Raw genomic sequence first — 113,643 nt, 5'->3', positions numbered from 1 at the left:
GCCGCGGGGTATGGGTCTCGACCGTGACCGGGTGGAGCCACGCGTGGCCGAACTGCCCGGCGAGAAGGCCAGGGAACGGGTCGACTATCACCGCTCGTTCGCCGCGCCAGCCACGTACGTCTACGACTTCGTCTGGGACCACACCGCCCCCGCCGACGGCCCGTTCTGCACGGACGTCGACGGGAACGTCCTCATGGACTTCACCAGCCACGTCGGTGCGGCGCCGCTGGGCTACCAGAACCCGAAGATCACGGAGCCGATGGCCGAGTTCGACCTGCCCGACCCGGGCAAGATCGCCGGGCAGGATTTCTACCTCTCCGCGGGCGACCCCGCCGACCCGCAGTTCCCGGGGCCGGCGGAGCTGATGGACCGCCTCGTGGAGGCGACGAGCCACTACGGGATGGACACCGTGTTCCTCTCGAACTCCGGCGCGGAGGCGGTCGAGAACGCGATGAAGATCTGCTACGACGACACCGGCGGGAAGTACGCCATCACCTTCGAGGGCGCCTTCCACGGCCGGACGCTGGGGACGCTCTCGCTCAACCGCTCGAAGGAGGTGTACCGCCGCGAGTTCCCCGAGATCGGCCCGGTCCACGACGCGCCGTTCTGCCGGGACCGCTCGTGTGACCCGGCCGCGTGCGGGTGCGGGTTCTTCCCCGACCCCGACGGCGAGGGGCCCTCCACCCTCCGCCGGATGCTCGACCCGGAGCGGGGCCACGTCAACGTCGACGAACTGGCCTTCCTCATCCTGGAGCCGGTGCAGGGCGAGGGCGGCTACCACGTCCCCAGCGACGCGTTCATGGAGGAGGTCGCCGCGCTCTGTGACGAGCACGACATCCACATCGTCGCCGACGAGATCCAGTCCGGCGTGGGCCGCTCGGGCGAACTGTGGGCCAGCGACCACTACCCCATCGAACCGGACGTCATCACGGCGGCGAAGGCGCTGCGCGTGGGCGCGACGGTCGCCAGCAAGGACGTGTTCCCCGAGGAGCAGAGCCGGCTCTCCTCGACCTGGGGCGCCGGGGATATCGCGGCCTCGCTGCAGGGCGCACTCACGCTAGACGCCATCCACGAGTACGACCTCCTGACGAACGCGACCGAGCGGGGGCGGCAGGCCCGCGAGCTGCTGGCCGATGCCGACCTGCCGGGCGTGACCGATGTTCGTGGTCTCGGCCTGTTGCTCGCCGTCGAGTTCGACACGAAGGAGCGGCGCGACGACGTGCAGGCGGCAGCGATGCAGCACGGCCTGCTGACGCTGGGCTGTGGCCACAGGACGCTCCGGCTGCTCCCGCCGCTGGACGTGACCGAACGGGAGGTCCGGCTGGGCGTGGACCTGCTGGCCGAGGCGGTCCGCGACGTGGCGTGAGGCGGTTGCACTGTCCGCCCCGCACGGGGTGACGCTCACCGGGCCGTCCGATGCGGGATGCCCGGCCGTGTCCGCCGTCCGTCTGCCGAAGCTTCATTATCGTGGTGTGCGTCAACGCTCCACATGTCGACGGAGGACGGCGGGTCGATGGAGTTCGTACTGGACGGGGACAACACGTTCGCCGGGCTCCCCGGCACGATGAAGGCGATCTCGTGTCCCTCCTGCTTCAACCAGCAGCTCCTGAGAGATGTCATCGACACCGGGCGGTGTCGGAGCTGTGACGCCGACCTCGAACTGACACTCTCCGTGCAGCCGGAGTGACCTCGTCCCACTCCGTACGCCCGAATCCCGTCGCGAACTCCCGGGGTTCAGCGATAATCTCCGGAGTAACTCGGAAACCACGCCGTCTCGACGGCCAGCGATGGTCGACACCGCCCGGAAAGCGCGCCGTTGATAGGGCTCGGGTCGATACCCCGGTGTAATGCGGGTCGAGCAGTTGGGCGATGGTGAGCCGGAGATCGCTGTGGTGGGTGGCATCCACGGCGACGAGCCGTGCGGCCCTCGCGCCATCGACGCGGTGTTGCAGGCCGACCCGGACCTCGCGCGCCCGGTCAAGTTCATCGTCGCCAACGAGGAGGCGATGGCGCGGAACCTCCGGTACGTCGAGGAGGACCTCAACCGTGCCTTCCCGGGTGCGCCGGACGCCGACACCCACGAGGCACGGCTGGCCCACGAACTGCTGGCGGAGCTTCGCGACTGTGTCGTCTTCTCGATGCACTCGACCCAGTCCTACGCGCAGCCGTTCGCGCTCTGTGACACGGTGGACGCGCTCGCGCGCTCGGCGTGTCCGTATCTCTCGGTGGACGCGCTGGTCGAGACCTCGCAGTTCTCCGAGGGCCGGCTCATCGAGCGCGACGAGGTGCTGGAGGTGGAGTGTGGGCTTCAGGGAAGCGACCAGGCCGCCGAGAACGCGGAGCGGTTGGTGCGGGAGTTCCTCGCGGCCGTCGGCGCGCTCCCGGGCGAGCCACACGAGAACCACGAGGTCCCCATCTTCCGGATGCATCGGCGCATCCCGAAGCGCCGGGGCGACCGCTACGAGGTCCTCGTCGAGAACTTCCAGCGCGTGGACGCGGACGCGCCGTTCGCGGCCGTCGACGGCGAGCAACTCGTCGCCGACGAACCGTTCTATCCCATCCTGATGTCCGCCTACGGCTACGAGGACGTGTTCGGCTACACCGGCGAACTCGTCGGGAAACTGGAGGCCGACGGCGAGGCGACGGCCCGGGCCGAGCGCTAGCGCCGGACCACCAGCATCTCCGTGACGCCGCGCTGGAACTCGTAGGGTACCTCGCGTGTCTCGACGGCGAGTCCGTCCGCCCGGAGCGCCGTGACCGACGGCTCGACGAACGCCGACCGCTCGGTGTCCAGCGACGCCAGCGGGAACACCCGGACCTCGTCGGCGACCCGGGCGAGTTCCCGGAGCGCCGCGGTGTGGAACGCCGCGTCCAGCCGGTCGTCGTAGAGGAACAGCAGGTTGGCCGACAGCGCGAGGTCGAAGCTGTCGTCCGGGAACGGGAGGTCCGGGAGCCCGGCCGCGACGTACGGGCCCGCGGGGTAGTCGGCCAGGAACCGCCGGTGGGCCCGCCGGAGGTGGTCGGCCCGCCCGTCGATGTCACCGTACCAGTCCCAGGCGAACAGGTCGCGCGTCTCGCGCAACTGCTCGACGGTGGCCTCGCAGTCCTCGCGTGCCGTGGTCGCGATATCATCCCGGGGCCGCCCGTAGAGCGGGTCCGCACCGACGACGGGCACGCCGCGCTCGCGAGCGGTCCCGACGAACGAACCGACCCCCGACGGGCAGTCCAGTACCCGGCGGTCGGACGGCGCTCCCGGTTCGAGGTCGAACATCGCGGCGTACTCCTCGAACGTCCGGCCGATGGTACGGAACGCCTCGTCGACCTCGAACCGGTCGGTGTCGTCGTCCTCGGCGTCCCGCCGGCTACTCCTGTCGCGGTTCGCGTCGTGCTCCGGGTCGGTCACGCTACTCTCCGGGTGCCTCGAACTCCACCAGTTCCAGGTCCCGGCCCAGCGCGCAGTGGTCGTGTGGCGGGTCGCCGAGCACCTCGTCGATGCGGTACTCCGCGTCGAACTCCGCGCCGTCGGGTTCGCAGAACTCGTGACTCGGGCACTCCGTGTGTGGGCAGGGCCCCTCCAGCGAGACGCGGCTGCCGGCGTACGCGGAGGTGGCGGCGACGTTCGCCGTGATGGGTGCCGGCTCCACCTCCACCGCGCGGACGCCGGTGTCGTGCATCGCACATTCCAGCGTCTGCCCGCCGTCGCGGACCTCGGTGACGCGGTACTTGCGGCCCTCGGTCAGGTTGAGACACTGGTTCCGGTAGGGACAGCCCGCACAGCCGCTCGCCTCGCCGCCGTAGACGAACTCGGTCCCCGGTTCCGCGAGCCGGGTCCCGATGAGCGTGACCTTCGACATGGCCGACGGTTCGCCGCGACGGGTGAAAAGCACCCGGGCGCCGGCCGGTCAAACGGCGGCTTGACTCTCTGGAAGGCATATACCCGCTGGCGACCCCTCGACAGCCATGCAACGACGGCAGTATCTCGCCCTCGCGGGTGGCGCCCTCGCCGGCCTGGCGGGCTGTACGGACGGGCCGGTGGACGGCGGCACGACGCCCGGTGCCGGGTCGACGCCGACCGGCACCGAGGCGACCGTCACGGGGACGCTCACCGCCAACGGCACGCCGGAACTCGGCCGGCTGGACGCCCCGTTCGCCCAGCGTGCGGTCGGTGGCAACTACCTCGCGGTGGCGACGACGGCGAGCCACGGCGAGCGACTCGCGACCGCACTCGAAGGCGACGAAGCCGGGAGCGAGGCCCCCGCGTTTCTCAGGGAGACCGACTACGACGCCGCGAGCGTCGTCTGCGTTCAGGAGTCCCAGTCGTCCTCCGTTCCGGACCTCGAACTCGTCTCGGCGCGGGTCGCGGGCGAGACGGTGACGCTCGCGGCGCGCTACCCCGGTACCGCCGGCACGGACGACATCACGACGGACCTGCTGCTCGTCCGCGTGGCCCGCCCGGCCGTCAGGCACGCCACCGTCGGCATCACGCCCCAGCGTGGCGATACCACGCGGTTCAGCACCGTCGGCCGGTACGGACGGGAACTGCTGGACGAGCCCCGGCCGCTCGTCGTCCGCAACCGGGATTGCGAGTCCCACCCGGTCCGCGTCACGGCGACGGTCGGCGGGGAACTGGTGGCCGAGACGCCACCGTGGGAGCCCTCGGCGCCGGCTTCGGTCGTCCGGTACGGAGCGTTCCTCCGCGAGGCCGCGACCCACACGGTACGGGCGTCGCTGGGCCGGGACGCGAGTGCGGAGACGACGCTCGCGACGGCGACCGCCGCCGACGACCCGCAGGGGGCACTCGTCGACGTCTCCGGTGACGGGACGCTCTCCGTCGAGACACGGCCCGTCGAGGACCTCCCGGACCGGGCGAGTGGGGAGTGCGAGGCGGCCTCGCTCCCGTACGAGTCGAGCGACCCGTCGGAGAACGTGGCCGACCCCGCCCGACTCGAGTGGGTCAACCGGAGCGGCGCCGACCGGCAGCTGGAACTGGTCGTCCGCGACGGGGACCGCACGGCCGTCGAGCGCGACGTGGCGCTGGCCGCCGGCGGGAAGGGGCAGACCGAGGCCCTCGTGGCGAAGCGCGGCGTCTACGACACGCGACTCCTGCTGGACGGACGCGAGGAACGGGTGGACTGGCAGGTCGACGAGTCCGGCGACGACCTGCAGGTGATGGTCGAGGCCGACGGCTCCCTGGCGGTGGCACGGAGCAGTCTCGCGTAGCGGCCGTCACTCACCGGTCAGCCGGTCCAGCTCGTCGAAGTAGTCCTCGCGAGGGACCTGATAGAGGTCGCGGTAGTCCACGTCCCCGCGTGCGAACTCCGCGGCCAGTTCGCGGGCACCCTCCACTGCGGCCCCCCGCGTATCGTACCGTTCCTCCGGGGCCGACACGTCGGGTTCGAGGTAGAGCGTCACGACCCACGACGCACCCGGCGGAGCCTCGCGCTCGACGCCGGGCCGGCGGTCGCGCCGCCCGTGGGTGACGTAGAGGGTCGGCAGACACGGTGCGGGGAATGCGCCGCCATCGAAGATATCCGGTCGGTAGACGAGGACCGTCCGCTGGTCGTCGTCGCTCCAGACCCGCCAGCCATCGGGGAGCGTCGCCGGGTCGAGTGAGGTCCCGGGGTCCCGCGCGTCGTCGGTCATCGCCCGCCGGTACGCCGTCGGTGTCCCTGAGTCCGGCGGTTCCGACACCGGCTGGCCGGAAGGTATATAAGCGCCGCTCTGCCAGGGAGCTTGGTAGTCCGTCGCACCAGCGCGTCGGCGTGTGGTTTCGGCGGTGGACGGTCGTGTTCTCTCGGGGTGATTGCGGCAAAACTTATGAGTGACGGACTCTCATGGTTAATATAGTGCGGTGGCGCCGAGCCACCGAACGCCCCGGCCGTGCTCCCCGTTACGTCGCCCCGTGACGTCGGTGCCGGCGCCGGAGTGTGGTACGCCCACTCATGCCACAATACACTCATCCCCGGTTCCGTGCGAGCGGCCCCCGGGCCGGACTCCCGTGCCCGCGGTTCCTCCGCCGGTACGTAGGGGGCGGGCCCCAGCTCCGTGTCGATACCGACCGCGGCCGCCGTGACGGTGGGCCCACGGCTGTGACCCATCCCCCCGAGATGACGACCACCCAGACCAACACATGAGCGAACGAGAGAGCCTCGAAGCACTCAGCCAGGAGTACCGTGATACCATCCCCGAGGACCTCCGCGAGACCCACTCCTTCGAGTGGTACCTCGACGAGGTCTACGACCACCCGCGCATCGCGCGCAACGCCCACCAGCGCGTCGCGGACATGTTCGACTACTACGGGACCGAATACGACGAGGACGCCGGCGTCGTCGAGTACCTGCTCGCCAGCGAGGACCCGCTGAACGACGGCGAGAACACGTTCTACGGCCGTGCCGTCCACGAGTCCATCCACGAGTTCGTCAACAAGGTGAAATCCGGCGCCCGTGGACTGGGCCCCGAGAAGCGTATCAAACTGCTCCTGGGGCCGGTCGGCTCCGGGAAGTCCGAGTTCGACCGCCAGGTCCGGACCTACTACGAGGATTACACCGCCACCGACGAGGGCCGGATGTACACCTTCCGCTGGACCAACCTGGGCGATGTCATCCGCGACCAGGACCCGGCCGACGACACGGTCCGGTCGCCGATGAACCAGGACCCGCTCGTGCTGCTGCCACAGAAGCAGCGCGACCGCGTTCTGGAACGGGTGAACGAGGCGCTCGACGCGCCCTACACCATCCGCAACGAGCAGTCGCTGGACCCGGCCAGCGAGTTCTACATGGACCGGCTGCTGGAGGAGTACGACGACGACCTGCAGACGGTTCTGGAGAACCACATCGAGATCGTCCGGTTCATCGCCGACGAGAACAAGCGCCAGGGCATCGAGACGTTCGAGCCCAAGGACAAGAAGAACCAGGACGAGACGGAGCTGACGGGGGATGTCAACTACTCGAAGATCGCGGTCTACGGGGAGTCGGACCCGCGAGCATTCGACTACAGCGGGGCGTTCTGCAACGCGAACCGCGGTATCTTCTCGGGCGAGGAGTTGCTCAAACTGCAGCGCGAGTTCCTCTATGACTTCCTGCACGCCACCCAGGAGCAGACGATCAAGCCGAAGAACAACCCCCGCATCGACATCGACCAGGTCATCGTCGGCCGGACGAACATGCCCGAGTACCGGGACAAGAAGGGCGACGAGAAGATGGAGGCGTTCAACGACCGGACCAAACGCATCGACTTCCCGTACGTCCTCCAGTACGCGGAGGAGGCCCGCATCTACGAGAAGATGCTCCACAACGCCGACGTGCCGGATATCCACGTCGAGCCCCACACCCTCCAGATGGCCGGGCTGTTCGGCGTCCTCACGCGCATCGCCGAGCCCGACGGCGGGCAGGTCGGCGTCGTCCAGAAGGCGAAGGCCTACAACGGCGAGATCGACGAGGGTGAGGACATCGACGTGAAGAAGCTCCGCGACGAGGCCGAGGAGACCACCGACCTCGGCGAGGGGATGGACGGGGTCAGTCCGCGGTTCATCGGCGACGAGATCGCCGAGGCCATCATGGACTCGATGCACCGGGGCCGGGGGTTCCTCTCGCCGCTCACCACGTTCAACCACCTCGAGGAGAACCTGGAGAACCACGGCTCCATCCCGCAGGAGAACTTCGAGACCTACTACCGCTACCTGGAACTCGTCCGCGAGGAGTACAAGGAGCGTGCCATCGAGGACGTGCGCCACGCGCTCGCCTACGACCTCGACGAGATCCAGCGCCAGGGCGAGAAGTACATGGACCACGTCATGGCCTACATCGACGACGACACCGTCGAGGACGAGATTACGGGTCGCGAGCAGGAGCCCGACGAGAAGTTCCTGCGCGACGTCGAGGAGAAACTCGACATCCCGGAGGACCGGAAGAACGACTTCCGCCAGGAGGTCGCCAACTGGGTCTCCCGCAGAGCGCGCGAGGGGGAGACGTTCGACCCGCAGGACAACGACCGGCTGCGCCGGGCGCTCGAACGCAAGCTCTGGGAGGACAAGAAGCACAACATCAACTTCTCGGCACTCGTGTCGAGCGGGGAGATGGACGACGACGAGCGGTCCGCCTGGGTGCAGGCCCTGACCGACCAGGGCTACTCCGAAGACGGGGCCAGAGAGGTGCTCGAGTTCGCCGGCGCCGAGGTCGCCAAGACGGAGATGGAAGACTGATATGACCGACGACAACCGTGGCGAGGAACCGACCGACGACGAGGTCGCAGATGGAGGTGAGGCGAGCGACGCGAGCCGAGCCTCGTCGGGCCGCCGGTCCGACGGCGGTGTCGCTCGTGACGCGGCCTCGTTCATCGACGCGGCCGACGAGAGCCTGGAGGCGACCTACGAGCCGCCGATGTCGCTCTCGGAGTACGTCGAGGAACTGTTCGAGAACCCGGGGACCGCGAGCCACGCCTCGAAGTACCTGCTGCAGGCCATCGAGGCCGCCGGCCGCCGCACCGTCGTCGAGGAGGGCGAGGAGAAGCAGCGCTACTGCTTCTTCGACGACCCGCACAACGACGGCGAGCACGCCATCCTCGGCAACACGGAGGTGCTGAACGCGTTCGTCGACGACCTCCGCTCCATCGCCGCGGGGCGGGGCAAGGACGAGAAGATCGTCTGGCTGGAGGGTCCGACCGCGACCGGCAAGTCCGAGCTGAAGCGGTGTCTCATCAACGGGCTCCGGGAGTTCAGCAAGACGCCCGAGGGTCGGCGCTACACCGTCGAGTGGAACGTCGCGGGTGCCGACAGCGGCGCGAGCGCGATGACCTACGGCGGCGGGGGCCCGCCGGAACCGGACGAGGACGACTGGTACGCCTCGCCCGTGCAGGTCCACCCACTGGCGGTGTTCCCCGAGGACGTGCGCGAGGACCTGCTCGCCGAGCTGAACGCCCGGCTGGACGACCACATCCCCATCCGCGTGGAGGGGCGGCTGGACCCGTTCTCGCGGGAGGCGTACGACTTTCTCGAGGAGCAGTACCGCCGGCAGGGTGTCGAGGACCTGTTCTCGGCGGTGACGGACCCGAAGCACCTCCGGGTGAAGAACTACGTCGCCGACGTTGGCCAGGGCATCGGCGTCCTCCACTCGGAGGACGACGGCTCGCCCAAGGAGCGGCTCGTCGGCTCGTGGATGGCCGGGATGCTCCGCGAACTCGACTCGCGGGGGCGCAAGAACCCGCAGGCGTTCAGCTACGACGGCGTCCTCTCGCAGGGGAACGGCCTCCTCACCATCGTCGAGGACGCCGCCCAGCACGCCGACCTGCTGCAGAAACTGCTCAACGTCCCCGACGAGGGGAGCGTGAAACTGGACAAGGGCATCGGGATGGACATCGACACGCAGATGATCATCATCTCGAACCCGGACCTCGAAGCGAGACTGAACCAGCACGCCGACCGCTCGGGGTCGGACCCGCTGAAGGCCCTGAAGCGGCGCCTCGACAAGCACGAGTTCACCTACCTGACGAACCTCTCGCTGGAGGCCGAACTCATCCAGCGCGAACTCACCAACGAGACGACGGTCTGGACCGCCGACTCCTACGACGAGCTGGCGGCGCGCATCCGCCAGCCGGTCACCATCCGCGTCCGCGACGGCGAGGGTGTCGTCCGGGAGAAGGAACTCGCCCCGCACACCATCGAGGCGGCCGCGCTGTACGCGGTCGTCACGCGACTCGACGGCGAGGACGTCCCGCCCGGGCTGGACCTCGTGGACAAGGCCCTGGTGTTCGACCGGGGCTACCTGCAGGACGGCGACGAGCGCCGGGAGAAGGAGGAGTTCGACTTCGACGCCGACGCCGAGGACGGAGAGACGGGCATCCCCGTCACGTACACGCGGGACATCATCGCGGACCTGCTCCACGAGGTGCAGGACCGCCACCACCCCGACCTCCCGGTCGAGGACGTGGTGATGCCCCGCGACGTGCTCAACCGGATGGCCGAGGAGCTGAGCGACACGCCCGTCTTCGGGCCCAACGAGAAGACGGAGTTCGAGAACCGGCTCGTCCCCATCAAGAACCACGTGTTCACCGAGCAGGAGGACGACGTGCTGGAGGCCATCATGCGCGAGAAGCGCGTCGACGAGGCCACCGTCGAGGAGTACATCGAGCACGTCTACGCGTGGGTCGAGGACGAGGGGATCGAGAACGAGCGCGGCGAACTGGAGGAGCCGGACCCGCTGAAGATGAAGGTGTTCGAGACCGAGCACCTCGGCCGGTTCGACGAGGACGACTACGACGGGACCGAGCCCGACGCGGCCGTCGAGGAGTTCCGCGCCGAGAAGGTCGTCACCGCCCTCAACCGCCACGCCTGGCGCCACCGCGACGAGGACTTCCGGGTGGAAGATGTGAACGTCAAGGAGATTCCGGTCATCGAGACGGTGCTGGGCAGCCACGACTGGGACGACGTCCGCCGGACGTTCCCGGACTTCGACCCCGACCAGTGGGACGACCCGCCGTCCGGGACGGAGACGGCTTCTGTCAAATCAGATACCATCCGGAACATGCAGGAACTGTTCGACTACTCGGAGGCGTCGGCCGAACTCACGAGCCGGCACGTCATGGGCCAGGTGAGCTACCGATGGGAGTGATGAGGATGTTCCGTGGTCGTGTCCGGTTTGGATTCGGATGTCGTCAGGGACGACGGAGACGCCTACGAAGCCCTCGGCCGCTCGGGGCCCCGCGGCTCGCTGCGCGCTTCCCTCGTGCCTCACGCCGTTCGGCACTCAGTCCAGTGCATACATCGCCGGGGGACCACCGAGCGGCCTCGCCCTTCGAGTCCACCAGGACCGCGTGTGGGTCAGTCGGGACCGTGGGCCTCGTGCCTCCCCAGCCGCTTGCAGTGCTCGCTGCGCTGCGCGCTTCAGCCCTCGCGCGCACAGGGGCTTCCGGCGGCCGGCAGGTGAGCGGGCGACACGAGGTCGCCCGCGGTGAGCCGGCCGCCGGGTGCCAGCGCGCGCCGGTTGGACTGACGGGGCTGGCACGCACTAGCCGAGCGACGGGTCGGCCGGCCGGTTCCACGGACAGGAAGCGCGCGGGCGCCCTTTCCGTGGAGGTCGTTCGAAAGGCGGCTCCGCCGCCTTTCGTGATGACGAGAGACGCCGCAGGCGTCTCTCGGACCACCGCGAGCGAAGCGAGCGTGCCGGAACACGCCGGCGCCCGCGCGGGGAGGTGTGGGGACTCTGCGCCCCCATGGAACCTCCACGCGCGAATGCTCCGGTTGCCCCCCGAACCCTGGCGGACTGCCGAAGGGCGAGGGCGCTCGACGGTGCCCGGACGAAGCAAGCACTGGACCGAGCAGCGGGGGAGCGAAGCTCCCCCGAGCGAACGGCGGCGAAGCCGCCGTGAGCGGCGAGCCTCGCGAGCCGTGAGGGAAGCGCGCAGCGAGTCCCGGCACCCCGAGCGCCCGAGGGCTTCGGTAGCGTCCCCGTCGCCGTCGCACACACCGGTATTACCAGGGTACTCGACGGACAAACATCTAAATTCAGAAATAATAGATGAGGTAACAACGTAATGGGACTGAAAGACGACCTCGAACGATATCGCGAAGTGGGCGAGGAGAAGCGGCAGGACCTCTCCGAGTTCATCCAGTACGGCGACATGGGCCAATCCCTCCCGGACGAGGTGAAGATCCCCATCAAGATCGTCGACCTGCCGGAGTTCGCCTACGACCAGCGCGACATGGGCGGCGTGGGCCAGGGCGACGGCGACACGCCCGACGTGGGCCAACCCGTCGGCGAGCCACAGCCGCAGCCGGGCGACGGCGACGAGGACGGCGAGCCCGGCGAGGAGGGCGGCGAACACGAGTACTACGAGATGGACCCCGAGGAGTTCGCCCAGGAACTCGACGAGGAACTCGGACTGGACCTCGACCCGAAGGGGAAGAAGGTCATCGAGGAGAAGGAGGGCGACTTCACGGACATCACGCGCACGGGGCCCGCGTCCACCCTCGACTTCGAGCGCCTGTTCAAGAAGGGGCTGAAGCGCAAGCTCGCGATGGACTTCGACGAGAACTACCTGCAGGAGGCGCTCCGCGTCGAGGGCTGGGGGCCGGCGAAGGTGTTCGAGTGGGCCCGCGAGCAGCACATCCCCGTCTCCCGGCCGTGGATCGAGACGGCCTACGAGGACATCCCCCGCGAGGAGCGGGACCGCTGGGCCAGTATCGAGGAGATGGAAGCCAACGTCGAGCGTGAGTCCACGGCGACCCGCATCCGCCGGGACGGCATCGACGAGGTGCCGTTCCGGCGCGACGACGAGCGGTACCGCTACCCCGAGATCGTCGAGGAGCGCGAGAAGAACGTCGTCGTGGTCAACATCCGCGACGTGAGTGGGTCGATGCGCGAGAAGAAGCGGGAACTCGTCGAGCGGACGTTCACGCCGCTGGACTGGTATCTCACGGGCAAGTACGACAACGCCGAGTTCGTCTACATCGCCCACGACGCCGACGCCTGGGAGGTCGAGCGTGAGGAGTTCTTCGGCATCCGCAGCGGCGGCGGCACGCGCATCAGTAGCGCGTACGACCTCGCCGCGGAGATTCTGGAGGAGCGCTACCCCTGGAACGAGTGGAACCGCTACGTGTTCGCCGCGGGCGATAGCGAGAACTCCTCGAACGACACCGAGGAGCGGGTCATCCCGGCGATGGAGGAGATTCCCGCGAACCTGCACGCGTACGTGGAGACCCAGCCCTCCGGCAACGCCATCAACGCGACCCACGCCGAGGAGGTCGAGGAGCACTTCGGCGGCGACTCCAACGTCGCCGTCGCCTACGTCTCCAGCCCGGAGGACGTGGTCGACGCCATCTACACCATCCTCAGCACGGAGCAGTCCGAGGAGGTGACCGCACGATGAACCCCGACCGCATCGAACAGCAGCGTATCGCCGAGGGACTGGAGGAACCGGTGCGCGAGGCCGCCAACCTCGCGGAGAAGCTGGGCCTGGAGCCGTTCCCGGTCAACTACTGGATCGTCGACTACGACGACATGAACGAGCTCATCGCCTACGGCGGGTTCCAGACGCGGTACCCGCACTGGCGCTGGGGGATGCAGTACGACCGCCAGCAGAAGCAGGGCCAGTTCATGGGCGGCAAGGCGTTCGAGATCGTCAACAACGACAACCCCGCCCACGCGTTCCTCCAGGAGTCCAACAGCCTCGCGGACCAGAAGGCCGTCATCACGCACGTCGAGGCGCACTCCGATTTCTTCCGGAACAACGAGTGGTTCGGGCTGTTCGCGAACGACCCGGACGCGGCCGCCATGCTCGAGCGCCACGCCGAGACCATCCGGGAGTACATGGAGGACCCCGAGATCGACCGCGAGGCGGTCGAGGCGTGGATCGACCACGTCCTCTGTCTGGAGGACAACGTCGACCAGCACCGGGCGTTCGTCCCGGCCGAGACGCGCGGCAGTGATGGCGAGGATGTCGAGGCGGAGGTCGTGGCCGAGAAGCTCGACGAGCTGGAGCTCTCCGACGAGGTCCGGGACCAGGTGTTCGACGAGGAGTGGCTCGAGTCCCAGGAGGACGACGAGGAGGTCCGGTTCCCGGCCGAGCCCGAGAAGGACATCCTCGCGTTCCTCTGGAACCACGGGAAGGCGTACGACGCGGAGGCCGAGAAGGCCGTGGAGATGACCGAGTGGCAGCGCGACGTGCTGGAGATCCTTCGCAAGGAGGCGTACTACTTCGCTCCCCAGAAGATGACGAAGGTGATGAACGAGGGGTGGGCCGCCTACTGGGAGTCGAAGATGATGACCGACGAGGCGTTCGCCGGCGACGACGAGTTCCTCTCGTACGCCGACCACATGGCCGCCGTCCTGGGCTCGCCCGGGCTGAACCCGTACAAGCTCGGCCTGCAGCTCTGGAACTACGTCGAGAACACCACCAATCGCCGCGAGGTCGTCGAGAAGCTGCTCCGGGTGGAGGGCGTCACCTGGCGCAACTTCGAGGACGTGATCGACCTCGACGAGGTGCGGGACCTGCTCGAACCCGAGCCGTGGCTGGTCGACGTTGTCGGGCACCTGGACGACCTCGACCCAGACGACGAGCGCGTCGACGCCGAGGCGCTGGCGGCGGCCCACGATGGCGAGGTCGACGTACAGAAGTACCCCTGGAAGGTGCTGACCTACGCGGGCCTCGCGGAACGCCACTATTCGCTCGTGAAACCGGCGTTTCGCGGCTTCCTCAAGCGCATCAGCCAGTCGGAGCTGGAGCGCATCGCCCGCTACCTGTTCGACACGGACCGGTACGACTCCGTCGAGGACGCGGTCGCGGATGTCGACCGCGCCGCCGGTTGGGACCGGATGCGCGAGATCCGCGAGTCCCACAACGACGTGACCTTCCTCGACGAGTTCCTCACGCAGGAGTTCGTCGACGACAACGACTACTTCACCTACGAGTACACGCACACGACCCGCGACTACCGGGTCACCTCGACCGACTACCGGGACGTGAAGAAGAAGCTGATGCTCCGGTTCACCAACTTCGGGAAGCCGACCATCGCGGTCGAGGACGGCAACTACGAGAACCGGAACGAGCTGCTGCTCGCTCACCAGTACAACGGCGTGATGCTGGACATCCAGCAGGCCCGGCAGACGCTCGAACGCGTCTTCCAGCTCTGGGGCCGTCCGGTCAACCTCAAGACCATCGTGAAGGAGGTCGACGAGCACGACATCGAGGTGGCGCGCCGACGCGACCGCGAGCCCGAACCCGAGGAGGTCGGCAAGCTCCTCCGGTACGACGGCGAGGAGTTCACCGTCGAGGACCTCCCGTGGGAGGCCGTCGAGGGTATCGCCGCGACGGATGTCGACTACGACACCAAACCCGACGAGTGGCTGGCGTGATGCGCCGGCCCCGGACTCGGGCCGGACGACGGCGGGCTGGGCGGCCCTGTGGATAGGTTCTTGACCCCCCGGGCGCAACCGGTGTGTAGTGTCAGAGGGTAGCGCAGTCACTCCGGAGGCGGACACGCCGACGGAGATGGAACCGAGCGACATCCACGACATCCTCCGGAACGACCGGCGCCGGCTCACCATCAAGAACCTGCAGGAGCAGCCGGACGGGACGATGGGTGTCCGCGAGCTCTCGGAGGCCATCGCCTCGCTGGAGACCGGCGAGGACCCGCCGCCGAGCGACAAGCGCCAGTCCGTCTACGTCTCGCTCCACCAGACCCATCTGCCGAAGCTCGAGGAGTTCGGCATCGTCTCCTACGACTCCGACGAGAAGCGGGTCCGCCTCGAGGACCGCGTCCGCGAGGTCGAGGTGTACATGGAGATCGTTCCCCGGTACGGGCTCTCGTGGGGCGAGTTCTACTTCGGCCTGGGGCTGCTCGGCACGCTCACCACCATCGCGGTCCTGCTCGGCGTCCCCGGCGTCGAGGCGCTCGGCGTGACCGTCACCGCAACCGTCTTCTTCGTCATCCTGATGCTGTCCTCGACGTACCACGTCTACGCACAGCAGGACCGCATCCTGTTCCAGCGCTTCCGGAAGGAGTAGAGCAGGCGTTTTGCGGGCCGCCCGCCATGCGGGCCACATGCACGAGCGATTCGAGGTCGGCACCGACGAGCGCCTGCAGGCCATCGACATCACCGACCGCGTCGTGGACGCCCTCCCCGCCGATGCCGATGGCCCCGTGACGGTCCGTTCCCGACACACCACCGCCGGCGTCGTGGTGAACGAGGCCGAGCGGCGACTGCTGGCCGACATGGAGACGTTCCTCGCCGATGTCGTCCCGGACGAGGGGTGGCGCCACGACGACATCGACGACAACGCCGACTCGCACCTCCGGGCGCTCCTCTGTGGGGCCTCCGAGACGGTTCCCGCCCGCGACGGCGACCTCGACCTCGGGACGTGGCAGGCCGTCCTGCTGGTCGAGTGCGACGGCCCCCGGACCCGGACGGTCGAGGTCCTCGGCTGAGTGGCTGCCGGACCGGTTCGAGGTCGCCGAGTACCCACGTACCGCACTCGACGACGAGGTGGCCGACGCGCTGGCGACGCCCGTGCTCTCTGCCGACGCCCGTGGATTCAGGGTCGTCCGGGGCGGACCTGTAGGGTGTTCTCATCCCTGGGACTGCTGGAGGCCGGTTCCGCGGTGACCTGCAGACCCACGACGTGGCCCTCGGCCGCGACCACCCGGAGCAACGATCCGGAGTCACTGTTCGACATCGAAGCACGCTTCCGGTGGCTGTCGCCACAACAGGGCACTCAGGCGCTGAAACACGCGTAGAGCGGCGATGTGGCCATCCACTGTGCTATCCCTTGACGGTACACTTATACTTGTCCGCCCGCTTATCTCCGGTAATTGTTATGCCTCGGGGAACGGCAACGGGACGCACGGACCGGTGGCCGGGCTGGCGTGAGCCTGCGTCGGGTGGGTCGCCCGTGCTCGCAGGGCCAAAACGACTAACCGGTCGGCGTCGAACGCAGTGGCAACCCGCGACAGCGGAGGGCCCATGAGATACTTCGACTTCACCCTGACCCCGGACGACGGGACCATCCACCCCGTGGACGCGATCATCGTCGACACCCCTGGTGTCACTCGGGAGGCCCTCATGCACGTGAACGCGCTGGGTGACGGGACCGGCGTGATGCTCTACCGGCTGCGGGGCGACCCCGACGACCTCGCACCGGCCCTGGAGGAGTCCGACGATGTCCTCGCGTACGACATGATGAACGTCCGTGGCGAGCGCTTCCACTGTTACGTCCACGTCCCGCCGGGAGAGCCCGCGGGCTCGCTGATGACGCTGGCCCAGCGCTACGCGCTGATGATCGACACGCCGCTGGAGTTCACCGACCGTGGCGGCCTCCGGACGACGCTGGTCGGCACCCACGAGATGCTCCGCCAGGCGCTCGATCAGATTCCCGACGAGGTACAGGTCACCGTCGAGCAGGTTGGCCAGTACACCCCCGAACGGGGTGACATGCTCTCGATGCTCACAGACCGCCAGCTCGAGGTGTTCCGGACGGCCGTGGACCTGGGCTACTACGAGATCCCCCGTCGCGCGACCCACGAGGATATCGCGGACAACCTCGGCTGTGCGCCCTCCACCGTCGACGAGCACCTCCGGAAAGCGGAATCACGGGTGCTGTCGACGCTCGTCACCGGGTGAGTCCCGGCGCTCCTCCTCCTCGACGCGTCCCGTCCCTAGTCGTCGGCCGCGGCCTCACCACTCCCCGCCTGCATGTCGTTCTCGATACTGGGCGGGTACTTGCCGCGCTCCAGCTTCAGATCCGACAGCGGCCGGGCCATACAGGTCAGCGCGTAGCTCTCGGCCTCCTCCTCGGTGAGGCCGCGGCGGACGGCGACGGTCTGCTCGACCTCGCCCTCGAGGATCTCGGCGGAACAGGCCAGGCACATCCCGACGCGGCAGGAGTACTCCTGCGCGACGCCCTCCTCGATGCACCGCTTCAGGATGGTCTCCTTGTCGGAACAGGTGATGGTCTCGCCCGTCCCGACGAACTCGACGGTGTACTCGGTCATACCCGGGGGTTCGGAAACGGTCGACAAAACTCTTGTCGAACGGACCCGGTGACGCGAGTGCCCGGTCGGGGGTCCGGTAATAAAGAGTTTTGCCGGTCCGGTGACGACGGGCGGGTATGAGTACCGACGAGGCCGGGACGGCGGCGGGGACCCGGCACACGCACGAGGTCGACGTCGTCGTCGTTGGCGCCGGAACGTCGGGCTGTTACGCGGCGGCGACCATCGCGGAGGCGGGCTACGACGTGACCATCGTCGAGCGCAAGACGGCCGAGGAAGCCGGCCACATCGCCTGCGGGGACGCGCTGAAGGGAGCCGACAAGTTCCCGGAAGTCATCCCCAAGTCGAAGATCGAGCCCGCGCTGACGAACACGGTCGTCGACCACGGCCAGTTCGAGATTCCCGCGGAGGACGCCGTCCTCGACATCCCCGTCCCCGGGGAGCTGGCGGTCATCGACCGGAAGCTGTACGGCGAACTCCTCATCGAGGGGGCCACCGAATCAGGCGTCCAGTTTCACTACGACACGGTCGTCCAGGACGTCCTCCAGGACGAGGACGGCCGCGCGACGGGCGTCACCGGCATCCGGAAGGGCGACCCCGTGCGATACGACGCCGACCTCGTCATCGACGGCGCGGGCGCGCTGTCGATCCTGCAGGACGAGGCCGACCTCTCGGACGCGACGTTCGATACGAACGTCCGGTTCTCGCAGTTCTCCTCGGCGTACCGGGAGATCATCGAGGTCGAGGAGCCGGTCGACTACCACGACGCGCTCGTGTTCAAGCCGACGAAGCGGTCGGCGGGGTACCTCTGGTACTTCCCCCGGACCGAGACCGAAATCAACGCGGGGCTGGGCTTCCAGATGAACGAGGAGCCGATGAAGCTGGTCGACGACCTCCGTGACGACATGCGGACCCGGCCGGAGTTCGAGAACGCCGAGGTGAAGGACAAGCTCGGCGCCGCGGTCCCGACCCGCCGGCCGTACGATTCGGCCACCGCTCCCGGGTTCATGTCCGTCGGGGACGCCGCGGGCCACGTCAACCCCACGACGGGTGGCGGTATCGCTGGCGCCGCCTATGCGGGCACCTATGCCGGCGACGCGGCCATCGACGCGCTCGAACAGGGTGACGTGTCCGAGGACGTGCTCTGGTCGTACAACACGCGCGTGATGGACCATTTCGGCGGCCGATACGCCGCCCTCGACGTCTACAACATCTTCACGACCGCGTACGATCTCGATGACCTGATGGCGCTGCTCGCGTCGCTGCCCGCCGACAAGCTCTCCGAGCAGCTCTACGATGGGAAGGCCGAGATCGGCCTGAAGCTGAAGGTCCAGACCGCCATCAAGTCGTTCGGCCACTGGGGGACGCTGTACGACTTCTACCAGACGAAGAAGCTTGCCGACCGCCTCACCGAGCACTACGAGGAGTATCCGGAGGGTCCCGACGAGTTCGCCTCCTGGCGGGACCAGCGCGACGAGATCATGGAGGACATCTACGAGACGACCGGCGCCGAACCGAAGTACTGACCGCCCGGAACGGTAATCCGTCGCCCCGTTGTTCTCCCGCGCATGAGCGATGACGGCCGGAGCGTGACGCTCGTCGTCCGCGGTGCCGAGAAGCGTGACGCCGGCCGCGGGGTCGCACGCCTGCCCGAAGACGCGCGCCGGGCGCTCGGAGTGCTCAGCGGCGACACGGTCGTCGTGGAGGGCGAACGCCCGACGGTCGCGAAGGTGTGGCCCGGCGGCGACGAGGACGGCATCCGCATCGACGCCGACACGCGGGCCAACGCCGGGGTCACCATCGGCGACGAGGTGACCGTCCGACCGGTCTCCGTGGCCGACGCCGACGAGGTGACACTGGACGTACCCGTGGGCCTCGACGAGGACACGCTGGAGGTCGTCCGGCGGGACCTCCTCGATCGGCCACTCCGGGTCGGTGAGACCGTCCGACTGGAACGGCTCGACACCCGCGCCGAGATCCGGTCGACCGACCCGGACGGGACAGTCCGGGTCACCGGACGGACCGACGTGCGTGTCATCTCACACCCACAGCCCGGGGCAAGCGTGCCTGGGGAGCCGGATGAGTCGCCGGGTGATGGGGGAAGCCCGCCGTCCGACGCGGAGGGTGAGACCGACGAGGCCGGGCGGACGACCGTCGAGACCGGCAGCCCGACCGACGCGGACGCCGGCAGCGGGCTGAACGTCACCTACGAGGATATCGGTGGGCTCGACGAGGAACTCGACCTCGTGAAGGAGATGATAGAGCTGCCGCTCTCCGAGCCGGAGCTGTTCCGCCAGCTCGGTATCGACCCGCCGAAGGGGGTGCTCCTCCACGGCCCCCCCGGGACGGGGAAGACCCTCATCGCGAAGGCAGTCGCCAGCGAGGTCGACGCGCACTTCGAGACCATCTCGGGCCCGGAGATCGTCTCGAAGTACAAGGGTGACAGCGAGGAGCGGCTGCGCGAGACGTTCGACCGCGCGGAGGCCAGCGCCCCGGCCATCGTCTTCATCGACGAGATCGACTCCATCGCCGGCGCGCGCGACGAGGACGCGGATATGGAGAACCGTCTGGTCGCGCAGTTGCTGACGTTGATGGACGGCCTCGACGACCGCGGCGAGGTCGTCGTCATCGGTGCGACCAACCGTGTCGACACCATCGACCCGGCGCTCCGGCGTGGCGGGCGGTTCGACCGCGAGATCGAGATCGGAGCACCGCGCGCCGAGGGGCGTCGGGAGATACTCGATGTCCACACGCGCGGTGTCCGGCTGGCCGAGGACGTGGACCTCGACACGTACGCTGCCCGGACCCACGGGTTCGTCGGCGCGGACCTCGCGTCGCTGGTGAAGGAGGCCGGGATGGTCGCCTTGCGCGACCGCGCCAATCGCGACCCGCTCACGGTGACGAAGGCGGATTTCGAGGCCGCGATGAACGCGGTCGAGCCCAGCGCGATGCGCGAGTACGTCGCCGAGGCGCCGGATACGACGTTCGCCGACGTGGGTGGGCTGGACGAGGCCAAGCAGACCCTCCGGGAGGCCGTGGAATGGCCGCTCCAGTACGGGGCCCTGTTCGAGGCGACCCGGACGGACCCGCCGTCAGGGGTGTTGCTGTATGGCCCCCCCGGAACCGGGAAGACGTTGCTCGCCCGTGCGCTCGCTGGCGAGTCCGAGGTCAACTTCATCGCCGTCGACGGGCCGGAGCTGCTGGACCGCTACGTCGGCGAGTCGGAGCGGGCCGTCCGGGAGGTGTTCGACCGCGCGCGGCAGGCCGCGCCCTCGATTCTCTTCTTCGACGAGATCGACGCCGTCGCCGGTGCCCGGGGCTCGGGGGGGCACGAGGTGACCGAACGGGTGGTGTCGCAACTGCTGACGGAGCTCGACGGGCTGGAGGACAACCCGAACGTGGTGGTGCTGGCGGCGACGAACCGCCGGGACGCGCTGGACCCGGCGCTCCTGCGCCCGGGTCGTCTGGAGGAGCACGTCGAGGTGCCGGCCCCCGACGCCGACGGTCGCCGGGCCATCCTCCAGGTCCACGGCCGGGGCAAGCCGTTCGCCGACGATGTGGACCTCGACGAGTTCGTCGCCGTCACGGAGGGCTACTCGGGGGCCGACCTGGAGGCACTGGTCCGGACGGCCTCGATGCGTGCCATCCGCGAGTTCGCGGCCGACCTGGGACCCGAGGCCGCGACCGAGCGGGCCGACGAGGTCCGCATCACGCGGGCGCACTTCGAGCAGGCGCTGGAGGTCGTGGAGCCGTCACTTCGGGAGTAGGCGAACAGGCGATACCGCTCTGGGCGCCGAACCGTGGCATCGCACTGGCGGAACCGGGCGAGGAGTGGCGTCCTCCCCGACCGGGTCGGCGGTCCGGCGGCGGCTCGTCAGGGCACGCGCCGTCTGCTGCGGAATCGTTCTTGAACCCTCGGGAGTCAGCGCTTCTCGAGCCGTGCGCGGTAGTGGACATCATCCTCCTCGGCGTCGGTGTCGGCCAGCCACCAGTCCGTTCCAACTGTGGCCTCGCTGAGCCGCTCGGGACCGAACAGGATGAACAGGAGCGTCTCGCCCACCTCGCCCTCGTACTCGAAGTGGAAGACGCGGTGAGCCAGCCCACGCTCCGGCCGCGAGCGATAGCCGAGCATCTCCCCTTCCTCGACGCTCGCCGGGTCGTATCCGTCGATGACGGCCGTCGCGTCCGGCGTCGTCACGTGCGCCAGATCGGCGAGGAACGCTCGGAGCCCGCCCATCGAACCCGCAAGGCCGACCTGGGTGCCGATGGCGAGCGCGCTCGCGAACCGGTCGCGCTCGAACGGTTCCCGGAGCGCGAACATGTCCGCGACGCGAGCGTCCTCCACGCCACGGTCCGCGGCGACGGCCACCAGCTGCTCGCTCACGTCGGTCGCGACGGTCTCGAACTGCCTCTGGAACGCCAGCGCGCGCCGGCCCGCGCCACTGCCCAGGTCGAGCAGCGGACCGTCGAGGGCGTCGGCCAGCCAGGGGTCCGCCTCGGCGTCGTAGGTGCTGAAGTAGAAGTCGTCGATGGGGTGGTCGAGCGTCTCCGTGCCATCGCGCTGGACGAGCGCCGACTCTCGCGCCCCCTCGTGGTGGTCGCGGACCGCGCGACCGAACGGGTCGGACATGGATGGTGCCGGAGGCCCCGTGGTATTGAGCGGTTCTCCACCGTGTGGCCCACCCACACCCTGCCCCGCGGTGGCGACACGAGGAAGACCTATGCCGGGGGAGTGACCACCCCCGGTCGATGTCCCGACCGTCCGCCCTCCTCATCCCCCTCCTGGCCGCGAGCCTCCTGCTCGCGGGCTGCACCGGACTCGCCCCGACCGATGGCGCCCCGTCGCCGGCCGAGCCCTCGCTGACCGACCCGTCCCCGACAGCGACCGCGACGCCGACCCCTACCGACACGCCGGACTCCCCCGCCACGCCGACGGACGACCCGACGCCCGGGACACCACACTACGGGCCCGAGCCGAACCACGATGTCGTGGTCGAGAACCGGCTCGATGGCGAGGTCACTCTCCACGTGCGGGTCAGCCGCGAAGCGACGAACGAGACCGTCTACGACGAGGCCGTGACGCTCCCGCCCGGCGAGCGCGTCGTCTACAACACCGCCGAGGCCGACCCGGACGGCATCGAGTCGTTCCGCGTCGTCGCCGAGCGCGGCGGTGACCGTGCGTCGGTCACCATCGAGACCAGCGAGTGCTACGGCGATGCCATCGTCTCCGCCACCGACGATGGTGGGGTCGACGCGACGTACAGCGTCTGCTGACCGCCCTCGCCGAGCGAACTCCCCGCAGTCGGACCGCCACGCGGTCAGTCCCAGAACGACTTCGTCCGGGCGTACTGGCGCTCCTTCGTGAGGATGTCCCGATAGAAGTCGTCCTCGTCCTCCCGGAGCTTGTTGATGACCTGTGCGGCGTTGTGCGGGCCGACGCCCCGCGCGGCGAGCGCGATAACGGCCTGCTTGCCGTGGCTCTGAACGAGGCTTGCGGCGCGATAAGCGCGCTCGGTCTGTTTCTCCTGTTCCTCGTCCTTCTCTGCCGCCCGGACGGCCTGCACCACCTCGTCGGCCCAGGGGTTGAGCGCCGCGACCCGTGTCGAGCCACACTCGGGGCACTCGGGCTGGTCGGGCACCCGCTTCACCTGCTGGCGACGGTCCCACTCGTGGCAGTGACAGCACAGCAGGATGACGCGGTCGTTCTGGAGGCGTTCCTTCACCGTCGCGATGACGCTGGCGTCGGCGTTCTCCGGGGCGAGCAGTTCGCGGCCGGAGGAGCGCCCGCCGAGCCCGATGGGCGTCCGCTGGCCGACGACCTCGATGTCGATTGGGACGGGCTCCCCGTCATCGTCCGCGTCGCTCTGGATGCGGCGGAGCACGTCCGCGGCCCGACCGACCGCGAGGTCCTCGTGGAGCGTCTCCCGGACGGCCTCGTCGTAGACGGGCGAATCCTGCAGCGCCGCGAGCAGACGGCCGCGCCCGAAGTTCGCGGCCCCCGCGCCGCGGTAGCGCTTGAGCGCGCCGAACTTGGCAGCCACCTGCGCGAGCTTGAACTTCAGCGAGTCCGCGTTCTTCAGCGAGAGTTCGACCAGCGGCCGGAGGTGGTCCGGGTCCGTCGTCTCCAGTTTCTCCACCACGTCGCTGGCGCGGATGCCACCAGGGACCTCCATCTCGATGCGGTACGGGTCGACCTCCATCGCCACGCTGGAGCCGGACTGCTGGCCCAGGAGCGCCGAGAGCACTCGTCCGAGCGTCTCGTTAGTCCGGTGGCCGAAGGCCGCGTTGAGGACCACCTCACGGCCCTTGAACTCGATCACGACGCGGGAGGGACCCGGCACGGGTGTGTCGGCCTCGACGTGGTCGGCGACCTGTTCGAGCGCCGAATGGGCGGTGTGCTCGTCCGTCGGGTACTCGTCGGCCAGCCACCGCGCGACGGCGTCGTGGTCGTCGCCCGACTCGAACCGTCTCGCGGCCTTCTCCCGGAGGCGCGCGACGTGCTGGGCCACGCCGTACGGGACGGGAATCTCCTGGCCGACCCAGGAGGGGACCTCGCCGCCGGGGTCCTCGACCGGCGTGACCTTCACGGCCTCCTCCTCCTCGTCGACCTCGGTGATGCGCCACATCTCGCCGCCCTGGATGAACACCTCGCCCGGGCCGGCGAAGTTGACGACGAACCGCTCGGCGAGGGTGCCGACCGTGCGCCCGGAGGCCATGTCCTCGACGGTGTAGTTGGCCTCGTCGGGGATCATCGAGAGGTTGGCGTAGAAGTACTGCCACGTCCCCCGTGACTTCTCCAGCCGGTCGGCCTCCTCGTCCAGCCAGAGGACGCGGTTCTCGCTCAACTCGCGGACGACCTCCTTGAACTCGTCCTCGTCGAGGTCGCGGAAGGGGTAGGCCCGCGTGATGATCTCGTAGGCGCCACGCGCCGATATCTCGCCGAAGCCCATCAGGAGCCCGCATATCTGGTTGGCCACCGTGTCGAGGCTGCCGTCGTGGATGCGCGCCGGCTCCACATCGCCGTTCAGCGCGCGCTCGGTGATGGCCAGCGCCTCGAACGTGTCGTCCGGGCGCGTCGTGATGACCGTCCCCGAGGAGATCTGGTCCCGGCGGTGCCCCGCCCGCCCCACCCGCTGGAGGAGCCGGCAGACCTGCCGCGGGGACTGGTACTGGACGACGTGGTCGATGTGGCCGACGTCGATGCCCAGCTCCATCGAGGAGGTGCAGAGCAGCCCGTCCAGCTCGCCGGCCTTGAACCCGTCCTCGACATCGATGCGGGCCTCCTTCGACAGCGAGCCGTGGTGGATGCCGATGTTCGTCCCGAGTTCCTTCAGCCGCGAGCCAAGTGCCTCGGCTGTCTGCCGGGTGTTGACGAAGACGAGCGTCGCCTCGTTCTCCCGGACCAGGTCGTCGATGACGCGGACGTGGCTCGCGACGTTCGCCTCGGTCAGCAACTGGCCCGAAAGCCGCTCGTCACGTTCGGTCACGTCGGGCTCGCGGACCTCGATCTCCAGGCGCGAGCCCACGTCCACCTCCACGATGGTCGGGTCGGGCCCGCCGGTGAGGAAGCGCCCGACCTCGGCCGGGTCGCCGACGGTCGCGGAGAGGCCGACGCGCTGGAAATCGTCGGCGTACTCGCGGAGGTGTTCGAGACCGATGGTCAACTGCGCCCCGCGCTTGGCGGCGGCGAGTTCGTGGACCTCGTCGATGACGACGTGCTCGACGTCTTCGAGCGCCCGGCGGAGCTTCTTGCCGGTGAACATCGCCTGCAGCGTCTCCGGCGTGGTCACCAGCACGTCAGGCGGGTTCTCGGCCTGCTTCGAGCGCTGGTAGTCGGTGGTGTCGCCGTGGCGCACGTCGACCGTGATATCCAGCACGTCGCCCCACCACTCCAGCCGCTCGCGCATGTCGCGGTTCAGGGCCCGGAGCGGCGTTATGTAGAGGGCCTGGACGCCGTGGGTGCCCTCGTCGGTCCGCTCGCGCCGCTCGACGATGGCGGAGAGGACCGGCAGCATCGCGGTCTCGGTCTTGCCGGTGCCGGTCGGCGCGACGACGAGACAGTCCTCCCCCCGTGCCAGCGGCGGGACGGCACGGCGCTGTGGCTCCGTCGGCGTGCTGAAGCCACGCTCGGAGAGGGCCGCCCGAACGTCCGCGTGCAGGTGGGTGAACGCGTCCGCACCCGCGACCGGCTCCGGTTCGCTCACTACTCGTCCGGTGGGGTTGCGGCCTATTGAGCGGCGTGGTCGCTAGCGTCCAGCGGATCGGGGCAGCAGTTCTATCAGACCAGACGCTGCCAGCACGTACAACCCAACGCCGAGGACACCGGCGACGAGACAGCCGATATAGACCGCTGTGACGCTGACTAGGCCGAGTAGTGGATTGCCGGGGAACGGTGCCAACGGTGCCATATCCGCGTACAGTATCGCATCGAGGACGATGTGGAGCCAGACCCCAACACACGCACCGGCTACAATCCGCTTTATCGACGGCTCCTGTGCCAGCCGGAGCCAGGCAAGGACGGAATCGAGTGTCGGACGTACCGGCAGCGAGACGGCGATGAGTACGACCCCGAGAAGGGTCGCCCCGAGGAACGTGTGGAACGGACCGTGGAGTGGACCATCGAGAACGCCGAAGAACACCAGTGCTGCCCGGATGTCGACGAGCACGCTGGCGACCAGCACTGCCGGGAGGTCGAGCCACCGGAGGGCCAACAGCCCGAGCAAGAGTCCGGGGCCAAGGTGGAATGGTGTAAACGGCATGGCGGGGGTCCTGTTCAGCGTGTGTGATGACTTCTGCACCACCGCACTTAATCCTCGACTCCTCTGGGATTCCTCCTCGCGTTCGCGTACTGGAGAACCTGAACGCTGGCACCGAGCGGTCACTCCGAACCGTTACTCCGTCGTGACCAGCAGCACCGCTACCACCGCCAGCACGATGCCCAGGCCCTTCCGGAGCGTGAGCGCCTCGTTCAGGAAGGCGATTCCCACGAGCGAGGAGGTTACCAGGAACATCCCGAAGATGGGCACGACCACCGAGACGGGGCCGGCCTTGAGCGCGCGGTAGTAGGCGATGATGCCGACCGAGAGGCAGATTCCGGCCCCGAGGACGTAGACGCGGTCGGGGTGGGTCAGCGTGCGGGTGACCGAGTCTCCGGCGTACAGCGTCAACCCGAGCGCGGCGACCGCGAGCATCCCGTTGGTGACGGCGGCGACGGCGTCGCTGGGGAGGTCCCGCGTGGCCAGTTTCGTCAGCGGAGAGACGAGCGTGTACGCCGCGAGCGCGACGAGCGAGTAGGTGATGTAACCGACGTTCACACCCGCGCTGGGCGTGCCGCCCCCTTAGCCGCCGGGGGTACGCCGGGTGGCCAACACGCTTTACCGCGCCGACGGACTACTCGAGACAACCGTGGTATCAACGAAGGTTGCGGCTGCGGTCGGTGGGATCGTCGTGCTGGCTGCCGCCGGTGGCGCGGCAGCGCTGTTCTTCACTGGTGGTGATCTCTCCTTCGAGCAGCCGATCGTCGAGTCGGTACAGACGGAGTTCGGCACCGTCTCCGAGGAGTCGACCGGTATCGAGACCGAGGTCGTGGTGACGAACCCGAACAACCAGTCGTTCCCGGGTGCCGCGAGCCTGAACTACGAGATATACATGAACTCGGTGCGGGTCTCGGAGGGCTCCGAGGGCGGCATCGGGCTCGCCCCCGGTCGGAACGTGGTCAACTTCACCGCCCAGCTGGACAACACGAAGATTCCGGCGTGGTGGGTGACCCACGTCAACAACGACGAGCGGACGGTCGTCTCCACGCAGGCGCGGGTCGGCGTGGCGGGGCTGGGCGCCTCGCTCCCGCCGCAGAACCGCTCCATCGAGACCGACCTCCTGACGGCGTTCGCCAGCGACAACAGCAGCACCGTCAGCATCGCCGACCAGGACATCATGACTGTCTCCGACCAGCGTGCCTCGTGGGGGACCGCGAACGCCGAGGAGACGCCCATCGCCTTCTCCGTCGACCTGGCGAACGTCCACAACCGGAGCGTGCGGCTCGACGGCACGGAGTACCGCATCGTCATGAACAACGTCACCGTCGGCGAGGGCCGGACGAACGACTCCATCGTCCTCCAACCGGACGAGTCGGACACGTTCACCGCGAACGCCGCGCTGGACACGCCGCGGATGGAGCAGTGGTGGGTGACCCACCTCCGTGACGAGCAGAGCACGCGCCTGCGTGTCGAGGTGTTCGGCCTCGTCCGCGACGACGGCGAACTGAAGCGCGTCCCGCTGAACGTCTTCGACCGGCGTATCCGGTTCGAGACCGACTTCCTCGGCGACGAACCCACGCGGATCACCGAACTCCCCGCCGAGGACGGCGTCGCACCGGAGTTCGGCGAGCCGGAGGTCCAGTCGACCAGCAGCGACTGGGGCGCGGTGACCGACGAGACGACCGAGATCGTCACCGACGTGACCGTCGACAACCCGAACGAGGGCGAGTTCAACGACCTGCTGTCGCTGCGGGTGAACCAGACGACCGAGGTCAACGACGTGCTGTTCGCACAGAACACGTCGACCGTCGAGAGCCTCCCCGCCGGCGAGGGGACGTTCACCATCAGCGCGCTGGCGAACAACGACGCCGTCCCACGCTGGTGGTCGCGCCACATCAACAACGGCGAGCGCTCGACGGTCACGACGACTGCCACCGGGACCGCCGACATCGCGGTCACGACGCTCCCGGTGAGTCTGCCGGACCGGCAGAACACGCAGACGACGGATGTCATCGGGCAGATCGAGACCGAGGAACCCCAGCGCGTCACGACCGAGAGCGGTGAGCACGTCCTCACCATCACGGAGGTCGACGCGGAGTGGGGCGTCTCCGACCCGCAGTCGGCGCCGCTCATCGTCACGACCGAGATCCGCAACGAGAACACGTTCTCCTCGGTCACCATCGAGGGCATCGACTACGTGGTGAACCTCAACAGCGTCACCGTCGCGGACAACAGCTCCGAGAACAGCCACACCATCGCCCCTGGTGCGACCCGGCGGGTCTCCTACGTCATCTACCTGGACAACCAGAAGATGGACGAGTGGTGGCCGACCCACATCCGCAACGACGAGGTCACCCGGATGTCCAGCAACACCACCGCGACCATCCAGACGCCGGAGGGGACCGAGCGCGCCGCCTTCGACATCCTCGGCAACGACACGACCATCGAGACGGACTTCCTCGGTGGCAGCGACGACGGCTCGTCCGGGTCGACGGACACGAGTTCGACGAACGCGCTCGCGCCGCCCGCGGCGGCCGCCGCCGAAGGCAGCTAACCAGGAGTTCTGATTTCGGTCGGTGCTCGCGGACCTGTGACTGCCGTTCGAGTGCTATCGGAGAGAGCCGCGCGGCTGAACGGGCGAAATCGAGGGAAGGAGAGAGCTGGTTCTGTGGGCGTCGCTCGGGGACCCGACTGCCGGATGCGGTCAGTCCGCGGAGACGTTGAGCCGTTCGCGGGAGGTCGTGCGTGCGGACGGGGTGGCACCGAGACGGCGGGCCGCCCGCTCGATGCGGTCGGTCGAAACACCCGCCTGTCGTGCTGCCGTCTCCAGGTCCAGTGTCCCACCTGTGTACAGCGCCATCGCCGTTCGCACCGCGTGCTGGTGCATGATGCCGTCCAGACGATGTAGCATAATAAGAATATCGTGAGATAATATATCACTAAGTGTGTTAATATGACTGACAAGGGGCTGCAGAATCGTTATACTACACGGTCCATCACGGTCGAGATACAAGGGTGCGAACCGCCCGGCTGCCCGGTGATGCGCCGGCCGGAACCGCGGTGACGGCGCGTGGCTCAGGCCTCGTCGAGCGCGACGACGGTGTCCAGCGCGATGCCGATGGCTCGCTCGACGTTGTCCTGTGCCTTCTCGGGCAGTTCGTCGTCGTCCGTTTCGCCCTTCTGGGTCCCCTCCACGAGGTTACCATCGACAGTGCAGATGGCGCCCGCGTCCAGTCCCTTCCGCCGTGCCAGCGTGAACAGCGCGGCGGCCTCCATCTCCACGGAGAGCAGTCCGGCGGCCTCCCAGCGCTCGACGTACGCCTCCGTCTCGGCGTAGAACGCGTCGTCCGTCGCGATGGGACCGACGTGGACGTCCTCGTCACGTGCCTGTGCGCCCGCGAGCAGCGCCGCGACCACCTCGTGGGTCGCGACCGCCGGCACCGTGGCGTCCTCGTAGCGCTTCGTGGTCCCCTCGTCCTTCGCGGCCGCCGTGGCGACGACCATGTCGCCGATCTCGATGCCGCGCTGGAGCGCGCCGGTCGTCCCCACGCGCAGGAACGTCTCGACGCCGACGTTCGCCAGCTCCTCGACGGCGATGGCGGTCGAGGGGGCCCCGATACCGGTCGAGCAGAGCGTCAGGTCGACACCCCCGTAGGTGGCGTTCACGACCCGATACTCCCGGTTCTCGGCGACGAGCGAGTGGCTGTCGCACTGTTCCACGATACGCTCGACCCGCCCGGGGTCGCCCGGCACGAGCGCGATGTCGTTCAGGTCGCCCGGCTCGCAGAGGATGTGTGGCTGCTTGGCCATGTGCCCGCTCCTCGCGCGGCCGGCAAAAGTCCGGGCGGTCACCGGACGAGCGGGAGCCGGGGTCGATGGCTTGTCCGGGCGGCGTACAGTCGCGCCGTCAGGTCAGCGCCACCGTCAGGACGGGGAGCACGACGGTCAGCACCGCCGTGTACACCGCCGACGAGATGGCCCAGTCGTTGCGGACCTGCCGGGTCCGGTCCCCGGCCTCCTTGCCGAACAGCGGGAGGACGACGTAGCCGAACAGGAGGAAGAGGACGGAGAACGTGATGGCGGCGGCGATGAAATGTGGCACCAGAAGGATGCCGGTCCCCGAGAGCACGAGGTCGAACCCCGGGGCTCCGCCGCGCGCGGTGACGACCCGTTCGATACCCTCTGCGGCAAGGACGAACCCGGCACCGGCGAGGGTTCCGGCGGCGTAGTGGACGAGGCTGGCCAGTCCCTCCGAGACCTCGGACAGTTCCTCACCCGTGAGCGCGCCGGCCGCGACGAACGGCGGGGTACTGCCCTCCGGGAGCCGCTGCATCGGGACGTTCATCAGTATCGTCGCGAGCAGGCCCGCGAACGCGCCGACGCCGATGGCGCCCTGGAGCCCGAGCGCCGTGTCGCCGACGTGGGCGACGACGAACCAGTTCATACCCTCTCCGGAACCCGGCACCACAAAAGCGCTCCCGGTTCGGTCGCGCCGGCCCTACTCCAGTACCTGCTTCGTCTTCCGGTGACGGCCCGCGAACATCGGCTCGAATCCCACGTCGCCGAAGGGCTCGGCGAGCCGCCCGAGCGGCCCGCCGGGCAGCCGGTATCGGACCCGGTCCCGGCAGATGGTCTCGCCGTCGTCGGCGTAGAACAGGTGGGTGTGCTCCCACTCCGGGAAGGGACCGTCCTCCATCGTGTCCCGGAAGTAGGCCGCGCCGTCGTGGGCCTCGCGGGCCCGGATGACGGAAGTCCAGGTCTGTCGCGGTCCCACGTCGAACGGCCGCATCGACATGTCGATGCGCGCGCCCGTCTCCAGCACTTCGGGGTCCGGTTCGCCGTCCGGACCGACGACACGCTCGACCCGGAGGTTCATGAAGTCGGGCGTGAGCGCCTCCAGTCCCTCGACACGGGAGTGGAACGCCCACACCTCCTCCAGCGGCGCGGCGACACGGGTCGTCCGCTCGTAGGTCGGCATGGTCGAGAGTAGGTGTGGGCGGCGGATAACGGTGACCGTCGCGGCCAAGGAGCGGTGCAGATGGACGGAGCAGTGGGACCGACTTGCCTCGTCGAGTTTGTCGGTGTATACGATTCTGGGCGTGCGTGTCGAGGTCGTCGTAGGTTCGCTTGGCTGGCTTTCGGAACTGCCAGCGCCAGCCATCGTCACTCATCGTCGCCGACGATGTCCTCACGTGAGAACGTCTCGCTCTCGCCAGTCCGCCGTGCGTGCTCGACAGCAGCGATCTCCTTCCAACTTTCCCGGGTCAAATCCGGATGGCGGACCGCATCACGGAGTGCATCCCGGATGAACTCGCTGCGACTGTTGTATCCCTCTTCCTGCCAGGTTGCGTCGATATCCTCCAGAAACGTCTCAGTCACACGGATGTTGATGTTCGTCTTCGGAGGATCTCCTGATTTTGTATCCGTATTCGACATACATATGTATTACATCAGCACCGATAAGAGGTTTCGGGTGGCCGGGAGCAATCCTGACTGCCGGGGGATAGAACGGGCAGGAGATCGATGCTGACTACAACCTCTATAGTCAGCACGGCCAACCTGACAGCCGATAGCTACGATTTTGACCGGCTGCTGCATACATAGCGCGTATCTCACACGGCCGACCCGGACCGTAGGGGAAGAAAAGAGGAGTCCGCTCTCGAGGAAATTCACCGGGTCTGTGCAGCCGACCGACGCCAATAGTAGCCGACGACTGGGCCCAGAACGAGGACGACGCCGACTGCAAACCCTGTGGTGATGATAGCGGTTTCCGAGAGCGTGGTAGTGGCTCTGAGCAGGTCGGCTATCAGGGCAGTAAGCAATATGATGAGAAGTAGCCAGACCAGACCACGGAGGGAGTAGAGGTAGCTATTCGTATCAAGGGCCGGTCTGTCACCGCGAATCAACTGAGGGAGAACGTCGACCGCCCCGACAATCCCCAGCGTGAGTCCCAGTCCAGCGACGACCTGCAGGTAGGGATGGGGCTGCGGTGTGAAGGCCCCGAGAGCCCCGGTGACGACTCCGCTCATGAGCAGAAACACGAGCCCACGACTAGCGTCAGCCCACGTCCGCTCGGAGACCATACTTGTTGTTGACCAGTACCGAAAATAACACTTGGGTGCCCAACTGCCAGTGGCACATCCATCCTCTGAGTCTTGCACCGGGTTCCTGTCAGAAGGTCATCTCTGCTGATGCATACGCGCGAGCAGGGCGGGACTCCGTCCCGCTTGCAGTCGGACGTAGTCCGACGACGAAGCGAGCGCGTTTCTCCAGCCGGAGCGAACGAAGTGAGCGGAGGTCGGTCTCTTTCTCCGAACGTTTTCGGCGTCGAAAAGCTCTATTTGAGCCGTTCCTGCAGGAAGGAGGGGTGGGCCTCCTCGACGCCCTCGATAGCGAGCAGTTCGTCGGCGATGACCTCACCGAGTGCGTCGCCGTCTGCGGCACGCATCTCGGCCATCAGCGTGTGGTCGCCGCTGGAGGAGTACAGCGCCTCCACGGCATCGAGGGCCTTCAGGGCGCGTGTCGCCTCGACGTAGGATTCGCTGGCAACCTCGATGCCGACGAGGGCGATGGACTGGCTCGAGAGTTTCTTGGGGTCCACGTCGGCGGAATAGCCGACGATGACGCCTTCGGATTCCAGGCGGTCGATGTACTTGCGGACGGTCGGCTTCGAGACACCGGCCCGGTCCGCGATCTCGGCGTAGGAGGCCTGCGCATCCTCTTCCAGAACGGACAGGATGCGATCCTCCGTGGACTCCGCGCTCATACCCAACAGTTTGCCGCCGCCGAAAAACCTCTTTCGGAAACGTAAACCGAAGTTCGCGTCCCGAACGCCGCCCGTCTCGGTCCCCACGCCGTCCGTCGGGTCGCCGGTCGGCCGCGGTATCGACCGCGGACTGGTCGCCGCCGAGGGCATGGGGATGGATCGCGAGAACCGGGGGAGGAGGCCCCACGTGTGGGACTCGCGGCCACAGCGAAGTCTTAAACGGGGCCGTCACGAACGCCCTCGCATGCAGCACGTGACGATTCCGCAGGACCGCGTCGGTGCCCTCATCGGCGAGGGCGGGGAGACGATGCGGGAGATCGAGTCCCGTGCCGAGGTCCGCCTCGATATCGACAGCGAGACCGGCTCGGTGCGGGTGGAGACGGTCGGCGACCCGGTGAAGGGCCTGAAGGGACCGGACATCGTGAAGGCCATCGGGCGGGGCTTCTCGCCGGAGGCCGCGCTCTCCCTGCTCGGGGGCGACATGCGGATGCTCGACCTCGTCGACCTCCGCGCCGCCACCCGCAACGAGAACGACCTCCGCCGGCAGAAGGGTCGCCTCATCGGCGAGGACGGCCGGACCCGACAGCTGATGGCCGAACTCTCCGGCGCCGAGGTCGTCATCTACGGGAAGACCGTCGGCATCATCGGCGAACCCGAGGAGGTCGAGGTCGTCCGGTCGGCCGTGGAGATGATCCTCGACGGTGCCCCGCACGGCGCGGTCTACTCGTTCCTCGAGCGCAAGCACAACGAGATGGAGACCAAGGGTATCGAGTACCACGAGTTCCCGGGCGGCGAGGCGCCGACGAGCACGGAGCCGGAGGCGACCGCCGAACGGCCGGGCGAGGAGAGCGACTGACAACGGACCCAGACTCGCGTCGGCACCGTCCACTCTGTATATAAATACTCTCCCGGTACAGTATGTCACACGGTAGGTCAGCGGCCCGTCCGGCGGTTCTTCGAACCGTTTCAGAAGCTTTTATATAGAATCGCAAACAACGATTCTACTGATTATGGCTCAGCAGCAGATGGGCAACCAGCCCCTCATCGTACTCAGCGAGGACAGCCAGCGGACCTCCGGGCGGGACGCCCAGTCGATGAACATCACGGCAGGGAAGGCAGTCGCAGAGTCCGTCCGCACGACACTCGGCCCGAAGGGGATGGACAAGATGCTCGTCGACTCGACGGGCAACGTCGTCGTCACGAACGACGGCGTCACCATCCTCAAGGAGATGGACATCGAGCACCCCGCGGCCAACATGATCGTCGAGGTCGCGGAGACCCAGGAGGACGAGGTCGGTGACGGCACCACCACCTCCGTCGTCATCGCCGGCGAGCTCCTCGCGAAGGCCGAGGACCTCCTCGAGCAGGACATCCACGCCACCATCCTCGCGCAGGGGTACCGCCAGGCGGCCCAGCGCGCCAAGGAGATCCTCGAGGAGAACGCCATCGAGGTCTCCTCCGACGATACGGAGTACCTCGAGGAGATCGCCGCGACGGCGATGACGGGCAAGGGCGCCGAGAACGCGCGCGACACCCTCTCCTCGCTCGTCGTCTCCGCCGTCCAGGCCGTCGCCGACGACGACGGTATCGACACGGACAACGTCAAGCTCGAGAAGGTCGTCGGCGGCGCCGTCGAGAACTCCGAGCTCGTCGAGGGCGTCATCGTCGACAAGGAGCGCGTCCACGACAACATGCCGTACATGGCCGAGGACGCCAACGTCGCCCTCCTCGACACCGCTATCGAGGTCAAGGAGACGGAGATCGACGCCGAGGTCAACGTCGACTCGCCGGACCAGCTCCAGCAGTTCCTCGACCAGGAGGAGGAGCAGCTCCGCGAGATGGTGGACAAGCTCAAGGACGCCGGTGCCGACGTCGTCTTCGCCCAGAAGGGCATCGACGACATGGCCCAGCACTACCTCGCGAAGGAGGGCATCCTCGCCGTCCGCCGCGCGAAGAAGTCCGACATCAAGGCGCTCTCGCGAGCGACCGGCGCCAAGGTCGTCTCCAACATCGACGACATCACCGAGGACGACCTCGGCTTCGCCGGCTCCGTCGCCGAGAAGGACATCGGCGGCGACACCCGCATCTTCGTCGAGGACGTCGACCAGGCTCGCTCGGTCACGCTCGTCCTCCGCGGTGGGACCGAGCACGTCGTCGACGAGGTCGAGCGCGCCATCGAGGACTCGATGGGCGTCGTCCGCGTCACCCTGGAGGACGGCAAGGTGCTCCCCGGTGGGGGCGCCCCCGAGATCGAGCTGTCGATGGGGCTCCGTGACTTCGCGGACTCCGTCGAGGGCCGCGAGCAGCTCGCCGTCGAGGCGTTCGCCGACGCCATCGACGTCATCCCGCGTACGCTCGCCGAGAACGCCGGCCACGACCCGATCGACTCGCTCGTGGACCTGCGCTCCGAGCACGACGACGGCAACACCGCCGCCGGCCTCGACGCCTACACCGGCGACATCGTCGACATGGAAGAGGAGGGCGTCGTCGAGCCGCTCCGCGTGAAGACCCAGGCCATCGAGTCCGCCACCGAGGCGGCCGTGATGATCCTGCGCATCGACGACGTCATCGCCGCTGGCGACCTGAAGGGTGGCCAGACGGGCGACGACGACGAGGACGCCGGCGGACCCGGCGGCCCGGGCGGCGCCCCCGGCGGCATGGGCGGCGGCATGGGCGGCATGGGCGGCGGCATGGGCGGCATGATGTGAAGTCGGCCACCGTCACAGCACCCCTCCCACCGACCGCGCCTCGAACCGTCTGCTGACCGACACTCCGTTTCTTTCGGCACTTCCCGACAGCAGCTGCTAGTTCGTTATCTCGCCGTTTTAGGGTATTATATCTGAACTTTCTGATATAGTAGCAAGATATCGCACCCCTGGCGAGAATATATCGTTCAATGGGGCCCGCTACCCCCCCAGATGCTCCAGAATCAGCTCTGTCACCGCCTCCGGTCGCTCGTGGGTCACCCAGTGGCTCGCCTCGGGGAACGTCTCCAGCCGGCCGTCCGCACAGAAGTCGACGCTCTGTTCGGCCAACTCGGGCAGGAGCGCGTCGTCCTGTTCGCCCCAGACCACGAGTGTCGGCTGCTCGACGGTGATGCCGGGCAGGTCGGGGCGGTGCTGGACGGCTGCGCGGTACCAGTCCAGCATCGCGGTCAGGGCTCCGGGCCGGCTCCACGCCGCCCGGTAGCGGTCCATGTCGGTGTCGGAGAACGTCCCGGGCGAGGCCTGCCGGAGGAAGCGGGCCATCCCGTCGTAGTCGTTGCGGCGGTTGAGCCACTCCGGAACCCCGGGGAGCTGGAAGAACAGGATGTACCAGCTCCGGCGCCACTGCCGGAGGTTGAGCTTCCAGCGGTCCCGACTCGGCATCAGGGCCCCCGCGAACGCCGCCGGGTGCGGGACGTTGATGGTCACGAGCCGGTCGACCATTCCGGGTCGGCGAAGTGCGGCGTCCCACGCGACAGCCGCCCCCCAGTCGTGCCCGACGACGTGGGCCGATTCCCGCCCCTCGCTCTCGATCCAGCCCTGCAGGTCGGCCGAGAGCCGGTCCGCGCTGTAGTCGGCCACGTCGTCGGGCGCCTCGCTCAGGTTGTACCCCCGACCGTCCGGCACGAGGACACGATAGCCCGCGTCGGCGAGCGGCCGGATGTAGTCGGCCCAGCCCCACCAGAACTCGGGGAAGCCGTGGTGCAGGACGACGAGCGGGTCGTCCGGGTCACCAGCGACGACCGCGTGGAGTTCGAGACCGTCGATATCGCGGTAGACGGACTCGACACCCGGGTCGCGGATGAGCGAGGCGTCGGTGGCGAGACGAGGTGGCATGGGCGCTCTGCGAGTGCCGGAGTGAAAGAGGCGCCGACAGCAGCAAGCTACCGACGGCCAATCAAGAAGTGCATCCGCGCGAGCAGGGCGGGACTCCGTCCCGCTTGCAGTCGGACGTAGTCCGACGACGAAGCGAGCGCGGTTCACCGGCCGGAGTGAGCGAAGCGAACGCAGGCCGGCATTTCTCTGAACGTTTTTTGCGGCGAGAGATTTCTCGGCTTCGCCGAGAAATGTATAGCTGGCGGCGTAGCCGCCAGCCGGTACCCGCAGACCGGCGGCGAAGCCGCCGGTCAAGCGGTACCCGGGCCGTCAAAAAAGCTCTACATGTCGGGCCAGGCCTTCGCAGCGGCGATAGGCCCGGCCACGTCGTTGATCCAGCGGGCGGCGACGCCCTTCTTCAGGGTCTCGGCGAGCGGGCCGCCGAACGTCCGCGAGACGGCCTTGACGCCCATCACGTTGTGCGCGACGGCGTCGTCGCCCACCGAGATGAGGGTACCCTTGTCCTTGTAGCGCCACTCCTCGAGCGGCTGGCCGCGGATGGCGCGTGCGACGTTCTCGCCGACGACCTCGGCGGCCTGCCAGGCGGCCTGTGCGGTCGGCGGGGCGGGGTTCTCGCCCTGGTCGACCAGCGCGGCGTCGCCGAGCGCGAAGACGCGCTCGTCGTCGGTCTGGAAGTCCGAGGCGGCGTGGATGCGGTGCGAGCGCTCGTCCTGGTCCAGCTCGGTGTTCGCGGCGGGCTCGCGGCCCGTGATACCGCCGGTCCAGAGGAGGACGTCGTAGTCCAGTTCCGTATCGTCACCGACGTAGACGGTCTCCTCGTCGACCTCGCCGATGAACTCGCCGGTCATGATGTTGACATCGGCGTCCTCGAGCAGGTTGTGGAGCTTCGCCTGCACGACGGGGTCGTTGTTGGGGAAGACGTTGTCGAGGCCCTCGACGAGGTGGATATCTATCGGGGCGCGGTGGCGGTCGCGGAACTCCGCGATCTCGCCGGCGGACTGGATGCCCGAGAGGCCGGCGCCGCCGACGACGACCTGCGCGGGGTCGTTGCGCGAGGCCTGCCGGGCAGCTTCCTTGACCTCCTCGTGGATCTCGAGGGCGTCGTCGAGGCTCTTGAGCGTGAGCGAGTGCTCCTTCAGGCCGTCGATGCCGAAGAAGGCGGTCCGGGAGCCGAAGCCGACGACGAGGTAGTCGTAGTCGACGGTGGAGCCATCCTCGAGGTCGATGGTGCGCTCGTCGGTCTCGACGTTCTCGACGCGCCCCTGGACGAAGCGGGTGGCGGAGCCGGCGATGTCCTCGCAGTCGAAGGCGATCTTGTTCTGGACCGACGGGTCCCGGATGCAGCGGTGGGACTCGTGGAGAACGAGGTGGTGCGGGACGTCGGAGATCCACGTCACGTCGGCCTCGCCGTTCAGTTCGTCTTCGAGACTCATGACCGCGCCCGTGCCGGCGTAGCCGGAGCCGAGCACGACGACGTCCTCTGTCATGTCTCGTGGTCCGGTTGCGCCGGATACAAAGGTGTTGATTCGGCGACGCGAGGCCGTGTGACGCGGTAACGCGGCCGATTCAGCCTCGATAGAATGGGTCGTTGATACGAGGCGGATATCACTACCGGCAATCGACGGGCGGGTGGCGGCCACGGGTGGGCCGCCGGGGGCGCCGGCTACCGGGGTCGGAACGGGCGCGTGCCCCGGTCAGTGTGCGGGCTCCTCGGCGGGGGCCCGCATATCGTCGATGGTGATGATGAGCGTGTTGTTGGTGTCGTCCTTCCCCTCGAGGGTCCCCTCGATGACGAGCTTCGAGAGCGGTGTCGGACCGACCTGGATGGGGTCGCCCTCGTGGAACTCGGAGATGGAGCCCTGCATGCGGATCTCCGCGCGACACAGCTCCGGGTGGTGGACGCTGGTGAGGTCGATCTCCTGGACGTTGGCGCCCTCGACGGGTTCGTCGTCGTGGAAGAACGGCACGTCGGCGGCCTGCTCCATATCCTCGATCTGGAGCGCCTCGTACGCTCCAGCGGTCGGCTTGTAGCCACCTTTCGGGCCAGGTACCCCCTCGACGAGCTGGAGGGCTTTCAGCGACTGCATCTGGTTGCGGATGGTGCCGGGGTTGCGGTCGACCCGGTCCGCGATATCCTCCCCCTTGACGGCGGTTTCGGACTCCCGGTAGAGGTTGACGAGTTCCTGGAGAATCGCCTTCTGACTGGGGGTGAGCTCGATGGACGACATGTAACGGACAGTTCACCATCGTTTCGCATAAATCCGGTGGTGAGGTGGCCAGCGACGGACAGACGGCCAGCCGGCACGGGCCCTGACAGCCGGCCGGCAGGGACCGTAGACATCCGGCAGGGACCGACACGTCTTTGCGCGCGGACGCGGCCCCTCCGGTATGCACGGGAACCGTGTGCTGGTGACGGGTGGGGCGGGGTTCATCGGCTCGAACCTGGCGAACCGCCTCGCGGCCGACAACGAGGTCATCGCGCTGGACGACGGCTATCTCGGTACGCCCGAGAACCTCGACGATGGCGTCGAGTTCGTCGAGGCCTCGGTGCTGGACGACGACCTTCCGACCGACGTCGATGTCGTGTTCCACCTCGCGGCGCTCTCCTCGTACTTCATGCACGAGGAGGACCCCGCACGCGGGGCCCGCGTCAACATCGAGGGGTTCGTCAACACCGCCGACCAGGCCCGGCAGGACGGCTGTGACCACGTCGTCTACGCTACGACCTCCTCTATCTACGGCGACCGGACCGAGCCCTCCCCCGAGGACATGGAGGTGACCGCACGGACGGGCTACGAGGCCTCCAAACTCGCCCGCGAGCGGTACGCCGAGTACTTCAACCACCATTACGGGCTCACCACCTGTGGCCTGCGTTTCTTCTCGGTCTACCAGGGCTTCGGCGGCGCCGAGGAACACAAGGGCGAGTACGCGAACCTCATCGCGCAGTTCGCGGACGCCATCGCGAACGGCGAGCGCCCGGAGATCTGGGGTGATGGCACGCAGACCCGGGACTTCACGCACGTCGACGACATCGTCCGTGGCATCGAACTCGCCGCGGACCACGACCTGCAGGGCATCTACAACCTCGGCACCGGCGAGTCGTACTCGCTGAACGAACTGGTCGAGCGCCTCAACGAGGAACTCGGCACCGACATCGAACCCCGCTACGAGGAGAACCAGATTCCCGAGGATGTCTACGTTCACGACACGATGGCCGACCCCTCGAAGATGCAGGCGGCGACGGGCTGGGAGCCCGAGATATCGTTCGACGAGGGCCTCGAGCACGTCTGCGCGCAGTACCAGTAACAGGGCTGGGGTGTTCCCGCGGCGCGCACGACCACAACCCTATGCCGGAGGGACTCGCACCGCCGAGCATGAACGTTCGACTCATCGGCGTCCCCATGGACCTCGGCGCCGACCGGCGTGGCGTGGACATGGGGCCGTCGGCCATCCGGTATGCCGGGCTCGCCGACGCGGTCGAGGCTGCAGGCCACCCCTGTGCGGACCGCGGTGACCTGCCGGTTCCGCGCCCCGAGACCCACGACGGGGCCGGCGGGGAGTACGGCGACCGGGCGAAGTTCCTCGGCGAGACGCGGGAGGTCTGCACCGCGCTCGCCGACGAGGTGGCCGAGACAGTTGCCGACGACTCCCTCCCGCTCGTCCTCGGTGGCGACCACTCCATCGCCATCGGCTCGATGGGCGGTGCCGCGCGCGACCGCGACCTCGGTGTCGTCTGGTTCGACGCGCATGGCGACTACAACACCCCCTCGACGACGCCCTCCGGCAACGTCCACGGCATGAGCCTGGCGGCCGCACTCGGCGTCGGCGAGTTCGCCGGCCACGACTGGGCTCGCGCCGGTATCGACCCCGAGAACGTCGCGCTGGTCGGTATCCGCGACCTCGACGACGCCGAGCGCGACGCCCTCGCCGACTCGGACGTGAGCGTCTACACGATGAGCGACATCGACCACCGGGGGCTCCCGGCCGTCGCCGACGATGCCGTCGACGTGGCGACCGGGGGGACCGACGGCTTCCATGCCTCGCTGGACATGGACTTCCTCGACCCGGACGAGGCCCCCGGCGTCGGGACGCCGGTCCGGGGCGGCGCCACCTACCGTGAAGCCCATGCCGCGATGGAGGAGGTCGCCGACCACCGCGACCAGCTCGTCTCGATGGAACTCGTCGAGGTCAACCCCATCCTCGACGAACTGAACCGGACCGCCGAACTCGGGGTCGAACTGGTCGCGAGCGCGCTGGGGAAGCGTATCCTCTGAACGAGCTTTTTTCCGACTCGGGTTTCCTCGGCGGGCGGCTTCGCCGCCCGCCTGCGGGAACCACTCGTCGCAAAAAACGTTCAGAAAAAAGCCGGCACTCGGGCGCTTCGCGCCCTCGTGCCGGTGAAACCGCGCTCGCACGGTATGCTATTCATATATTGAATGTGCATTTCTGTTAGGGGCGGACCTTTAAGACTTGTATTGTAGATTTATTGTAGATGTATCGTGAAACACTCGAGTATTTCTAAAGTTCGGCCGTCGCCACGAACGCCGTCCCGCCGTTGTACAGGTCCACGTCGACCCGGTCGGCACCGAACGCCGCACGGAGGTCGGTGGGGAGGTGGCGGTCCGGGTACCAGTTCGTCGCGACCGCGGAGACGTAGTTGACGAGGGGGTTGAACAGGCGCATCGGCCCCGACTGGTAGGGCTGTGCATCGAGGACGACGACGCGGCCGCCGGGCCGGACGACCCGCCGGAGTTCCTGGATGGCCGCGAGGTGGTCGGGGATGGCCGACAGCGAGAGCGTACACAGCGCCGCGTCCATCGCATCGTCGGGGAGCGGCAGCGAACCCGCGTCCGCGCGAGCGACGCGGACGGGCGCGTGGTCCTGCTCGTGGCCCCGGTCGCGCGCGGCCGCGACCATCCCGCGCGAGTGGTCGAGGCCCAGGACCGTGCCCTCGTCGCCAGTCCGGTCGACGAGCATCGGGACGTTCGGGCCCGTCCCGCAGGCGAGGTCCAGCACACGGTCGCCGGGAGCGAGCTCGAGGCGGTCGACGGCGGTCTCGCGGAGGGCGCGGTAGCGCCCGAAGAACGCGGCGCCCGCGAACAGGTCGAACAGCCCCGGGTGCTGGCTCCACCAGTCGTACACGCGGTCGGCGTGCGACTGGGACTGGATGCCCGTCACGGTCGTCCGGGTGCCCGCATCGAGCAAGGGTCTGGCGGTCGTCCCCCCGGGGACCGCGGGGGCCAGCGTTTTGAGGTGGCAGTCCCTGGGTTCGGGTGTGACCGGAGACGCAGGAGCGAACGGTGCGGCCGCTGCCGACGACCGGGTGAGTGCGGCGCTCATCGCTGCCGGCGCGGTGCTCGTCGTCGTGCTCGTGGCGCTGGTCGGCGCGCTCTGGGTCGGTGGCGAGGCCGGTGCCCTCGTCGCCATCGGCGCCCTGACCGTCCTGTTCGCCGCCGTCGGGACCGGGCTGTTCCTCATCGCCCGGAAGGTCGGCTCGAAGGCCGACGACCCCGAGGAGGTCGAGCGGCGGATGGCAGAGAGCCTCGGCCTCAGCGAGGAACGGACCCAGCTGCGCGTCGACCGCGTCGCCGGCGAGGCGGAGACGGCCCCGAGCCAGGCGGCCCTCGACGACCGGTACGAGGAGGCAGACGAGCCACGGCGGGCGCTGGACGAACGCTTCTACGAGGACGGCGAGGAGTAATCTGCCGCGAGCAAAAGTGCAGGCGGGGAGGTCGCTGTTACGCGTCGGTCTCGATGGTGGCGTCGTCCTCGGCGTCGGGGTCGTTGTCGGCCGCGGGGATGGTGTCGACGCTGGCGACCCAGTCGTCATCATCGAGTTTCATCACGACGACGCCCATCGTGTTGCGGCCCTGCGTCGACACCTCGTCGACGTGGGTGCGCATGATCTGTCCGCTCTCGCTCATGATGACGAGTCCGTCGTCGTCCGTGACGGCGTTGACGGAGACGACGTGGCCGTTTCGCTCGTTGGTCTTGATGTCGATGAGGCCCTTGCCGTAGCGGGACTGCCGGCGGTACTCCGCGAGGCGCGTGCGCTTGCCGTACCCCTGCCGGGTGACGGTCAGCAGCGCGCGCTCGTCCTCGTCGTGGGTGGCGACGAGGCCGGCGACCTCGTCGTCGTCCTGGAGTTTGATGCCGTTCACGCCGCGTGCGGTCCGGCCCATCGACCGGGCCTCCTCCTCGTCGAACCGGATTGTCATCCCTCGTCGGCTGGCGATGACGAGGTCCATCCCGCCGTCGGTCACCTCCACGTCGGCGAGACTGTCGCCCTCCTCCAGTTTGATGGCACGGATGCCGCCGGAGTGGACGTTCTCGAACTTGCCGACGCCGGTCCGCTTCACGTAGCCGTTCCGGGTGACCATCGCGAGGAAGTCCTCCTCGTCGAGGTCCGCCACGTCGACGACGGCGTTGATCTCCTCGTCACCGTCGAGGTCGAGCACCTGCTGGGCCGAGGTCCCGCGGGCCGTGCGGCCCATCTCGGGGATCTCGTAGGTCTTCAGGCGGTAGACCTGGCCCTTGCTCGTGAAGCAGAGCAGGTAATCGTGCGTGTTGGCCTCGAAGACGGTTGCGACGCGGTCCCCGTCCTTCGGGCGGACGCCGATGATACCCTTCCCGCCGCGGTGCTGCGGGTCGAAGTCGTCGAGCGGCATCCGCTTGACGTAGTCCTCCTCGGTGACGACGACGACCACGTCCTCCTCGGGGATGAGGTCCTCGCGCGTGACCGAGCCCACGTCCTCCATGAAGCTCGTCCGGCGCTCGTCGTCGTACGTCTCCTTCATCTCCTCCAGCTCCTCGGTCACGACGCGGTCGAGTTCGGCCTGGGAGCCGAGGATGGTCTCCAGGCGCTCGATCTCGGCCTGGACCTCCTCGTACTCGGTCTCCACGTCGGCGGCCTCCATCGAGGTGAGCGACCCCAGCTGCATCCGGACGATGTGCTCGGCCTGGGCCTCGCTCAGCGTGAAGCCGAGTGCGTCCTCGTCGGTCTGGAGCGCCTCGATGGCCGCCGTCCGGTCCTCGCTGTTGCGGATGAGTTCGACGACCTCGTCGACGTTCTGCAGCGCCTGCAGCCGGCCCTCGAGGATGTGGGCACGGTCCTCGGCCTCGTCGAGTTCGAACTGGGAGCGCCGGCGCACCACCTCGCGGCGGTGGTCGACGTACACCTCCAGCATCCGCTTGAGGTCCAGCCGCTGGGGCTGACCGTCGACGAGCGCGACGCAGTTGACGCCGAACGTGCCCTCGAGGTGGCGCTCGACGAGCTGGTTCTCCACGACCTCCGTGTTCGCGCCCCGCTTCAGCTCGATGACCACCCGGACCCCGTCACGGTCGGACTCGTCGCGGATGTCCGTGATGCCCTCGATCTTCCCGTCGTTGACGTCGTCGGCGATGCGCTCGATGCGGCGCGCCTTGTTCTCCTGGTACGGGAACGCGGTGATGATGATACGGTCCTTCCCGCCCTCGTTGTGCTCCACGTCGTACTCCGCCCGAACGCGGACCCGGCCCTTGCCGGTCGTGTAGGCGTCGTAGACGCCCTCCTTGCCGACGATACGTGCGCCGGTCGGGAAGTCGGGGCCCTTGATGGGGCCGTCGGACTCCTTCGTGGCGATGAGGTCCGAGATGGGGCACTCGGGGTTCTCGATGACGTGGATGCAGGCGTCGACCACCTCGCCCAGGTTGTGCGGCGGGATGTTCGTGCTCATCCCGACCGCGATACCGGAGGCACCGTTCAGCAGGAGGTTCGGCAGTGCCGCCGGCAACACGGCAGGCTCGGTCAGTCGGTCGTCGTAGTTGGCTTCGAAGTCGACGGTGCCCTTCTCGATGTCGGCCAGCATCTCCTCGGCCAGTGGCGCCATGCGGGCCTCCGTGTACCGCATCGCCGCGGGCGGGTCACCGTCGATGCTCCCGAAGTTCCCCTGGCCGTCGACGAGCGGGTAGCGTAGCGAGAACTCCTGGGCCATCCGCGCCAGCGCGTCGTAGATGGCGCTGTCGCCGTGGGGGTGGTAGTTACCCATCGTCTCCCCGACGACGTTCGAGGACTTGCGGTGGCCGGAGTTGGAGGTGACACCCATCTCGTGCAGGGCGTAGAGGATGCGCCGCTGGACCGGCTTCAGGCCGTCACGGGCGTCGGGCAGCGCGCGCCCGACGATGACGCTCATCGCGTAGTCGATGTACGACTGCTCCATCTCGTCCTCGACGCGGACGCTCTCGACCCGCTCCGCGACCTCGTCGGGGGCGTCAGGAACGTCGGAACTCATCGTTCGGTCCCCGTTCTCGATCCGTCTTCGAACTGCCTCGTATCTAGTTTGGTTTCCATTTTGGTGTCAAATTCTGGAATATTTCAGATATCTACCCACTCTGCGTCCTCTGCATGGTCCTTGATGAACTGCTTGCGCGGTTCGACCGCGTCGCCCATCAGGACCGAGAACATCCGGTCGGCGGTTGCGGCATCCTCGATGTTGATCTGCTTGAGGATGCGGTTCTCCGGATTCATCGTGGTGTCCCAGAGCTGCTCGGGATTCATCTCGCCGAGCCCCTTGAACCGCTGGACCTGGTCGGGCGAGCCGTCACAGACCTCCTCGACGATGCGGTCGCGCTCTTTCTCGGTCATGGCGTCGTACGTCTCGCCACGGTACCGGACCCGGTAGAGGGGTGGCTGGGCGGCGTAGACGTAGCCACGCTCCAGCAGTTCCGGCATGTGCCGGTAGAGGAAGGTCAACATCAGCGTCCGGATGTGGGCGCCGTCGACGTCGGCGTCCGTCATGATGATGATCTTGTGGTAGCGACAGTCCTCGATGTCGAACTCGTCGCCGATGCCGGTGCCGACGGCGGTGATGAGGTTGCGGATCTGGTCGTTCTCGAGGATGCGGTCGAGCCGGTGTTTCTCGACGTTGAGGATCTTCCCGCGCAGCGGGAGGACCGCCTGGAACTCCGGGTTCCGGCCCTGCTTGGCGCTTCCACCGGCGCTGTCGCCCTCGACGACGAACAGTTCGGCCTCCTCCGGGTCGCGGCTCTGACAGTCCGCGAGCTTGCCCGGCAGGGAGGTCGAATCGAGCGCGGACTTGCGGCGCGTGAGCTCCTCGGCCTTCTTCGCTGCCATCCGGGCCTTCGCGGCCTCGACGGCCTTCGAGACGATGGCCTCGGCGGTGTCGGGGTGCTCTTCGAGATACGCCGAGAGCTTCTCGTGGACGATGCCCTCGACGATGCCCCTCACTTCACCGTTCCCCAGTTTCGTCTTCGTCTGCCCCTCGAACTGCGGGTCGGGGTGCTTGATGGAGAGCACGGCGGTGAGCCCCTCGCGGATGTCCTCGCCCTTCAGCGTGCCGTCGATGTCACGCAGCAGCCCCTGCGAGGTGGCGTAGTCGTTGACCACCCGCGTGAGCGCGGTCTTGAACCCGGTCATGTGGGTGCCGCCCTCGCGGGTGTTGATGTTGTTGGCGAACGCGTGGATGGAGCCCTGCACACCCGCCGTCGCCTGGATGGCGATCTCGACCTGCACCTCGCCGTCCTCGCTCTCGCCGCTCCCGTCGACGAAGAGGACGTCCTCGTGGAGCACGTCGCGGGTCTCGTTGAGGTACTCGACGAACTCCTTGATGCCCCCCTCGTACTCGAAGGTCTCGCGCTCGCCGTCGCGCTCGTCCTCGATGGTGATGGCGACGCCGGGATTGAGGAAGGCGAGTTCGCGCAGGCGGGAGGCAAGCGTGGAGTAGGTGAAATCGAGCGTCTCGAAGATCTCCGGGTCGGGCCAGAACTGGATGGTCGTCCCCGTCTCCTCGTCGGGCTCCATGTCCCGGATCCGCTCGAGTTCCTGGTCGGGGTCGCCGTGGTCGAAGCGGTGTCGATACACGCCGTCGTCGCGTTTGACCTCGACCTCCAGCCAGCGCGAGAGGGCGTTGACGACGGAGACGCCGACGCCGTGGAGGCCGCCGGAGACCTGGTAGGAGTCCTTGTCGAACTTCCCACCGGCGTGGAGCACCGTCATCACGACCTCGACGGCGGACTTCCCGGACTCGTGTTCCCCGACGGGGATGCCGCGGCCGTCGTCGCTGACGCTCACCGACTGGTCCTCGTGGATGGTCACCTCGATGGTGTCACAGTAGCCCGCGAGGGCCTCGTCGATGGAGTTGTCGACGACCTCGTAGACGAGATGGTGGAGGCCGCGCGCGTCGGTCGAGCCGATGTACATGGCGGGCCGTTTCCGGACCGCCTCCAGCCCCTCGAGGGTCTGGATGTTGTCCTCGCTGTATCCCTGGGACATCTATCTACCACGGGTAGTGTGCGTTCAGGTTTAAAACCTCGCACGCGCGCGCGAAAGTCAGCTACGTACTGCTGGAGTGGCGGTCGCCGCTGTCGCTCCGGCCGTGACCGACAGACGGCAGCCGGATGTCGGACGAGGCCGTTCCACTTCCACCACGGTAGCGGGCAGGTTTTACCTTCTCGGGGGATAGGGGTCCCACACGAATGACTTCGTTCCAGTCGGAACTCGGCGGTGACGGGGGTGGCGACGGCGATGGTGACGGCAACGGCGGCGATGGCGACGGCATCGCCGAGGAACTCGCCCGGGAGCAGCGGGCCATCTCCATCGCCGAGTTCTTCGAGAAGAACAAGCACATGCTCGGCTTCGACTCGGGCGCCCGGGGGCTGGTGACCGCCGTCAAGGAGGCGGTGGACAACGCCCTCGACGCGACCGAGGAGGCCGGCATCCTGCCCGATATCTACGTCGAGATCGAGGAGGCCGGCGACTACTACCGGCTCGTCGTCGAGGACAACGGCCCCGGCATCACGAAGGAGCAGGTGCCGAAGATCTTCGGCAAACTGCTGTACGGCTCCCGGTTCGGCAAGCGCGAGCAGAACCGTGGCCAGCAGGGAATCGGTATCTCCGCCGCGGTGATGCACTCGCAGCTCACCTCCGGCAAGCCCGCGAAGATCACCTCCAAGCCCCGTGGTGGGGAGGCACGCTACTTCGAACTCATCATCGACACGGACGCCAACGAGCCCGAGATCGACACCGACGAGGCGACGACGTGGGAGCGCCCACACGGTACCCGCATCGAGCTCGAGATGGAGGGGAACATGCGGGCCCGCCAGCAGCTCCACGACTACATCGAGCACACGGCGGTCGTCAACCCCCACGCCCGGCTCGAACTGCGCGAGCCGGGGCTGGACGAGCCGCTGAAGTTCGAGCGTGCGACCGACCAGCTCCCCGCCGAGACGGAGGAGATCAAACCCCACCCGCACGGCGTCGAGCTCGGCACGCTGAAGAAGATGCTGGAGGCGACGGATTCGTACTCCATCAGCGGCTTCCTCCAGGGGGAGTTCACCCGTGTCGGCGGCACGACCGCGACCAACGTCGTCGACGCCTTCCGCGACCGGCAGCTCGGCCGGGAGATGACCTGGCGCGTCCCCGGGACGACCGACGAGGCCGACGTGGTCGGTGCCGTCGTCGACGCGACCGCGAACAAGGGCGCCGCGGCGACCGAGGCCTTCGCCGAGGGCGTCTACGCCGCGCTCGAGGAGCACGACCACGTCGGATACGGCGACATCGAGAACGCGGTCGACGAGGCTGCCGACGAGGTGGAGGACGGACACGACGTTCGGCTCGGGAGCACCGTCCGCGAGAACGCCGTCGCGGCCGCCTGGAGCGAGGTGACGACCCGCCGTGAGCCGGACTGCTACCGGCTCGTCGACGAGGCGACCACCACCCGGAAGGACGACGCGGCCATCGACGGCCTCGCCCGGCGTCTCGCCGACCGCTTCGCCGATGCCGAGATGCACGAGGCCGGCGTCGGCCACGGGGCTCGCGACCGCGTGACCCGCGACACGCTGGCCGGCTGGGCCGACTGGGCCGCCGAGCGGACCGCCGAGCGTGATGGCGGGACCTTCGGCGAGACGGCCCGCGAGAACGTCGTCGACGCGCTCTGGGCCCGTGCCCGGACCGTCGAGACGGAGCCGCCGAACGTGGCGGCGCTCGTCGACGACCGGGACTCCGTGGCCCGGCTGCTGGAGGCGATGCGCGAGACGGACATCCTCTCGCCGCCGACGGACTGCCTGGCGCCCATCACGGAGGAGCTCGTGGATGCGGGGCTGCGAAAGGAGTACGACGCGGACTTCTTCGCGACCTGCACCCGTGACGCGGAGGTCCACGGCGGCGACCCGTTCATCGTCGAGGCCGGCATCGCCTACGGCGGCGACCTCGAGGCCGAGGGCCCCGTCGACATCCTCCGGTTCGCCAACCGCGTCCCGCTGGTCTACCAGCGCGGCGCCTGCGCGACGGTGGACGTCATCAAGCGCATCAACTGGCGGAACTACAACCTCGACCAGCCCGGCGGCAGCGGTATCCCGAACGGGCCGGCGGTGCTGATGGTCCACGTCGCCTCGACGAACGTTCCGTTCACGAGCGAGTCGAAGGACGCCGTCGCCAACGTGCCCGAGATCGAGGACGAGATCGAACTCGCGTTCCGGGAGGCCGCCCGCGAGCTGAAGACCTACCTCAACAAGCAGCAGTCGCTGCGCGAGCGCCGGCAGAAGCGCGATACGCTGGCCGAGATTCTGCCCGAGATGGCCGACAAACTGACCGAGGTCACCGGCCGAGAGCCCCTCCACATCGAGGACTCGCTGGCCCGCATCATGAACAACGTCCTCGTCGAGCGGCGCCGGGAGAACGGCCACGTCACGCTCGCCGTCGAGAACAACGACGACACGACCGTCGAGCCCGAGATCACCGACATCTGCTCGGTGGACCCCGGGGAGGTGGATGACGCCAGCGTCGTCGAGATGGACGGGGAGTGGTTCGTCCGCTGGCAACCCTCCGTGGCGGGCGGCGAGACCGCCGAGCTGGTCTACGATGTCGGCGACGACGCCGAGTTCGACGTCGCGGTCGAGGGTATCGAGGAGGAGAAGCTGACCACCAACGCCTGATATGAGCACCGAGAACGCAGACACCGACACCGAGCCGAACAGCGAACGAGCGCGCCAGGAGCTCATCGAGCTCGCCAGCGAGTTCTACGACCAGTTCGCCGAGGGGGACGTCCCGCGGATGCGCATCCCGACCCGGACGAAGAGCAACATCGAGTACTCCGAGGAGAAGGGCGTCTGGGTGCTGGGCGACCGGCAGACCACCCGGACGGCAAAGACCAAGGCTGGGGCCCAGAAGCTCCTGAAGGCCATCTACACCATCGAGTTCCTGGCCCAGCAACTCGAGGAGGACCGCTCCTCGACCCTGCGTGAGCTCTACTACCTCAGCGAGTCCTGGGACAACGAGTTCGCCCAGTTCAACGACCAGGACGACTCCAACGGCCTCGTCGAGGACCTCGAGGTCGTCTCCGGGGTCACCCGCGAGGACTTCCACATGCGGCCCGAGGAGTCCGGCGCGACGCTGATGGGCCCGCTCCTCCTGCGCGAGCAGACCCGCCGGGGCGAGCGCGAGATCCACTGCCAGGAGGACGTCGGCGAAGGCGGCTACCAGATCCCCAACAACCCCGACACCATCGAGTTCCTCGACAACGACGCGGAGTTCATCCTCTGTGTCGAGACCGGTGGGATGCGCGACCGGCTGGTCGAGAACGGCTTCGACGAGGAGTACGGCTGCATCGTCGTCCATCTGAAGGGCCAGCCGGCCCGCGCGACCCGTCGCATCACCAAACGCCTCCACGACGAACTCGACCTCCCGGTCGTGGTCTTCACCGACGGCGACCCGTGGTCGTACCGCATCTACGGCTCGGTGGCGTACGGGTCCATCAAGTCCGCGCATCTCTCGGAGTACCTCGCCACGCCGGCGGCGCAGTTCGTCGGCATCCGCCCGCAGGACATCGTGGACTACGACCTGCCGACGGACCCGCTGGCGGACTCGGACATCAACGCGCTCGAATCCGAACTGGACGACCCGCGCTTCCAGAGCGAGTTCTGGCGCGAACAGATCGAGCTGCAGCTCGATATCGGGAAGAAAGCAGAGCAGCAGGCACTCGCCTCGCGCGGCCTCGACTTCGTGACCGACACCTACCTGCCCGAGCGGCTGACCGAGATGGGCGTGTTCTGACCGCCCCGCCACGCCAACCCTTTTCGCGTCTCCACACCTCTACCGACGCGTGTCGGAGGAGTGGATCTGCACGAACTGCGAGCGCACCTATCACGAGCCGCCCGAGCAGTGTGCGATCTGTCGGAACGAGGTGGTCATCCCCCGCGAGGACTACGACGCCCGGTTCGGCGGGCTGGAGGGACGGCTCGAGCGCGCCCGTGGACGGCTGCTCGAGCCGATGACGAGCGACCGGAGCCTCATCGCCGACAGCCGGTTCGTGCAGGCCGCGTTCCTCGCGATCACCGTACTGACGGTCCTGATCGCGGTCGTTCTCCTCGTCGGCGCCGTACTGGGGTAGCGGGTGGCCTCAGCCGAAGAGCCCGAACCCGACGCCACCGAGCCTGCCCACCAGGGCCGAAGCAGGACTGTCGCTGCTGTTGACGCTGGCCGTCCCGACGCGCTCGCCGCCAATCCGGACCGCGACGGTGTCGCCGAAGCTCCCGCTCCGGTCCGTCGAGTCGTACTGGTTGTACCCCTCGTAGTCGACCCCGACCACGGCGAGCGAGACGTTGCCGCTCTTCTCGCAGTAGCTCCCCTCGCCGCTCTCGAGACACTGGACCTGTGCGTCCCCGCCACCCGGACCTGCATCGAGAACCACCGTCGACCCGTCGTCACCGGTATCTGTCACACCCCGGTCGGCGTCACCGTCGATACCGTTGCCGACCGGCTCCTCGCGGTCGACACCGGGAGGGTCGGAAGCGACGGAGAGTCCCTCCCCGCCGGCACCGACGCCGACCGTCGTGTTCCCGAGGGGTGTCGACGGGTTCTCCGTGATATCGACTGTCCCCGGGCCGGCTTCCTGGCCGAGACCCTCGGCACCATCGGGGCCAGCGGAGACCACGTCGCCGCCGACCTGGAGGCCGCTCTCGTTGGTTCCAACGACCGGGCCGTCACCGTCCCAGCCGAGCAGCCCCTCCTCGCCGGTCGCCGCGGCCGGCGCCGTCGCTGCTGTCAGTCCGACCAGTAGTACGACCAGAACGACTGCGAAGCGCACCGTTCGAATCACCGTATCACGGCGGGGACCCGCCCCGGTTTAATGATTGTTCAGTGTCCAGCCGGGGATACAAGTGGGGTCAGCTAACTCGGCTCGCCCATGTCTCCGAGAGAACGACCGGAACCCCGGCCTCGGCCACGTCGGCGGCGAACGCACGCGAATCCGTCGTCAGGGCCTCGAACGTGTTGTAGTGGACCGGCAGTACCAGCTCCGGTTCCATGGCGGCGGCCAGCTCGGCGGCCGCGTGCCGGTCCATGGTGAACGCGCCACCGATGGGCGGGCAGAACAGGCTCACGTCCAGCTCGGCGTGGCCCTCCAGCACATCCGTATCGCCGGGCCAGAGGACCCGGACGCCGTCCGGCCGGACGGGCGAGGGGAGTGTGAGGTGGAACCCGCAGCCGAACCCCTCCGGATGGATGGGGTCGCCCGACGCATCGACGTGCGGACCGTCGGCGTGGTTGAACGCCGCCGTCGTCCGGACGACGACCTCGCCGACCGCGATATCGGCCTCGTCGTCGACGCGCCGGACCTCGTGGGGGAGGTCGACGGGTCGCTCCGCGTCACGGTCGATGCGGTGGGTGTTGACGCCCTCGAAGACGACGACCGTCGCGTCCTCGTTCGCGACCCGGCGGATGGCCGCGGGGTCGTAGTGGTGGTCGTGGGTCACGCAGACGAGGTCGCCGTCCCGCGGTTCGACCGCCGGCCCCCGCGGGTGATGGTCCGCCTCACCGCCGGCCCCCTCGGGCGGCCACTCCCCCGAGAGTACGCCGTAGCGGCCGGGGTCGCAGTAGACGACCGTACTGGAGCCGTCGTTCTCGCCCGCCAGCGCCGCATCGGGGGCGGGCGTCTCCAGTCGGAGCGTGGCGTAGCCGAGCCAGTCGGCCTGGATACCATCGTGGTGGACCATGCTCGCGGTAGCGGCGGCGCCCCCCTGAACGTTCTGCCACCGACTGGTGACGGAATCCCGGTCGGGCGGCCGTTCTCAGGGTCGGAAAACGCGCTCGGGTTCTTATGGTGCCGTGGATGGAAGCCCGAGTAGAGACACCGGCGGCACCGCCGCCACGAGCACCCATGGTCAGCGACGACGAACTCCAGCGCCACGTGAAGCAGGTGGAGACGAAGCGCTCCTACCGCTCTCGGGACGTGCCCACCATCGGGACGACCGAGAGTACGGTCGAGGAGCGCGTCGACGAACTCCAGCACGCCGCCCGCGAGACCCACGCCGAGCTCGCCCGCCGCATCCAGCGGGTCGACGACGCCAAAGCCGAGGACGTGCGCGTCGACGGCATCGTCGATCGCATGGAGGACATCGAGGAGCGCCTGGCCGCCATCGAGGACCAGCTGGCGGACTGACTCCGAGCAGATATCGCCACTGTGGCTGGCGCTATCGGACTATCTCCGGAGCATCTGCTATATCGTCATCATTTCGGGGATACCGGCTGGGTAGTTCGATATCTGTCCAGGGAACCAGTGCGTCGACTCGAAGCGGCGACCGACCCGCGCTACAGGACTTCGTCGAAGTCCTTGTGACCGTTGATGTCGACACCCTCCTCGGTGACCTCCGCGAGGAAGACGCCGTTGCCGGAGCCGGTGTCGCGCTCGACGGCGGCCTTGACACCGCTGGCGGCGACCTGCTTGGCCTCGTCGATGGTGAGGTCGTCGCTGTACTCGCGCTCGAGCGTCCCGTAGGCGACGGTGAGCCCGGAACCGGTGACGGTGTAGTCGTCCTCCATGACACCGCCCGCGGGGTCGATGGAGTAGACGTGGTGGCCGTCGTCGTCGACACCACCGAGGATGGGGTTGATGGCGAAGAACGGGCCGCCGCGGGCGAAGTTGCCCGCGAGCGTCGCGAGGGCCTCGATGTTCATATCCTCGCCACGGCGGGCCTCGTAGAGGTTGACCTCGGCGCGGAGCGAGCGGATGAACGACTGAGCGCCACCGACCGAGCCGACGAGCGTGAGCGCGCCGCTCGGGTGGATCTGCTCGACCTTCTGGACGTTCTTGTTGGAGACGAAGCGGCCACCCAGCGAGGCGCGCATGTCCGTCGCGATGACGACGCCCTCGTCGGTGGTGATGCCGATGGTTGTCGTCCCGGTGGTGTTGACCTTCTCGGCGTCCTTCTCGGACACGTCGGGGAGCTGGCCGAGCTCCGGCTCGTACACCGCGGACTCCATGCCGTCACCCATGCTCGGGGCAGAGAATTCGTTCTGACGCATTGGCCCGGGGTACACTCGTCGCGTGCATAAAGGCACCCCTTCGGGCACCTGACGGGGAGTCGGACTCCCGATCGACGCGCCCCGGCCGGCGGTCGATGGAGGCACCGCTTCCCTGGCTGGTCGGTCGAGAAACGAGTCCTCGGAGCAGCAGGTGTGGCCGGTTCTCAGGCGGCGTTCTCGTAGGCGGTGCCGAGCCGTTCGATGACCCGGTCCATCGGCATCTGGAGCCCGGCACGCCGGACCGCCAGCGCGACGGGAAGCAGCAGGATGCCGAGCATGATGCTGAACTGGTAGAGAGCGAGCAGCGTTGCGCGGTACGCCGTATCTATCATCTTCGTACTCTGGGGGGATGCTCGGGTGTATATAAGCCTTCTCACCAGCCCGGTGGCAGTAATCCCGCCGCAGTCATGCGATTTCGATGGTCTATCACGGTCCTGCCTGCCCGGCGGTGCGACCCTGCGGAAGCGGGCGAATCACTCCCTTCGGTGACCCACCGCGTTTCCATAAGTTATGGAGATATTCCCTGTAGCGTCCGGCGACGTGCGCGGCGGCTCACGGGCACGAGACGGGCGGAATCGACGGGGAACCGGAGCTGGTCAGCCATCGTGGAGCGGGAGTTCGACCTCGAACCGGGCGCCGCGTGGCTCGTTGTCGGTGGCGGTGACCTCGCCCCCGTAGCGGTCGACCAGCGTGTCGACCAGGTACAGACCGAGGCCCTGGCCGACGCTTCCCTCGTCCTGCTCCCCGGGGCCGAAGTAGGCCTCCTTGTACTCGTCCGGGATGCCGGGGCCGTCGTCGGCGATGGTGACCACGGCGGTGTCCGCGTCGGTCTCGAGAGCCACCTCGACGGTGGGGTACTCCCGGTCGTTGTGGTCCACGGCATTGGCCAGCAGGTTCTCGAAGACGGCCGGCAGCAGGTCGTCGGCCGAGACGGTCACGTCCGGTTCGATGTCGGTCCGGATGGTCGCCTCGGGATACGTCCCGCGGGCGGTCCCGACCTTCCGAGTGAGAAGCGAGGAGACGGCGACCGGGCCGCAGGCGACATCCCCGGAGACGGACTGTGCGAGCACGCGTACGTTCTCGACGAGCTCGACGATGTCCTCGCCCCGGTCGTCGATGTGCGAGAGCGCGCTCTCGACGGCTTCGAGGTCCGGGTCCTCGCTGTCCAGTTCTTCCTCGACGAGTTCGGCACTCGCGAGCACGACCTGCATCCCGTTGAGGACGTTGTGTCGCAGCAGTTCGTTGACGAACTCCAGCGTGTCGCGCTGGCGCTCGACCTGCTCCTGGCTCCACATCGACTGGACCGTCGAGATACCGATGAGGAGGCCGGCGATGCCGCCGCCGCCGGCGGCCAGCAACAGCTCCTCGACGATGGTCACTTCCGAGAGGGCCTGCCCCTCCGAGAGCTGTGAACTCTGCAGGAGTGCCACGATGGCGACGATACCGGCCAGTCCGACCACCGTCCAGAGTCCGGCCCACCAGAGCTGCTGGGAGTCGAACTGGCTGGTCGCGAGCCAGTAGCCCGCGTAGACCAGTACCACCGAGAACCCGCCCAGGAGAATCACTTCCAGCATCGCCAGGACGAACCCCGGCGACCCGACAGCCGACGAGGTTACCGAGAGGGCACGGAAGACGATGACGTACCACAGCGAGAGGCCCGCCAGCACCACGCCGATTCCGCTGACGAACCACGACCCGCCCCCTCGCTCTATCGCTTCACGGATACGGCCCACACTCATTCGATGTTGTTCCTCATTCGACGTTGTTCCTCATTCGACGTTGTTCCTCGTGAGAAGCGCTGGTACTTCGGTCTACCGCCCAGCCGTCGGGGCTCCGGTCTCAGATGGGGAAGCCGACGAAGAGGACGGACGCGACGGCGACCCCGGCACAGAGCAGGAAGCTCGCGCCGAAGCCGACGTAGCTCCAGCGGAGCACCTTCCGGCCGTCCAGCGGCCCGAACGGGATCATGTTGAACCCGGCGAGGACGGCGTTCAGCGTCACGCCGAGCTGTCCGGCCCGGAGCAGGAACCCCCCATCCGCGAGCAGGAACACGGGGAGGAACAGCCCGGCGAGGACGACGTTCGTGAGCGGCCCGGCGAGCGCGATGCCCGCGCTCTCGCGATGCGTGATGCGGCCGCTGTGGTAGACCGCGCCGGGCGCGGCGAACAGGAAGCCGACGAGCGCTGCCGCCAGTGCGAGTCCCAGCATCGTGTAATCGGCACGGAACTCCGCGACCTGGCCGAACCGGATGGCGACGACCTTGTGTGCGAGCTCGTGGAGCAGGAAGCCGACCCCGGCGGTCAGCAGCGACAGCACCAGCAGCTCGACGAACAGGCCCGTGCCGAGGAGGCCGAGGAGGCCCGCCGGCCCGACGCCACGGCCGGACGTGACCAGCAGGAACAGGGTGAACGCCACGCCCAGCGCCAGCCACGCGACGACTAGGTCGCGCGTCTCGCGGGCGCTGAACGAGATGCCACCGCCCCGCCCGCCGGCACGAACCTCGCGCCGGCTCATAGCAGCCCCCCCACGAGCAGGTCGACGCTGTTGCGCGCCCCGGCGAGCATCAGCCGGACGATCTCGTCGGTCCCGCCGATCTCGGCGAACAGGTACGGGATGAGCACCGTCGCGAACAGGATGCTCCCGACGAACGAGCCGATGTTCGTCGCGGCGACGATGACGATGAGCCGGAACAGCGGCACGTCCAGCATGTTGCCGACGAGCTGGGGGATGGGCGTCTCCGTGTCGTCGAGCAGCTCGTTCAGCTCGGCGATATCGGCGACGTTGACGGTGAGATAGCGGAGTTCGACGTAGCCGGCGAACCAGCCCGGCGCGAGCAGCGGGTTGACGGAGGTGAGCCAGGCGACCGCCCCCCCGACGGTCGCGCTGGGCCAGTGTGCGCCCGCGAGCTTCGCGAGGCCGAACGACAGCAGGCCGTTGACGAGGAACCACGCGGCGAACAGCCGGACGAGCAGGCCGCTCGACGCGCCCGGGACGCCGGTGTAGGCGGCGACCGCAAGCAGGACGAAGAAGACGAGGAAGCCCAGCGTGAACAGGTAGCCGAATATCTTGTACGGCGAGAACCGCGAGGACTCCTGGCGCCCCACGAGGTCCTCCATCCGCGGGAGCGTCTCGGGGTTGGCGAGGTAGCGTTCGATTCCCGCCTGGTGGCCCGCGCCGACGACGGCGACGACGTGGTTGCCGGCGTCGCGGAGGCGAACGAGTTCGTGGGCGATGTAGGCGTCGCGCTCGTCGATGAGCGCCTCGGCGCCGCCCGGTGAGAACCGGCGGAACTCCTCCATCATCGCCGAGACGACGTCCGTGTCGGTCAGCTCGGCGGGGTCGAACTCCTCGATGTCCTCCGTCTCCTCGGGCGCGGTGAGCCGCAACGCCAGTCCGAGCAGGCCGGCGATACCGAGGCCGACAAGCGCTCCGACCAGCGCCGCGTCGACGACGCCAGCGAGGGGCGTTCCCGGCGGGACGAGCGGTGCGCCGCCGACCGCGCCGGCGACCAGCGCGGCGAACAGTCCGACGGTCAGGCCGACGCCCAGTCCGACGGCGAACGGGCTGGCGACGCCGAAGGCGAGGCCGCCGAGCAGTCTGAGCTTCTCCAGGCCCGACAGCCGTGCCCAGAAGCGCTGGATGGTCACCTGGATGTCGCGGTCGACCAGCGCGACGTCGATGCCGAGTTCCTCGCTCGTCTCGACGGCCGCGAGCATCTCCGCGCCCGGGCGGACGTCGAAGCGGTCGCCCAGCCGGGTCTGCACGTACGAGAGCATCCAGTAGGCGAGGAACTGGAAGACGGTGTTGCCCTGGAGCAGGTCCGCGGCGTCGAGGTCGTCGGGCGTCTCGCCTTTCATCTGCCGGAAGCGCCCCTCGTCCAGTTCGACCGCGACCACGTCCGGGCGCTCCTCCCCGATGGCGCGTTCGACCTCGTCGACACTCTCCTGTGAGACGTGGGCGGTCCCGACGACGCGGACGCTCCCGGCGTGCTCGGCGTCGCGGGTATCGTCCGCTTCGACGGCCCCGTCGGTCATGGAGTGGTCTCGCGTGGCGAGCCGCTTACACCTGTCGGAGTCCGCGGCACGTGGGCCACATCGCCACCGGGCGGTCGGTGCCGGAGGGACGGCAGCGGAAGCTGGTGGAAGGTTTAATGCTGCTGCTCCCCCAATCTAGAGTCGATGCGTGACACCGTTGCGGGAGCCCTGTGGCGGAGGGACGGCCGCCGATGACCAGGGTCCTGATCGTCGACGACGAGCCGAACGTCGTCGAGGCCTACGCGCTCTGGCTCAAGAACGAGTTCGATATCGTGACCGCGACGGGCGGTGAGGAGGCACTCGAGGCTATCGACGACACGGTGGATGTCGTCCTGTTGGACCGCCGTATGCCGACCCTCTCCGGCGACGAGGTGCTGGAGGAGCTCCGCGACCGCGGGCTCGACCCGCGCGTCGCGATGGTGACCGCCGTCGACCCGAACTTCGATATCGTGGACATGGAGTTCGACGCCTACCTGACCAAGCCGGTCACGAAATCCGACCTCATCGAGACGGTCGACCAGCTCGTCTCCCTCGACGAGTACGCGGCGGGCGTCCGCGAGCAGTTCGCGCTCGCGGAGAAGCGAGCGGTCCTCGAGATCGAGATGACCGAGGCCGAACTGGCCGAAAGCGACGAGTACCAGGAACTGGTGGCCGAGCTGGACCGTATCGACGACGAAACCGGCGACCGCGCGGGCGAGCTGAGCCACGACGCCTTCGCCGCGGCCGTTCGCGACCTCGTCGACGAGTAACCGACCGGCGGAACGCTGCGGTTCTCGCACCTACCGTCCGGTGCCGTCCGTCCTGATATCGAAGCGGGCGCCGCCCGCCTCGCTCTCCCCGACCGAGACCTCCCAGCCGTGGCTCCGGGCGACCTGCTGGACGATGTCGAGGCCGAGGCCCGTCCCGCTGTCGCTGTGGCCCCGCTCGAACACCTGCTCGCGTCGCTCCGGGGGGATACCGGGACCGTCGTCGGCCACGTAGAACCCGTCGTCGTCGAGCCCGACGTGGACGCTCACTCTCTCCCCACCGTGTCGGGTGGCGTTCCCGAGTAGATTCTCCACCAGTCGCCGGAGATGCGTGGTGTCGGCGTCGACGGTTCCCGACCCCTCGACGGTCAACGTCGCGTCGGTCGCGCCGGTGGCCGTTCGGGCGGTCTCCCAGGCCTCGCGGACCAGCGGCTCGAGGTCAGTCGGGGTCCGCTCCAGCTCCGCCGGATCGCGCGACAGCGCCAGGACATCGGCGATGAGCGACTCCATCCGGGTGTGGATCTGGTCCAGTGTGTCCAGATACTCGGCGGTCTCTCCCGCCGCAGTCTGTCGCGCGAGCGAGGTCGTGGCCATGGCGGTGTTGAGCGGGTCACGGAGGTCGTGGCTGAGCATGGCCGAGAACCGCTCCAGCTGGTCGTGGCGTTCACGGAGCGCCTCCGCGGCGGTCACCCCCTCGAGCGCCGTCGTGACCGACGCGGCGAGGGTCCGGGCCAGCCGGACATCCTCCGGGCCGACCTCCTCGCCCCGGAGGTAGCCGGTTATGATCACGCCGTGGTCGCCCAGCGGGAGGATGAGCTCCCCACCGGCCGGGGTCTCCCGGTTGTACAGCTGGTCGGTCTCGCTGGGGTCATCGAACCGCCGTAGCTCGCCGGACTGGAACGCCGCCCACGCGAGGCTCTCCTCGTCGCCGGTGAACGTGGGGGGACTGTCGAACGTCTCCGCGACGGCGTCGCTCCACGCGACCGGGTCGAGGGCGTCCCGCCCCTCGTCGTGGAGGTAGACCGCCGACAGCGGGAGGTCGAGCGCACGGACCGCCCCCTCTACGGCCACCTCGGCGACCGCCTGCCGGCTGTCGGCGGCGAGCAGGTCCTGGGTCGCCTCGTGGAGCGCCTCCAGCGTCGCCCGGGATTCGACCTGCTCGGTCCGGTCCCGGACCACGCAGACGAGACCGGCATCCGGGAGCTGCGACAGCGTCAGCGCCTGAGGGAACGGCTCGCCGTCCCGCCGGCGCCCGGTCGAGGTCCCGCTCCAGGCCCCGTCGCGCTCGAGGGCCGCCATGGCCTCCGTCTCGAGCCGTTCGACCTCGGCCTCGTCGTACAGCGACCGCCAGTTCCGCCCCACGAGGTCGTCCGGCGAGTCGTAGCCGTACACGTCGGCGTGGGCGGGGGTGACGTAGCGGTAGCGGCCGTCCTCGTCGAGAATCGCGATTCCGGCTCTCGCCGTCTCCAGGACCCGCTGCCAGCCGGCATCGGGAACGTACGCGCCGGCGCCGTCCTCGCCCCCGTCGACCCGATCCCCGACCCCCGGCCCGGCAGTCGTGTCGGGCGGCGCTCGGAGAGTGAGCGCCACCCCGCCCGGACAGGTGGCGACGGAGCCATCCAGACGTGTCCGCTCCCCGGTGGCAGCCGTCGTGACGAGCGCGACGGGGTCCGTCGACCGGCCGTGGACGAGCGACAGCACCTCGTCCGCGTCGGTCGACGGGGCGGGGCTGAGAAGGTCAGCAACCGGTCTCCCGGTGATATCGGTGTCCCCGTCGCCGACCGCCGTGCCGCCGACCAGGTCGGCTGCTCGCGGGGTGGCGTAGCGGACGGTCTCCTCGTCGTCGACGACGAGTACGGCCGCATCCTGGTCCTCGAGGAGGGCCCGGAGGGCGTCCGCCACCATCGACCGGTCGTCCTGTGTCGTCACTTCCTCGTACTGTGGTCCCCACCGTTGTCAATCTCCCGTCCATCTCCAGCCGGGTTCGACCGGCTCAGACGGTCTCCTCGTCCTCCTCGTCGTCGGTCTCGACGACCTCGATGACCTTCAGCGGGACGTTGCGGAGCGCGCCGCCGACCTCGCTGGTGGCGATGCGGCTGGCGTGCTCCTCGGACTCGGCGTCGAAGATCTCCATCTCCATCGCCAGCCCCACGAGCGCCGTGTCGGCCGCGACGAAGACGGAGTCGAGCGTCTCCCGGCAGGCCGGACAGCTCGTCGCACCGACGTTCATGTCGACGTACTCCAGGTCGGCCTCGTTGAGTCGCTTGCCGGCCTCGCTGATGGCGACGCCGATGGCGTCGTTCGAATCCTCGACGTCGCGCACGAGCCACGCGGCCTCCATCCGGACGTAGTAGTTGCTCATGGCCGTTGATGTGGTGGCACGGGGGAATTGGCTTGCGGTTCGTCGGTCGTACGTAACTGATGGTGAAGCTGCCTCTGGAGCCCTTGTGTTCGCTCGTGGTGACGGCGACAGCGACTACCGAGCCTCCTACGAAGCCCTCGCGCTCTCGGGGTGCCGGGACTCGCTGTGCTCCTCGGTCGCTTCGCTCCCTGCGGTGCTTGCGTCGTCCGGGCACCGTCAGAGCAAGCTCTGACGAGGTCACGCTCGCTTCGCTCGCGTGACCACCGCCGAGACCGCTCGCCCTTCGAGTCCGCCAGGATTTAGTTTGTGTCACGGGCGCTGTGGCCCTGCCCTTCCCCAGGTCGCGCGGCCTTGCGCGTCCGCGCTGCGGCACGCGCTTCCGGCCAGTGAGAGGTTGGTCGGCCACCCGGTTCCCCGACACACAACCCATTTGTAGCCACACGCCGCCCATCCGGACATGAGCGATTCGGGGCCGAAACAGGTGGACGACCCGGACTATCACAGCCGGAACCACACCGCGGCCCAGACCTGCGGCTGGACCGCCAACGCGCTCCGGGGCGAGGGGCGCTGCTACAAGAACACCTTCTACGGCATCCAGAGCCACCGCTGCATCCAGATGACGCCGGTCGTCAAATGCAACGAGCGCTGTGTCTTCTGCTGGCGGGACCACCAGGGCCACTCCTACGAACTCGACGGCGTCGAGTGGGACGACCCCGAGGCCGTGGTCGAGGCGAGCATCGAACTCCAGCGCAAGCTGCTGTCGGGCTTCGGCGGCAACGACCAGGTCCCCGACGAGGCCTTCGAGGAGGCCATGGAACCCCGGCACGTCGCCATCTCGCTGGACGGGGAGCCGACGCTGTACCCGTACCTGCCGGAGCTCATCGAGGCGTTCCACGACCAGGGCATCACGACCTTCCTCGTCTCCAACGGCACCCGGCCGGAGGTGCTGGCCGAGTGCGACCCGACCCAGCTGTACGTCAGCGTGGACGCCGCCGACCGGCAGACGTTCGACGACGTGGTCGGCGCGATGGAGGACGACGCGTGGGACCAGCTCATCGAGACGCTGGACGTGCTCGCGGCGAAAGACGAGACCCGAACGGTGCTTCGGACGACCGTGCTCAAAGGGTTCAACGACCACCACCCCGAGTGGTACGCCGGGATGTACGACCGCGCCGACGCCGACTTCGTGGAGCTGAAGGCGTACATGCACGTCGGGCACTCGCGCGGCCGGCTCGACCGGTCGGCGATGCCCGAACACGAGGAGGTCATCGACTTCACCGAGGCGGTGCAGGAGTACCTGCCCACCCATCCCGTCCTGCGCGACGTGCCCGAGTCACGGGTCGCGCTGCTCGCACGCGACGAGGACACCTGGGTCCCGAAACTGAAAGGCGGCAGCGAGTTCTGGAACGACGACCCGTACGACGCCAGCGCGGACTGAGACCGACCCGCTGGCGGCTCAGACCAGCCGCGCGGAGATGTCGAGCCCCACCTCGCCGGCCATCTCCTTCGCCCGGGACATCGTGGTCCCGGCGACGCCGCCGTTCGTCGTGAGGTGGGTGAGGACACCGGCCGCCTCGACACCCTGGAGCCCGGTCAGTGTCGGCGTGCAGGTCTGGACGGCCGCCCCGCTGTCACCGGGCGCCGAGGTGGTGGCCGCGCTCCAGCTATCGCTGCCGTGTCCGAGGCCGGCGCCCGAGCGACCCTTCGTGAGGAACGTCTCGCCGAACGCGACGGCGTTGCCGTAGTGACAGATCGTCTCGCCGCCGTCGACGGCGCCGATCTCGCTCGGCCCGCCGAACTGCGGCATCGCGGGGTCGAGGAGCGGCTGCACGTCGTCCGGAACCCGGACCAGCCCGAAGTCGTTGCCGACGCCGTTGCCGTTCTGGGACTGCCGGGCGTAGACGACCTCCCCGAGCTCGACGAGCTCGCCACCCTGGAGCCCATTGAGGCCCGTCGCGCCGCCGAAGGCACAGTCGATGCAGGCCCGGACCGTCACGCCGCTCGTGTCGAACGAGCCACCCGCGGATTCCGAGGCGGCCGCGCCGTCCGGCAGGAAGCAGTGACCCGCCGCGCCCAGGTAGGTGCCACCGTCGGCACCGTCCCAGATGAAGTTGGCAGTGCAGCCGGCCGTGGTGCCACCGCGCGAGATGAGCAGGAACGAGCCCGGCCCGATACCGCTCGATGTCTCGGGGGCGACCGAGGCCGCCTGGACGGTCGTCACGTCCTCCCGCTCGAGGACACCGGTCATGTCGAGACACGGGATCGGTCTGGTGCTCGACGTGTCGTCGTCAGCGGACGCGGTCCCGACGAGCCCCAGCCCGGCCGTGGCGGCGCTCGCTTTCAGTACACTCCGTCGTGTCAGCCCGTCGTGGCCATCCATCACGTCGGTGGACACGCGTTCGACCGAACCTTCTGTCGCCGTCAGGCCCCGGGAGTTTTTGTCACGGTGTCGCTCGGTGACGAGAGGGAAGCCGCCGGATCCGGCCGCCAGGAACGGCGGGCGGTGGTCGGACGCGGACGGTGGCCGGGAACACCGACGGACCGACGCGTTTTTGCGTGGGTGTCACTACCGAACCGATAGACGGCGCTGTCGCTGCATCTTCATCACGTTTCCGTTATGCATCACGGGAACGATACACTTATCGGAGTCGTTACCCTATCCGGGCGTATGGCAGAGACACGCGCCGCGGTCGGGCCCGCGGAGGTGGTCACCCTCAAGGAGCTCGCCCTGGAGGGTGCCCTCGCCGGAACGACGGTCACGTGTGCGGGGCTGGCCGAGCGGCTCGGTGCCTCGAACCAGACCGCGTCGCGCCGGCTCCAGCGACTCGACGAGGCCGAACTCATCGACCGAGAGGTGCTCAACGACGGGCAGCGCGTCCAGCTGACGCCGGACGGCGAGGCGCGGCTCCGGCGCGAGTACGCCGATTACCGCCGGGTGTTCGAGGGCGCCGACGCCGATGTCACGCTGCACGGCACCGTCACGGCTGGGATGGGTGAGGGACGCCACTACATCTCGCTCCCGGGCTACATGGAGCAGTTCGTCGACCGGCTGGGGTACGAGCCGTTCGCCGGGACGCTCAACGTCGACCTCGACGAGGAGAGCGTCCGTGAGCGCGGCCGGATGGACGCGCTCGACCCCGTCCGTATCGACGGCTGGGAGGACGACGAGCGGACCTACGGCCCGGCGTTCTGCTGGCCCGCCACCATCGAAACCGACTCCGGAACGTACGACCCGGCCCACGTCATCGCCCCCGAGCGGACCCACCACGGCGACGACCAGCTGGAGGTCATCGCGCCGGACCGACTCCGCGACGAGCTCGGTCTCGAGGATGGAGAGGAGATAACCGTCCGCGTCACGGGTGAAGAGCGATGACCCGAGCCGACACCGACACGGACGCCGCCAGCGCCGTGACCGAGTCCGAACCGGTCGAGGCCGCCATCGAGGCGTTCGAACTCGGCGAGCCGGTTCTCGTCCACGATGCGGCCGACCGCGAGGGTGAGACGGACCTCGTCTACCCCGCCGCCGCGGTCGACCCGGCGGCCGTCTCCCGGATGCGCAACGACGCCGGCGGGCTGGTCTGTACGGCCGTCTCGCACGACGTGGCCGAACTGCTGGACCTGCCCTTCCTGCAGGAGTCCATCGACCACCCGCTCGCCGCCGACCACGAACTGGCCTACGACGAGCGCTCCTCCTTCTCGCTGACGGTCAACCACCGCGAGACGTTCACCGGCATCACCGACGAGGACCGCGCGCTGACCATCCGCGAACTCGGCCGGCACGCGACCGACCCGGACCCCGATGCCTTCGCCGAGTCGTTCCGCGCACCCGGACACGTCCACCTCCTCCGCGCGGCGCCGGACCTGCTCGCTGACCGCGAGGGCCACACGGAACTCGGCATCGCGCTGGCCGAGGCTGCCGGCACCGAGCCCGCGGTCGTCGTCTGCGAGATGCTGGACGACGAGACCGGCGGCGCTCGCTCGCCCGTCGACGCCCGGCGCTACGCCGAGCGCCACGACCTCGTCTACGTCGAGGGCGCCGACCTGCTGGCCGCGCTCCGCTAATCGCGCGGCTCCGCGTTCGCCGCCTGCTCCGCTCCCGCCTCGCTCGCCCCGACCAGCGGCCGGGCCGCCACCACCAGAACCGCTCCCGCGACGAGGAAGGCCACGCCCACCGCCGCGACGGCCAGTATCGGTGACGCGAGGTCCGCGACGCGGCCGGTACCCAGTTTCAGCGGGACCCGGACCAGCGCGTAGGCCATCGCCGCCGCCGAGAGGACCGTTGCCCGGCCTGCCCGGTCGATACGGTCGTTGAGGTAGCCCGAGACCAGCGGCGCGACCGTCGCTTTGGCCGACTTGACCACGACGAAGACGGGGACGGCAACCGCGGTTACGAGTGCGGGTACCAGTGCCGCGACGGCCACCAGCACCGGGAGACCGACGACCGCGGCCCGGGTCCCGACCCGGCGCTCGAGGGCCGCCGCCCGGTCGCTGGCGACGGCGGCGACCGCGGTGAACCCGGCGTAGAGGACACCCAACAGCGCCGGCTCCGGCACCACCTCGCTCCCGGGGAGGGCCCCGAGATAGATGTCGAACGCGTCGACGGCGATGGGCTGGATGAGGTCGTCCACCGCGGAGACGAGGCCGAAGAAGAGCCCGGCGTAGAGGACGACTCCGCGCACGTCCGGTCGCGAGAGCGCGTCCCGGACAAGCGCGAGCGCCTCGCGACCGGTCGGCTCCGCGTCGGCGTCCTGAACTTCGGGCAGGCCGAGCAGCACGCCGGCACTCAGGACGCCCACGGCCGCGCCCGCGATGAACGGATAGGTCGGGTCGAGCACGTACAGCGGCCCCGCGACGACCATCCGCGCGGCCATCGCCCACTGACCGATGGCCCGCCCGCGCCCGCGGACTGCGGTGTACCGGCCCGCGTCGAGGTACTCGTCGAGCGCGTCGTAGAGCCACGCCGCGGCCGTGCCCGAAGCGAGCGTCATCCCGAGCGCCCAGAGCGCGTAGAGGGCGAGGAAGTCGGCGAACGACTGCGCGAGGACGAAGCCCGCGAGCGAGGCGGCCTCCGCGAGTCGCCCGAGCAGGAGCGCGTTCCGGCGCCCGAGCCGGTCGGCCAGCCGCCCCGTCGGAATCTCGCCAGCCACGACGAGGACCGACAGGACCGCGCTCAGCGCGGCGATCTCCGTGAACGAGAGGTCCCGTCCGAGGAGGAACAGGGTGAACACGGGCCAGACGAAGCCCGACGCCGCCGTCGCCTCGTAGAGGTAGTATCGACGGACGAGCGCGTGCCCGGGCTGGTCGGCCATCGTCCCTGCGGGCGGCCGGCGGGGACTAAACGGTTCCCTGAAACGAGTTTCAGGGGCCGACCGCTCCGACGGCCGACCGCTCTCCGGTAGTCATCCGCACGGACCGTCAACACTCATTAGCCCCCGATACGACCGTCGGGGTATGGGATTCGAGGAGATGGACGTCGACACCATCTGGATGGACGGTGAGTTCACCGACTGGGAGGACGCCCAGGTTCACGTGCTGACGCATAGCCTCCACTACGGGACCGCCGTCTTCGAGGGGGTCCGCTGCTACGATACGGAGGAGGGCCCGGCCATCTTCCGCTGGGACGAGCACCTGGACCGGCTCTACGAGTCGGCCGCCGCGCTCGACCACGACATCGAGCACACGCGCGAGGAACTGACCGAGGCCACGCTGGAGCTCATCCGCCGGCAGGACCTGGAGTCCTGCTACATCCGGCCGCTGGTCTACTACGGCTACAACTCCCTCGGTGTGAGCCCCAGCGAGTGCCCGACCGACACGATGATCGCCTGCTGGCCCTGGGGCGCCTACCTCGGCGAGGAGGCCCTCGAGGAGGGGGTCGACGTGATGGTCTCCTCGTGGCGCAAGCACCACTCCTCGCAGATCCCGACCAACGTGAAGGCCACCGGCGCCTACATCAACTCGATGCTGGCGGGCGAGGAGGCCCGTGGCAACGGCTACGTCGAGGCCATCGTCCTCAACAAGGAGGGCGACGTGGCCGAGGGCCCCGGCGAGAACATCTTCATGGTCAACGACGGGGAGATCTACACCCCCGGCCTCGCCGAGTCCATCCTCGACGGTATCACCCGGCAGACCGTCATCGACATCGCGACGGACCTGGGCTACGAGATCCACGAGGAAGCGAAAATCGCCCGCGGACAGCTCTACACCGCCGACGAGCTGTTCTTCACGGGGACGGCGGCGGAGGTCACGCCCATCCGGACCGTCGACGACAACGAGATCGGTGCCGGAACCCGCGGCCCCGTGACCGAGGAGATCCAGCAGCGCTTCTTCGATATCGTCGAGCGCCGGACCGACGACTACGACGACTGGTTCACGTACGTCTGAACCGGGGTCGCTCCGACGGCGTCCCGGAGAGACGCCTTCTGCCCGCTCGCTACCCGCTCAGGTCCTTCCGCCGGCCCCGGATGCGGTCGGCCTGCTCGGTCTGCCCGTCCACGTCCGCCAGCTGCTCGGCCGCCTCCAGCGTACGGATACCGTCGTCGAGGAAGCTCAGGATGTCGCCCGGGTACGCGTAGACGAGGTAGTCGTCGCTCATCACGTCGACGATGGCCTCCGGGCCCATGCCCTGGGCTCGGAGGTCCAGCAGGTAACTGATGAACTTCTCCTCGGGGTGGCCACAGTAGGGGTTGGACTGGCAGTCACAGTCGAGGAAGTCCTCGGCGAAGTCGAGCACGCGCTCCTGGGTCGCCTCGTCCAGGTTCGACAGGCCCTCCCCCTGGAACAGGATGTCCAGCGTCGCGCCGGAGAACGCCCCCTTCGGGAAGCTCGTCTCCAGTTGCGAGGACAGCTGGCGGTGGTTCTTGACGTATATCTTGTCCGTGATGGCCACGCTTGGGCGTGCTTGTGTGCCGAGCGGCTAAAGCGCCGCGGTGTCCGGTGTGTGTCGGTGTGTCGGGGAGAAGGGGAAGGCGTAACGTATATTCCCGACGCTGGATTACGAGAAGTTGCGTGTCCGGGTTGGGGTATTGGTATCCTCCAGGCTTGTGGTGCCTGGGAAGCGGGTTCGATTCTCGCACCCGGACTCATAACTTATTGCGGGAATAACTGGAAAATGCCCGACTTTCTGCGCTTATACCTGGTTTAAAAAATTACTGCACGCTTCATCCGGGAACCGTCGGCCCGTAGAACTCCTCGTAGAGTGCGGCGACGCGGCCCGGCCCCTCGGGCCGACGGCCGTCCCGCCCGACTTATCCCCCTGCCCCGCCTCGCGGGTGGTATGGACGCAGCGCTGGTCACCGTCGGCGACGAACTCCTCGCCGGCGACACGGAGAACACGAACGCGACGTGGCTGGCCCGCGAGCTGACCGAGCGCGGGGTCGATGTCCGGCGAGTGCTCACCGTGCCGGACATCGAGGCCGCCATCGCCGACGCCGTCCAGGAGTACGCCGACCGCTACGATGCCGTCATCGTGACAGGTGGGCTCGGCGGGACACCGGACGACCTGACGATGGACGCTGTCGCCGCGGCCTTCGACCGACCGCTCGAGGAGAACGACCTCGCGCGCGCCGACCTCGAACGGACACTGAAAGCCATCACGGACTCGTACCCGGACCTGAACGTGGATATCGAAGCCGAGGCCGCCATCCCGGCGGGTGCACGCCCGCTGATCAACGACGCCGGCCTCTCGCCGGGCGCCGTCGTCGAGAACGTCTACGTCCTCCCCGGCATTCCCGGTGAGATGCAGCGCATGTTCGAGGGCGTCGCCGAGGAGTTCGCGGGGGACGTGGAGTCGCGGGTGCTGTACACGACCGAACCGGAGGCCAACCTCATCGAGCGACTCGACGGCGTCCGGAACCGGTTCGGCGTGCAGGTGGGCTGTTACCCGGACCGTGAGGCGGGTCACAACCGGCTGAAGCTCCGGAGCGACGACCCGGAGAAGCTGGACGAGGCGACCGCGTGGCTCAGCGAGGAGGTTCGGCTGGTGGAGCCGGACGCCGACACCCACGTTGGGGAACGTGTCGGGGCGGGCGCGTCCGACGACGAGTGAGTGTCCGGGCTCCTCGCCGCGATGGCCGTGGCTTCAAGCCCCTCGGCGGCGAAGCGCGGGTATGCCAAGCTACCGGATCGGGAGCATCTTCGGCATCCCGATCGAGCTGGACCTGACCTTCCTCCTCATCCTCCCGGTGTTCGCGTACGTCATCGGGTCGCAGATCGGGGAGTGGGTCGGCATCCTCAACGACGTGTTCGGTGCCGGTATCGTCCCCGGACCGCTGACGGGCGCGCCGGTCGTCGCGTTCGGCCTCGGCACGGCCGCCGCCGTCGGGCTGTTCGCCAGCGTCCTGCTGCACGAACTCGGCCACAGCGTGATGGCGATGCGCTACGACGTGGAGATCTCCTCCATCAAGCTCTGGTTGTTCGGCGGTGTCGCCCAGCTCTCGCGCTTCCCGGACGACTGGAAGCAGGAGCTCTACATCGCCATCGCCGGCCCCATCGTGAGCGTCCTGCTCGGGGCCGCGTTCTACGTCGGGTTCATTGTCCTCCCGGGCGCGAGCGGCGGAGCCGCCAACGCGGGCGCTGTGTTCCTGCTCGGCTACCTCGCACTCACCAACGTCGCGCTGGCGGCGTTCAACATGCTCCCGGGCTTCCCGATGGACGGTGGCCGCGTGCTGCGCGCGCTCTGGGCCCGGAACCAGCCCTACGCCGTCGCGACCCGGCGGGCCGCCGCGGTCGGCAAGGGGTTCGCCTTCCTGCTGGGCTTCTTCGCGCTGTTCGGCGGGGCCGGTATCAACCTCTACCTCGTCGCCATCGCCTTCTTCATCTACATGGGTGCCTCCTCGGAGGCCCAGCAGACGATGCTCCGGGCCGCCTTCGAGGGGGTCGCCGTCCGGGACGTGATGACGCCCGTCGATGAGGTCGAGACCGTCGACGCCGAAACGTCGGTCGCCGACCTGGTCGACCGGATGTTCCGTACCCGTCACACCGGTTTCCCCGTCGTGCGGGACGGCCGCCTCGTCGGCCTGGTGACGCTGGAGGACGCTCGTTCGGTCAACGAGGTCGAGCGGGACGCCTACCGCGTTGAGGAGGTGATGTCGCGCGACCTCCACACCATCGACGCCGACGCGGACGCGATGGACGCGTTCTCGCGGATGCAAGAGCACGGCGTCGGCCGTCTCGTCGTCACTCGTGCCGACGGCGAGAGCGAGGAGGGTTCGTTCACGGGGCTCATCTCCCGGACGGACCTGATGACGGCGCTGGATATCATCCAGTCCTCCGGTGGCGAGTCGGGGGCGCCGTCGCTTCGGCGCGGCACGGAGCGCGACCAGTCGCGGGACGTGTGATAGATCGGAAATTGCCGTCGGCGTCACCGGGTGAGAGCGCGAGCCCACGACCCGATCCCCTCGATACTCCTAGCTCACAACCCGTCGATGCGGTCGGCGCACTCGAAGCCCGCCACGACGGCGCCGTTCAGCGAGCGCTCGGGGTACTGCGCCCGTGAGGCCATCCCGGCGTAGTAGAGGCCCTCTGCCACGTCCTCGCCGAGGTCGTACGGGACCACCTTCTCCAGGTAGCCCCGTTCGTACACGGGCGCCGTACGCGGGTTGCGGCCGACCTCCGTCCACTTGACCGCCGAGCGGTCGAAGTCGGGGAACAGGTCCTCGATACCCGTGAGCCAGTGCTCGCGCACCTCGGTGTCGTCCATCTGCCAGAGGGCCTCGTCCATCTCCTGGACGTAGCTGGCGGCGTACAGCAGGTGTTCGCCGCCGTACCGCTCCGTGGGGACGAAGTTCGTGTGCTCGATGAGCGCGCCGAACGGCGCGTCGTCGGCGATGTTGAGCCAGTAGGTGTCCATCAACTGCTCCTCCATCCCGAACACGGCACAGACCGAGCCCTGGAAGTCGATATCGCACTCGTAGCCGACCCAGTGTTCGAGGAGATGCGGCATCGTCGCGACGACCAGCGCGTCCACGTCGTGGTCGGTCGTGCCGTCGTCGGTCTCGACGGCCACGGATTCGATGCTGTCGCCGTGCTGGATGTCCGAGACGCGCGCGCCGGTCTCGATGGTGTCGTGACCGACATCCGCCACGAGTGCGTCGAGTAGCTGGGCGAATCCGCCCTCCAGATAGCCCAGTATCTCCCCGCGTCGGAGGTCGCGCTCGCCGCGGAACTTGACGCGGCCCAGCAGCCACGCCGCGCTCACGTCCTCCTTGCGCGAGCCGAACTTCGCGTCCAGCAGCGGCTCGAAGAAGAACTCGTAGACGCCCCGTGTCGTGTGCTCGAGCAGGAACTCGCGGATGGGAACGTCCTCGAAGTCCTCCAGATCCTCGTAGGTGTCGAACGACGGGATGCCGCCACGCACGTCGACCTCCAGCGTGAGCATGCCGAGCCGGAACTTGTCGTAGAGCGAGAGGTGCGGGTACGCCAGTATCTCGCCGGGCGTGTCCAGCGGGTGAACGGTCCCGTCGACGTAGTAGGCGTTCTGTCCGACGCGCCACTCGACGGCGTCGCCCAGCCCGAGGTCCTCGGCCAGCTCGACGATGGTCTCCTCGGATTTCGAGAGGTGGTGGTAGAACTTCTCGATGGGGTCGCCCCGTGTCTCGTACGTCGCGGCCAGGCCGCCGAGGTCGTCGCTGGCCTCGAAGACGGTCACCTCGTGGCCGCGTTTCTGCAGCCGGTGGGCGGCGGCGAGTCCGGCGATACCGCCACCGACGATTCCGATCATGAATCCGGGTCCGGCGCCACCGTGTAAGGCGCTTGTGGATAGGCCAGGCCTAAACGGGCCTCAGACCACCGCCCTGCCCACGACGAGTGCGAGACAGAACACCGTCGCAGCCAGCGGCAGCGCCACTCCGACGCGGTAGCCGACCCGGGCCCGGTCCCGACCGTACCGGAGCCCCGTCGCGAGCGCGGTCAGGATCGCGGTCAGTGCCAGCACGTACAGCCCGACGGCGAGGCCGAGATGGCCGACCGGCAGGGCGGCACCGAAGTCCGTGGCCGCGCCACGCCCTACCCCCACCCCCACGGTGTCGGCACGGCCGGCCGTCCCGGCGGCGAGCGCGACCGTCGTGCCGCCGACCAGCGGCCCGAAGACGGTGGCCGTGTTGGCCAGCGTGGCCGTCAGCCGGGCGGTCTCGCGGCGCGTTCGCCGGGTCACCTGCCGCAGTTCGGCGAGGTGTTCGCCGGTCGCGACGAGCAGGTCGCCGGCCGGTGGCCCCACGCGTCCTGCCCGAGCGAGCGCGGTCACCGCCCGCTCGACGCGTGGACTCGGCAGGTCCGCGGCCGGTCCGCCCGGACCGAGGAACGCGGTCTCGATGTCGCACCCGAGCCGACGCCCACGCTCGCTCGCGGTCGCGAACGCCTCCTCGACGGGCCCCCCGAGCGATGCCGTCGCGTCCGCGATGGCCCGCTCGACGGCGACACCGGCCGCTACCTCACGCCCGACCGCGACCAGCGCGTCGGGGAGCCCTCGTTCCATCGCCGCCGTCCGCTCGCGGACCGCGACCGCCGGCCGATGATGGACCGCGAGCCCACTCCCAGCGGCCCCGACCGCCGCGACCGGCGCCGCCCACCCCGGAACCGGCGGCAGCAGTGCGACGACCGCACCGGTCACCGTCGCGGCCCCCAGTCCGACGGCGACCGCCCGCCACGGTTCGCCGGGACGCGCCGGGTGCGATGCCGGGACGGGGTCGCGGGGGAAGGCGACCGGCCGCCGGGCGAGGAGCCACGCGGCGGCCCCCAGTAGCGTCACCGGAAGCAGCAGGTCGTAACAGCCTACCACCGTAGCGAGCAGGAGTTCCGCGGGAACGCCGGCTGCGACCACGCCCGGGAGGATGCCGACGAGCGCGAGCGGCAGCAACACGCCGAACGCGTACACCGCGGTCACCGGGCCGTGGAGCGCCGCCGCCGCGGACGTAGCCCGTTCGCGGACGCCCTCGGCCGCGGCCTCGGTCGCACGGTCGAGTCGTCGCTCGCGCTCGTCGGCCGGGGCCATTGTGGCCGCCACGACCTGTCGCACTGCCCGTGCGAGTTCGGGGTGGTCGGCCGCGCTGGCGGCGGCGAACGCCTCCAGACCGGCGCTGTCGCGCCCACGTGCTCGCCGGACGTGTGTGGCGAGCCGGTCGGCCAGCGGGTCGTCGCCATCACACCCGGCAGCCGCGGCCGCCTCGGGTGTCGGCTCGATGTGTACCCGGAGCGCCATCCGCCCGACCAGCCGGGGGACGGCCCCGGCGGCCCGAGCCGACCGGAGCTGGGCTGCCACTCCGGAGCGGTGGGTGAACCACTGCACGAGCCGGTTCCACGGCGGTCCGTCGGTCACGCGTCCGCCCCCGCCTCCGTCGTCAGCGTCTCGCCACGCGCTTTCGTGGCGGCGAGTGTCTCGGCGTACGACTCCCCCGGCTCGCACAGGTCGGCGACGACCGCGCTCGCGCCGCCGCCGAGCCGTTCCGCCGCGACGAGCGAGCCGTCCTCGGCCTCGTAGAGTGGGGCGAACGCCGCACCGTCGTCGGTCCTGACAACCTCCTCCACGCGGCGGACCCGTCGCTCCCGGCCCCGGGTCGTCTCCCGGGCACCGACGGTCACCAGCAGGTCCGTGTCGGCGAACGACGACTCCGGAACGCCGAGGTCCGTCACCATCCGTTCGCGGACGGTCGCGGCCCCGTCCCCGTGGACGGTGCCGAGGACGGCCGAGCCGCCGGCGCCGACACGCATCGCCTCGTAGAGGACCGCCGCCTCCTCGCCGCGGACCTCACCGACGACGAGCGCGCTCTCCCCGAGGCGGAGCGCCGTCCGGAGCGCCTCGGCCGGGGACAGCTCGGCACCGTCGCCGGTTCCGACCCGGAGCGCCTGCACATCGCGACCGGCCTCCCGGAGCGCTGCCGCCGGCAGCTCCGGCGTGTCCTCCACGAGGACGGTCCGGCTCCCGGTCGGGAGTTCCCAGAGAAGCGCGCCGAGCAGCGTCGTCTTCCCGGCACCGCGCTCGCCCGTGACGAGGCAGGCAACACCGCGCTCGACCGCCAGCGACAGCAGTCCCGCGACCTCGGGTGTGAGGGTCCCGTTCGTGACGAGGTCACCGAGTCGCCACGCCTCCCGGTCGTGGGCCCGGAGCGCGAAGGCGTGCCCGTCACTGACCGGCCCCGTGACCCCCGAGACACGGACGCGGCGCCCCGCGACCTCCGTCGTCGCGGCCAGCGTGGGCGAGGAGCGAGCGAACGCCCGTCCCGAGGCTCGGCGGAACCGTCCGGCCAGCACCGAGGCTCCCTCGCGAGCCAGCCGGACGTTCGTGGTCATCGACTCGTCGTCGCGGCGGACCCGGAGCGGCGTCTCGGCGACCGGCGCGGTGGCGAAGACGTCCGAGACCGCGTCGTCGGCGAACAGGTCCGAGAGAACTCCTGCACCGCGGGTGTGTTTCGCGAGGGCGGCAGCGAGTGCGACCGCATCGGGCTCGATGGCGTCGGCATCGCCGGGTTCGGCCAGTGCAGCCTCGACCGCTGCGGTCGGATCGTCGGCGCCGTCGGCGAGCGCCCGGCGGGCGGCCGCGAGCGTCGCGAGCGCGGCGGCGGAGAACCGGACGACCGGCGGCTCGATGTGGTACCGGCGCGGCGCCTCCGCATCGGGTCGGTCGTAGAGCCGAACCACCGCTCCGGTGTCGAGCTCGTATCGGTCGGCGAGGACCCCGTCTGGCGGGGGTGCCCGTTCGACCAGCGAGTGGGTGAGTGCGGGCCCGACGAGTGGCGCGAGACAGTTGTCCTCGGCGGCGGCCGCTTCGTCGGCCGCGGCTTCGGCGACGGCTAGCAGCCCGCTCTCGGCGGCCGCGTGAGACACGGCATCCGACCGCCCTGCCGCCCGGGCCGCCGCGACCAGCGGTTCGCGCCGTGCCCGCCGTGCGAGTGCCGGGTCGTGGACACGAGCCGTGTCGGCGAAGCGCCCGGCCGCGACCAGCAGCGCGACACTCCGGTCCTCGTACCACCGTTCGACGCCCCCGTGCTCCGTTCGGACCGCCCGCACGTCCTGCCCGCCGACCGCCGCGACGACGGTCTCGCGGCAGGCCGGCTCGGCAGCGATGCGGCCGGCACCAGGGCAGTCCGACGCATCGACGTGGAGCGTCTCGCCGGCCTCCGCGGGGCCCGGGTCGCACGCGCACGTCGCTTGCTCGCGTGTCTCCCCGGTCCCGAGTAGCGTGTCAAGTCCGTCGAACATGGGCTCGATGGTCCCGGCTTCCGGTTTCAACTTCGGGGAAGCGGGACACGCTGACGACGGACGACCCGGCCCGAAGCCGGAGCGAGAGTCGGAGCTGGTGGTGTCCGGCCGCGAGTTCGAGGGGTGTCTCCCCCGTGTCGAGGGCCACCGACGGCTGCCGGCGATGCCACGGTCCGCCATCGACTCGCCACCGGACGACACCGCGTTCGATGCCGACGGTACCGCCTGCTGGGACGGTGACCGTCATGGTCCGCCGGGCGATGCCCGAACGGGTCGGGTCGTTCCGCGCCGCGAGACGGTCGGCCGCGTCGACGAACCGTGTCACGGTCTCGTCGAGACGCGTCGCTGTTCGTGTCTCACGGGCCTGGTCGGCAGCCGCGAGCCCGGCGGCCAGGAGTGCCCCCGCGAGCAGGACCGCCAGGGTGGTCCGGAGCGGACCGCTCATTCGGTGGCGAGGTCGTCCGGCCAGTGGCCGCCGTCCGGGACGCGCCGTGGCGGGCCCGGGCGCTCGGCCGCTCCGGAGTCCCCCCGTGCCGTGGCTCGTGGCCCGGCCGTCTCGGGCGTCGGCTCCTCGTCTCCTGGCATCTCGACCGTTGGCTCCTCGGTCGCCGGCACCTCGGACGGCGTCGCGTCCGGTCCGTCGTCGAGCGCGGCCCGGAGCGCCTGGACGGCAGCCTCGAGCCGACAGAGTCGGCGCTCGACGGTCGCGGCTGGGTCGTTCCGGTGCTCGCCGGGGGTCGAGGCGGTCCCGTTCCCGGCCGGCGTGTCGGCGGGTGAGGTCGTCGGCGGGTCGGGGACGGTGTCCTCGTCGGTCAGCGCGCGCTCGACCGCACGGAGACGGGCGGCCAGCGTCTCGGTGTCCGGGTTCGGCATAGGGCCGTTGCTCCCGGGATGGTACTTGAATTTCGCCCACGGGTAGCCCGCGGGCAGGAGAACGTGACGCCACGGTCGTTGTTGCTCGACGCCGCGGGTCGCTACTGCTTGACGAGGCTGCCGCCGTCGAACTCCGGTCGGTCGTAGTCGACGTCCATCAGGTCGAGCACCGTCGGACCGATGTCGTAGAGGTCGGCGTCCTCGACGGGGCAGTCCGGGTCGTCGATGAACAGGCAGGCGTTGTCGAACGAGTGCATTCCGTTGCGCGGCCCGGTGCCGAACACCTCCTCGTGGCCCTTGAAGCCGGACTTGAGGTCGAACCCGTGGTTCGGGACGACCGTCAGGTCGGGCGCGATATCGTCGTGGGCCCCGCGGTAGGCCTCCTCCTTGGTGACGACTCGGTCGGCGACCGGTTCGCCGTTCGGGCCGGTCAGGTTCTCCAGGGCCTCTTTCAGTTCGGCGCGCGTCTCCTCGTACTCGTCCTGTGGGACGCCGCCGTTGGGCTCGCGGCCCTCCAGGTTGAGGTAGAAGCGTCCCGGGATGAGCGAGTAGGCGCGGGCCTCCTCGGAGATGTCGCCGAGCTCGTCGTGGTCGTCGGTGTCGTACTCGAGCCAGCCCTCCCGTTCGAGCCAGGCGTTGCAGTGGACCTCGTAGTCAAGCGTCGTGAACCCGTGGTCGGAGGCGACCATCATGGTCGTGTCGTCGTCGAGCATCCCACGGAGCTCGCCGAGGTAGCGGTCGACCTTCTCGTAGAACTCCACGAAGTACTCGTAGTCCTCGGGGGAGGCCTCCTCCCCGGCCTCGTAGTCGCCGAAGAGGAAGTGGTTGACCCGGTCGGTCGTCATGAAGACGCCGAAGAAGAGGTCCCAGTCGTCCTCCTGGATGTAGTGCTTGAAGTTCTCGAACCGGGCGTCGATGGTCCGGTGGGCGTCCTCCATGAACTCGGCCTTGTCGTCCTTGTGGCCGAGCTTGGCGTTCACGTCGATCCGGTAGTCGTTGTTCTCCAGGTGCTCCCGGAGGTCGTCCGGGTAGGCGGCCTTCTCGACGCCGGGCGAGAGGAAGCCGCTCACCATCCGCTGGACGTCGCGCTGGGGCGGGAACGTGACGGGCACGTTCATGACGGAGGCCCGCCGGTCGGCGTTCTCGACGCGGTCCCAGATGCGCGTCGCACGCACGTCACGACCCATCGGGACGTACGTGTCGTACGACCCGTTCTCCCGGTCCTGGAACCCGTACACGCCGGTCTCGCCCGGATTGACACCCGTCGTCAGAGCGGGCCAGCAGGCGCTGGATTCCGGCGGAACGATACTGTCGATGGCCCCGGAACTCCCCTCCGCCGCGAGCTCCGTCAGGTTAGGGAAGGTGTCGGGGTTGTCCGCGATGAGGCTATATGGCACCCCGTCGATGCCGAAGAAGGCCACGCGCGGCCCGTCGCCTCCGCGCAGCCGGTCGAACAGACCCATACCCGCACGACCGGGGTCGGGCTACAAGAAGCTTCGTTTCGCCGCCGAACGGCCTCGTCCGGGGTACCGGCAACGCTCCCCGGGTCGAGACGCCGACCGGCAGTCAGTTGGCCGCGGTGTCATCCTCGGTCGCTACGTCGCCCGGGTCCTCGGGCTCCTCGTCGGCCGCCGGCTCGAGCCTCGCGTCCTCGGGAACGACGGTGAGGTGGTCGATCCCGACGCCGCCTGATTCTCGGGTGGCCATATACGACCCTCCGGTCCCGACACCCAAATAATTACTCATACGCATAAGTCATTACTGGTCGGTTCCAGATTACTGCCAGTTGTACTGCCGGCAACGGTTGCCGCTCCCTGGGTTGACACTCCGGTGCGGGCGGTAGGACGGGGATGTCGGAAGGTGGGGCGTCCCGTCGTTCGGCCCGGAATCGGCGGCCCGGGACGCGGACGGCTCGGCTCACCCCTGCGATGGTGGTCCGCTGGAGACGGACGCGACGCTGCTGGGGAGTCGTTCGTCGTGAGACCGCAATAGTCGCCCGCGGCGCTCAGTCGAACTTCTCGTCGTAGAGGTCCTGGGCGTGCTCGATGGCGTCGTAGGCGGCCTGCTTGTCCTCCCAGCCCAGCGTCTCGACCTCCTTGCCCTCCTCGAGGTTCTTGTAGGTCGCGAAGAACTCGTCGATCTCGTCGAGCTGCTGCTGGGTGATGTCCTCGAGGTCCTCGATGTGGTCGTAGCGCGGGTCCTCGGAGGGGACGGCGATGACCTTGTCGTCCTGCTCGCCGTCGTCGTCCATCTTCATCAGCGCGACCGGACGGGCCTCGATGACACAGCCCGGGAACGTCTGGTCCTCGACGAGCACGAGCACGTCGAACGGGTCCTCGTCGTCGTAGTACGACTGCGGGATGAACCCGTAGTCCGAGGGGTAGTGGACGTTGGAGTGGAGGACGCGGTCGAGGACGACGCCGGGGATGTCCTTGTCGTACTCGTACTTGTTGCGTTCGCCCTTCAGGCACTCCACGACTGCGTAGATCTCCTCCGGTGGGTTCGGGCCGGTCTCGAGGTCTTCCCAGAGATTCGCCATGCGCCGGCCTCCGGACCGGTGTCATAAGGTGTTTCTGTTTTCCGTGCCGGCGCCCGGTTCCATCGCTCCGGGGGCGACCCGTCCCGCGGTTCTCACTCCGCGGCCGCCGCCTCGGTGACCAGTTCCAGCGACGCCTCGACGACCGCCCGCTGCTCCTCCGAGGGCCACGCGTTCCGGGGGAAGTAGTCGGCCAGGAACTCCTCGCGCATCCGCTCGGTCGCCTCCTCGACCGGACGCGCGTAGTGGTTGCTCATGAAGGTCGCGAACGCCCGCGCGTTCGCGCCGTGGACCTCGCCGTGCTCGTCGGCCACCTGCTCGGCCACCGTCGCGTTGTGCTCGTCGACGGCGTCCCAGTCCTCGGCGTCGCCCGCGCCCTCCAGCGGAACTTCGATGCCCCGGTCGATGTCCTCGATACGGTCCGGGTGGACGCTCCCGTCCACGACCCACTCCGTGGGATGCAGGACGAGCGTCGCCTCGGTGTTCTCGCCGCGGATGCGCGACGTGTACTCGTGGTCGGCCAGGAGGTCCGCGCGGCGCTCGCGGTAGGCCGTGGCCTCGTTCTCGTCGATGGCGTCGCGGGCCAGCCGGGTCAGACGCTCGGCCTCGTCGGCGACCTCGCGTGGCAGGGTGTCCGGTGCCCCGTCGGTCGTGTCGGAATCGGTGCCCTGGTCGACTTCCTCCTCGCGCTCCGTCTCGCCGGGGTGGATATCCTCAGGCGTCATCGAGTGCTTCGTTCGCCAGCTTGTCGGCACGCTCGTTTATCTCCCGCGGAACGTGCTCCAGCGTCCACTCGTCGAACCGGTCCAGCAGCTCGCGGGCACGGACCCGCAGCTCGCGCAGTTCGGGATCGTTGGTGTTCCAGGCGCCCTTGACCTGTTTCACGATGAGTTCGGAGTCCCCGCGGACGTGGATCTCGTCGAAGCCGAAATCGGCTGCGACCTCCAGCGCGGTGATGAGCGCGTGGTACTCGGCCTGGTTGTTCGTCGTCCGGCCGATGGTCTCACCGCCCTCGGCCGCGATACCGTCGCCGGTCACGATGGCGTAGCCCGCGGCCGCGGGGCCGGGGTTCCCGCGACAGGCGCCGTCGAAGTAGACGTGCGCGCGGCCGCCGCTCCCCCGCAGGAGGCCGACCAGCCGTTCCGGCGAGCCACCCTGCACGACGACCTTCCCCTCGTAGGCGACGGCGGTCGCACCGCCGTGGTCGGCCCGCCACAGTTCGTGGTCGGTGTTCCCGGACGCGACGGCGACGCCGGCAGTCTCGAGCCGTTCGCGGGCCTCCGCCGGGTCGCACTCGACAACGGGCATGCCGGGAGGTGCCCGAACGTCGTACTTATCGGTTCCGGTGGGGCGAGCGTAGCGTCCCCGGCGGCTAGCGATTTCAGTTACGAGAACCGGGAATCGCCGCGGGATTTATGTGGTATCCCTGCGCCAAAGATTAACCGCGATGTCACGGCCCACACGGCAGCGCGAGCGCAGCCGCGCCGACGAGGGGGAGGAGGAGCAGACCGAGGGTACGCGGACCTGTCCGGAGTGTTCGTCCGAGAGCGTCGTCAAGAGCGCCGACCGGGGAGAGCTCATCTGTGAGGACTGCGGTCTGGTCATCGAGGAGGACCAGATTGACCCCGGTCCGGAGTGGCGCGCGTTCAACCACTCGGAGCGGCAGCAAAAATCCCGCGTCGGGGCCCCGACCACGCAGACGATGCACGACAAGGGGCTCACCACCCAGATCGACTGGAAGAACAAGGACGCCTACGGTCGCTCCATCTCCTCGGAGAAACGTTCCCAGATGAACCGGCTGCGCAAGTGGCAGGAGCGCATCCGCACCAAGGACGCCGGCGAGCGCAACCTCCAGTTCGCGCTGAGCGAGGTCGACCGGATGGCGAGCGCACTGGGCGTCCCACGCTCGGTCCGCGAGGTCGCCTCCGTCACCTACCGGCGCTGCCTCGACGAGGACCTCATCCGCGGGCGCTCCATCGAGGGCGTCGCCACGGCCGTGCTGTACGCCGCCTGCCGGCAGGAGGGTATCCCGCGCTCGCTCGAGGAGATCAGCGACGTCTCCCGCGTCGAGCGCAAGGAGATCGGCCGCACCTACCGCTACGTCTCCCAGGAGCTCGGCCTCGAGATGGAGCCGGTCGACCCCAAACAGTACGTCCCCCGCTTCTGCTCGGAGCTCGAGCTCTCGGAGGAGGTCAAGAGCAAGGCCGAGGAGATCATCACCGAGACCGCCGAGCAGGGGCTGCTCTCGGGCAAGTCCCCGACGGGCTACGCTGCCGCTGCCATCTACGCCGCCTCGCTGCTCTGCAACGAGAAGAAGACCCAGCGCGAGGTCGCGGACGTGGCGCAGGTGACCGAGGTCACCATCCGCAATCGGTACCAGGAGCAGATCGAGGCGATGGGCCTCGCCGCCTGAGCACGAACGCTACTGGACACGACGGCCGTGCGGACATCGGACCTGGTCTGATTACCTGGGGATTTTACACAGTAAATCCGAGATAGCTTGCAATATATCTGGATATTCCTCCAAAACTCTGCAGAATGGATGTACTCTCCATTCTCACACTCCCCTGCTCACTCCCCCACGCCTAACTCCGGCCCGCGAGAACTGCCGCTATGCAGGTCATCGTCCACGGTGGGGCCGGGAGTCCAGCCGACGAACCCGACGACCGCCAGCAGGTGCTCGACGAGGCGGCCACGACCGGGAGCGAGGCAGCCACGCCCACGGACGCCGTCGCCACGGCCGTCAACGTCCTCGAACGCGACGAGCGGTTCAACGCCGGCGTCGGCTCGGCGGTCCAGTCCGACGGCATCCCCCGGACCGATGCGGGACTGATGACCGACGACCGCGAGGTCGGCGCCGCGTGTGCGATGCCCGGTGTCCGCGATGCCGCCGCAGTCGCCCGACTCGTGGCCGAGGAGACGCCCCACGTGCAGGTCGCGGGCGTCCACGCCGTCGACCTCGCGGACGACTTCGGCGTCGAGACGGGTGTCGACCTCCGGACCGACGGGACCCGCGAGCGCTGGGATGGGATGGACGAGGTCGCGCCGCCCGCCGAAGCGCCCGCGCAGGACCACCTCGCGTGGGTCCGCGAGCGGTTCGGACGGAGCGAGGCCGGGACCGCGGTCCCGGACGCCGACCGTCGCGACGGCGGTGTGGACGACAACTACGACGACCACCGCGACCACCGCGACCACGACACCGTCGGCGCGGTCGCGCGCGACCACGACCGCTTCGCGGCGGCCACCTCCACGGGCGGCCGGTGGGCCGCACTCGCCGGACGGGTGGGTGACGTGCCGCAGGTCGGCTGCGGGTTCTACTGCTCGCGGGCGGGCGGCGCGTCCGCGACGGGCGCGGGCGAGGACATCGCGCGGGTGACGATGGCCCGCCGCGCGGTCGCACATCTGGAGATGGGGCGCGACGCGGGGGACGCGGCCGACCTCGCGGTCGAGGAACTCGCGGACGTGACCGGGAGCGAGGCCGGCATCATCGTCCTCGACAACGCGGGCGGCGTCGGCGAGGCGTACAACAGCGATGCGATGCAAACTGCCGTTGCCGGCGCCGGCGCCGACGCATCTGACTGAGACGCCGGCCGGGGTCGTGCCGGTCGCTCACTCGTCGCCGCGGCCGAGGCCCCGGTCGAGCAGCGAGAGGAGCCGGTCGACGGGCGTGCTGGCGAGCAGGTCCAGATACCGCTCGGAGCGTTCGTACACGGAGCGGAGCTGTTCGACCCGTTCGAGGTCGCGTTCGGCGCGCTCACCCTCCGCGTCGGCCAGCTGCTGGGCGGCCTCGTCCAGCGCCCGGCTCATCACCGTCACCTCGCGCCGGACCTCGTTCTGGAGGAACTCCCGGGCGATGTACCAGAAGTCGCGCTCGGCCTCGAAGAAGGCACGCTTGCCCTCGTTCGGCAGGGACCGTCGCTGGACGAGGTGGAACCGCTCCAGCGTGCTCATCGCGGTGCTCACCGTGGATTTGGCGTAGCCGCTGCGCTCGACGAGTTCGTCCAGCGACAGTGGCTCGTCGGCGAAGAACAGCTCACCGTAGAGCCGCCCGAGGCTGCGGCTCGCACCGTACACCTCGGCCGACCGCGCGAACGCCTCGATGACCGTCTCCTCGGCGGCCCGCACGTCGTCCGGCGGGTCCGTACTCCCCTCGTTGCCCGGCTCGTCCTCGTGGTCGCTCATCGTTCGAATCCAGGGCGCCGAAACGCATAAATCCGATGCGTGCGGAATATTCGGCAAATGCCGAATATAGTGAATAAGGGTGACGGGCTGGAATCGGAGCGTCGCTCGACCGACGGGGAGAGCGAAGTCGTCCTTCAGGCCGACGGGCTCGCGAAGGCGTACGGCTCGTCGCTCCCCTTCCGGGAGCGCGTCGAGGTCCTGACGGGCACCGACCTGACCGTCCGTGCGGGCGAACTGGTCGGCGTCGTCGGCGCCAACGGCAGTGGCAAGTCCACACTGTTGCGCATCCTCGTCGGCGACCTCGCGGCGGACGACGGGACGGTCCGTGTCTCGGGCCGGGTCGGCTGGTGTCCGCAGGAGACCCGGCTCTACGACCGCCTGACGGTGCGCGAGACGTTCGCCCTGTTCGGGGAGGCGTACGGGCTCGACGACGAGGCGGTGGCCGAGGCCCGCGACCGACTCGCCGACCGGCTGGACTTCGAGCGCTACCTCGACCGGCGTATCGACCGACTCAGCGGCGGCAACCGGCAGAAGGTGAACCTCGCGGTCGCGCTGCTCCACGACCCGGACGTGCTCGTACTGGACGAACCGTACACGGGGTTCGACTGGGAGACATACCTCGCGTTCTGGGAGCTCACGGACGACCTGCGCGACCGTGGCACCGCCATCGTCATCGTCTCGCACTTCGTCGAGGAGCGCGAGCGGTTCGACCGGGTGCTGGAGCTGGCCGACGGCGAGCTCCACGCGGACGACGGTGCCGAGACCGACGCCAGGCCGGAGGGTACCGAGGTCGCCGCGAGCCGACGTGAGGCGGCGACCGACGGGGGGACCCGGGGCACGACGGGGGTGAGGTTCGATGACGACCGCTGACCGGGCCGTCGCCCGGTTCGGAGTCGGCCTCCGGTCGACGTTGCTGGCGGCGCTCCGCTCGCCTACGGCGCTGGCGCTGCTCGTCGCGCTGCCGCCGCTCGTGGTCGTCGGCTATGCCGAGGCGATGGCGGGGTTCCCGCGGCTCCCGTTCGTGGAGACGGTCCCGAAGACGGCGGGCCGGCTGAACGGCGCCCTGTTCGCGACCGCGTTCCTGGCGGGGCTCCTCGGGCTGTTCCAGGTCGTCAGTGCCGCCCGCGCCGACCGGCGGCTGGTGGTCGCTGGCTACCCCCGTGCGACCCTGTTCGTCGCGCGGCTGACGAGCGTTCTCGTCGTGGTGGCGGTGGCCGCGGCCCTGTCGCTGGCGACGCTCTGGTTCGGTGTCGCCCCCGAGGCGCCCCTCGCGGCCTTCGGGTCGCTCCTGCTGGCCGGCCTCACCTACGGGCTCGTCGGGGTCCTCGTCGGCTCCGTGCTCCCGCGGGAGCTGGAGGGGTCGCTGGTGCTCGTCACGCTGGCGGACATGGACGCCATCCTGTCGAGCGGGCTCGTCGAGACCAAGGGCCTGGCCTCGTTCACCCCACTGCACGCCGCGAACCCGTTGTTCCGTGCTGCCGTCCTCGACGGAACTCTCCCGAGCGATGAACTCCGGGCTGGACTCGCGACCGTGGCGGGCCTGGCCGTCCTCACCGCGGTCGCGTACCTCCGGCTGGTCGGAACCGCCGGGTCCGGGGACGGGACCGTCGAGTCGGCCGGCGACGGGCCAGCCGCCGACACCGGGGGTGACGTGCGATGACCCGGACACGAGCCGGAGCCGCGCTCGTCGCGTCGGCCCGACAGTACGCCCGGACGCCGGTGCTGCTGGCGCTGCTGGTCGCGGTCCCGGCCTACCTCGTCGGCGTCGTCGGTCGGGTGGTCCCGGACGCGCAGGTCCCGCTCTACGGCGTGGACGGCGCCACGACGGCCGGCGCCGCGGCGGCGTTCGGAACGCTGATGGCACCGCTCGCGGTCGCCCTCGTCGCCGGCATCTCCGGGCTGTTCCTCGCCGGCCGGACGGCCACCGACCGGCGACTGGTCGTCGCGGGCTATCGGCCGTGGCAGTTGCTCGCTGGCCGGCTCGGCGTCCTCGTGGGAGTCACGCTCCTCGCGAGCGCCGCCACGCTCGCGGCGCTCGCGACCGTCCGAGTGCCCGACCAGCCGGGCGCGTTCGTCGTCGCGCTCCTGCTGGCCGGCCTCGGCTACGGCGCCGTCGGCGCGCTCGTGGGCAGCGCGCTCGACCGGCTCCCTGGTACCTACGTCCTGCTGTTCGCGCCGACGCTGGACGGGTTCCTCGTCCAGTCCCCGCTGGCGAGCGGCGGCTCCGACCTCGCCGGCTACCTCCCCGCCGGCGCGCCGGTCGAGCTGGCGATGGCCGCCGCGTACGGGACGCCTGACCTCACGGTCGTGGGCCGTGGACTCGCTGTCGCTGCTCTCCTCGCTGCGGCCGCGACGGTCGTCTTCTACCGGCGCCTCCCCCGGGCGCAGGGATAGATGGAGGGCGTGCCCGAACGTTCATCCGCCATCCGCGAGAGGGCACCGTCATGACCGCACCCGCCGACCGCATCCTGACGAACGCCGAGGTCCACACGCTCGCGCCGAGCGGCGGTGAGTCCGCGGGGCGAGCCTCGTCGGACGGGTCCGACGGCGACACGGTCCACGAGGCCGTCGCTATCAGGGACGGGCGTGTCGTCCGCGTCGGCTCGGCGTACGAGGTCGCCTTCCTCCGGGGCGTCGAGACGACCGTCGAGGACTGCGGGGGTGATGCCGTCCTGCCTGGCTTCGTCGACGCACACACGCATCTCGACATGGTCGGGCGCTACCTCGTCCACGCCGCGCTCGGTGACGCGACGGCCCCGGACGAGGCCGTCGAGCGCCTGGTCGAGGGTGCCCACCCACCCGACGAGAGCGAGTGGGTCCTCGGATTCGGCTACGACGAGTCCACGTGGGACGAGGCCCGCTACCTCACGCGCGAGGACCTCGATGCCGTGAGCGAGGAACGACCCGTCGCGGCCTTCCGCGAGGATATGCACACCGTCTCGCTCAACGGCGTCGCGCTGGACCGTGTTGCCGGGGATATCGCCGACGAACACCTCCGGCGGGCGGGCGGCGACCCGACGGGCGTCGCCGTCGAGGGGGCGGTCACGACGGTCCTCGACGCGACGCGGGGCGACCAGCCCGAGCGCGACTTCATCGCGGCGGCCAGCGACCGCGCGGCGGAACTCGGCATCACCGCGGTCGGCGACATGATACGGGACCGCCGGGTCCCCCGCGCGTACCGCGACCTCGCGCGCGACGGCCAACTCGGATTGCGGGTGCGACTGAACTACTGGACGGACTTCCTCGACGCGCTCGCCGAGACGGGCCTCGTGACCGGCGACGGCGACGACCTCGTACGCGTCGGCGCGGTCAAGTCGTTCACGGACGGCTCGCTGGGCGCCCGTACCGCCCGGCTCTCCGAGCCGTACGCCGACGCGGACGCCTCGGGGAGCGAGAGCGACGACGAGGACCCACGGGGGCAGTGGGTCGTGACACCCGACGAGTTGCGCGAGTACGTCGAACGGGCGGACACCCTGGGCTTCCAGTTCTGCGCGCACGCCATCGGTGACGAGGCCATCGCGGCGACGCTCGACGCCTTCGCGGACACGGACGCGGCCGCCGCCCGCCACCGCGTCGAGCACGCGGAGGTGCTGACCGACGACCTCGTCGAGCGGTTCGCCGAGGTGGGCGCGGTCGCCTCCGTCCAGCCGAACTTCCTCAAGTGGGCACGCGAGGGCGGGCTCTACGAGTCACGGCTCGGGCGTGAGCGGACCCGTGTATCGAACCGGTACGCGGCGCTCGCCGACGCCGGCGTCCCGCTGGCGTTCGGGAGCGACACGATGCCGCTCGGGCCGCTGTTCGGCGTCCAGCAGGCCGTGACGGCGCCGGCCCCGGCCCAGCGGCTCGACGTAACCGAGGCGTTGCGGGCGTACACCCACGGCGCGGCGTACGCGCTACGCGACGAGGACCGGTTCGGAACCATCCAGCCGGGCAAGCGCGCGGACCTGGTCGTCCTCGATGAGTCCCCGTGGGCGGTCGCGCCCGACGCCATCGCCGACATCGACGTGACGGCGACGTTCGTCGGTGGCGACCCGACGTACCGGGCGGAATGAGCCGCGAACGGCCGGATACGAGCCTTCCAGGGCTGGTCGGGCCTGCCCGGCCCGCCCGCCCGTGACGGACTGATTTCTGCCGATGAGGGGAATCAACGTCGGATTCCTCTCCACGGGGCGCCTTTGTAGAGAAAATCTTTTCATAGATGGCTCCACTACGTCAGGTACTTCCAAGGTGTCTCACCGTGCCGAAGATGGAAACAGCGGATATCGAGACGGACCTGAGCCTCTTCAAGTACGACAACCTCGAGCAGCTCCCACCCTCGTACCGGGAGCTGGACGAGGCCGAGCGTACCGAGCGTATCGAGGCCGCACTGGACGAACTCGGGGACGACGTCGTCATCCTCGGCCACAACTACCAGCGTCGGGAGATCGTCGAGCACGCCGACTTCATCGGTGACTCCTACCAGCTGAGCAAGGAGGCCGCCGACGCCGACGCCGACTACGTCATCTTCGGCGGGGTGACCTTCATGGCCGAGTCCGCCGACATCATCACGGACGACGACCAGTCCGTCATCCTCCCGTCGATGGAGGCCTCCTGCCCCATGGCGGGCATGGCCGAGGCCCTGCAGGTCGACGCCGCGTGGGCCGAGATCACGGAGGCCGCCCCGGATTCGAACATCATCCCCATCACGTACATGAACAGCTACGCCGACCTGAAGGCGTTCTGCGCCGAGCAGGGCGGGCTGGTCTGTACGTCCTCGAACGCGCACAAGGCGTTCGAGTACGGCTTCGAGCAGGGGGACAAGGTGCTGTTCCTGCCGGACAAGCACCTCGGCGAGAACACGGCCCACCGGCTCGGCATGGAGGACTCCATCGTCGAGTGGGACCCGTGGGACCCCGAGGGCGCCAGCGCCGAGGAGGCCGCCGAGGCCGACATCATCCTCTGGGACGGCTACTGTCAGGTCCACGAGCGCTTCCGCGAGCACCACATCGAGGACATCCGCGAGGAGCACCCGGACGTGAATGTGGTCGTCCACCCCGAGTGCCGCCGCGAGGTCGTCGAGGCCGCCGACGTGGTCGGCTCGACTTCGACCATCTGCCAGACCGTCGCGGAGGCCGACCCCGGCGACAAGTGGGCCATCGGTACCGAGATCCACCTCGCCAATCACCTCTCGCGCTGGCACCCCGAGGTCGAGGTGCTGCCGCTGTGCGGTGACGCCTGCATGGACTGCAACGCGATGCGCCAGATCGACCCGAACTACCTGACCTGGGTGCTGGAGGAGCTGGTCGAGGGGCGCGAGCGCAACGTCATCGAGGTCGCGCCGGGCGAGAAGGAGCTCGCACGGCTCGCGCTCGACCGGATGCTCGAGATATAGGTGCCCGGAGCCATGCAACAGACGACAACCGACGTACTCGTTGTCGGCTCCGGCATCGCCGGCTGTGCCGCCGCGCTCGCCGCCGCCCGCGACGGCGCCGAGGTGACGCTCGCGACGAAGGCGACCGAGCCGGAGGACGCCTCCTCCTGGTGGGCCCAGGGCGGCATTGCCGTCTCCCGGGAGCACCCCGACGTGTTCCGTGAGGACATCATCACGGCCAGCGATGGCGAGGCCGACCCCGACGCGGTGGAGACGCTCGTCGAGAACGCCAACGACGCCGTCGAGGACGTGCTGCTGGAGACGCTGGGTATCGAGTTCGACACCACCGACGAGTCCGCAAAGGCCGCCGACACCGGCGAGCAGGGGTTCGCCTACGCCCAGGAGGCCGCCCACGACGAGCCGCGCATCCTCCACGTCAACGCCTCCACCGGGCGCCACATCCTGCCGCCGCTGCTGGATCACCTGCAGGACCACGAGCGCGTCACCATCGCACAGGACACCGCGGCGCTCGAACTCGTCACCCACGAGGGGCTGGTCCACGGGGCCATCCTCGAGCGCGACGGCGAGTTCGCGCCCTGCTTCGCCGGCGCCACCGTCCTCGCGACGGGCGGCATCGGGTCGCTCTATCCGCGCACCACGAACCCCGAGGGCGCGACCGGCGACGGCATCGCCATGGCCGCGCTCGCGGGCGCGGACGTCGAGGACATGGAGTACGTCCAGTTCCATCCGACGGCATACGCTGGCGACGAATCGGGCGACACCTTCCTCCTCAGCGAGGCCGTCCGCGGCGAGGGCGCACTCCTGCGCAACGCCGAGGGCGAGCGGTTCATGCCCGACTACCACGAGGACGCCGAACTCGCGCCCCGCGACGTGGTCGCGCGCGCCGTCCAGGAGCAGATCGACGAGACCGGCGAGGTCACGCTCGACGTCTCGCCGCTCGACTTCGCCGACGAGTTCCCCGACCTCGCGCACAAGTGCGAGGAGTACGGCGTCGACTGGGCGGACGGCATCCCGGTCGCGCCGGCCGAGCACTTCCTCTGTGGCGGCATCGCCGTGGACGACCGCGGCCGGGCCTCGCTGGACCACCTGTTCGCCGTCGGCGAGTGCTCGCGCACCGGCGTCCACGGCGCCAACCGGCTCGCCTCCACCTCGCTGCTGGAGGGGCTCGTGTGGGGCCTGCGCGCCGGCGAGACGGCCGCCGAGGCCGACGAGCCGGAGGTCGTCGAGGCACCTGACCTGCTGGACAGCGACCCGCCGCTCGCGGACAACTTCGCCCGTGACAAGTTCGTCCGCCTGCGCCGCGTGATGGGCGAGTACGTCGGGCTCTCGCGGAACCGCGACGACCTCGGCCGCGCGCAGGGCGTCCTCCGACGGCTGAAGGGCGAGGTCGACGCCTACACCCGGACCCGGACGAGCCGGGGCCTCTACGAACTCCGCTCGGCGACGGTCGTCGCGCTGCTCATCTCCCGGGCGGCCAGCGAGAACCCCGAGTCGAAGGGGTGCCATTACCTCGAACCGCCGGCCGCTGCCGCCGAGGCCGACGCGGCCGACGGGGACTGACCGTGCTCGACCCCGAGCAGGTCGCGCGGTGGCTCCGCGAGGACCTCGGCCACCACGACGTGACCAACCACGTCCCCGGCGAGACGACGGGCCGACTCGTGGCCAAAGAGCCCGGCGTCGTCGCCGGCCTCGATGCCGCGGAAGCCGTCTTCGACTACCTCGAGGTCGACGTGACCGAGCGACTGGAGGAGGGGGCGCACGTCCACTCCGGCGACGTGGTCCTTCGGACCGAGGGGCCCGCGAAGGCGACACTGCGCGCCGAGCGGGTCGCCGTCAACATCAGCGGTCACGCCTCCGGCATCGCAACCCGGACGCGGCGCGCGGTCGACGCGGCCCACGAGGTGAACGAGGGTGTACGCATCGCGGGCACGCGGAAGACGACGCCCGGCCTCCGCGGCGTCGAGAAACGCGCCGTCGTCGCCGGCGGCGGTGACACCCACCGGCTGGACCTCTCGCACATGGTGATGGTGAAGGACAACCACGTCGCCGAGATGGGGCTGGAGGGCGCCATCACGCACTTCCGCGAACAGGCCTCGTTCGCGACGAAGGTCGAGGTCGAGGTCGAGGAGCCCGAGGACGCGCCGCGTGCCGCCGAAGCCGGTGCCGACATCGTCCTGCTGGACAACATGGACCCCGCAACGACCGAGGAGGCGGTCGAGTTGTTGCCCGACGACGTGCTATCGGAGGCGTCGGGGGGCATCCGTGTCTCGGACGTGCCGGCCTACGCCGCGACAGGTGTCGATGTCATCTCGATGGGCTCGTTGACGCACTCGGCGCCCAGTCTGGACCTGTCGTTCCGGACCGGGTGAGGCGCGCATCTGTCCCTGTATATCTGTCGAACTTCCCCATTGTTGTTTGAGGATTGGATATAGGGAGCGTATCCCCGTGATAGTGTCGTATCTATCGTACCAAGTCGCTTCTAGCTCCGGTAGACGATGGTCATCGCTCCCAGCCCGACCGCGCCCAGGAGGAACGAGACGATGCGGCCGACCAGCGCGGTGGTGCCACCGACGGCGGGAAGGTAGCCGAAGGCGGCCGCCACGAGCGCCGCGAGCACGAGGGACGGCAGGCGCCCGACGTACGGGGCGAACACCGTCATGTAGGCGATGGCGTTTGCGGCGATGGACAGGAAGGCGAACCCGAAGATGACGACCACCAGGAGCAAGAGCCCGATGACACCCAGGAGGGCACACAGGAACACCAGGACGATGAAGCCGAACAGTGCGAAGATGCCGATCCCGAGCGACTCGAGCGGACGGTTGCGGATGGTCTCCGCCACCCGCGCGGTGTAGCCCTCCAGGTTGGAGAGCAGCATGGTACCGATGATGAGTGTCGAGACGAACGCGATGCCCGCCTGCACGGGCGGTTCTACTCCGGTCCGGGTCGAGGACTGCGCGGCCGCGGGCGCCGCGAACAGCGTGCTCGCGAGGGCGACCAGCACCCCTCGGGTAAGACGACGATTCACGGGTTCGATTCCGGCTCTACTGTGGCATAAATCTACGTCAAACGGACTGAATACTGGTTCAGTCCCGGGGAACGACGCCAGTTCCCTGGTCGACGACCGAGAGGTCGATGGTTCCGTCCGCCCGGATGCCGTCGAACGCGAACGGGTCCGCCCCGTCCGCGAGCAGCAGTGAGCCGTCGAGGTCGGCGTAGTCACACAGCGGCGCGAGCGCCGCGCCAGCGGCAAGCGACACGTTCGTCTCGACCATACAGCCGACCATCACCTGCAGGTCGTGGGCTCGTGCGGCGTGGACCTGCTGCAGTGCGGGCCACACGCCGCCGGCCTTGTCGAGTTTGACCACCACCACGTCCGCGCGGTCGGCCACGTCAGGCACGTCGCTGGCCGTGACGCAGGACTCGTCGGCCGCCACCGGCAGTGAGGAGTGCTCGTAGACGAATCGCAGGCCCTCGCGGTCGCTTGCCGGGACAGGTTGCTCGACGAACGCCACGTCGTGGTCGGCCAGCCAGTGGCTCTTCCGGACGGCCTCGGCGGGCGTCCAGGCCTCGTTCGCGTCCACGCGGAGGCCCGCGTCGGGCGCGCCCTCGCGGACGGCCGCCACCCGCTCGCGGTCGCGCTCGGTCCCCAGTTTCACCTTCAGGTGCTCGAAGCCCGCCTCGACGGCGGTTGCCGCGCGGTCGCGCATCTCGTCGGGCTCGGCGAGGCCGACGCTGAAACACGAGCGAGGCGCGCGCTCGGGGTCCGTGCCGAGGAGGGCGTGGAGGGGCTCGCCGATCTGCCGCGCGTACAGGTCGTAGCACGCGATGTCGACGGCTGCCTTCGCCGCCGGATTGTCGCGGACGACGCGCTCGAATGCGGCGTGCCGGCGCTGGTGACCGCTCGGCACCTCCCCGTCGACGGTTGCGAGCAGGTCGGGGAGGATGGACTCGGCCGTCCCGACCGTCTCCCCGTAGTAGGCGTCCGGGCAGCCGGCGCCGACACCTTCGGTCCCATCCTCGTCGGCGAGCCGGACGACGACGGACTCGGCGGTGGTCGTCGTCCCGCGCGAGATGCCGAACGGCGCGTCCAGCTCCATCACGACGGTCTCGACCGACCAGTCGGCGACGGGCGCGATGTCGGCCCGTTCGTCGTCGGTCGTCATGCGTCGAGGTCGGTCGACGCGACGATGGCATCGAGGATGGCCTCCGCGCCGTCGCGCACGGGGTCGGCGGCGGGAACACCCAGGTCGTCGCCGTACTCGGTGACGGCCTGCTCGTCGGCTCCGGCGTCGAGGTCGTGCGTGGCGAGCGTGCCCGCGACTACCTCTGTGGGGGCGATTGCCCCGCCGAGGGACTCGTACAGGTCGGCCACCTCGCGGACTGGCGGGATGGGGAACGACTCGTAGCCGTGGACCGCATCGCGGCCCGCGACGTGGCACATGACGAGCGCGTCGGGCATCGAACCGTGCAGGATGCTCGTCGTGACTCCCGAGTACGCGGGGTGGACGAGCGAGCCCTGCCCCTCGACCACGAGGAGGTCGTGGTCCTCTGCAGCCGCGAGAACCATCCGTTCCGTGGCGCCGGCGGCGAAGTCGCCGATGGCCCGGTCGACCGCGATTCCCCACCCGGCGACGAGGATGCCCGTCTGTCCCGTCGGCACCATCGCCGCGTCGATGCCGCGCTCGCGAGCCGCGTTCACGAGTTCACAGGTGGTGGTCATCTTCCCCGTCGAGCAGTCGGTCCCGACGGTCCCGACGACCGTCGCGTCAATGTCGCGGGCGCGACCCTCGCTGACGCTCAGGTCGGCCGGCGGCTCGCGGATGTCGAACAGGCGCGCGCCGTGGTCCTCCGCAAGTTCGACGAACTCCGCATCGTCGTTCAGCCGGTAGTGGAGTCCCGCGACCACGTCCGCGCCGGCCTTCAGCGCCCGCTCGACGTCCTCGCGCCAGGAGCGGTCGAACCCGCCGCCGATGGGCGCGACGCCGATGACGAGTGTGTCGAACCCGGGGGCCTCGTCCGCCCGGCCGACGATGGGGGCGTCCTGCACGCGGTCGTCGTCCACGAAGTCGGAGACGGTGTAGTCGGTCTGCCAGCCGTGCCCCTCGCCGGCGATCTCCCGGTCGAGGACGGCCACCACCTCGTAGTCGGCGTACCGGAGCACCCCGAGTGCGGTCTTCGCCCGGTCCGGGAACCCCTCGTGGGCCAGGAGGGCGACGCGTTCGGGGTCGAACCCGAGCGCCGTCGTCTCGCGCGTGTCGGTCATACACTCGATTCGAATCCGGTGCAGCATAAGAGCGCGGGGCATGATTCATGCCGTGTCGGCTTCGTGACCCGGATGATGCTGATGCCACGGAGCCCTCCCCTTCGAGCCGTTCTGCTGGCGGCATTGCTCGTGCTCGTCCCGGTCGCTGCGGCCGGCACCGCTCCCGCCGTAGCGCCAACCGCCGACGAAGCATCCGACCGTACGCCCCCGGCCCAGTCGGTCCGGACCACCCAGGCCAACGTGACGGTCCTGAACGTGACCGTCGTCGGGCGGACGGCGGTCGGCGCCGCTGCCGAGCCGATGGTGAACGTCACCGGCATCATCGCGAACGAACTCGATCTCAACGTGGCCCGTGTCAGGGTCGACCGGAGAAACGATACGGTCGAGGTGCTGGCGAACCGCTCCGACGAGGCCGTTCTCACGGCGCTGCGCGAGGCCGACATCGACACCGAGGACGTGGCGGTTCGCCGCGGCGTCTCGAACGCGACCCGTGACGCCGTCGCGGCGGCGCTCCGCGAGCGGATCGTCGCCGCGGGCCTCGACGGGAACACCTCGGTGGCGGCCGCCGGTGACTCCCGACTCCGCATCCGGACGACCGCCGTCTCGACGGTTCGTGCCGCCGTGACCGTCCGCGGCGACGTGGGTATCGTCGCCGGCTTCCCCGGAACCGACGGCCACCGGCGGGCCGAACTGGTGGACGCGAGCGGCATCGCCAACGTCGGGGCCATCCAGGTCCGCTCCGGCGGCGCCCCCTACGTCCCGGTGACGCTGACCGACGCCGCGGCCCGGAACTTCAGCCGGACCCTCGTGGACAACGGGTTCACCGACGAGGCCAACACGTCGAGCTGTCGCTACGACGAGTCACCGGACGAACCGGGCTACTGCATCTTCACCGTCATCGACGGCGAGGTGGTCTACGCCGCGTCGCTCTCGCCGGGGCTCGCGGATGTCATGCGTAACGGCGAGTTCGTCGAGGACCCGCGGTTCGTGGTCACGGCCGCCAACGAGTCGACGGCACGCAGCCTCGCCACGACGCTCCGCACCGGCCCGCTCCCCGCACCCGTCCGGGTCGTGAACACCACGACGGAGACCGACCCGGTTCCGTTCACGACGCCAGGAGCCGACACGGCGTCACCGACGCCGACGCCGACCCCGGACGTGGACGCCACGCCGACAGCCGGTGACGGTGACGGCGGGACGCCGACGCCTGATTCCGGCGGGACGCCGGCAGCTGGCGACGACGGGCCGACCGACGAGCCCACGGATGCCGGCGCGCCCGGCTTCGGCGTGTCCGTCGCGCTGGCCGCGCTCCTCGCCCTGGCCGCGGGGCTCGTGCGGCGCCGTCAGAGCCCGTAGACCCGGGTCGTCCAGAAGTCGTGGTAGGCGTCGCCGAGCGCGTCCTCGGGCGTGCCGGTCGCGTCGACGGCGGCGGTGGCGTCGGCCGCCTCGTCCAGCTCCTCGATGGCCTTCGCGTCCCCGACGAGGAACAGCCGGTCCACGTCGCTCCGGAGCGTCCGGATGACCATCGCGCAGTCGTCGAGGTGGTCCTGCACCTGCTCGTCGCGGAGCCGGTCGAAGCGGGCCTGCGAGTAGCCCCCCTTCGAGTGCTTCGACTTCACATCGCTCTCGAAGCCGGAGAAGTCCACGCGCTCGGTCCCCTCGTAGACGCCGACCGCGAACAGGTCCGCCCGGACGAGCGCGAGCGCGTAGCGTCCCTGTGGCACGAACCACGCGGGTTCGACGGCGACCGTATCGTCCCACTCGCAGAACGCTCCCGGCGGGACGGGCGGGTCGAGCGCGGTCGCCAGGAGGCCGGCGTCGTCCGCGACGAGGAGACACGGTGCCGCTCGACGAACGAGGGGCGTCCGGTCGCCGAGCGTCTCCTCGACGGGCTCGGGCAGGTCGTCCGAGTCGTCGAGATACGCCGTCAGGACCCCCTCCGGGTCGGTCTCGAACGAGCGCAGGCGGTCGAGGACGGCGTCCCGGCGGTCGCCGGCCACGTCCTCACGGTAGCGGAACGTGAGGTCGTCGTCGCTCTCGGCCTGTTCGAGCTGTCCCTCCAGGTCCGCGATGCGGTCCTCCAGCCGGTTGACCCGCTCCTCGGCGGCCTGCTTGGCCGTCGAGGCGTCCGCCCGACGCTCCTGCTCGGCCTCGAGCTGGTTCTCCAGTCGCTCCTTCTCGTCCTCCAGTTTCGCGATCCGTTCTTTCAGTTCCGTCTTCCCGAGGAGATTGTCGAGCATGACGGGAGGAACGGCGCCCGTGACGTAAATCCCGCGCCGTCAGGGGATGCTGGGGCACCGGCGGAACGCCACGCCACTCAGGTCCGGCCCGACGATGTGTCCTCGGCCACCTTCAGCAACTGGTCCACCCGCTCGCGCTTCGCCAGCAGCACCTCGGTCAGCGTCGGCGGGTTCTCGACCCGGGTCGCGGCCAGCCAGTCCGCCGGCAGCGCGACCGTCTGCTCCGGAACACCCGGGGCACCGTGGACGGGAACGTGGGTGCTGCCGATCTTCATCACCAGCGGCCGGTCGTCGTCGGTCTCGCCGCTGCCCTCGACCGGCCGCTCCTCGGCCGGGATACCGAGCGTGTAGGTCGGCTCGGCCGAGTCGGTGGGTGTCGTGGTGCCGTCCGCCGAGTCCACGTCCTCGTTCCTCTCCGACTCGTCGCCGTACAGCTGCTCGGAGACGTGTTCGTGCTGCTCGCGGTGCATCGCTGGGCGGTCGCCGTCGTGGGGCTGGACGTACAGCCGACCCAGGTAGTAGCCGCTCGAGAACGGTTCGAACATCGTATGTCGAATGAGAACGTGTACCACGGCATAAGGCTTCTGGGCAACACCTATGTCGAACCGCAATACGGCGGTCCGCCCCGCCGACGGGTGGCGGTCGCACGTCCGACGCGGGTGGGTGCAGGGGGCCAGCTCCGCGTCGCCCGCGCGGGTCAGTCGTCACCAGCATCCGGGAGCCGCCGGGCTCCGGACGCGGCCGGCGTTCCACGGAGGCGGCGAACCCGGTCGCCAACGGCGGGATGCAGCGAGAGCGGGCCGCCGCCGTCACCGAGTGCGCCGGCCGCGCCGAGCCGCTCCAGCGCTCGCGCCATCGGCTCGGCCCCCACCTCGGCCGCGGCCTGCCGGTCGGCGTCGAACTCGGTCCAGCGCACGAGCCACAGCAGGCCCAGAACGGCCGGCACGACCAGCACGAGCCCGGTGAGGAAGGCCCCCGGGACCTCGGCGGCCGTCGCCCCGAGCCACGGGAGCAGGAATACGGTCGCGGCACCCAGGCGGAGCGGCACGTGACGCCGCCGGTGGTGGCCGAGTTCGTGTGCGACAACGGCCGCGGCCTCGCCCGGACCGAGCCGGGAGAGGACCCGCTCGGTGACGAACACGACCCGCCCGCCCGGGACCGGGAGGACGCCGGCGGCGACGGCGGTCGCCGGGCCGTCCGTCCCGAGCGCGAGGACCCGGACGCGGATGCCATCGCGTGTCGTCGGGTCGGTTCCGCTGCCGACCTCGTCCGACGCGAGCACCGGTGCCAGCGAGGCGCACTCGTCCGGACGGAGCGACCGCGTGGGGACGAACCGGGGCACCAGAACGGGCGGGAGCGCGGCCATCCCGAGACCGAGCGTGGCGACACCGGCGACGAGCCACCAGCCCGTCGGGAGGAGCGTGAGCGCGAGTGCGGGCCCCACCAGCGCACCGTAGCCCAGCGCGAACCGGCGTGGGTGCCCACCGCCGGCGACGTGGGTCACGAGCGCCGTGGCCGCGACCGGGCCGACGAACGTCGCGGCCGTGGCCAGCGTCTCCGGCCAGTCCGGACCCAGCCCCAGCGTCGCCAGCCACGCTTCCAGCGCCCCGGTCAGGCCAGCGGTGACCGCCCACAGCGCCGCGGTGAGTCCGGCTACAGCCACCACGGCCGGCCGCCGGAGAGGGTCGTGAGCGAATGCGTCGCGCCGGGCGACCGAGTACGCCATCGCGGCCCAGCCAGCGGCGAGGAGAGCGTGCCCGGCCACGACCGTGACGAGCGAACGCACGGGGTGCCGTAGCGCCGCTGCGGTTGTCAACCTTCGGTGGCGAACCGGTGGCTTCCTGTTCCCCCCCGGCGAAGCCCGACGCGTCGTGCCCTCCAACACGCACGCGGCGGCCGAGACGAATCGCTGTGACCGGCCGGACGGACGGACGCTGACCTACGCCGTCGCCGGCGACCCCGGCGGGGTGCCGGTCGTCGCTCACCACGGAACCCCCGGCTCCAGGCTGTTCGCCGCCCTGCTGGCCGAGCCGGCCCGCGAGCGCGGAATCCGGCTCCTCGTCCCCGACCGGCCCGGCTTCGGTGGCTCGGACCCGCCGTCTCCCGACTACCGCCCCGGGACGATACTGCGGCCGCTGCTCGACGCGGAATCGCTCGATTCCGCGCCCGTGCTCGCGTTCTCCGGCGGCGGGACGGCCGCGCTCGCGGCCGCACGGGACGACCAGGTCACCCGCGTCGCGCTCGTCGCCGGTGCCGTGCCCGATGCCGAGAGCCCGCTCGACTCGCTGGCGCGGGTCCCGTTCGGACTCCGGGCGCTGTTCCGGGTCTCGGGCGCCGTCGCGCGGCTGCGTGGCCCGGAGGCGGTGGTGGGACAGTACACCGACCGCGACGTTCCCGAGCGCGTCGCGGAACGCGTGGCTGCGGACTTCCACGAGGGGCTCCGGCAGGGCGCCCGGGCCACTGCTCGCGAGTTCCGCCGGGACGACGCGGCGATAGTCGACGCCGGTGCAGTCGACGTGCCGCTTCGAGCTTGGCACGGGCGGCACGACGAGAACGTCCCGCTGGAGCCAGTCCGGGCGTTCGTGACGGCCGCTGACGGGGAGCTGACGGTACTCGACGCCGACCACCTCGGGACGCTGCTGGACGCACGGGCCGACGCGCTGGAGTGGCTCGCGTCCGGGTGAGCGAGCACGGCTGGCGGTGGTGTCGGCCGCGCTTCAGACGTGTTCGTCGAGGAACTCGACGACGCGGGTGTAGGCCTCGATGCGGTTCTCCAGCTTCGAGATGCCGTGTCCCTCGTCCTCGAAGACGAGTTTCTCGACGGGGACGTGCTCGCTGGCTTGCTCGGCGATCTGCTCGGCCTCGCCCAGCGGTACACGCGGATCGTTCGCGCCGTGCAGGACGAACAGCGGCGCCCGGATGGCGTCGACGTTGTTGATGGGGCTGATGGACTCCAGGAACTCCCGGTCCTCCGCGAGCGACCCGTACTCGGCCTCGCGGAGTTCGCGCCGCCAGGGGCCCGTGTTCTCGAGGAACGTGACGAAGTTCGCGATGCCGACGACGTCGACGCCGGCGGCCCACAGGTCTGGATACTCGGTGAGCGCCGCCAGCACCATGAAGCCGCCGTAGGAGCCACCCAGTGCCGCGATGCGGTCCTCGTCGACCGCGGGATGGTCGTGGAGCCACTCGACGCCCGCCCGGAGGTCCTTCACCGAATCCATCCGGTTGCGGACGTCGTCGGCCCGGGTGTAGGCCTTCCCGTAGCCGGTCGAGCCGCGCACGTTCGGCTCGAAGACGGCGTACCCGCGGGAGACGAAGTACTGCCCGAGCGCGTAGAAGGAGGGCCGGCGCTGGCTCTCGGGGCCACCGTGGATGTCGACCACGACGGGCACCTCGCCAGCGCGCTCGTCGGCGTCCGCGGGCAGGGTGAGATAGCCCGGGACCTCCAGCCCATCGAAGCTCTCGAACCGGACCAGGTCGCGGTCACGGAAGCTTTCGAGGGGGATACCGGCCGTGCTGGCGTCGGTCCAGCGCTCGGTGTCGCCGGCTTCGGCGTCGACCACGTGGACGTTCGTGTTGGTGGTGGTGCCCGTGACGGTGACTGCGAACCGGTCCGCGTCCTCGGAGAAGCTCACGCCGCCGGCGACGGCCTCCGGGAGGTCGGGCGTCGCCAGTTCCTCGAGGTCTGTCGGACCGGCCAGGTCGGCGACCGTCAGCTCGGTGTAGCCATCGACGTTCCGCGAGTAGACCAGCCGCCCCGTCTCGTCGTCCAGCGCGACCCCGTCGACGTTCCAGTCCTCGTCGACGACCAGCCGCTCGATATCGAGCGTTTCCAGGTCCAGCCGCGCGAGGTAGAGCGTGTCGTGGTCGTCGTCGGTGACCAGGTAGAGTGCCTCTCCGTCTGGCCCGAAGTTCGCGCTCCCGTAGCGCACGTCGCCCTCGTGAGGCGTCAGGTGGCGCAACTCGTCGGTTTCGAGGTCGAGCGTGTAGAGGTCCTGGTCGAAGTTCGAGTGGCTCTCGTAGACGAGCAGGCGGTCGTCGCTCGGCGACCAGCCGCCGACCGAGAGCCACCCCTCGCCCTCGTGGTGGCGCGTGGCGTCGGTCCCGGTCTCGTCGCGGCCCTGAGTGTACACGTCGAAGACGGCCTCGTCGCGCCGGTTCGAGGTGAACGCGAAGCGGTCGCCGTCGTGACTCCAGCCACCCCACTGGTGTTTCGCCTCGGGGTGGCGCGTGAGGTCGGTCACGACGTTCTTCTCGGCGTCGAGCCGGTGGAACTGCAGCCGCTCGTTGCCGCCCTCGTCCATCCCGAAGACGAGTTCCGGGCGCTCGGGCGACCACGTGGCGAACGACACCGGCTCCTCGTAGAAGGTCCGCTGCTGGGGCCAGCCCCGGGGGTCGTCGAGTGTCCACACCTGGGCTGTCCCCGTCGTGTCCATCAGGAAGGCCAGGCGCCCGGTCGGGGAGAGCGAGGCCCCGTACGCGCTCCTGACGTTGAGGTACCGCTCGAGGTCGTACTCGTGCATACCTCGAGTGACGGCCGGGCGCCGGATAGCGTTTCGTGTCGGGGCCACGGGGCTCCGTTCGGTCAGCAGTTCGGTGGCATCACACCCATCTGCCGAGCAGCCACACTACCGTGGATACCGCGGATACCGTGGTGCTGTGGCGGGGAGCGCTGTGCCGCCGAATCGGCGGCCCGCGCGACCCGTCGGCTTTTTGCCGCGACTGGCCGGTGACTCCGGTAATGCAGGTCGCCGTGGTCGCGCCCGAGACGACACCGCTGGCCGACGCCGACGACCGCGCCGTCGCCCGCGTCGAGCGGACGGCGCGCAGCCTGGCCGCCCGGGGCCACGACGTGACGGTCTACTGCACGGGCTGGTGGAGCGACCGGCTGGACTACACCGAAACCCGCGAGCGCGACGGCGTCACCTACCGCGCGGTGACGGTCTCGCCCGCGACGACCTCGTATCACGCCCGGATTCCGGCCCTGCTCGCGACCGCGCGCCCCGACGCCGTCCACGCCATCGACGATCCCTCGGCGGTGCTGGCCGCGCGCACCGGCGCCACGCTCGCTCGCTCGCCGCTCGTGGTCGACTGGTTCGGCGAGGGCCCGCCCGAGGACCCGCTGGTCGGGCCGGCGCTCCGGGTCGCGGACCGCGTGGTCGCGCCTTCGGAACTCGTCCGGACCCGCGTCCGCGAGCGTGGCGTCCCCGAGGACCGGGCCCGTATCGTCCCGGAAGCCATCGACTTCGAACGCGTCCGCGCGGTCGAGCCAGTCGCGGACCCGCCGGACGTGGTGGCCGCCACCCGTCTCGACGCGGACGCGAACCTGGAGAGCGTGCTGCTCGGGCTCGCGGAACTCCGGGATCGGGACTGGTCGGCGACCGTCATCGGCGACGGGCCCGAGCGTGCGGCCTATGAACAGCAGGCTGCGGACCTCTCCATCGACGACCGCGTGACCTTCGCGGGTGACCTCCCGCGCGGCGAGCGACTGGCCCACTACCGGGCGGCGCACGTCTTCTGTCAGACCGCCCGGGACGAGGTGTTCGCCATCGAACTGCTGTGGGCGCTCGCCTGCGGCTGTGTCGGCGTCGTGGAGTATCAGGCCGACTCCGCCGCCCACGAGCTCGTCGAGCGCCGGACACGGGGCTTCCGCGTCTCGACGCCCGAGGAGATCGAGGGTGCCATCGTCGAGGCCGGCGAGTTCCCCGAGTGGACCATCGACGAGGACCTCGCCGCGTTCGACGAGGACGCGGTCGCCGGCCGGTGGCTGGATATCTATCGGGCGGCCGGCGCGCCGGAGGAGGCAGAGACGGCCCCGGAACCGGCCGAGCATCCCGAACCGGTGGAGTGACCCACCCACAGGATGCGTCGTCGCCCGTGACGCGGGCGTGGGGCGTCGTCAGTCGCTGAACGACGAGTGTTTCACGCCCTGCTGTCCCACGAAGATGAGCACGAGCGCGAACGCCGCGACGACGAGCCAGCGGCCCGTCTGCGAGGTGACGGCGTCGACGAACATCCCGAGCAGTTCGAGACCCACTGCCTGCCCGAGCGCGAACAGGAACAGCGTGAACCCGACGAGGATGATGCCCGTCCGGAGGGCGCCGTTCGCGAACCAGTCGGCGAGCCCCTGCCCGCGCCCGGTGCGCTGCTGTCCGTTCCCGCTCCGCTGGCCAGCGCCCTGCTGTTGTCCGCCGGCCTGTTGCTGCTGGGTACCAGTGGCCGCCTGCTGCTGGCCGCCGCCGTTGGTCGGTTGCTGGCCGCCGGTACCCTGCTGGCCGCCGCCGTTGGTCGGTTGCTGGCCGCCGGTACCCTGCTGCCCGCCGGTCGCGGTCGAGTCATCTGGCTGTGGCATGGTGCTCCCGACACCCTTGGCGTCGCACCCGTGTTGTTACCGGGACGATAAGCGCTGTTTCACGCGACGAATGGCGGAGCTGTGGGGGGCTACGGGGACAGCTGGGGGCTGATGGAGCAGCTGGGCACCGAGCTGTATGCCCGGGGCCGTTCGTGCGGCGAACGACCGGCCGTTCTCCGAGCGGTCAGCGGTCGGTCAGCTGTAATCCCGCCAGCGGTTGCCACACTCGGTGCATTTGGAAGATTGCGGCTAAGAGGGGGGTTAGTTATAAAGATTACTCAACTTTTAACAGTGGGTTGTGCAATCGGACTAACCTCAGATTAGCATCGGTCGAAATACCCCTTCGCCGTGTTGCGATTTTGGTATCAGGAGATTGTCATAGCAGCGCGCTTCTGATATTCACTAATCGCCAGACGGCGCGGGGGATACACTTAAGTTAAACAAACCCGCACGGGCAATGAGCAAGACAGCTGATACTTCGACCGATGAACCGCAGACGAACCAAGCAGAGAGCGACCTTTGCGACTTCCTCTCAGAGCGGTCTGAGCTTCGGGTGAGCTTCGAGCAACCCGATGACTATCGGAATCGCCGATACGACCGTCTCCCTGTCGCAAGGACGGCGGCAGGCCTTCGAGCAGACGTAAGCGATTTCCCCTCTGGCAAGAGCGACGGCAGGGGTAGCTTCTCGAAAAAGACCTATGTGCGATACAGAGATACGGTGAACGACTTTCTCCAATCGCAGGACGTGAGTGATTTGGAGAACATCACACCTCGGGAAATAAGCAAATGGAACCAACTCTTGCATAGCCGAGACTATGCCCGCACAACCAGAGACGGCAAGCTCGAAACCCTCGGTGTATTCTTCAAATGGGCAGAGGCAGAGTGGCGGGCCCCACAAGAAGGTCGAAAAATAAGCGAAACTATCGCCCGAAAGCGAGACGACTTAGACGTATCCGCAGATGAGAAGTCCCGCTCTGGCGACGACGAACACCGTATCTCGACAGAGCAAGCAGAGGAAGTCATCGAACACCTCGCCAAACACGACTACGCAAGCAGACAGATGGTCGAGTTTCTGCTAATATACCATATCGGGTGCAGGAAGTCGGCCCTGCTGTCTATCGATTGCTCAGACGTGAAACCGAGAGACGGAATTATACAGCTACGAAATCGGCCTGAGGAATCTGGCGTCAGGCTCAAGAAGGGTAACAAAGGTGAGCGAGACGTGAATATCAAGCCCGAGATCATGGGTGTGGTGACTGACTACATCAACGAACATCGGACAGTACCGCAAGACGGGACAGATGCGTTACTCACCTCTTGGGCCGGTCGTATAGACGACAGCACTCTATACAGGGACATAGCGGGGCTTACCAAGTGTGGTGAGTGTATCGACGATTCGGGCGACGCTCTAACCAAGCAGAACGCCTCAGACTGCCCTGAGAGTATCGGGTGTCACGACTTGCGCAGAGTGGCGATTACCCGTATGCGGGACAATGGCGTGAGTTGGGATGTCATTAGTGGGAGGGTGAACGCAACGGTTCAAATGTTGAAACAGCATTACGACTCTCCTACCTTCGAGCAAGCGGCAGAACGCCGAAAGGAAGAGGTATTGAACGCCCTCTAAGCCTCAGGGAACCTTGCCAGACCTTCGGCCTGTGGATCCCCCGAAATCTGGCAGTCGAGTTGTACGCCAGAGGGTGAGATACCACCATTCCGTCTCGGTCAAGCTCTGCCGGCTTGTGACAGGCCGACAGCAACCCGAGAGTGTGGTAAGGCGGTTTGAAGCCGATTCTTTCGGTATCTGACTGCCAGAAGTCGGGTGAAACCACAGGCCCAAGCCTTGGGAAACCATCCGAAGGCTCAGACCGCCACTCTCACAACAGGTTGTATATCAAATAATAAACACGTCCCATTGTGTGAGGGTGTCCCGATTCAGTCACCTATCCCCTCGCCCTACGCACGTATGAGCATCTTGCTCAGTTAGACGTGGTTCTTATGTCCTACAAGGGGTTTAGCAAATACCTGCCGCTTAGGACAGATATCTTGTCCACAATTCGGGCGTACTTGACCGTTCCTCTCTGCCAGCTTGTCGGGGTCACCACAGGCCACAAGAACGTCCGTCCCAACGAAACGTTCTAGTACTATATTGTACGTCTTACTATTTAAGGTTTATGGTCGTAATATTGGGTTGGTGAATTATACTCTTGACGTATACCGGCCTTAGAAACACCAGAAAGTGGAAATCAGCGAGTTTTGGGACGTTTCGCTCTTGTGATCACAGCCAGATAGGCCCGAACTGTGTACCTAATAATTTGGTAGCAAGATATAAAAAGCTTTCTGTGGGATTATTCGGGGTTAGGGATCGGGTCAAGACCGAGCCACGTTCTAGCTGGCTCCCGTTGCTCGAAGTATTCCCCTGCGGTCAGACCTTCGCCATTATGTTGAACGCCGTCTTTCTCACGCGCTTGCTCTGCCCTCTCACGTAGCTCTGAGAGGCGTTCGGCGCGAGACGATGTTCCCCCTTGCGCGAGTGCTTTGACGCTACTCTTCGACCACCTTTGCCGCTAGACCGGCCCACATCTACTGAACGGAGATAGTTTTAATAGTAAATAGATGCGGATTCGTATATGGGTATATTCAGTTCCTCCGATGAAGAAGATGTAGATGAAGAAGTTAAGAAGTTGGTTGAAAATGCCAACCACCCCTCCGTTACTGCCAAACTTCTTACAAAAAAGAGTCCTGGCCTGCTTTCTGGCCACCATTTAGCTGAGAAGCCATTGATAGACTATCTTCAAGAGGGGGAACAGCCTCATATGATAATTGGGACTCAAAAAATAAGAACCAAATTGAATGATGAAAGAAAGACCGTTGCTGGTGGGACTGCTGCGGTAGTGATAACAGATCTAAGAATAATTATAGCTAAGACTAATGCGGGTAAAGATGAAATAATATCTGTCCCATTAGAAGGGATATCTAGGGGCGATACAAAACATAAATCGGACTTTTGGAAAGCTACGAACAAACTAATTCTGTATGCAGACATCGATTTCGTACCTTTCGAAATTCATGGGGTTGATAAGAATGAGATTGACGATATTATGTCCTCCTCGCTCGATGTGCAAATAAGAATAGCAGTAGATGGGAAAACATCAGGTACTGATGTGGATAAGGCTCTTGCGCATATAACTGCAAAAGGAAATGAATTCCGAAATGTGGAGGGTAAAGAAAAGGTATTAAAATATATAGAGGAGGATGAGGAGATAGTGAAGATATTAAATGGGAAAGAGGCAGTTATTGAACAGGAATTGGAGGCGGACTCACGTTATTCGGGAGAGGGTGTACATACTGTAATCACTGACCAGCGTGTATTTGCAGTTATAGGTCAAGAAATTAAAGATGAAAGGCTAGAGAGAATTGATTACGAAAAAATTGACACGATAAATCTCGACAAAGGAATATCATCAAACTTGAGCATTACTACTGGCAGTAGAACCTATCGTTTCAACGTTTATGACGTTAATAAGGCGGAAGAGTCGGTTAACTATATTTGAGAACGAGCTAATGAGGCCACTTCTGAAGAACCTGAGGGTTCAGCCGGTTCTGAACAAAATAATAAAGATACTGCTGAAAGACTTGAAGAATTAGAAAATCTTCACCAACAAGAACTTATTTCAGATGAAGAATATGAAATGAGAAGGGATGATATCTTAAATGAAATATAAATCTTTCATCAGCACAATTTTCCCATTGTTATTTGCTTTCCCATCTACATAGAGTGTATTCTATAAACGCAATAAGATGTATTTTAGTTGTGATTTTCACTTCTCCGCATATATCCATATCTTGGGATAATAGTTCCAAAATATGGAAATTATAGTGCAGTTTGGATAATACTTCACTATACACCGATTATATTCCTGGCCAATTTCTGAAACGGTCGAATCCGAGGGGCAGAAGGCCCTATTAGCTTAGATAGAATTGGGTCTGCATTGGCGATCCGTCTGCGCTGGAGTATCAATAACTCTGTTTATAATTCATATAAAAATATACATATATGCTTGTGCGAGAATGGGTGATTGCCTGCTTAGATAATTTCGGATTTTTGCAATCGAAATTCAAAGTGAGCTTGTGGAAGGGGTATCTGTCCCGTTACACCCTACCCTCACGGCAGGCGAATACCCCTTCCACGAGGGCGGAAGTGCCTTGTCAAATCTCGAATCGCCCGACTGCGGCAGGATTCAACACCGAGCTACATCTGAGTACGAAAAACTAAGGCCCCTCGTACCACTGTTTCGACTGGACCGTTCACCGATGCAATCTTGCAATCGACCCAAAACCCGATTCCGTCGATATCGGCAGTATCGGGTGGGTCTTAGCTGTAATCTCTCCAGCGGCTACCACACTGTTTGCATTTGAAGAATCGCGTCGGCGGCTCGTCCGCGGAGCCGGTCTGCTTGATGGTGTACCACGCCACGCCGTGGCCACAGTCGTCGCAGGTGACGCTGTCATCGGTGGGTTTGCCCTCGAACTCCGCGCCCTCCTCGGTTTCGATGACATCGTCCTCGGATTGCTCCTCCGTGGAGACGAACTCGGCCTCGTGCTCGGCGTCCCGACCCTGTCGCGCGTCGCAGGACGAGCAGACCATCTCGTCGCCGTCGGCGTGCATCAGCGAGCCGCAGTCGTCGCAGAACTCGACCATGGTGGGTATCGTGGTTCGACGGAGAAGTCGGTCCCGGTTCCGCCCGGGTCAGTCGTCGGTGCTCGAATCGGCGGCGTCGGCGGTGTCGGCGTCGTCGCCCGCCTCCAGTTCGGGGTCGGTCGCCCCACCCCCATCGGCGATGCTGCTGATGTCACGGCTCTGTCGCCGTTCGACGATGGGGCAGTTCCGGACCCGGAACCGGCCGGTGTCGACGAGTTCGACGATCTCCGAGTTCGGATACCCGCAGGAGACCTCCGGCGGCTGCGAGAAGTGCTCGCACCGCTCGCAGTAGGTCCGCTTCTTCACCACGGTCTCGCCCGTGTCGACCGCTCCGTCGGCCGACTCCCCCGACTCCTCGTCGAGGTCGGGGACCGTCGCGGCCTCGTCGGCGTCGCCGTCGACCTGCTCCCAGACGGCCTCCTCGTCGAGGGCGGCCCCGTCCTCGTCCGTGAACAGGGTGTTGTCCGAGGGACCGAAGTCGGTCGAGGGGTCGCCGTCACCGACGCTGAGGTCGGTGAACGGGTCGTCCTCGACCTCGACGCCCTCGATGTCGGCGAACGGGTCCGACGCACCGTCATCGTCACCGTCGAGGTCGGCGAAGGGGTCGTCCGGCGCCTCGTCGCCCTCGCTATCGGCGAACGGGTCCGCCGTCCCGTCACTGTCCCCTTCGCCGTCCCCGCCACCGTCGTTCTCCGAGGGCTCGAACTCCTCGGTGTCGTCCTCAGTCATCGCTCCCTCCGTCGGTACTCACGGCTCCCCCGTCGTCGCTGGTGGTCGGGTTCTCCGAGTCCCCGTCCGCCCCGTCGGGGGATGCCGACCCGCCGCTCTCGGTCGTATCCGGCGTGACGCCTGACACGGTATCCGTCCCGGTCGGCTCGTCCCCCGTCGGCTCGTCCCCGGTCGCGCCGTCGGCCAGCCGCTCGTCCTCGCTACCGTCGTGGGGCCCCACCAGCCGCGGTGACGACCCGAACAGGCCGCCCGAGCGGTCGATGATGTCGCCGAACGGGCTATCGCAGTGCGGGCACGCCGCCTCGGGAAGCAGGCCGACGCGGACCGATTCCCCGCACGCTCCGCAGGTCGCCTGTTCGTACCCCTTGCGTGCCGCCGTCCGCCTGATGTCGGCGAGCGCCTCGTCCCGGTCGTCGTCTTCGGTCTCGGCCTCGCGCATGCTGACGACCGCCCGGGCCAGCCGCGTGAGCTTCTCCTGTACGTCCTCGAGCTCCGCGGCGAGGTCGTCGTCCCCACCGACCTGCCCCTCCAGCTCGGCGACCTGCTCGCGGAGCCGCTCGACCTCGCCCGTCACCTGCTCGACACGCTCCAGTTCGGGGTGGGTGTGGTCGGCCGGGGCCTTCGCGTCGGCCTCCTGTTTGACCTGTACGACGCGTCGACGGATGTCGTCCAGCTTCTCGTCCATCTCCGCGTCGAGGGCGTCGATGCGGTCGTCGACCTGGTCGGTGACCCGGGCGGCGATGGCGGCCTCGTCCGGAGCGGCCGACGAGACGGCCTCGTCCACGGTCTCCTGGACGGCCGCCTCGACATCCAGGGTTCCGGCCTCGATGGCTCCTTCGAGTGCCTCGACGGACCCCTCGTCCGTCGCGTCCACGGCGACCTGGTATCCGCCGATCAGCTGTCTGATGAGTTCCGAGCGGTCCACGTCGAGCTCCGACGCGCGTTCGGTGAGCCACTCATCGAGGGCCGCCGGCAGCTCCAGCGACAGGGTTCGGCCCTCGGTTGACTCGTTTTCCATACCCTCCCTTGCAAGTGTGCTCATTAAAGCGTTCCTCCGGTAATGTCCGGCGCCTGTCGAATCATCTCCCGGAAAGCCCGGATTTCGGGGGCGCTACCTGATCTTCCGGACGTCGCTGATGTCGAAGCCGGCGTCGCCGATCTCCGTCTCGAACCGGACGATGTTCTCCTCCTCGATGCGCGAGAGGACCCCCCGGAACTGCTTGACGACGAGCGTCCGGGCACGGGTGGAGCCGCCGGCCTCCCACTCGAACAGGAGCGTCCCGTCGGCGGCGTCCATCAGCTGCCCGTGCTCCAGGTTCGAGAGGCTCTCCTTGTTGACGTGGACGAGGATGAGCCCCTGCCAGCCGAACGCCGCCCGGGCGATACCCTTCAGCAGGACCGGGATGTCGTCCCACGAGAGGTCGCCGGCCGCCGACACGAGGTCGGTCAACGAGTCGACGACGACGACGTTGTTCGCGGCGTTGTCGGTGAGCTTGTCGCCCAGCGCCGAGGGGACGGACTGACGCTCGCTCGAGGTGTTCAGGTCCGAGAGCGATGTCGTGTGGTCCGAGTACCACTCCCGCGGGACGGGCGAGAGCTGGAAGAACTCCGACGAGAGGTCGTGGAACGTGATGGAGGGGTTACTGGAGGCGACCAGCTCCTCGTCCATGGCCAGCTCCATCTCCCGGCGGACCTTCCGCTCGCCGGAGGTGAAGGAGAGGTAATGTACCTCCTCGGGCGCGGTGGCGCCGCTCGCGAGGTCGCCGTAGTAGAGGTCGAACAGGTCGGGGTCCGACTGCATCAGCCCGTTCATCACCGTGCAGGTGTACATGAACTCCCGGGCTCCGGCCCCCACCTCTCCGGAGAGGAGCACGACGCTCCCGGCGGGGGCGCCCCCGTCGATGGTCGTGTCCAGCCGCCGGATACCGAACGGGATGCGGTCCATGCGTCTCCTACGGACCCCCAGGGTTAAATATCCGTGTCGCGCACGCCCCCGCTGATTGCGGGGCCGCCGGCGTCGCCGGGCTGGCGCTCGCTCGTTCGGAGCGAGCGTCCGGCGCCGCACTCGTCCATCGTCACGTCGACCACCGACAGGAGGTTGTCGAGGTTCGCGCCCGCCTCGTAGCCGCCCTCGGCGTCGCGCAGCACGTCGTGTGCGACCAGCCGCGGGAGGTGGTCGCTCTCCAGGTCGGACTTGACGGCGCTGGTACTCCGCCCGCCGAGCCGTCCCGGCGAGCGGCCGTGTTCGGCCGCGGCGGTCATCGTCGCGAGCTCACCGCTGGAGACCGGCTCGTCCGCTTCCTCGACGGCGACCACGGCCGCGAGCCGTCGGCTGGCGCTCAGGAGGTCGAGCGCGGTCTCCGGGCCGAGGTCGGAACTCGTCTCGCCCACGTTCGGCCCTTCGACTACCGACTCATAAGTCCGGCGGCGACGCCGGTCCGCTGTGGCCGGGGGTCAGCGGACGACCGTCACGGGCACGGTCGAGCGCCGGACCACGTTCTCCGCGACGCTTCCGAGCAGGACCCGCGACAGCCCCGACCGCCCGTGAGACCCCATCACGATGTGGTCGATGCCGTACTCCTCGTCCTCGGTGAACTCGACGATGACCCGCGAGGGGTTCCCGACCTCCGTGACGGTCTCGATGTCGACATCGTAGCCGTGCGCTCGCTCCCTGGCGCCCGCGAACAGCGCGTCGGCCTCGTCCTCGGCCTCCTCGAGCCACTCCTCCGAGGAGGTCGGAATGCCGGCCTGGGCGCCGTAGCCCGCCCGCGCCGGATTGATGACGTGCAGCAGCGTCAGCGTCGCGCCGTCGAATGCGTCCAGTGCGTGCTGGAGGGCGGTGTCGGACTGCGTCGAACCGTCGATGGGGACCAGGACGTTCTTGGGGTCGTCCTCGAGGACGCTCCCGGTAGCGTCGTCCTCCAACTCGCCGTTGTCGGTCGCCTCGGTGTCCGTCTCGTCGCTCATACGAACTGCTGGGACGCCCCGGTCCGTAAATCGCCCGGGCCACGGGCATCGGGAGCCACCGTCCATGGCGGGGCGGAATCGGCCGAGGCCGTGGGGGACCCGAACCTGTATGCGCCGCCCGCGAGTCCGTTCGGGTATGCGTCTCCACTGGCACCGGGCGGACCTGCGGCTCACGGACAACCGGGGGCTGGCGGCCGCGGCCGGCGTCGAGGGCGCCGACCCGGCTCCCGGCGAGGCGCCCGCGCTGGGTCTGTTCGTCCTCGACGACGCCGTGCTCGACCACGCATCGCCGCCACGGGTCGCGTTCCTGCTGGACGCGCTGGAGTCGCTCCGCGCCGCGTATCGCGACCGTGGCGGCGACCTGCTCCTCCGTCGGGGCGACCCGACCGCGGTCCTCCCCGCGGTCGCCGACGCGTTCGATGTCACCGGTGTGGTCTGGAACCGTGGCTACTCCGGCCTCACCCGCGAGCGTGACGAGGCTGTCCGCGCGGCGCTCGACGACGCGGGCGTCCGGGTCGCGGCCTACCACGACGCGCTCCACCACGAACCCGGGTCCATCACCACCAACGCCGGCGAGCCCTACTCCGTCTACACCTACTTCTGGAAGAAGTGGCGCGACCGCGACAAGGCCGACCCGTACCCCGCTCCGGAAGCGAACCAGCTCGCCGCGCCCGACGACCCGGGCGATATCCCCGGCCTCGCCGACCTCGGATTCGACGCGCCCGAGGCGGCCGTCCCCGACGCGGGGTACGAGGCCGCCCGCGAGCGGCTCGACGAGTTCCTCACGAGCGACGTCTACGAGTACGACGACCGCCGCGACTACCCGGCGGACCGCTGCACCTCTCGCCTCTCCGCGCACCTCCACTACGGGACCATCGGCGTGCGTGAGGTGTCGGACGCGGTCGCTACGGCGCGGGCCGGCGCCCCGGACGAGGACGCCCGGGAGTCGGTCGACGAGTTCCGGAGTCAGCTGGCCTGGCGGGAGTTCTACCACCACGTCCTCAACTTCAACCCTGAGGTCGTCACGGAGAACTACAAGTCGTACGAGGAGTCCATCGACTGGAACGAGCCCAGGGGGGAACTCGACGCCTGGAAGCGCGGCGAGACGGGCTACCCCATCGTCGACGCCGGGATGCGCCAGCTCCGCGCGGAGGCGTACATGCACAATCGCGTCCGGATGATCGTCGCCTCCTTCCTCACGAAGGACCTGCTACTGGACTGGCGCCACGGCTACGCGCACTTCCGGGAGCGGCTGGTCGACCACGACACCGCCAACGACAACGGCGGCTGGCAGTGGGCCGCCTCCACCGGCACCGACGCCCAGCCCTACTTCCGCATCTTCAACCCGATGACGCAGGGCGAACGCTACGACCCGGCGGCGGAGTACATCAAGCAGTACGTCCCGGAGCTGGAGGGCGTGAACGCGGACGATATCCACTCGTGGCACGAACTGTCCGATGCAGAGCGTGAACGGCTGGCGCCGGACTACCCGGCGCCCATTGTCGATCACGCAGAACGCCGCGAGCAGGCCCTGGCGATGTTCAAGCGGGCGCGCGGCGAGGATCCTGACGAGGACTGAGCGGTACGAGGACCGTTTGGGCCGATGGGTACGTGTCCGAACGGGCGGCTCTGTAGAAGGTACGAGCTGTAGCCTCGGAACGGTCGGAGCTTACGCGAACGTCTTCGAGATCTCGTCCTCGTCCTCGTCGCTCTCCTGCTGGATCTTCTCCCAGGCCTGCTCGAAGTCGACCTTGCGGACCTCCGTGCGGTCGTCGCGGATGGCGAACATGCCGGCCTCCGTGCAGACCGCCTTGATGTCGGCCCCGGAGGCGCCGTCGGCTACCTCGGCGAGCTCCTCGTAGTCGACATCGTCGGCGACGTTCATGCTGCGGGTGTGGATCTGGAAGATGATCTCGCGGCCCTCGGGGTCGGGCTTGGGGACCTCGATGAGGCGGTCGAAGCGGCCCGGGCGCAGAATCGCGCGGTCGAGCATGTCGAAGCGGTTGGTGGCGGCGATGATGGAGATATCACCGCGCTCGTCGAAGCCGTCCATCTCCGAGAGGAGCTGCATCATCGTCCGCTGGACCTCGGCGTCGCCCGAGGTCTTCGATTCGGTCCGCTTGGCGGCGATGGCGTCGATCTCGTCGATGAAGATGACGGCCGGCTGGTTCTGCCGGGCGAGCTCGAAGAGGTCCCGGACCAGCTTCGCGCCCTCGCCGATGAACTTGTGGACCAGCTCGGAGCCGGCCATCTTGATGAAGGTCGCGTCCGTCTGGTTGGCGACCGCTTTGGCGAGCATCGTCTTCCCGGTCCCCGGCGGGCCGTACAGCAGGACGCCGCTCGGTGGATCGATGCCGACATCGTCGAACATCTCCGGGCTCTTGAGCGGGAGCTCGACCGTCTCACGGACCTCCTCCAGCTGCTCGTCGATGCCGCCGATGTCGTCGTAGCCGACATCCGGCTTGTGCTCGACCTGCATCACGCGGGCCCGGACGTCCGTCTCGTCGTCCAGCACCTTCACGATGGACAGGGAGTTGTTGACCGCCACGCGGTCGTCGGGTTCGAGGCGGTCACGCAGCTCGTCGGTGACCTCGGTGAGCGCCTCCTGGTTGTTCCCGTGCTGCTTGATGACGACTCCTTCGCCCGTCAGCTCCTGCACCGTCGCGACGAACAGCGGCGACTGCTTCAGCTTCTTGTTCTCGTGGGTGAGTCGCTCGAGCTTCTGCTGGTACTTGTTGTTCTCCGCACTGGCGTCGAGGAGCTTGTCCCGCATCTCCTCGTTCTGCCCCTCCAGCACCTCTAACCGCTCACGAAGCGCCTCCACCTTCTCCTGCTGGGAGGCGTTCTCGTCGTACGGCATCTCGACATCGTCCACGGCGTCGGTCATTGACTGCAAGTAGGGGAGTGTACTCATAAGAGGTTTCGGGTCAGCACACCCGGAAACCCCCGCCACGACCCGCCATGGGCGGCGCCTCGGCGCC

At 68.5% G+C, this 113,643-nt stretch carries 105 protein-coding genes and 1 pseudogene; 47 read left to right on the top strand and 59 right to left on the bottom strand.

The genetic code is table 11. From position 1 onward, the window contains the following. The first annotated feature begins 10 nt into the window (after positions 1-10). From NL114_RS00525 to NL114_RS00515, 3 genes are all read left to right on the top strand, one after another. Positions 11-1,366, top strand: coding sequence for a class-III pyridoxal-phosphate-dependent aminotransferase (locus NL114_RS00525; protein ID WP_254822856.1), 1,356 nt, complete (start codon positions 11-13; stop codon positions 1,364-1,366). A 123-nt stretch (positions 1,367-1,489) separates the two neighbouring features. Next, complete coding sequence (locus NL114_RS00520; RefSeq protein WP_254822855.1) at positions 1,490-1,687, top strand: hypothetical protein; 198 nt, start codon at positions 1,490-1,492, stop codon at positions 1,685-1,687. A 160-nt stretch (positions 1,688-1,847) separates the two neighbouring features. After that, positions 1,848-2,663 (top strand): M14 family metallopeptidase, encoded by an 816-nt coding sequence (locus tag NL114_RS00515; protein WP_254822854.1) that lies wholly within the window; start codon positions 1,848-1,850, stop codon positions 2,661-2,663. Here NL114_RS00515 and NL114_RS00510 read toward each other — a convergent pair. Together NL114_RS00510 and NL114_RS00505 are read right to left on the bottom strand one after the other, a co-directional pair. Continuing rightward, positions 2,660-3,403, bottom strand: coding sequence for a class I SAM-dependent methyltransferase (locus tag NL114_RS00510; protein ID WP_254822853.1), 744 nt, complete (start codon positions 3,401-3,403; stop codon positions 2,660-2,662). The genes NL114_RS00515 and NL114_RS00510 overlap by 4 nt on opposite strands. A 1-nt stretch (position 3,404) precedes the next feature. After that, a complete protein-coding gene (locus tag NL114_RS00505; RefSeq protein WP_254822852.1) occupies positions 3,405-3,854 on the bottom strand; it encodes a UPF0179 family protein in 450 nt (149 codons plus the stop codon). A gap of 106 nt (positions 3,855-3,960) precedes the next feature. Between NL114_RS00505 and NL114_RS00500 the strand changes: the two genes are divergently transcribed. Further along, a complete protein-coding gene (locus NL114_RS00500) occupies positions 3,961-5,220 on the top strand; it encodes an Ig-like domain-containing protein (RefSeq protein ID WP_254822851.1) in 1,260 nt (419 codons plus the stop codon). Positions 5,221-5,226: 6 nt separating this feature from the next. On the opposite strand, the gene NL114_RS00495 is transcribed toward NL114_RS00500, so the two are convergent. Continuing rightward, positions 5,227-5,643, bottom strand: coding sequence for a DUF5820 family protein (locus NL114_RS00495; protein WP_254822850.1), 417 nt, complete (start codon positions 5,641-5,643; stop codon positions 5,227-5,229). Positions 5,644-6,130: 487 nt separating this feature from the next. Here NL114_RS00495 and NL114_RS00490 point away from each other — a divergent pair, with 487 nt between their 5' ends. From NL114_RS00490 to NL114_RS00460, 7 genes are all read left to right on the top strand, one after another. After that, positions 6,131-8,200: a PrkA family serine protein kinase gene (locus NL114_RS00490; RefSeq protein WP_254822849.1), complete on the top strand. Its 2,070-nt coding sequence runs from the start codon at positions 6,131-6,133 to the stop codon at positions 8,198-8,200. Between the two features lies 1 nt (position 8,201). Further along, the gene (locus NL114_RS00485) at positions 8,202-10,604 is read left to right on the top strand and encodes a PrkA family serine protein kinase (protein WP_254822848.1); all 2,403 of its coding nucleotides are present in this window, start codon (positions 8,202-8,204) and stop codon (positions 10,602-10,604) included. A gap of 922 nt (positions 10,605-11,526) precedes the next feature. Beyond that, positions 11,527-12,861 carry a YeaH/YhbH family protein gene (locus tag NL114_RS00480; protein ID WP_254822847.1) on the top strand — a complete coding sequence of 445 codons (1,335 nt, stop codon included), beginning with the start codon at positions 11,527-11,529 and terminating at the stop codon, positions 12,859-12,861. Continuing rightward, positions 12,858-14,846, top strand: coding sequence for a SpoVR family protein (locus NL114_RS00475; protein WP_254822846.1), 1,989 nt, complete (start codon positions 12,858-12,860; stop codon positions 14,844-14,846). The genes NL114_RS00480 and NL114_RS00475 overlap by 4 nt, the downstream gene beginning before the upstream one ends. An 88-nt stretch (positions 14,847-14,934) precedes the next feature. Further along, the gene (locus NL114_RS00470) at positions 14,935-15,498 is read left to right on the top strand and encodes a DUF7344 domain-containing protein (protein WP_254822845.1); all 564 of its coding nucleotides are present in this window, start codon (positions 14,935-14,937) and stop codon (positions 15,496-15,498) included. A 37-nt stretch (positions 15,499-15,535) separates the two neighbouring features. Beyond that, complete coding sequence (locus tag NL114_RS00465) at positions 15,536-15,919, top strand: secondary thiamine-phosphate synthase enzyme YjbQ (protein ID WP_254822844.1); 384 nt, start codon at positions 15,536-15,538, stop codon at positions 15,917-15,919. A gap of 535 nt (positions 15,920-16,454) precedes the next feature. Next, the gene (locus NL114_RS00460; RefSeq protein WP_254822843.1) at positions 16,455-17,111 is read left to right on the top strand and encodes a helix-turn-helix domain-containing protein; all 657 of its coding nucleotides are present in this window, start codon (positions 16,455-16,457) and stop codon (positions 17,109-17,111) included. A gap of 35 nt (positions 17,112-17,146) precedes the next feature. Here NL114_RS00460 and NL114_RS00455 read toward each other — a convergent pair whose 3' ends face one another. Then, the gene (locus NL114_RS00455) at positions 17,147-17,482 is read right to left on the bottom strand and encodes a 2Fe-2S iron-sulfur cluster-binding protein (protein ID WP_254822842.1); all 336 of its coding nucleotides are present in this window, start codon (positions 17,480-17,482) and stop codon (positions 17,147-17,149) included. 116 nt (positions 17,483-17,598) lie between these two features. On the opposite strand from NL114_RS00455, the gene NL114_RS00450 reads away from it, so the two are divergent. Together NL114_RS00450 and NL114_RS00445 are read left to right on the top strand one after the other, a co-directional pair. Continuing rightward, on the top strand, positions 17,599-19,005 hold the full coding sequence (locus NL114_RS00450) for a geranylgeranyl reductase family protein (protein ID WP_254822841.1): 1,407 nt from the start codon (positions 17,599-17,601) through the stop codon (positions 19,003-19,005). A gap of 42 nt (positions 19,006-19,047) precedes the next feature. Further along, on the top strand, positions 19,048-21,246 hold the full coding sequence (locus NL114_RS00445) for an AAA family ATPase (protein ID WP_254822840.1): 2,199 nt from the start codon (positions 19,048-19,050) through the stop codon (positions 21,244-21,246). A 155-nt stretch (positions 21,247-21,401) separates the two neighbouring features. Here NL114_RS00445 and NL114_RS00440 read toward each other — a convergent pair whose 3' ends face one another. Further along, positions 21,402-22,109 (bottom strand): methyltransferase domain-containing protein, encoded by a 708-nt coding sequence (locus NL114_RS00440; RefSeq protein WP_254822839.1) that lies wholly within the window; start codon positions 22,107-22,109, stop codon positions 21,402-21,404. A gap of 119 nt (positions 22,110-22,228) precedes the next feature. Between NL114_RS00440 and NL114_RS00435 the strand changes: the two genes are divergently transcribed. After that, on the top strand, positions 22,229-22,753 hold the full coding sequence (locus NL114_RS00435; RefSeq protein ID WP_254822838.1) for a hypothetical protein: 525 nt from the start codon (positions 22,229-22,231) through the stop codon (positions 22,751-22,753). 44 nt (positions 22,754-22,797) lie between these two features. On the opposite strand, the gene NL114_RS00430 is transcribed toward NL114_RS00435, so the two are convergent. From NL114_RS00430 to NL114_RS00420, 3 genes are all read right to left on the bottom strand, one after another. Continuing rightward, on the bottom strand, positions 22,798-25,683 hold the full coding sequence (locus tag NL114_RS00430; RefSeq protein ID WP_254822837.1) for a DEAD/DEAH box helicase: 2,886 nt from the start codon (positions 25,681-25,683) through the stop codon (positions 22,798-22,800). A gap of 42 nt (positions 25,684-25,725) precedes the next feature. Further along, positions 25,726-26,277, bottom strand: coding sequence for a hypothetical protein (locus NL114_RS00425; RefSeq protein ID WP_254822836.1), 552 nt, complete (start codon positions 26,275-26,277; stop codon positions 25,726-25,728). Between the two features lie 93 nt (positions 26,278-26,370). After that, positions 26,371-26,793 carry an EamA family transporter gene (locus NL114_RS00420; protein ID WP_254822835.1) on the bottom strand — a complete coding sequence of 141 codons (423 nt, stop codon included), beginning with the start codon at positions 26,791-26,793 and terminating at the stop codon, positions 26,371-26,373. A gap of 91 nt (positions 26,794-26,884) precedes the next feature. Between NL114_RS00420 and NL114_RS00415 the strand changes: the two genes are divergently transcribed. Continuing rightward, a complete protein-coding gene (locus tag NL114_RS00415; protein ID WP_254822834.1) occupies positions 26,885-28,789 on the top strand; it encodes a hypothetical protein in 1,905 nt (634 codons plus the stop codon). Positions 28,790-28,939: 150 nt separating this feature from the next. Here NL114_RS00415 and NL114_RS00410 read toward each other — a convergent pair whose 3' ends face one another. From NL114_RS00410 to lrpA1, 7 genes are all read right to left on the bottom strand, one after another. Further along, on the bottom strand, positions 28,940-29,122 hold the full coding sequence (locus NL114_RS00410; RefSeq protein ID WP_254822833.1) for a DUF7317 family protein: 183 nt from the start codon (positions 29,120-29,122) through the stop codon (positions 28,940-28,942). A gap of 188 nt (positions 29,123-29,310) precedes the next feature. Next, positions 29,311-30,045, bottom strand: coding sequence for a nucleoside phosphorylase (locus NL114_RS00405; RefSeq protein WP_254822832.1), 735 nt, complete (start codon positions 30,043-30,045; stop codon positions 29,311-29,313). Positions 30,046-30,142: 97 nt separating this feature from the next. Further along, positions 30,143-30,679 (bottom strand): hypothetical protein, encoded by a 537-nt coding sequence (locus NL114_RS00400; RefSeq protein WP_254822831.1) that lies wholly within the window; start codon positions 30,677-30,679, stop codon positions 30,143-30,145. A 54-nt stretch (positions 30,680-30,733) separates the two neighbouring features. Continuing rightward, positions 30,734-31,213: an SRPBCC family protein gene (locus tag NL114_RS00395; protein ID WP_254822830.1), complete on the bottom strand. Its 480-nt coding sequence runs from the start codon at positions 31,211-31,213 to the stop codon at positions 30,734-30,736. Between the two features lie 185 nt (positions 31,214-31,398). Then, a complete protein-coding gene (locus NL114_RS00390) occupies positions 31,399-31,671 on the bottom strand; it encodes a ribbon-helix-helix domain-containing protein (RefSeq protein ID WP_254822829.1) in 273 nt (90 codons plus the stop codon). 233 nt (positions 31,672-31,904) lie between these two features. Then, on the bottom strand, positions 31,905-32,318 hold the full coding sequence (locus NL114_RS00385) for a hypothetical protein (protein ID WP_254822828.1): 414 nt from the start codon (positions 32,316-32,318) through the stop codon (positions 31,905-31,907). A 254-nt stretch (positions 32,319-32,572) separates the two neighbouring features. After that, positions 32,573-33,001 carry an HTH-type transcriptional regulator LrpA1 gene (gene lrpA1 / locus NL114_RS00380; RefSeq protein ID WP_254822827.1) on the bottom strand — a complete coding sequence of 143 codons (429 nt, stop codon included), beginning with the start codon at positions 32,999-33,001 and terminating at the stop codon, positions 32,573-32,575. A gap of 244 nt (positions 33,002-33,245) precedes the next feature. Between lrpA1 and NL114_RS00375 the strand changes: the two genes are divergently transcribed. After that, complete coding sequence (locus NL114_RS00375; protein ID WP_254822826.1) at positions 33,246-33,857, top strand: KH domain-containing protein; 612 nt, start codon at positions 33,246-33,248, stop codon at positions 33,855-33,857. A gap of 169 nt (positions 33,858-34,026) precedes the next feature. Next, on the top strand, positions 34,027-35,709 hold the full coding sequence (gene thsA, locus NL114_RS00370) for a thermosome subunit alpha (RefSeq protein WP_254824755.1): 1,683 nt from the start codon (positions 34,027-34,029) through the stop codon (positions 35,707-35,709). Positions 35,710-35,907: 198 nt separating this feature from the next. Here the strand turns inward: thsA and NL114_RS00365 are convergent, their stop codons facing one another. The 3 genes from NL114_RS00365 to NL114_RS00355 form a co-directional block, all read right to left on the bottom strand. Continuing rightward, complete coding sequence (locus NL114_RS00365) at positions 35,908-36,822, bottom strand: alpha/beta fold hydrolase (RefSeq protein WP_254822825.1); 915 nt, start codon at positions 36,820-36,822, stop codon at positions 35,908-35,910. A 320-nt stretch (positions 36,823-37,142) separates the two neighbouring features. Then, positions 37,143-38,309: an NAD(P)/FAD-dependent oxidoreductase gene (locus tag NL114_RS00360; RefSeq protein WP_254822824.1), complete on the bottom strand. Its 1,167-nt coding sequence runs from the start codon at positions 38,307-38,309 to the stop codon at positions 37,143-37,145. A 207-nt stretch (positions 38,310-38,516) separates the two neighbouring features. Next, the gene (locus NL114_RS00355; RefSeq protein WP_254822823.1) at positions 38,517-39,050 is read right to left on the bottom strand and encodes an HTH domain-containing protein; all 534 of its coding nucleotides are present in this window, start codon (positions 39,048-39,050) and stop codon (positions 38,517-38,519) included. Positions 39,051-39,210: 160 nt separating this feature from the next. On the opposite strand from NL114_RS00355, the gene NL114_RS00350 reads away from it, so the two are divergent. Both NL114_RS00350 and rocF read left to right on the top strand, forming a co-directional pair. Further along, complete coding sequence (locus NL114_RS00350) at positions 39,211-40,128, top strand: NAD-dependent epimerase/dehydratase family protein (RefSeq protein ID WP_254822822.1); 918 nt, start codon at positions 39,211-39,213, stop codon at positions 40,126-40,128. 68 nt (positions 40,129-40,196) lie between these two features. Beyond that, the gene (rocF, locus tag NL114_RS00345; RefSeq protein ID WP_254822821.1) at positions 40,197-41,096 is read left to right on the top strand and encodes an arginase; all 900 of its coding nucleotides are present in this window, start codon (positions 40,197-40,199) and stop codon (positions 41,094-41,096) included. Between the two features lie 244 nt (positions 41,097-41,340). On the opposite strand, the gene NL114_RS00340 is transcribed toward rocF, so the two are convergent. Then, complete coding sequence (locus NL114_RS00340) at positions 41,341-42,027, bottom strand: class I SAM-dependent methyltransferase (protein WP_254822820.1); 687 nt, start codon at positions 42,025-42,027, stop codon at positions 41,341-41,343. Positions 42,028-42,097: 70 nt separating this feature from the next. Between NL114_RS00340 and NL114_RS00335 the strand changes: the two genes are divergently transcribed. After that, positions 42,098-42,523 (top strand): hypothetical protein, encoded by a 426-nt coding sequence (locus NL114_RS00335; protein ID WP_254822819.1) that lies wholly within the window; start codon positions 42,098-42,100, stop codon positions 42,521-42,523. A 37-nt stretch (positions 42,524-42,560) separates the two neighbouring features. On the opposite strand, the gene gyrA is transcribed toward NL114_RS00335, so the two are convergent. Next, the gene (gyrA, locus tag NL114_RS00330; RefSeq protein WP_254822818.1) at positions 42,561-45,092 is read right to left on the bottom strand and encodes a DNA gyrase subunit A; all 2,532 of its coding nucleotides are present in this window, start codon (positions 45,090-45,092) and stop codon (positions 42,561-42,563) included. Positions 45,093-45,175: 83 nt separating this feature from the next. Further along, the gene (gene gyrB, locus NL114_RS00325; protein ID WP_254822817.1) at positions 45,176-47,092 is read right to left on the bottom strand and encodes a DNA topoisomerase (ATP-hydrolyzing) subunit B; all 1,917 of its coding nucleotides are present in this window, start codon (positions 47,090-47,092) and stop codon (positions 45,176-45,178) included. 203 nt (positions 47,093-47,295) lie between these two features. On the opposite strand from gyrB, the gene NL114_RS00320 reads away from it, so the two are divergent. From NL114_RS00320 to NL114_RS00310, 3 genes are read left to right on the top strand one after another with little or no spacing between them, the layout of a single operon-like run. Further along, positions 47,296-49,752, top strand: a complete 2,457-nt coding sequence (locus NL114_RS00320; RefSeq protein WP_254822816.1) for a DNA topoisomerase VI subunit B — start codon at positions 47,296-47,298, stop codon at positions 49,750-49,752. A gap of 1 nt (position 49,753) precedes the next feature. Continuing rightward, the gene (locus NL114_RS00315) at positions 49,754-50,869 is read left to right on the top strand and encodes a DNA topoisomerase IV subunit A (RefSeq protein WP_254822815.1); all 1,116 of its coding nucleotides are present in this window, start codon (positions 49,754-49,756) and stop codon (positions 50,867-50,869) included. Positions 50,870-50,918: 49 nt separating this feature from the next. Next, positions 50,919-51,206, top strand: coding sequence for a hypothetical protein (locus tag NL114_RS00310; RefSeq protein ID WP_254822814.1), 288 nt, complete (start codon positions 50,919-50,921; stop codon positions 51,204-51,206). 9 nt (positions 51,207-51,215) lie between these two features. Here NL114_RS00310 and NL114_RS00305 read toward each other — a convergent pair whose 3' ends face one another. Beyond that, complete coding sequence (locus NL114_RS00305; RefSeq protein ID WP_254822813.1) at positions 51,216-51,902, bottom strand: hypothetical protein; 687 nt, start codon at positions 51,900-51,902, stop codon at positions 51,216-51,218. A 79-nt stretch (positions 51,903-51,981) separates the two neighbouring features. Continuing rightward, on the bottom strand, positions 51,982-52,809 hold the full coding sequence (locus NL114_RS00300) for an MBL fold metallo-hydrolase (protein WP_254822812.1): 828 nt from the start codon (positions 52,807-52,809) through the stop codon (positions 51,982-51,984). A 164-nt stretch (positions 52,810-52,973) separates the two neighbouring features. Here NL114_RS00300 and NL114_RS00295 point away from each other — a divergent pair, with 164 nt between their 5' ends. Continuing rightward, positions 52,974-53,255 carry a hypothetical protein gene (locus NL114_RS00295; protein WP_254822811.1) on the top strand — a complete coding sequence of 94 codons (282 nt, stop codon included), beginning with the start codon at positions 52,974-52,976 and terminating at the stop codon, positions 53,253-53,255. Between the two features lie 149 nt (positions 53,256-53,404). On the opposite strand, the gene psmB is transcribed toward NL114_RS00295, so the two are convergent. From psmB to NL114_RS00270, 5 genes are all read right to left on the bottom strand, one after another. After that, positions 53,405-54,118 (bottom strand): archaeal proteasome endopeptidase complex subunit beta, encoded by a 714-nt coding sequence (psmB, locus tag NL114_RS00290; protein ID WP_434084101.1) that lies wholly within the window; start codon positions 54,116-54,118, stop codon positions 53,405-53,407. 164 nt (positions 54,119-54,282) lie between these two features. Then, the gene (locus NL114_RS00285; protein ID WP_254822810.1) at positions 54,283-54,450 is read right to left on the bottom strand and encodes a hypothetical protein; all 168 of its coding nucleotides are present in this window, start codon (positions 54,448-54,450) and stop codon (positions 54,283-54,285) included. Positions 54,451-54,714: 264 nt separating this feature from the next. Continuing rightward, positions 54,715-55,857, bottom strand: a complete 1,143-nt coding sequence (locus NL114_RS00280; RefSeq protein ID WP_254822809.1) for a sensor histidine kinase — start codon at positions 55,855-55,857, stop codon at positions 54,715-54,717. Between the two features lie 100 nt (positions 55,858-55,957). Further along, positions 55,958-56,632, bottom strand: a complete 675-nt coding sequence (locus NL114_RS00275; RefSeq protein ID WP_254822808.1) for a zinc metalloprotease — start codon at positions 56,630-56,632, stop codon at positions 55,958-55,960. Next, positions 56,629-58,152: a TraB/GumN family protein gene (locus tag NL114_RS00270; protein ID WP_254822807.1), complete on the bottom strand. Its 1,524-nt coding sequence runs from the start codon at positions 58,150-58,152 to the stop codon at positions 56,629-56,631. Before NL114_RS00270 ends, NL114_RS00275 begins: the two co-directional genes overlap by 4 nt. Positions 58,153-58,343: 191 nt before the next feature. On the opposite strand from NL114_RS00270, the gene NL114_RS00265 reads away from it, so the two are divergent. Next, entirely contained in the window at positions 58,344-58,901 is a 558-nt protein-coding gene (locus tag NL114_RS00265) for a response regulator (protein WP_254822806.1), read from the top strand. Between the two features lie 30 nt (positions 58,902-58,931). Here NL114_RS00265 and NL114_RS00260 read toward each other — a convergent pair whose 3' ends face one another. After that, positions 58,932-60,827 (bottom strand): ATP-binding protein, encoded by a 1,896-nt coding sequence (locus tag NL114_RS00260; protein ID WP_254822805.1) that lies wholly within the window; start codon positions 60,825-60,827, stop codon positions 58,932-58,934. A 64-nt stretch (positions 60,828-60,891) separates the two neighbouring features. Then, entirely contained in the window at positions 60,892-61,260 is a 369-nt protein-coding gene (locus tag NL114_RS00255) for a DUF555 domain-containing protein (RefSeq protein ID WP_254822804.1), read from the bottom strand. 457 nt (positions 61,261-61,717) lie between these two features. Here NL114_RS00255 and twy1 point away from each other — a divergent pair, with 457 nt between their 5' ends. Further along, a complete protein-coding gene (twy1, locus tag NL114_RS00250) occupies positions 61,718-62,698 on the top strand; it encodes a 4-demethylwyosine synthase TYW1 (RefSeq protein WP_254822803.1) in 981 nt (326 codons plus the stop codon). Positions 62,699-62,716: 18 nt separating this feature from the next. On the opposite strand, the gene NL114_RS00245 is transcribed toward twy1, so the two are convergent. Continuing rightward, the gene (locus tag NL114_RS00245) at positions 62,717-63,655 is read right to left on the bottom strand and encodes a hypothetical protein (RefSeq protein WP_254822802.1); all 939 of its coding nucleotides are present in this window, start codon (positions 63,653-63,655) and stop codon (positions 62,717-62,719) included. A 273-nt stretch (positions 63,656-63,928) separates the two neighbouring features. On the opposite strand from NL114_RS00245, the gene NL114_RS00240 reads away from it, so the two are divergent. Both NL114_RS00240 and ribB read left to right on the top strand, forming a co-directional pair. Beyond that, positions 63,929-64,633: a CTP-dependent riboflavin kinase gene (locus NL114_RS00240; RefSeq protein WP_254822801.1), complete on the top strand. Its 705-nt coding sequence runs from the start codon at positions 63,929-63,931 to the stop codon at positions 64,631-64,633. Further along, positions 64,630-65,322: a 3,4-dihydroxy-2-butanone-4-phosphate synthase gene (ribB, locus tag NL114_RS00235; RefSeq protein WP_254822800.1), complete on the top strand. Its 693-nt coding sequence runs from the start codon at positions 64,630-64,632 to the stop codon at positions 65,320-65,322. The genes NL114_RS00240 and ribB overlap by 4 nt, the downstream gene beginning before the upstream one ends. On the opposite strand, the gene NL114_RS00230 is transcribed toward ribB, so the two are convergent. Beyond that, positions 65,319-66,569, bottom strand: coding sequence for an MFS transporter (locus tag NL114_RS00230; protein WP_254822799.1), 1,251 nt, complete (start codon positions 66,567-66,569; stop codon positions 65,319-65,321). The two genes, ribB and NL114_RS00230, sit on opposite strands and share 4 nt — an antisense overlap. Positions 66,570-66,711: 142 nt before the next feature. Between NL114_RS00230 and NL114_RS00225 the strand changes: the two genes are divergently transcribed. Next, positions 66,712-67,641 carry a branched-chain amino acid transaminase gene (locus NL114_RS00225; RefSeq protein ID WP_254822798.1) on the top strand — a complete coding sequence of 310 codons (930 nt, stop codon included), beginning with the start codon at positions 66,712-66,714 and terminating at the stop codon, positions 67,639-67,641. Positions 67,642-67,690: 49 nt separating this feature from the next. Here NL114_RS00225 and NL114_RS00220 read toward each other — a convergent pair whose 3' ends face one another. After that, complete coding sequence (locus tag NL114_RS00220) at positions 67,691-68,146, bottom strand: DUF5814 domain-containing protein (RefSeq protein WP_254822797.1); 456 nt, start codon at positions 68,144-68,146, stop codon at positions 67,691-67,693. 387 nt (positions 68,147-68,533) lie between these two features. Here NL114_RS00220 and NL114_RS00215 point away from each other — a divergent pair, with 387 nt between their 5' ends. Both NL114_RS00215 and NL114_RS00210 read left to right on the top strand, forming a co-directional pair. Beyond that, a complete protein-coding gene (locus tag NL114_RS00215) occupies positions 68,534-69,304 on the top strand; it encodes a competence/damage-inducible protein A (protein WP_254822796.1) in 771 nt (256 codons plus the stop codon). Positions 69,305-69,365: 61 nt separating this feature from the next. After that, positions 69,366-70,595, top strand: a complete 1,230-nt coding sequence (locus NL114_RS00210; protein ID WP_254822795.1) for a CBS domain-containing protein — start codon at positions 69,366-69,368, stop codon at positions 70,593-70,595. Between the two features lie 74 nt (positions 70,596-70,669). Here the strand turns inward: NL114_RS00210 and NL114_RS00205 are convergent, their stop codons facing one another. From NL114_RS00205 to rnhA, 10 genes are all read right to left on the bottom strand, one after another. After that, positions 70,670-71,977 (bottom strand): NAD(P)/FAD-dependent oxidoreductase, encoded by a 1,308-nt coding sequence (locus NL114_RS00205; RefSeq protein ID WP_254822794.1) that lies wholly within the window; start codon positions 71,975-71,977, stop codon positions 70,670-70,672. Positions 71,978-72,037: 60 nt separating this feature from the next. Beyond that, positions 72,038-73,570 carry a hypothetical protein gene (locus NL114_RS00200; protein ID WP_254822793.1) on the bottom strand — a complete coding sequence of 511 codons (1,533 nt, stop codon included), beginning with the start codon at positions 73,568-73,570 and terminating at the stop codon, positions 72,038-72,040. Beyond that, positions 73,567-75,450, bottom strand: coding sequence for an ATPase, T2SS/T4P/T4SS family (locus NL114_RS00195; protein ID WP_254822792.1), 1,884 nt, complete (start codon positions 75,448-75,450; stop codon positions 73,567-73,569). Before NL114_RS00195 ends, NL114_RS00200 begins: the two co-directional genes overlap by 4 nt. Next, on the bottom strand, positions 75,434-75,895 hold the full coding sequence (locus tag NL114_RS00190) for a DUF7311 family protein (RefSeq protein ID WP_254822791.1): 462 nt from the start codon (positions 75,893-75,895) through the stop codon (positions 75,434-75,436). Before NL114_RS00190 ends, NL114_RS00195 begins: the two co-directional genes overlap by 17 nt. Then, positions 75,892-76,323: a hypothetical protein gene (locus NL114_RS00185; RefSeq protein WP_254822790.1), complete on the bottom strand. Its 432-nt coding sequence runs from the start codon at positions 76,321-76,323 to the stop codon at positions 75,892-75,894. Before NL114_RS00185 ends, NL114_RS00190 begins: the two co-directional genes overlap by 4 nt. A gap of 101 nt (positions 76,324-76,424) precedes the next feature. After that, on the bottom strand, positions 76,425-77,786 hold the full coding sequence (locus NL114_RS00180; RefSeq protein WP_254822789.1) for an alkaline phosphatase family protein: 1,362 nt from the start codon (positions 77,784-77,786) through the stop codon (positions 76,425-76,427). A gap of 103 nt (positions 77,787-77,889) precedes the next feature. Then, a complete protein-coding gene (locus tag NL114_RS00175) occupies positions 77,890-78,030 on the bottom strand; it encodes a hypothetical protein (protein ID WP_254822788.1) in 141 nt (46 codons plus the stop codon). Between the two features lie 298 nt (positions 78,031-78,328). Continuing rightward, positions 78,329-78,862 carry an inorganic diphosphatase gene (locus NL114_RS00170; protein WP_254822787.1) on the bottom strand — a complete coding sequence of 178 codons (534 nt, stop codon included), beginning with the start codon at positions 78,860-78,862 and terminating at the stop codon, positions 78,329-78,331. Between the two features lie 92 nt (positions 78,863-78,954). Beyond that, the gene (locus tag NL114_RS00165; RefSeq protein WP_254822786.1) at positions 78,955-79,584 is read right to left on the bottom strand and encodes a DUF7108 family protein; all 630 of its coding nucleotides are present in this window, start codon (positions 79,582-79,584) and stop codon (positions 78,955-78,957) included. Further along, complete coding sequence (rnhA, locus tag NL114_RS00160; RefSeq protein WP_254822785.1) at positions 79,574-80,167, bottom strand: ribonuclease HI; 594 nt, start codon at positions 80,165-80,167, stop codon at positions 79,574-79,576. Before rnhA ends, NL114_RS00165 begins: the two co-directional genes overlap by 11 nt. A 139-nt stretch (positions 80,168-80,306) precedes the next feature. Between rnhA and NL114_RS00155 the strand changes: the two genes are divergently transcribed. Together NL114_RS00155 and NL114_RS00150 are read left to right on the top strand one after the other, a co-directional pair. Next, positions 80,307-81,272: a transcription initiation factor IIB gene (locus NL114_RS00155; RefSeq protein WP_254822784.1), complete on the top strand. Its 966-nt coding sequence runs from the start codon at positions 80,307-80,309 to the stop codon at positions 81,270-81,272. Between the two features lie 200 nt (positions 81,273-81,472). Further along, positions 81,473-82,441: an isoaspartyl peptidase/L-asparaginase gene (locus NL114_RS00150; RefSeq protein ID WP_254822783.1), complete on the top strand. Its 969-nt coding sequence runs from the start codon at positions 81,473-81,475 to the stop codon at positions 82,439-82,441. Between the two features lie 27 nt (positions 82,442-82,468). Here NL114_RS00150 and NL114_RS00145 read toward each other — a convergent pair whose 3' ends face one another. Then, the gene (locus NL114_RS00145) at positions 82,469-83,041 is read right to left on the bottom strand and encodes a GbsR/MarR family transcriptional regulator (RefSeq protein WP_254822782.1); all 573 of its coding nucleotides are present in this window, start codon (positions 83,039-83,041) and stop codon (positions 82,469-82,471) included. Between the two features lie 57 nt (positions 83,042-83,098). Between NL114_RS00145 and NL114_RS00140 the strand changes: the two genes are divergently transcribed. The 7 genes from NL114_RS00140 (at position 83,099) to nadC (ending at position 90,781) form a co-directional block, all read left to right on the top strand. Continuing rightward, the gene (locus NL114_RS00140; RefSeq protein ID WP_254822781.1) at positions 83,099-83,911 is read left to right on the top strand and encodes an ABC transporter ATP-binding protein; all 813 of its coding nucleotides are present in this window, start codon (positions 83,099-83,101) and stop codon (positions 83,909-83,911) included. Then, positions 83,898-84,701 (top strand): hypothetical protein, encoded by an 804-nt coding sequence (locus NL114_RS00135; protein WP_254822780.1) that lies wholly within the window; start codon positions 83,898-83,900, stop codon positions 84,699-84,701. The genes NL114_RS00140 and NL114_RS00135 overlap by 14 nt, the downstream gene beginning before the upstream one ends. Next, positions 84,698-85,435, top strand: coding sequence for an ABC transporter permease (locus tag NL114_RS00130; protein ID WP_254822779.1), 738 nt, complete (start codon positions 84,698-84,700; stop codon positions 85,433-85,435). The genes NL114_RS00135 and NL114_RS00130 overlap by 4 nt, the downstream gene beginning before the upstream one ends. A gap of 50 nt (positions 85,436-85,485) precedes the next feature. Continuing rightward, positions 85,486-87,093 (top strand): amidohydrolase, encoded by a 1,608-nt coding sequence (locus NL114_RS00125; RefSeq protein ID WP_254822778.1) that lies wholly within the window; start codon positions 85,486-85,488, stop codon positions 87,091-87,093. 194 nt (positions 87,094-87,287) lie between these two features. After that, positions 87,288-88,412: a quinolinate synthase NadA gene (nadA, locus tag NL114_RS00120; protein ID WP_254822777.1), complete on the top strand. Its 1,125-nt coding sequence runs from the start codon at positions 87,288-87,290 to the stop codon at positions 88,410-88,412. Between the two features lie 12 nt (positions 88,413-88,424). Continuing rightward, positions 88,425-89,972 (top strand): L-aspartate oxidase, encoded by a 1,548-nt coding sequence (locus tag NL114_RS00115; protein ID WP_254822776.1) that lies wholly within the window; start codon positions 88,425-88,427, stop codon positions 89,970-89,972. A 2-nt stretch (positions 89,973-89,974) separates the two neighbouring features. Then, a complete protein-coding gene (gene nadC / locus NL114_RS00110) occupies positions 89,975-90,781 on the top strand; it encodes a carboxylating nicotinate-nucleotide diphosphorylase (protein WP_254822775.1) in 807 nt (268 codons plus the stop codon). 110 nt (positions 90,782-90,891) lie between these two features. On the opposite strand, the gene NL114_RS00105 is transcribed toward nadC, so the two are convergent. From NL114_RS00105 to NL114_RS00095, 3 genes are read right to left on the bottom strand one after another with little or no spacing between them, the layout of a single operon-like run. After that, positions 90,892-91,437, bottom strand: a complete 546-nt coding sequence (locus NL114_RS00105; protein ID WP_254822774.1) for a DUF8173 domain-containing protein — start codon at positions 91,435-91,437, stop codon at positions 90,892-90,894. Positions 91,438-91,495: 58 nt separating this feature from the next. Then, complete coding sequence (locus NL114_RS00100; RefSeq protein WP_254822773.1) at positions 91,496-92,575, bottom strand: dipeptide epimerase; 1,080 nt, start codon at positions 92,573-92,575, stop codon at positions 91,496-91,498. Further along, positions 92,572-93,675 carry an N-acetyltransferase DgcN family protein gene (locus NL114_RS00095; protein ID WP_254822772.1) on the bottom strand — a complete coding sequence of 368 codons (1,104 nt, stop codon included), beginning with the start codon at positions 93,673-93,675 and terminating at the stop codon, positions 92,572-92,574. Before NL114_RS00095 ends, NL114_RS00100 begins: the two co-directional genes overlap by 4 nt. Before the next feature lie 75 nt (positions 93,676-93,750). Between NL114_RS00095 and NL114_RS00090 the strand changes: the two genes are divergently transcribed. Beyond that, positions 93,751-95,031: a PGF-CTERM sorting domain-containing protein gene (locus tag NL114_RS00090; protein ID WP_254822771.1), complete on the top strand. Its 1,281-nt coding sequence runs from the start codon at positions 93,751-93,753 to the stop codon at positions 95,029-95,031. Here NL114_RS00090 and NL114_RS00085 read toward each other — a convergent pair. The 3 genes from NL114_RS00085 to NL114_RS00075 all read right to left on the bottom strand — a co-directional run bounded on the left by NL114_RS00085 (position 95,019) and on the right by NL114_RS00075 (position 97,701). Continuing rightward, positions 95,019-95,915 carry a Vms1/Ankzf1 family peptidyl-tRNA hydrolase gene (locus NL114_RS00085; RefSeq protein ID WP_254822770.1) on the bottom strand — a complete coding sequence of 299 codons (897 nt, stop codon included), beginning with the start codon at positions 95,913-95,915 and terminating at the stop codon, positions 95,019-95,021. The two genes, NL114_RS00090 and NL114_RS00085, sit on opposite strands and share 13 nt — an antisense overlap. Before the next feature lie 77 nt (positions 95,916-95,992). Then, entirely contained in the window at positions 95,993-96,460 is a 468-nt protein-coding gene (locus NL114_RS00080) for a DUF5802 family protein (RefSeq protein ID WP_254822769.1), read from the bottom strand. Positions 96,461-96,612: 152 nt separating this feature from the next. After that, positions 96,613-97,701, bottom strand: a complete 1,089-nt coding sequence (locus NL114_RS00075) for a M48 family metallopeptidase (RefSeq protein WP_254822768.1) — start codon at positions 97,699-97,701, stop codon at positions 96,613-96,615. An 85-nt stretch (positions 97,702-97,786) separates the two neighbouring features. On the opposite strand from NL114_RS00075, the gene NL114_RS00070 reads away from it, so the two are divergent. Further along, positions 97,787-98,599: an alpha/beta fold hydrolase gene (locus tag NL114_RS00070; RefSeq protein WP_254822767.1), complete on the top strand. Its 813-nt coding sequence runs from the start codon at positions 97,787-97,789 to the stop codon at positions 98,597-98,599. A 33-nt stretch (positions 98,600-98,632) separates the two neighbouring features. On the opposite strand, the gene NL114_RS00065 is transcribed toward NL114_RS00070, so the two are convergent. After that, positions 98,633-100,438, bottom strand: a complete 1,806-nt coding sequence (locus NL114_RS00065) for a S9 family peptidase (protein ID WP_254822766.1) — start codon at positions 100,436-100,438, stop codon at positions 98,633-98,635. Positions 100,439-100,656: 218 nt separating this feature from the next. On the opposite strand from NL114_RS00065, the gene NL114_RS00060 reads away from it, so the two are divergent. After that, entirely contained in the window at positions 100,657-101,766 is a 1,110-nt protein-coding gene (locus tag NL114_RS00060) for a glycosyltransferase (protein ID WP_254822765.1), read from the top strand. Between the two features lie 48 nt (positions 101,767-101,814). On the opposite strand, the gene NL114_RS00055 is transcribed toward NL114_RS00060, so the two are convergent. Further along, a complete protein-coding gene (locus NL114_RS00055) occupies positions 101,815-102,267 on the bottom strand; it encodes a hypothetical protein (RefSeq protein WP_254822764.1) in 453 nt (150 codons plus the stop codon). A 457-nt stretch (positions 102,268-102,724) separates the two neighbouring features. Between NL114_RS00055 and NL114_RS00050 the strand changes: the two genes are divergently transcribed. From NL114_RS00050 to NL114_RS21715, 3 genes and pseudogenes are all read left to right on the top strand, one after another. After that, positions 102,725-103,891 carry a tyrosine-type recombinase/integrase gene (locus NL114_RS00050; protein ID WP_254822763.1) on the top strand — a complete coding sequence of 389 codons (1,167 nt, stop codon included), beginning with the start codon at positions 102,725-102,727 and terminating at the stop codon, positions 103,889-103,891. A gap of 1,003 nt (positions 103,892-104,894) precedes the next feature. Then, on the top strand, positions 104,895-105,818 hold the full coding sequence (locus NL114_RS00045; protein WP_254822762.1) for a PH domain-containing protein: 924 nt from the start codon (positions 104,895-104,897) through the stop codon (positions 105,816-105,818). A gap of 87 nt (positions 105,819-105,905) precedes the next feature. Continuing rightward, a pseudogene (locus NL114_RS21715) lies at positions 105,906-105,989 on the top strand (SHOCT domain-containing protein); the annotation flags it as partial. 650 nt (positions 105,990-106,639) lie between these two features. Here NL114_RS21715 and NL114_RS00040 read toward each other — a convergent pair. From NL114_RS00040 to NL114_RS00015, 6 genes are all read right to left on the bottom strand, one after another. After that, the gene (locus NL114_RS00040) at positions 106,640-106,966 is read right to left on the bottom strand and encodes a transcription factor S (RefSeq protein ID WP_254822761.1); all 327 of its coding nucleotides are present in this window, start codon (positions 106,964-106,966) and stop codon (positions 106,640-106,642) included. A gap of 48 nt (positions 106,967-107,014) precedes the next feature. Then, a complete protein-coding gene (locus NL114_RS00035; RefSeq protein WP_254822760.1) occupies positions 107,015-107,695 on the bottom strand; it encodes a DUF8135 domain-containing protein in 681 nt (226 codons plus the stop codon). Further along, positions 107,688-108,713, bottom strand: coding sequence for a hypothetical protein (locus NL114_RS00030; protein ID WP_254822759.1), 1,026 nt, complete (start codon positions 108,711-108,713; stop codon positions 107,688-107,690). Before NL114_RS00030 ends, NL114_RS00035 begins: the two co-directional genes overlap by 8 nt. A gap of 93 nt (positions 108,714-108,806) precedes the next feature. Next, on the bottom strand, positions 108,807-109,640 hold the full coding sequence (locus NL114_RS00025) for an RAD55 family ATPase (RefSeq protein ID WP_254822758.1): 834 nt from the start codon (positions 109,638-109,640) through the stop codon (positions 108,807-108,809). 23 nt (positions 109,641-109,663) lie between these two features. Next, positions 109,664-110,086, bottom strand: a complete 423-nt coding sequence (locus NL114_RS00020) for a DUF7344 domain-containing protein (protein ID WP_254822757.1) — start codon at positions 110,084-110,086, stop codon at positions 109,664-109,666. Positions 110,087-110,149: 63 nt separating this feature from the next. Beyond that, positions 110,150-110,662, bottom strand: a complete 513-nt coding sequence (locus tag NL114_RS00015; RefSeq protein ID WP_254822756.1) for a universal stress protein — start codon at positions 110,660-110,662, stop codon at positions 110,150-110,152. A 136-nt stretch (positions 110,663-110,798) separates the two neighbouring features. On the opposite strand from NL114_RS00015, the gene NL114_RS00010 reads away from it, so the two are divergent. Further along, positions 110,799-112,241, top strand: coding sequence for a cryptochrome/photolyase family protein (locus NL114_RS00010; RefSeq protein WP_254822755.1), 1,443 nt, complete (start codon positions 110,799-110,801; stop codon positions 112,239-112,241). A gap of 90 nt (positions 112,242-112,331) precedes the next feature. Here NL114_RS00010 and pan1 read toward each other — a convergent pair whose 3' ends face one another. After that, positions 112,332-113,549 (bottom strand): proteasome-activating nucleotidase Pan1, encoded by a 1,218-nt coding sequence (gene pan1 / locus NL114_RS00005; RefSeq protein ID WP_254822754.1) that lies wholly within the window; start codon positions 113,547-113,549, stop codon positions 112,332-112,334. Positions 113,550-113,643 lie beyond the last annotated feature (94 nt).

The organism is Haloglomus halophilum, assembly GCF_024298885.1.
In the GTDB taxonomy this organism is placed as follows: Archaea; Halobacteriota; Halobacteria; order Halobacteriales; family Haloarculaceae; genus Haloglomus; species Haloglomus halophilum.
This window is presented reverse-complemented; position numbering and strand designations above follow the sequence as displayed.

Coding starts and splice junctions, on each gene's coding strand:
- NL114_RS00240 (WP_254822801.1), top strand. CDS start 63,929: ATGGCAGAGACACGCGCCGCGGTCGGGCCCGCGGAGGTGGTCACCCTC.
- gyrB (WP_254822817.1), bottom strand. CDS start 47,092: ATGTCCCAGGGATACAGCGAGGACAACATCCAGACCCTCGAGGGGCTG.
- NL114_RS00080 (WP_254822769.1), bottom strand. CDS start 96,460: ATGTTCGAACCGTTCTCGAGCGGCTACTACCTGGGTCGGCTGTACGTC.
- NL114_RS00295 (WP_254822811.1), top strand. CDS start 52,974: ATGGTCAGCGACGACGAACTCCAGCGCCACGTGAAGCAGGTGGAGACG.
- NL114_RS00115 (WP_254822776.1), top strand. CDS start 88,425: ATGCAACAGACGACAACCGACGTACTCGTTGTCGGCTCCGGCATCGCC.
- NL114_RS00230 (WP_254822799.1), bottom strand. CDS start 66,569: ATGGCCGACCAGCCCGGGCACGCGCTCGTCCGTCGATACTACCTCTAC.
- NL114_RS00385 (WP_254822828.1), bottom strand. CDS start 32,318: ATGGTCTCCGAGCGGACGTGGGCTGACGCTAGTCGTGGGCTCGTGTTT.
- NL114_RS00170 (WP_254822787.1), bottom strand. CDS start 78,862: ATGGCGAATCTCTGGGAAGACCTCGAGACCGGCCCGAACCCACCGGAG.
- NL114_RS00495 (WP_254822850.1), bottom strand. CDS start 5,643: ATGACCGACGACGCGCGGGACCCCGGGACCTCACTCGACCCGGCGACG.
- NL114_RS00355 (WP_254822823.1), bottom strand. CDS start 39,050: ATGTCGTCCATCGAGCTCACCCCCAGTCAGAAGGCGATTCTCCAGGAA.
- pan1 (WP_254822754.1), bottom strand. CDS start 113,549: ATGACCGACGCCGTGGACGATGTCGAGATGCCGTACGACGAGAACGCC.
- NL114_RS00515 (WP_254822854.1), top strand. CDS start 1,848: ATGCGGGTCGAGCAGTTGGGCGATGGTGAGCCGGAGATCGCTGTGGTG.
- NL114_RS00445 (WP_254822840.1), top strand. CDS start 19,048: ATGAGCGATGACGGCCGGAGCGTGACGCTCGTCGTCCGCGGTGCCGAG.
- thsA (WP_254824755.1), top strand. CDS start 34,027: ATGGGCAACCAGCCCCTCATCGTACTCAGCGAGGACAGCCAGCGGACC.
- NL114_RS00195 (WP_254822792.1), bottom strand. CDS start 75,450: ATGTTCGACGGACTTGACACGCTACTCGGGACCGGGGAGACACGCGAG.
- NL114_RS00045 (WP_254822762.1), top strand. CDS start 104,895: ATGGGTATATTCAGTTCCTCCGATGAAGAAGATGTAGATGAAGAAGTT.
- NL114_RS00485 (WP_254822848.1), top strand. CDS start 8,202: ATGACCGACGACAACCGTGGCGAGGAACCGACCGACGACGAGGTCGCA.
- NL114_RS00505 (WP_254822852.1), bottom strand. CDS start 3,854: ATGTCGAAGGTCACGCTCATCGGGACCCGGCTCGCGGAACCGGGGACC.
- NL114_RS00395 (WP_254822830.1), bottom strand. CDS start 31,213: ATGCCGACCTACGAGCGGACGACCCGTGTCGCCGCGCCGCTGGAGGAG.
- NL114_RS00475 (WP_254822846.1), top strand. CDS start 12,858: ATGAACCCCGACCGCATCGAACAGCAGCGTATCGCCGAGGGACTGGAG.
- NL114_RS00225 (WP_254822798.1), top strand. CDS start 66,712: ATGGGATTCGAGGAGATGGACGTCGACACCATCTGGATGGACGGTGAG.
- NL114_RS00270 (WP_254822807.1), bottom strand. CDS start 58,152: ATGACCGACGGGGCCGTCGAAGCGGACGATACCCGCGACGCCGAGCAC.
- NL114_RS00280 (WP_254822809.1), bottom strand. CDS start 55,857: ATGAGTGTGGGCCGTATCCGTGAAGCGATAGAGCGAGGGGGCGGGTCG.
- NL114_RS00050 (WP_254822763.1), top strand. CDS start 102,725: ATGAGCAAGACAGCTGATACTTCGACCGATGAACCGCAGACGAACCAA.
- NL114_RS00155 (WP_254822784.1), top strand. CDS start 80,307: ATGTCACGGCCCACACGGCAGCGCGAGCGCAGCCGCGCCGACGAGGGG.
- NL114_RS00165 (WP_254822786.1), bottom strand. CDS start 79,584: ATGACGCCTGAGGATATCCACCCCGGCGAGACGGAGCGCGAGGAGGAA.
- NL114_RS00210 (WP_254822795.1), top strand. CDS start 69,366: ATGCCAAGCTACCGGATCGGGAGCATCTTCGGCATCCCGATCGAGCTG.
- psmB (WP_434084101.1), bottom strand. CDS start 54,118: ATGCGTCAGAACGAATTCTCTGCCCCGAGCATGGGTGACGGCATGGAG.
- rocF (WP_254822821.1), top strand. CDS start 40,197: ATGAACGTTCGACTCATCGGCGTCCCCATGGACCTCGGCGCCGACCGG.
- NL114_RS00400 (WP_254822831.1), bottom strand. CDS start 30,679: ATGAACTGGTTCGTCGTCGCCCACGTCGGCGACACGGCGCTCGGGCTC.
- NL114_RS00190 (WP_254822791.1), bottom strand. CDS start 75,895: ATGAGCGGTCCGCTCCGGACCACCCTGGCGGTCCTGCTCGCGGGGGCA.
- NL114_RS00140 (WP_254822781.1), top strand. CDS start 83,099: ATGCCGAATATAGTGAATAAGGGTGACGGGCTGGAATCGGAGCGTCGC.
- NL114_RS00180 (WP_254822789.1), bottom strand. CDS start 77,786: ATGGGTCTGTTCGACCGGCTGCGCGGAGGCGACGGGCCGCGCGTGGCC.
- NL114_RS00040 (WP_254822761.1), bottom strand. CDS start 106,966: ATGGTCGAGTTCTGCGACGACTGCGGCTCGCTGATGCACGCCGACGGC.
- NL114_RS00130 (WP_254822779.1), top strand. CDS start 84,698: ATGACCCGGACACGAGCCGGAGCCGCGCTCGTCGCGTCGGCCCGACAG.
- NL114_RS00065 (WP_254822766.1), bottom strand. CDS start 100,438: ATGCACGAGTACGACCTCGAGCGGTACCTCAACGTCAGGAGCGCGTAC.
- NL114_RS00410 (WP_254822833.1), bottom strand. CDS start 29,122: ATGCACCAGCACGCGGTGCGAACGGCGATGGCGCTGTACACAGGTGGG.
- NL114_RS00460 (WP_254822843.1), top strand. CDS start 16,455: ATGAGATACTTCGACTTCACCCTGACCCCGGACGACGGGACCATCCAC.
- NL114_RS00435 (WP_254822838.1), top strand. CDS start 22,229: ATGTCCCGACCGTCCGCCCTCCTCATCCCCCTCCTGGCCGCGAGCCTC.
- NL114_RS00480 (WP_254822847.1), top strand. CDS start 11,527: ATGGGACTGAAAGACGACCTCGAACGATATCGCGAAGTGGGCGAGGAG.
- NL114_RS00060 (WP_254822765.1), top strand. CDS start 100,657: ATGCAGGTCGCCGTGGTCGCGCCCGAGACGACACCGCTGGCCGACGCC.
- NL114_RS00150 (WP_254822783.1), top strand. CDS start 81,473: ATGCAGGTCATCGTCCACGGTGGGGCCGGGAGTCCAGCCGACGAACCC.
- NL114_RS00145 (WP_254822782.1), bottom strand. CDS start 83,041: ATGAGCGACCACGAGGACGAGCCGGGCAACGAGGGGAGTACGGACCCG.
- NL114_RS00315 (WP_254822815.1), top strand. CDS start 49,754: ATGAGCACCGAGAACGCAGACACCGACACCGAGCCGAACAGCGAACGA.
- NL114_RS00135 (WP_254822780.1), top strand. CDS start 83,898: ATGACGACCGCTGACCGGGCCGTCGCCCGGTTCGGAGTCGGCCTCCGG.
- NL114_RS00500 (WP_254822851.1), top strand. CDS start 3,961: ATGCAACGACGGCAGTATCTCGCCCTCGCGGGTGGCGCCCTCGCCGGC.
- NL114_RS00365 (WP_254822825.1), bottom strand. CDS start 36,822: ATGCCACCTCGTCTCGCCACCGACGCCTCGCTCATCCGCGACCCGGGT.
- NL114_RS00350 (WP_254822822.1), top strand. CDS start 39,211: ATGCACGGGAACCGTGTGCTGGTGACGGGTGGGGCGGGGTTCATCGGC.
- NL114_RS00490 (WP_254822849.1), top strand. CDS start 6,131: ATGAGCGAACGAGAGAGCCTCGAAGCACTCAGCCAGGAGTACCGTGAT.
- NL114_RS00450 (WP_254822841.1), top strand. CDS start 17,599: ATGAGTACCGACGAGGCCGGGACGGCGGCGGGGACCCGGCACACGCAC.
- NL114_RS00465 (WP_254822844.1), top strand. CDS start 15,536: ATGCACGAGCGATTCGAGGTCGGCACCGACGAGCGCCTGCAGGCCATC.
- NL114_RS00300 (WP_254822812.1), bottom strand. CDS start 52,809: ATGGTCCACCACGATGGTATCCAGGCCGACTGGCTCGGCTACGCCACG.
- NL114_RS00440 (WP_254822839.1), bottom strand. CDS start 22,109: ATGTCCGACCCGTTCGGTCGCGCGGTCCGCGACCACCACGAGGGGGCG.
- gyrA (WP_254822818.1), bottom strand. CDS start 45,092: ATGAGTTCCGACGTTCCTGACGCCCCCGACGAGGTCGCGGAGCGGGTC.
- NL114_RS00405 (WP_254822832.1), bottom strand. CDS start 30,045: ATGGCCAAGCAGCCACACATCCTCTGCGAGCCGGGCGACCTGAACGAC.
- NL114_RS00455 (WP_254822842.1), bottom strand. CDS start 17,482: ATGACCGAGTACACCGTCGAGTTCGTCGGGACGGGCGAGACCATCACC.
- NL114_RS00185 (WP_254822790.1), bottom strand. CDS start 76,323: ATGCCGAACCCGGACACCGAGACGCTGGCCGCCCGTCTCCGTGCGGTC.
- NL114_RS00125 (WP_254822778.1), top strand. CDS start 85,486: ATGACCGCACCCGCCGACCGCATCCTGACGAACGCCGAGGTCCACACG.
- NL114_RS00275 (WP_254822808.1), bottom strand. CDS start 56,632: ATGAGCCGGCGCGAGGTTCGTGCCGGCGGGCGGGGCGGTGGCATCTCG.
- NL114_RS00320 (WP_254822816.1), top strand. CDS start 47,296: ATGACTTCGTTCCAGTCGGAACTCGGCGGTGACGGGGGTGGCGACGGC.
- NL114_RS00085 (WP_254822770.1), bottom strand. CDS start 95,915: ATGCTCGACAATCTCCTCGGGAAGACGGAACTGAAAGAACGGATCGCG.
- NL114_RS00525 (WP_254822856.1), top strand. CDS start 11: ATGGGTCTCGACCGTGACCGGGTGGAGCCACGCGTGGCCGAACTGCCC.
- NL114_RS00265 (WP_254822806.1), top strand. CDS start 58,344: ATGACCAGGGTCCTGATCGTCGACGACGAGCCGAACGTCGTCGAGGCC.
- NL114_RS00015 (WP_254822756.1), bottom strand. CDS start 110,662: ATGAGCGACGAGACGGACACCGAGGCGACCGACAACGGCGAGTTGGAG.
- NL114_RS00360 (WP_254822824.1), bottom strand. CDS start 38,309: ATGACAGAGGACGTCGTCGTGCTCGGCTCCGGCTACGCCGGCACGGGC.
- rnhA (WP_254822785.1), bottom strand. CDS start 80,167: ATGCCCGTTGTCGAGTGCGACCCGGCGGAGGCCCGCGAACGGCTCGAG.
- NL114_RS00175 (WP_254822788.1), bottom strand. CDS start 78,030: ATGGCCACCCGAGAATCAGGCGGCGTCGGGATCGACCACCTCACCGTC.
- NL114_RS00390 (WP_254822829.1), bottom strand. CDS start 31,671: ATGTCGAATACGGATACAAAATCAGGAGATCCTCCGAAGACGAACATC.
- NL114_RS00030 (WP_254822759.1), bottom strand. CDS start 108,713: ATGGAAAACGAGTCAACCGAGGGCCGAACCCTGTCGCTGGAGCTGCCG.
- ribB (WP_254822800.1), top strand. CDS start 64,630: ATGACCCGAGCCGACACCGACACGGACGCCGCCAGCGCCGTGACCGAG.
- NL114_RS00035 (WP_254822760.1), bottom strand. CDS start 107,695: ATGACTGAGGACGACACCGAGGAGTTCGAGCCCTCGGAGAACGACGGT.
- NL114_RS00025 (WP_254822758.1), bottom strand. CDS start 109,640: ATGGACCGCATCCCGTTCGGTATCCGGCGGCTGGACACGACCATCGAC.
- twy1 (WP_254822803.1), top strand. CDS start 61,718: ATGAGCGATTCGGGGCCGAAACAGGTGGACGACCCGGACTATCACAGC.
- NL114_RS00375 (WP_254822826.1), top strand. CDS start 33,246: ATGCAGCACGTGACGATTCCGCAGGACCGCGTCGGTGCCCTCATCGGC.
- NL114_RS00010 (WP_254822755.1), top strand. CDS start 110,799: ATGCGTCTCCACTGGCACCGGGCGGACCTGCGGCTCACGGACAACCGG.
- NL114_RS00095 (WP_254822772.1), bottom strand. CDS start 93,675: ATGACCGACACGCGCGAGACGACGGCGCTCGGGTTCGACCCCGAACGC.
- NL114_RS00520 (WP_254822855.1), top strand. CDS start 1,490: ATGTCGACGGAGGACGGCGGGTCGATGGAGTTCGTACTGGACGGGGAC.
- NL114_RS00055 (WP_254822764.1), bottom strand. CDS start 102,267: ATGCCACAGCCAGATGACTCGACCGCGACCGGCGGGCAGCAGGGTACC.
- NL114_RS00090 (WP_254822771.1), top strand. CDS start 93,751: ATGCTGATGCCACGGAGCCCTCCCCTTCGAGCCGTTCTGCTGGCGGCA.
- lrpA1 (WP_254822827.1), bottom strand. CDS start 33,001: ATGAGCGCGGAGTCCACGGAGGATCGCATCCTGTCCGTTCTGGAAGAG.
- NL114_RS00205 (WP_254822794.1), bottom strand. CDS start 71,977: ATGATCGGAATCGTCGGTGGCGGTATCGCCGGACTCGCCGCCGCCCAC.
- NL114_RS00255 (WP_254822804.1), bottom strand. CDS start 61,260: ATGAGCAACTACTACGTCCGGATGGAGGCCGCGTGGCTCGTGCGCGAC.
- NL114_RS00100 (WP_254822773.1), bottom strand. CDS start 92,575: ATGACGACCGACGACGAACGGGCCGACATCGCGCCCGTCGCCGACTGG.
- nadA (WP_254822777.1), top strand. CDS start 87,288: ATGGAAACAGCGGATATCGAGACGGACCTGAGCCTCTTCAAGTACGAC.
- NL114_RS00215 (WP_254822796.1), top strand. CDS start 68,534: ATGGACGCAGCGCTGGTCACCGTCGGCGACGAACTCCTCGCCGGCGAC.
- NL114_RS00285 (WP_254822810.1), bottom strand. CDS start 54,450: ATGATAGATACGGCGTACCGCGCAACGCTGCTCGCTCTCTACCAGTTC.